Below are 115,343 nucleotides of genomic sequence, written 5' to 3' on the forward strand. Positions count from 1 at the left end.
CAACGCGTCTTGTATTTATTAAAGACGTTCCTCTAAATAATTTAACTTCGTATTGGGTTGTACTTGCTACACTGAACCATTTGATAACATCACCGTTCCATGTAGGTTTTTGAACTTGGCTGATGGTGATCCTTTGATTCGATAGTATTGATACGGAACCATTCCTATAGAGACTATTGTCACCAATGGCTTGGACAGTGGCATGGTATATCCCCGGCCTGTACATTGGGGAAGCAAAGTTAACCTGCATTACACTGGCACTAACGCGCTTTGTATCTACTAAGGACGTCCCTTTGTATAATTTGACTTCATATTGAGTGGCATTGTCTACACCATTCCATTGAAGGATATCACTTTTCCAAGATGGCTTTGCAACTTGAGCTAAGGTTAATACTTTTCTATTTTCATCAGAACGTATCGAGGTTAGCCCATCTCGATAATTGGAATTATCACCAATGGCTTGGACAGTGGTAGTGTACGCCCCCGTATTGTTCATTTGGGAAGCAAAGTTAACCTGTCTTACACTGGCACTAACGCGCTGTGTATCAATTAAGGTCGCTCCCTGGAATAATTTGATTTCATATTGGTCCGCATTGGAAACACCGGACCATTGGATAACATCACCATTCCAGGTTGGTTTCTGGACTTGAGCTAAGGTGATGACTTTTCTGTTTTCGGCGGACGGTAAGGAGGTTAGGCCATCGCGATAACTTGTATGGTCACCAATGGCTTGAACCGTAACCGTGTATCCTCCCGGACTCGCCATTAAGGAAGCGAAGTTATTTTGTCGAACACTAGCATCAACGCGCTGCGTACTAACTAATTCCGTTCCCTTGTATAATTTAAGTTCGTATTGGTTGGCATTGGCAACACCAATCCATTGAATGACCTCACCGTTCCAAGTAGGTCTTTGGACTTGAGTAAGAGAAGGCATTGCAGTTGACCCTGTTACCATGACATCATCAATATAGATACCTGAAGAGGTATTTGAACCATCCGTTTGTATCCTAAATCTTACTTTAAAGTTAGACACAGCATAGGAGGGATCTATACTGACCTCTTGATTTCCCCAACTCTGGTTGATATAACCAGAATTGCTATAAGTAGACTCCCACGTCAGACCGCCATCATTACTATATTCCACGTTTAGATAATCGTAATTAAATTCTGTAACGGCATATTGCATCCAACTTAATGTAATCGGTGAGCTAAAATTGCTTAAGTTGATAGTCGGTGAAATAATATAGCTATTTTCATCATTGTTGTAGTATCCACTTAAATTAGTGCCCCAGACCTTGGTTCCTGAATATGCAGCACTCGGGCCAAAGGTTGGTGTTCCCCATTGCCAGCTTGAATAGGTGCCTGCCGCAGTGAAATTTCCGTTGTTACTTTCAAAGTCCTCGAAGAATGCGATACCTTTTTTATTCCCATTAGAAGGTAGGGAGGCATCTCCATCTGCATAATAGGTATGATCCCCAATCGCTTGAATGGTTACCGAGTAAACTCCAGGAGTGGTCATTAGGGAAGCAAAGTTATATTGTCGAACACTCGTCCCAACACGTTGTGTATTTACTACTGTAGTACCTCGGTATAACTTGATTTCATATTGGCTGGCATTCGAAACTTCGGACCACTGAATGACATCACCGTTCCAAGTTGGTCTTTGAACTTGGCCTAATGAGGGTAAACTTGCCTCCATCCATGTAAAGTCTAATCTAGGTGTTGTTAGGCCGTTTGCTGAATCTCTGACATTTACTCCATTTTGGCGGAGATAAGAAACAATTTGATCGACTGAAGCGTTTGGATATTTTTGTTGTACAAGTGTAAATCCTCCTGTTACCTGAGGAGTAGCCATAGAAGTCCCGGAATATGAGCTATAACCGCCTCCTGGTACAGAGGAATATACTGGATTACCCGGTGCTAATAAATCCAAGTAGGATGAACTATTTGAAAAGCTAGCCACAACATCACTATTATTAGTGGCTCCTACACTCACAACAGAAGAGATACAAGCGGGTGCACTTAGGGCGTTCTTAGTGTATTCATTCCCTGAAGCTACAATGGTGGCAATTCCTACACTTTTTAAATTATCAATAATACTTTTCATACTGGAATATGTATAATCACAAGTGCTGGAAAAACTGCCTCCGCCCAAGCTTAAATTAATTGCAGAAATATCATATTGGCTTCTTAAGGAGTAAACTCGCTCTAATCCATTTATTAAATCTGAAAAATTTCCATTTCCATCATTGGCTAATACTTTAATCGCAATGATATTTGCATTCTTCGCGACACCAGAAAATTGTGTGCCTCGGCCAGTTGCTATTCCTGCAACATGTGTACCATGTCCTTCGGTATCAACCGCAGAACCCGGACCCGTTGATGCTGTAGAATTCCCCGGACAAAGTCCAAGTGAACTATAACATGCCTCTGACACTACTTTGTTTTGTAGGAATGGATGATATTTATCCACGCCTGTATCAAGAATAGCTATGGTTTTTCCTTGTCCTGTATATCCTGCGGACCACGCCTTTTCTGTATCCATTAAATTATTTGTAGAATAAAGTTGAGGACTAATGGCCGTATCTTCTTCATTCTTTGTATTTATATCACTTTTGGTTACCTTTAAATCTTCAGTAATATTTTTAACCAATTTATTTTCACGTAATTCCTTAAGCCCTTCTGAGTCAACTTCCAATGCCATAAAGGGAATCGTTTTAAATAAGGAAATTTTTTTAGGATTTGCCTTATCTTTTAAATGTTCCAGGACAGTTTCTTGAGCTTCCTTTATTTTGTTTTTTTGAATACCGATTTTATTTTTTGAAATAAGCCCTTCTGGAGAAAACTGTTCATTCAGTTCAACAATTACTTTAGCCTTTCCACTTTTAGCAATCTTCTTTTCTAAATCATTCCTAAGATTCAAACTAGTAATCTTGTCTTTATTAAAGTCTTTAGTCTGATCATTATTACTAGCAAGAACGGCACTTTCCATCTCAGGTAATAATAAGCAGAGTATTAGGAAAATAATAAAGAATTTTTTAATATTCTTTATTCGCATTCTAATTCCCCTTTAGTTTTTATTGAAAAAAAGAAGTGATCGATCTAAATTGTTCACCTCGCGATTGAAATCGTATTTTAGGATTTTAGACCCTACTTCTCTAGTGAGAAAGACAGTAGTTTTTCCCTATATAAATATATCATAATACCAAAAAATAGGGAGATGCTTTCCAATAATTATGTCATTTTATAAAATTTTAATTTCAGAAAGGGAAGTTAATGACACGTATAGAAAACAGTCCTGGTACGGATGGATGAAGATCCTAGTTTTACATGGGATGACGCCTATAATACTATTGTAAAAGTTCTCGGAAAAGAGATGATACATTCTTTTACAATGGGCGTAGGGAAGTATTTATGGATGATGATGGCAGGCGTTATTATAGTATATGGATTGAAGATCCAAATGCAGCGAATACTGCCGATGGAACCATAGAGGCTTATTTAGTTTATGATGATGGATCCGTTGAGCCGAATAACTAATGACCATGGGGACGGTTCTTGTGGCAAAAAACCATGAGAACACGTCTCCTTGGAAATTTGGAGAAGAAAATATCCCCTGCCATGTGCCTCTTTAGCCATTATTCTAGAGTCGCTGTCATCAATTTACGCAAATCATTGATGGCTAGTATTACACTCTCTTTTTTATTTTTATGTATCCCGATTCCTAATAAATCATCGTGTTGAGGAAAGGAGTTATTTGCTAAGCTTTTATACCCTTCAGGATCCCTGAATATTTCTACTGTAATCGTAAATCCTAGGCTGATGTAGATTTTTATAATTTCTAGTTCTTCACTTTGAAATTTTGTTACTATTCTCATACCGCAATCCTCTCCGGCCTGTGCATTGGAATTAAATTCATTATTTATATTTAACATATATATCCATAGATTAGTATACGCTAAAAGGCTGCCCCTGTACCATCATGAAATTAATTGGGAATCCCCACTTTCTCTTTTTAACTCTAAATGAATGGTTACTTCTTAAATTCGTTTATAGAAATACGGGATTCGCTCATTGGAGTTCCAAATCCGCTCATTGGAGGGATAAATTCGCTCATTGGAGTCCAGAATCCGCTCATTGAAACCCTAAATCCGCTCATTGAAGGGATAAATCAACGAATATTCATATGTATGTTCAAATTCTATAGTGTAATTTTACACAAAATATCCATTCCTATTAGCTTCTCATTGATTAACAACAACTTTATTTTCGAATTGTTCGCTTTTGGGCTGGAAAAGGGACTTTTTCACAGGTTTCGAACCGCCCCTCGAACGCTCGCCCCCCACCCCGCCACAAAAATTTCATATTTTATCCAATTATTACAGCTATGAGTTTGTATAATAGAGTTGGTATATTCATTTTCGATAACCAAGATATAAATCTTCGCATTCATTGCATAGTGGAAGGTGTACTATTAGGATGAAGAAAACCGAAAATCCTCTAAATGAATTAATTGCTTCCAATTTATACGCCCGCTATAGTGGTATTTTGTCCCTTTCAGATATTCCCTTGTTTTTAGTAGATACCAATGGATATGTCTTGAATGAGTTAATCCCATCGCCTGATTTTTGCACCCTTTTATGCCGAAAAAAGCGAGACCAGGTATGCTGCGACTACAGAGACCGATTTAACTCGGACGAGGAAGAGGGAACCTTCGTCTGCCATCACGGACTCCAAAATATCTTCCTTCCCATTAAATTGCATGATGAGACGTTGGGGTATGTGGCAGGAATGCAGGTCTATTCACAGGATACCGAATATCAAAAATTTATGATTGATGTCCAGTCGCTCAAAGAAGATACAAACACGGAATTGGAGTATATCGCCAAATCGATTGCTGCGCTAAAAACCGTTGATGAAAATAAAATGAAAATGCATGAACAATTATGCAGCCACATTGCTAGGAATATTTCAATTGACCTCTCGGAAAGCATCAAGGGACATACTGATTCTGACGTAGCTAGACTGTCTATTGAGAAGGAAATGCTTGAGAAAAAGATTATCGACTTAGAGGCAAAAAACGCATCCCTTGTCGTCAACCCGCATTTTTTGTTTAATACGTTGAACTGTATTGCCCGCATCGCCTATTTTGAACATTCCCAGAAGACAGAAGAACTGATTTACTGTCTTTCCGATTTGCTGAGATACAATTTAAAGCAGGATGATCAGCTACATACCATCGCTTCTGAAATAGACAACATTGAGAAATATCTGTACATCCAGAAGGCACGCTTTACCAACCGTTTGGAATATACCATTGATGTCCCTGAGAATATTAGGGCCTACAGAATTCCGAACATGGTGATCCAGCCCATTGTTGAGAATGCTCTCATTCATGGGATCACGCCCAAGCGTGACGGCGGAAAGATTAGTATTATCGCAGAGGAATTCCAGGATTTAGTCATTATTTCTGTTGAGGATAATGGAAGCGGTTTCCCGAAGGACGTCCTAGAAAAAATAAACCAGTTAGAAAACAACTCTGGACTTGGGGTAAGGAGTACCACCAAACGGTTAAAACAATATTACGGGGATTGCTACGGCTTGGAAATTGTAAAGTCTGATTTTAGCGGAAGTACAGTTGCCATAAAGATTCCCATGCAGCCGATAGGGAGGTGCTGACGAGTGAATGTTGTTCTAATAGTCGAAGATGAAATCCTTGAACGTGAGTTCCTTACCATGGTGATTCGTGATGAGCTTCATCCGGAGGATATGCTGCTGACTTGCGATAGTGGAATAGAAGCAGTCAAACTGGCAAAACAATATCGGCCCAATATTATTTTTATGGATTTGATGATTCCTGAAATGGATGGTCTGAGCACGATTGAGGAGATTAGAGCATTCCTGCCCCGTTCAAATATCACTATTTTGTCCGCGTATTCAGACTTTTCCTATGCTCAAAAAGCGATTAGTTTAAAAGTTTTTGAGTATCTTTTAAAGCCAATCAAACCTAGTGCCCTTAAAGAGGTACTTGGCAAAATGTTGAAAGCAGGAATCAGTCCTCCTGCTCCTGCTTCTGCAGACAAAAGTCCTGTGGTAGAAAGCTTGGAAATAAGAGACGAACGCTCTACCTTTATCGAAGAATCGATTAAATATATTGAAGAGCATTTTAAGGAAAAATTAACACTGGAAATGGTGGCAACGAAGGTATTTGTCAATGCAAAATACTTCAGCCATGTGTTTAAAAAGGAGATGGGTGTCGCATTTACGGATTATATTATTCAAATGAGAATTCAATATGCCTGCAGACTGCTAGAAACTACCAACTATCAGGCATACAGGATTTCATCTGAATGCGGCTTTTCGGATCCGTCTTATTTTAATAGGGTATTCTGTGTCAAAATGAACATGACACCGCAAAACTATCGGAAATATTCACATGTAGTAAACCATCATGATTCAGCTAGTAAGATGATCTGAAAATTCCCCACCTGGAGTTTCCTGTCGGTGGGGAATTTTTTCAAAGGTCTAGCTCCAGCGCCCTTGCACTGTTCTTAATAACACTTTTTCAAAATTTGAACCAAATCATCCTTTGAAGGCTGTCTTGGATTCGAAGGGGTGCAGCGGTCAAGCATGGCTGTTTCAGCCATATGCTCCAATACGTTTGCAAACTCGGCCTGATCAATGCCAAGGGCCCGAATCTGATTCTCGACTCCGAGTGCCTTTTTCAGCTGCTTAACTGCCAGCATGAAATGAACAGCCCCTTCACGTTTGGTTCTTGCCGGCTTCTGAAGAATTCCTGCTAGTTTGGAATAGCGATCGGCAGCAGAATTGGCCGCGCTTCCGCTTAAGTCAGCATTGTATTCCATCACTGCATTCAGCAGAAGGGCATTGGAGCGGCCATGGGAAATGTGAAAAGTGGCCCCGAAGGCATGGGCAAGGCTGTGATTGATGCCAAGACCTGTATTGGAAAAGGCCATTCCTGCTAAACAGGAAGCATTCAGCACACGATCCCGTGCCTCGTCGTTCTTTGGATCCTTGAAAAGGTTTTCGAGGTTTTCGAAAATCAGTTTAATCGCTTTTTCGGCAAGTGCATCGCTGAAATCATTTGCCTTCGTAGAAACATAGGCCTCAATGGCATGAACCAAAACATCTATTCCCGTATCTGCGATGACACGCGGCGGCACATGTTGAATGCAGGTGGAGTCTAGTATCGCAATATCAGGTGCGATAAACTCGTCAATAATGACTACCTTTTCTCCCTCGGAGGTAATAACGGAAAAGTCCGTTACCTCAGAGCCTGTCCCGCTCGTTGAAGGGATGGCAATAAAGAGCGGTTTTTGGATTTCTTCACCTGAGGTACTGCCGAGCTTCCAGGCAAAATAAAGAATTCCTTTCGCTGAATCGATGGCTGACCCGCCGCCAATGGCAATCAGGACGTCAGCGCCACTTTCTCTGAAAAGCTTCAGTCCTTCGGTGATTAACGCAACATCCGGGTCAGGACGGACTCCTGTGTAAATGGTGGAGCTGATTTCAGCTTCGTTCAAGTAATCTACGACTTGCTGCAGATATCCGAGAGATTCCATAATTGAATCAGAGACAATAAATGCCCGGGAGCCTTTAATCTGTTTTAAATATTGTAATGATTGCCTATTAAGATAAACCTTGGTTTTGAGTATAAACTGGTCTTCGATGATCATTACCTCCCAACTTAAACACTTTTTAATTAACTATTGCGATTTAACCTTATCATAGAAAATAATCCTGAGATGGAAGATTTGCTAGAAAATGTAGCATTATCGTAGCCTAATAAACTCCAATATTGTATTTATTCATTTTTCTTGGACAATGGTTATTTTTAAAGGTAAAATTCCTATTTTATTCACATAGGTTTATTGACCTGCCAATTTATTGGAAGTATACTATTTTATAATAATTTTAATGTGCACTGGTGGTTATTGAATGAAAATAGAAGATTTGATACAGAACATATTACGGAGCATTTTCAACGATGACCGAATTATCTATGATAAATCCCGTTTTGCTGGTGGACTCACCAATTACAACTACATAATGAACATCAAAGGTACAGAGTATATTATTAGACAGCCAGGCGGCATGACGAATCAAATGATCGATCGCATGAATGAAAAAGTCAACAATCAAATCGCCTCAGAACTTGGTTTGAATTCAGAATGTGTTTATTTTGATGAAATCAGCGGAATTAAAATCAGTGCATTTATTAAAAATGGGAAGAACATAGCCATGGCCGATCCATGCAGCCCTGATAGCTTGAGGGCTGTCTCATCTCTACTGAAAAAAACTCATTCTAGCACCAAGTGTTTTCCTAATTCCTTTGATTGGGGGCAGGAATTAGCCAAGTATGAGGAAATTGTGAAAGAGCTTAACGGCGATTTCTTCTATGATTACGAAGACTTAAAGAAAAATCTGCTGGATTTTTTTGATAAAAGTATTGAACAAAACTCCACCCATCCCTGTCACAATGACACAGTACCAGAGAATTTTGTCGTTAATGATAAGGGTGAAGCGTATTTAATCGACTGGGAATATTCCGGTATGAACGACCCTGCCTGGGATATAGCCGCCTATATTCTAGAATCCAAACTGACCGAAGAACCGATTCGCGATTTTCTTCTGGAATACTATGGTCAATGGCCGTCAGCCGCAGAGGAATTAAAAATAAAAGCGTTTATGCTGGCACAGGATTTGCTTTGGACGGTATGGGCATTGGTCCGGCATTACCATGGCGATGATTTTCTCGACTATTGCTATTTTAGGTATGAACGTTTTCGCAAGAATATAAAGCAGCTAAACCATGTATCAGAATATACCATTTCCGGCATAGTGAAAAATTAAATAATCAAGCAAAAAAGACGCTTTCGAGAAATCAAAGCGTCTTTTTTATGGGATTTTTACAATATTTATGTCAAATTTACGAACGGGGATTTTTTGGAAAAGGTAACGATTGTCCAAATTGGCAAAAAATTAAAGGATATTATCCAGTAAAAACCTTCCCAAGATGCCATAATAAAACGCTTTCTTCAAGTTATGATAAATATGCAATTAAACTATCTAAAAATTCTTTAAGGAAAAAGGAGTTTTGCGTATGAACGATATAACGGGGGCACCTAATTCGTTAGCCATTGCCGCAAAAAAGAAGCTATCATCGCAATTTTTCAAAAAGGGAATTGTAATCGCTTTATTCTCTGGTCTTATGTATGGTTTCTATTCCGCATTCTTGACCTTGGGAATGTCAAAGGGCGTTTGGGCCGAATGGTATGGTGCTAAAACAGTTTTATCCGCTTTTGCAGTCACCTATTTGCTGGGTGCACTGGGCAGTGCGGTTAATGATACTGCTAGCGCTGGCTGGGCATTATTGAATGTCGGTGTAAAAGGAAAAATGGGGGACTTCCTTCGAACACTTAAAACGAAGCCTGGTCGGATCATGATTTTAGCGGCTCTTGTCGGAGGCCCTATCTCCAGTACCGCCTATGTTGTGGGACTTCAAATGGCTGGCTCTATCGTTATCCCGATTACGGCCCTTTGTCCGGCAATTGGTGCCATCCTGGGCAGAATTCTTTTTAAACAGCAATTAAATAAACGGATGATGCTGGGAATTGCCATTTGTGTGGCTGCAAGCTTCATGATTGGGAGCACGAGCATCGGTGGAGACGCACCAAAAGGAATGTTCCTAGGCATTTGTATAGCGTTTATCGCGGCACTAGGGTGGGGCTTTGAAGGTTGTGTGGCTGGATATGGCACCTCAATGATTGATTATGAGATTAGTATCACCATCCGCCAAGTTATTTCAGGACTTTCTAACTTAATCATTTTACTTCCTATATTTGCATTAATAGCTGGTGATATTGGCCTTTCAACAGATCTTGCTATCCAGGCATTTACAAGTGGCTCGGCCATGATTTGGATTGCGATTGCCGGTTTCTGTGCTTGGATTTCATACATGAGCTGGTATCGTGGAAACAGTATGTGCGGTGCAGCTCTTGGAATGGCCTGTAACGGCACTTACTCCTTCTGGGGACCATTCTGTTGCTGGATTGTACTAGGTGTCATCTTCGGTATGGATGGTTGGTCAATACCAACAATCGCTTGGATTGCTGCTGTCGTCATGATATTTGGGATTTTACTTATCGCAATGAACCCGCTGGATCTATTCAGAAAAGGCAAGGGTCAGGGCGAACAAAAAATAGCCAGCTGACAAAAGACAAAGAAATTGGAGGGATAAACTTTTGAAACCGCTTAACTATGCTATTTTAAAACACTTTACAAAAGTGGAAGAAGCTTGTGCGGAAGACGTTATTGATGCCCTAAGAGGTGAATATGGAAAGTTTAGGGCCCTTAATCGAAACGATGTCATTTCGGCTTTAATGACCGCTGAAGCTAATGGTCTTATTGAAGAAACAAAATTCGAAATGGATCAATCAGGTACCTTAAGAATTTATTACCACGCCCACGAAGATGGTGCTAGCACCATAAATAATTATATTAAGGACTAACGGGGGGAGCAAGATGAGGTATCAAGGAGATGAAGCCTTAGGACTTGTCGAAACAGTAGGTATGGTTCCGGCGATTTCGGCAGCAGATAAAATGCTGAAGGCAGCAAATGTTGAGCTTGTATCATACGAAAACGTCGGTTCCACACTTGTTACCATCATGGTAAAGGGTGACGTTGCTGCTGTAAGAGAATCAGTGGAAGCGGGAGCGGCAGCTGCTCGGGCAATTGGTAAATTAACGGCCTACAATGTTATGCCCCGCCCGATTAAGAGTGTTGGTAACATCGTTTCATTATATGACATTGATAAATAAATTCAGGTTAGGGGACTAACTAAAATGGATCGATACGAGGCTTTAGGATTAATTGAAACTTTTGGGATTGTTTATGTGCTGGAGGCTGCTGATGCGATGTGCAAAGCAGCAGATGTAGAATTGATCGGCTTTGAAAACGTTGCTTCAGGGTACATTTCCGTACTTGTCCACGGAGATGTCGGAGCATGCAATACTGCTGTAGAAACCGGCGTAAAAGCGGTAGAAAATATGGGTGCCGAAGTCTATAGTTCCGTTGTGATTCCAAGACCGCATCAAGATATTGAAAAAATCATTGAACGGTATTCTATTGAGAACTTGCTTGGATAATTTATAGATGGAAGGAAAGGAGGAGAGACAGAAATGAATATTATCGATAATGATTTGCTCTCTATCCAAGAAGCGCGAATTCTTGTAGAAAATGCGCATGAAGCACAGAAAAAGCTCGCCGCTTTTCCACAAGAAAAGCTAGATGAGATTGTTGAACACATGGCAAAAGAAATGGCGAAGCAGGCACAGGAACTTGCCATCATGTCTAGTGATGAAACGGATTATGGCATTTGGCAGGATAAATACATGAAAAATCGTTTCGTCAGTGAGTATTTGCCCAAAAAACTTAGAGGAATGACTTGTGTAGGAGTCATCAGTCATGATGAAGAAAACAAGACAATGGATATTGGCGTGCCGCTAGGCGTTATTATTGGCCTGTGTCCTGCAACAAGCCCAGTGTCTACTACAATCTACAAGACCTTAATCTCCATTAAATCCGGCAATGCCATCATTTTCTCGCCACATCCAAGAGCAAGAAAGACAATTGGAAAGACACTTGATCGTATGATTCGTACCGCCGAGGAAGCTGGTTTGCCGGAAGGAGCCCTTGCCTACCTGCATACCGTGACGCCAAGCGGAACGTTGGAGTTAATGAATCATCCTGCTTCTTCCATCATTATGAATACCGGTGTACCGGGCATGATGAAAGCAGCGAATAATTCCGGGAAGCCCGTTATTTATGGAGGAAATGGCAATGGCCCGGCATTTATTGAACGAACAGCTGATATCAAGCAGTCGGTTAGAGATATTATTGCCAGCAAAACGTTTGACAATGGTGTCGTATCCGCAGCAGAACATTCGGTTGTGGTCGACCGCTGTATCGCAGCAGAGGTCAAACGTGAGTTTAAGGAAAACGGAGCGTATTTTATGACCTCTGAGGAATCAGCAAAGTTAAGTGCCCATCTTTTTCTAGCAAATGGGTGTGTTGATTCCGAAATGGTAGGTAAAACGGCCTCCCAAATAGCAAAGCGCGCTGGCTTTTCCGTACCAGACAATGTGAGAGTACTAGTTTCAGAGCAAAGATATGTCTCCGATGATAATCCGTTCACGAAGGAAATCCTTTGTCCCGTTTTTGCCTACTACATAGAAGATGACTGGATGAATGCCTGCGAAAAATGTATTGAATTGTTGATCAATGAAAAGAACGGGCATACGCTGGTGATTCACTCCACAGATGAAGCGGTGATTAGCCAGTTTGCTTTGAAAAAACCTGTCGGAAGGGTGCTGGTCAATACCCCGGCTTCTTTTGGGAGCATGGGGGCAACCACCAATTTATTCCCTGCGATGACACTTGGCAGCGGTTCGGCAGGTGTCGGGATTACGACGGATAATGTATCGCCGTTGAATCTTATTTATATCCGTAAAGTTGGCTATGGGGTTCGAAAGTCAAAAGAAATGAGCAATGACCTTTTCATAGAGGAACCATCTTTAGCCCATGATTCCAGGCCATCTCACGAATACAAATTAGAAGACCTGGAGATGCTCCAGCAAATTTTGAAAAATGTGCTTCAAGGCATTTGACCCGAGGAGCAATCATGAAAAATCGATAAGTTTTAAAGGAGGAGAGGAAAGGAATGTTAGATATGCGTGACCTTTCAGTAAAATTAGCTGAAGCAACAAAAAACATGTCTGAATCAGAGCGGGCATCTTTACTTAAATTATTTGAAGGTGTTTCGAAGGATATGGCAAAAGAAGCGCCTAACAATGGCAGTGAAGTCAGCCATAACGATGGCGGAATTCCCAATGGAATGACCGACCGTCTGAAAAAGCTGAAAGAAACTTACTTGAAGCATGTTCCGTCCATTACGACCTACCGAGCCAGAGCGATTACGAAGATTGCAAAGGAAAACCCGGGTATGCCGAAGATTATGCTGCGGGCTAAATGTTTCCGTTATTGCTGTGAAACAGCACCCATCGTGATACAGGCTGATGAATTGATTGTCGGAGCACCAAATGGAGCACCTCGTGCAGGCGCATTTTCACCTGACATTGCTTGGCGCTGGATGGTAGACGAAATTGATACCATTGGCAGCCGTCCGCAGGATCCATTTTATATTTCTGAGGAAGATAAACGGGTGATGCGTGAGGAGCTGTTCCCGTTCTGGGTAGGCAAATCCGTTGATGAACACTGCGAAGACCAATATCGTGAAGCAGGCCTTTGGGAGCTTTCCGGTGAGTCCTTCGTTTCGGACTGTTCGTATCATGCCCTAAATGGCGGGGGAGACTCCAATCCAGGATACGATGTCATCCTAATGAAGAAGGGGATGCTCGATATTCAACAGGAGGCAAAAGATCATCTTGCCAAGCTCGATTATGAAAATCCTGAGGATATTGAAAAAATATATTTCTATAAATCTGTTATTGATACAACAGAAGGCGTGATGACTTACGCCAAGCGTCTATCCGCCTATGCAGCTGAACTTGCAGCAAAGGAAACCAATCCGAAGCGTAAAGCTGAATTACTTAAGATTTCCGAAGTGAATGCACGCGTACCTGCGCATAAGCCGGAAACTTACTGGGAAGCCATTCAGGCAGTTTGGACGATTGAATCCCTGCTTGTGGTGGAAGAGAATCAGACAGGAATGTCGATCGGCCGGGTAGACCAGTATATGTATCCACTCTATAAGGCAGACATAGAAAGCGGCCGAATGAGTGACTATGAAGCATTTGAACTCTCCGGTTGTATGCTTATCAAAATGTCTGAAATGATGTGGGTCACAAGTGAAGGAGGTTCTAAATTCTTTGCAGGGTATCAGCCATTTGTCAATATGTGCGTCGGCGGTGTGACCAGGGACGGACGTGATGCAACGAATGAGCTTACTTACCTGCTGATGGATGCCGTTCGTCACGTGAAGATTTACCAGCCATCGTTAGCTGCACGGATTCATAATAAATCACCACAGAAATATCTTAAGAAAATTGTTGAAGTCATTCGTTCGGGAATGGGTTTCCCGGCCTGTCACTTCGATGATGCACATATCAAGATGATGCTCGCAAAAGGGGTTTCCATCGAGGATGCCAGGGATTACTGTTTGATGGGCTGTGTGGAACCACAGAAGTCTGGCCGTCTTTATCAGTGGACATCCACAGCTTATACCCAGTGGCCAATCTGTATCGAATTGGTGCTCAACCATGGGGTACCGCTATGGTACGGAAAGAAGGTAACTCCGGATATGGGGGACCTGAGCCAATTTCAAACGTACGAAGACTTTGAAAAGGCCGTTAAAGAGCAAATAAAATATATTACCAAATGGTCGTCCGTTGCTACCGTCATTTCCCAGCGTATTCACAAAGTAATGGCACCAAAACCGCTTATGTCTATCATGTACGAAGGCTGTATGGAAAGCGGCCGCGATGTTTCTGCAGGCGGTGCGATGTACAACTTTGGTCCAGGGGTGATCTGGTCTGGTTTGGCTACCTATACAGACTCGATGGCAGCGATTAAGAAACTAGTATTCGAAGATAAAAAATATACTTTGCAGCAGTTGAATGAAGCATTAAAAGCAGACTTCGTCGGCCATGAGCAGATTCGAACAGACTGCTTGAATGCTCCGAAGTATGGTAATGACGAGGATTATGCTGATTTAATCGCATCAGACTTAGTTCATTTTACAGAAATAGAACATCGTAAATACAAAACGCTATATTCTGTTTTGAGCCATGGTACGTTATCTATTTCGAACAATACGCCATTTGGACAATTAACAGGAGCATCTGCCAACGGCCGCCGTGCCTGGTTGCCATTATCCGATGGAATCAGCCCATCACATGGTTCTGATGTCAAGGGTCCGACGGCGATTATCAAGTCGATATCGAAGATGGCCAACGATAGTATGAACATCGGAATGGTTCATAACTTTAAGCTGATGTCGGGGCTCCTTGATACACCTGAAGGCGAAGAGGGGATTATTACTCTTTTACGGACAGCATCTGTCCTTGGTAATGGCGAGATGCAATTCAACTATCTTGATAACAATACACTGATTGAAGCGCAGAAACATCCGGAGCGCTATCGTGATTTAATTGTCCGCGTAGCCGGTTACAGTGCCTTCTTTGTTGAGCTGTGCAAAGATGTTCAGGACGAAATCATCAGCAGAACGATGCTGAAGTCGTTCTAATTTTTCAAAAAGACTTGCGGCTGCCCATTCGCAAATGGACAGGCAGCCGCAAAAATTATTTAAATAACCAATAGGAGATTAGGGGTATGGGCAATACAACCGCAGGTTTGATTGAAAGAAAAGCATTCATCTTCAACGTGCAGAAATATAACATGTTTGATGGACCAGGTGTAAGAACAATCGTGTTTTTTAAAGGATGCCCACTGCGCTGTAAGTGGTGTGCAAATCCTGAGGGTTTGGAACGGAATATTCAAGTCATGTTAAAACAAAGCTTATGTACAGATTGCGGTGCTTGTGTTCCAGTCTGCCCGGTTGGAATGCTCAATCTTTCAAAAGGAACCTCCAAACTTGAGGTAGCCCGTGACATTGATTGTATTGGCTGCCGAAAATGTATCGATGTTTGTCCTGAGTCTGCCTTATCCATTGCAGGGGAAGCAAAAACAATTTCAGAACTGTTGGAAATTGTCGAAGTGGATCGGTCCTTTTATGAAATGTCCGGCGGGGGCGTCACCTTGGGCGGCGGGGAAGTATTGATGCAGCCTGAGGCTGCCGCTAATCTACTGATGGCCTGCAAGAAGGAAGGAATTAATACGGCCATTGAAACCAGCGGCTATGCAAGTCTTTCGGCTGTCCTTCAAGTTGCCGAGTTTACCGACCTATTCCTTTATGATATGAAGCACATGGATTCCGATGAGCACTTCGAATACACGGGCGTACGCAATGAGCGGATTTTAAATAATTTGTCTGAACTGCTAAAACGCAGGTATAACGTGAGAATCAGGATGCCGCTTTTAAAAGGAATTAACGACAGCTGGGAAGAAATAGACCAAGTCATTCAGTTCTTGCTGCCTTATAAGGATTATAAAAATTTCAAAGGAATTGATTTATTGCCCTACCATAAATTCGGGGTCAATAAATACAATCAGCTCGGGAAAGATTACCAAATTACCGGAAACCCTGGCATGACGGCTGAGGACATGGAGAGAATTGAAAGCTGGTTTAAACAATATGACTTCCAAGTGAAGGTAGTCAATCACTAAAAGTTTACTAGATTGAGGTAATGGAAATGGGAGCATTTGGTGAAAAATCAATCGAGCGGATCATCCAGGAATCGGTGCCGGGAAAACAAGTGACCATTGCCCATGTTATTGCATCCCCCATGCCGGATATTTATGAACGGCTGGGAATAGACGAAAAAGGAGCAATCGGAATTCTTACGCTGACACCTTATGAGACAGCCATTATTGCCGCCGATATAGCAACAAAAACGGCTGATGTTGAAATTGGCTTTCTTGATCGCTTTACAGGCTCGGTCGTCATTAGCGGGGATGTCCAAAGTGTGGTAACGGCACTTGAAGCCGTAAATGAAACATTCAAAAATATGCTGGGATTTGTGACAACCCCAGTAACACGGACATGAGAAAGAAGCGGATCATGGTCATCGGACCGACCAACTGCGGGAAGAGCACATTAGTCAATGCCTTAAATGATGAAATGAGGCCCATCCGAAAAACACAGAACCTGATTTACGGAATGCATACCATCGATGTTCCGGGCCCTTATATTGAAAATACCTGGATGTATAAATATCTTATTTCTGCGATGCAAGATGCCTCACATGTCTTGATATTGGTAGATCAATCCAAGAAAGCAGCGGTCTATTCGCCAGGTTTTGCCAAAGTATTTAGATGTCCTGTTATTGGTGTGATTACCAAAGCGGATCTAAGGCCGGAGAATGAAGAATTTTGTATCAAACAGCTTCAAAAAACGGGAGCATCAGACCCTTATTTTATAATTAGCGTACAGGATGGCACCGGAATCCAAGCGTTAAAAGAATGTTTATTCGAAAAGAAAGATAGGTAATGAAAATGAAATTTATTACCGAAAGTTACCTGAGGAATCAATATAAAAAGGAACCTTTTACTATTTATGAGTTAGGACAAGGAGCACGACTTACACCAGGCGGTCGTCAGTATTTATCCGATCGGGGAATTAAATTCCTAGATTCCAGTATTCATAAAAAGACGGAAGTCACGAAGAAGCAAGCCGAGGCGCCGCCGGAGGTAAAGCCGGATTGGAAGAAGCTGCAGTTTCAAAGCCGGATGAAGTCAATCGAATCCTTGTGTTTGTTAACCTGTGAGGAGTTGCTGGGTAAAGATGTGGATTTGGCTCATGCGGTTGTAAAAATCTATAAACAATTGACTTCAATTACTCGTGCTGTAAAATCCAATGGCACTGTAGAAAACCTCCCCTGTACAGAATGCGAGGGAATCAAGGAATCCAATTTTTCCAGTAATCTGGGTGATTGTTTTGAAATAACAGACTTTCACATGCAGCTTGGAAAGGGCAGGGAGATCTTAATCTTACATAGACTTCGCTGTGCGCTTCAGGAAATGGAGCCGCTGATGCAGGAGATCTGTGATATCAGTAAGGAAGAAAAAGAGTGGTACGAAGTTATGATAGGCAAGATCAATCAGATGATTAACAGTCTTTCACAATTAATCCATCTGACGGTAGGAGGGAACAAATGTCTAAGGAAAGATTGACCTTTGAATTCTGTGATCGGCTGGTAGAGGATTTTGAAAAAGTCATTGACCATCCCATCATAGGTAAATCCTCTGTTTACTATACAGGCGTCGATTTGGGAACCGCCTGTGTCGTTTTAGCTGTTTTGGATGAAAACTATCGTCCGGCAGCAGGCGCCTACCGCTATGCTGATGTCGTCCGCGACGGGATGGTCGTTGATTACATTGGTGCTGTGAATATCGTCCGAGAAATGAAGCGCGAGCTTGAGGAGAAATTAGGAACGGTACTCACTTTTGCGGCAGCCGCCATCCCACCGGGAACCGAGACGATAGACTCGGGAGCTGTAAAGAACGTTGTTCAGGCTGCTGGCTTTGAAATAACCAATCTGCTCGATGAGCCAACAGCTGCGAATGAAGTTCTCAAAATGCAGAACGGTGCAGTCGTTGACATCGGCGGCGGTACAACCGGCATTTCCATTCTTAAGGACGGCAAGGTTGATTATGTCGAGGATGAGCCGACAGGCGGAACTCATTTTTCGCTGGTGATTGCCGGAGCCTATAAACTCCCTTTTGCTGATGCGGATCTATATAAACGGAATCCTAAGAATCACAAGGAATTGCTGCCGGTATTAAAGCCTGTCATTGAAAAAATCTCATCGATCATCACCCGCCATATCAGCGGTTATGACGTCAAGGAAATATCCTTGGTGGGCGGAACTGCCTGTTTGGCCGGTATTGAGGGAATTATTGAGAAAAAGACTGGAATATACACACATAAGCCCAAGAACCCATTGTTTGTCACTCCTTTAGGAATTGCGCTTAGCTGCACGCAGGAGATTATGGACTAACATATAGAAAATTTGTAAACCTGCAATACAAGTCGGAAGAAGGTGTGTTTTATGATAACCGCCATACTAATTGATAATGTATGGGCAACAAGAAAAGCGGAATCACTTAACGGTCTAAAGTTTATGCTGGCAGAAGTGATTGGCGGTGGCAGCAATGAAGGGGAGCGTATGGTTGTTGTTGATATCATAGGTGCCGGTATCGGAGACAGAGTGATTGTTACCACCGGCTCATCGGCCCGCAGAATGCTTGGTGAGGATGCCATTCCGGTTGATGCTTGTGTTGTTGGGATCATCGATGAAGATTGCCAGTTTACGTGATAAGGGTGGTGGGAAATTGAGTTTGCTAGATTTGGTAAGAGAAGCCGGCGTTATTGGTGCAGGAGGGGCAGGATTCCCCACTCATGTGAAGCTATCGGCAAAGGCAGAATATATCCTTCTTAACGGGGCTGAATGTGAGCCGCTACTAAGAGTAGACCAGCAATTAATGGCGCTCTATCCTGATGAAATCATCAAAGGGTTTGAAGCAGCCGGCCGATTGGCTGGCGCAGAGAAGGCGCTGATTGGTATTAAAGGAAAGCATAAAGACGTTGTTTCGAATCTGAAGGAGCGAATTGATGCCTTAGGCTTGAGCGATTTCGTTGAGGTTAAAGAGCTCAAGGATGCCTATCCTGCCGGTGATGAACAGATTTTGGTCTACGAACTGACGGGAAGGGTGGTTCCGGAGGGCGGCATTCCGATTCATGTTGGCTGTGTCGTCATCAATTCGGAAACGGCTTTGAATATTTTCCATGCTTCGATGAAAAAAACTGTAACGGAAAAGTTTATCACCATTGCCGGCGATATTCCGAAGCGCATGACCGTAAAGGTTCCTGTCGGCACACCAATGATCGAGGTACTCAAGTTAAGCGGTATTGAGAGTTTTGCCGATTATTCGGTCATAGAAGGCGGTCCAATGATGGGACCGGTCATGAGAAGCATGGAGGCTTATGTAACTAAGAAAACCAAGGGCTTAGTAATTTTAAAAAAACAGCATCCTTTGATTAAACGAAAAACAACTAGTCTGGAACAGGCAAAGAGAGTCAATAAGTCATGCGAGCAATGCCGGATGTGTACAGATTTGTGTCCGCGTTATCTGCTGGGGCATAACTTGCAGCCGCATAAGATGATGAGAGTCACCAACTATAGCCTGCAGGATGCAGAAGACCAAACGATGGTTTATCTTTGCTCGCAGTGCAATTTGTGTGAATTGTTCTCCTGCCCCATTGGCTTATTTCCGAAGTCAAACCATCAGTATTTGAAACAAAAATTAATCGAAAAGAATATTCGCCATACAGCGGTGCCGACGTCATTCGAGCCCCGCAAAAACCGCGAATATCGTTTGGTTCCTAGTAAACGACTTGTGGCTAAATTGGGCTTGCATCATTTAGATCAACCGGCTCCAATGACCGATATTTCGCTTGAGCCAGAGGTTGTTTATATTGCAAAAAGCCAGCATGTAGGAGCACCTGCTATTCCAGTCGTTTCGGTTGGTGATCATGTAGACGCTGGCCAGCTGATCGGGAAAATTCCGGAAAACAGTTTAGGGGCGGCCATTCATGCCAGTATTTCCGGAACGGTGATAGAAACTGAAAATGCTTATATAGCGATAAGGAGAGACCAGTGATGGCAAACGCGATTGGAGTGGTTGAATTTACAAGCATTGCCCGTGGAATGTATGCGGCTGATCAGATGGTGAAGATTTCGGATGTAGAAATCGTTACGGCTTCATCTACCTGCCCGGGTAAATATATTGCCATCGTTCATGGGGATGTTGCTTCCGTTTCTGATTCAGTCGAAACAGGCGAACGGCTGGCAGAGGAATATTTTGTTGATTCTCTGATTATCCCGAATGTCAGTCCTGCGGTATTTCCTGCCATTGCAGGGACGACCGTGCCAGATCGAATCCAGGCTCTTGGCATTATCGAATCCTTCTCCCTGGCATCGATGATATTAGCGGCCGATGCCATTCTAAAGACGGCTGATGTAGAGGCGCTTGAACTTCGCTTGGGAAATGGGCTTGGTGGCAAGGCATTCTTTACTTTTACCGGTGATGTGGCAGCGGTGAATACGAGTATGGATGCAGGGAAGGCCATTGCAAAAGAAAAAGGATTACTGGTCAATTGCGAGGTAATCGCCTCGGTATCGGACCGGCTGATTCCAAGTCTATTCTAAAGGGCTGAACCAAAGTCGGGGCGTGACAATAAATTTTTGCCAATGAGGAGGTGAAGATATGAAGAAATTAATCTGCGTTAAAGATGTGGAGGCTGTGACAAAACAGGGTCAGAAGGTCCTTTATATCAATTGTAAAACCATTATTACTCCAGCAGCTAAGGATGCAGCGAAAGTGTTTGGAATCGAATTTTCTACAGAGCAAAAAAGTAGTGAATCAGAACTTTCTAAACTGGAAAATTCAAGCAGCGGTAAAATAGACAGCCAGATGATTTATACGGTGCTTAAAGCACTTTCAGATAAAGGCCTGTTAAAGGGACTAGTAGAAAATCTCCCTACAGCACCATATATGGCTGAACGTGATGGCGGCGGCCTGAAGCTGATTCGCGGAAATTCCGTAAAATTTGATGTATTTGATACTGGTAATCCCGCAAATAAAGTTTTTTATCAAGAGTTAATTAGTAAAGATGAATCTTCGATGAGTGCAGGATTTTTAACCATAGAAAAATCTAGCTTTGAATGGGAATTAACCTATGAGGAAATCGATTATGTCATTGAAGGCACGGTGACGGTCTCCATTAATGGAAAAACCTATACCGCCTATCCTGGTGATGTTCTCTATGTTCCTTCAGGTTCCAAGGTAGTTTGGGGCTCTCCTGATAAGGCAAAAATATTCTATACTACATATCCGGCCAACTGGGCTGACCTTGTTTAGTGGTAAGGAGGGGGAAAAATGCAGGCACTGGGGTTAATCGAAACGAAAGGACTCCTGGCAGCAGTGGAATGTGCCGATGCTATGCTTAAGGCGGCAAACGTTACTCTTATCGAAAAGACCGTTGTAGGCGGCGGCCTTGTTGCCATCACTGTAACCGGTGATGTTGGCGCCGTAAAAGCAGCTGTTGAAGCCGGGGCTGCTGCAGTGGAGCAGCTAAATTGTGCACTATTAGTTTCTCAACATGTCATTCCCCGGCCTAACGAGGAATTGGCTGACTTGATCGGGTCAGAAAAACCAGTGGCTGAAGATAGATCAGTAGAGCCAGTTGGGGAAGTAGTGGGCGAAGATATAGTGGCTGAACCAGTTGTGGAAGCTGTGGACGAAGATCAAGTGACTGAAATTGTTGAGAAAGCTGCCGACCAGGCTGGAGCGGTTGAAGGATATAGGAAAAACTCCTTGAAACTAGACCCGAAGGAAATCAATAAGAAGAGAATTGACTATATCGTTCTCGAATATGGTTTAGACATTGCCCTTGAGCTTCTCGGCAGTCTAAAAGTAACATATCTTCGAACTCTGGCAAGAGAATATAAGAGCTTAGGTATTGCAGGACGATTCATATCGAAAGCCGATAAGAAAACGCTGCTTTTAGAGTTAACGAACTATTACCAAAAAACAACGAAAAAATAGATGACTAGATTACGTGAAAGGGGGGAATTCTCTAATGGAGAATTTCGACTATGATTTAAGGTCCATCCAAGCAGTTAGAGATCTTGCCCGTTTAGGAAAAGCAGCAGCGGAACAGATGGCTGACTATACAGAAGAACAAATTGATCAAATCCTCCGCAATATGGTAAAAGCAGCTAAAGACCACGCGGTCCTGCTGGCCAAAATGGCTGTTGAAGAAACTGGTTTTGGTAAAGTAGAGGATAAAACCTACAAAAATCATTTAGCATCGACTATTTTGTATCAATCCATAAAGGATTTGAAAACTATTGGTATCATTCAGCATGATGAAGCGACTCAAATTATGGATGTGGCGGAGCCTGTCGGGTTGGTCATGGGAATCATCCCTTCCACCAATCCCACATCAACAGCGATTTATAAAGCGATGATTGCCATTAAATCACGTAATGCGATTGTCTTTTCGCCGCATCCATCTGCCGCAAAATGTACAGTGAAGGCTGCTGAAATCATGAACCAGGCGGCAGTAGAGGCGGGTGCTCCTGCCAATATTATTGGATGTATTTCGCTGCCAAGCATGAATGCAACCAATGAACTGATGGAATGCAAAGAAGTGAAAATGATTATTGCTACGGGTGGCCCAGGACTTGTAAAAGCCTCATACAGTAAAGGAAAGCCGGCACTTGGCGTTGGCGCTGGCAACTGTCCTGCCTATATTGAGAGAACGGCCAATGTTCAAAAGGCCGTGAAGGATATTTTGGCCAGTAAGACGTTTGATTACGGCACCATTTGTGCATCTGAACAGTCCGTTATTGTGGAAGAGTGCAACCAAGAGCAGGTGATAGCAGAATTCAAAAAGCAGGGTGGCTATTTTATGAGCCCTGAAGAAACAGCAAAAGTCTGTGAATTACTTTTTAAAAATGGACATGCCATGAATGCAAAGTATGTTGGAAGATCACCACAGGTGATTGCAGCCGCAGCAGGGTTTTCCACTCCGGAAGGAACCAAAGTTCTGATTGGAGAGCAAAAGGGGGTCGGCCCAGCTTATCCATTATCCTATGAAAAACTAACATCTGTTCTTGCTTTTTATACCGCAAAAGATTGGGAAGAAGCATGCCAGCTTTGTATTCAACTGCTTCAAAACGGTATCGGCCACAGCATGAGCCTTCATACTCAAGATAAAGATATCGTCATGAAGTTTGCTAAGAAACCGGCATCGCGGATATTGGTGAATACTGGCAGTACGCAGGGAGCTACTGGGGCAAGCACCGGACTTATGCCTTCCTTCACACTGGGATGCGGAACATGGGGTGGCAGCTCGGTTTCGGAAAATGTCAGCCCAGTCCATTTGATCAATATTAAGAGAGTGGCTTACGGACTAAGGGATTGCAGCACATTAGCCTCTGCTGACCCGACGTTCAACTATCCTGAGTTATCATTAACTAGCTGTGAAAGCAGTCATGAAGAGGCAGATTCCTTAAAAGGGAATATTGGCACAGACTTTTCAAATAATGAACAGCTTGTCAAGCTCATCAACGAGTTAGTAACAGCAATGGCGAAGGGGTAAGTTCCAATGGACAAATATGAGAATGTTCTACAACTTTTAATGGAGGCGCTACAATCCAATCAGGCTTCTACAGCAGTGAAAGAGGTGCCTCAAGTTGCCGCATCCACTACGGCAGAGGTAAATGTAGATTCCTTCGATATTCCAGTCGGGTTTTCTAATCGGCATATTCATTTATCCAAGGATGATTTATATAGCTTGTTTGGAGATTGGTATCAGCTGAAAAAAACAAAGGATTTATCCCAGCCTGGACAGTATGCATGTAATGAAACCGTGACTATATGCGGTCCAAAAGGTGCAATTGAAAAGGTGCGAATTCTTGGACCTCTTCGCGAGCAGACGCAGGTGGAAATTCTTGAAGGTGATACCTTTAAGCTTGGAATGGCCACACAGCCAAGAATGTCAGGCCAATTGAAGGGATCACCAGGGATCACCATTATCGGACCAAAAGGGTCTGTGCAGCTTACTGAGGGTCTAATTATTGCCCAAAGGCATATCCATATGAACCTCACTGATTCTGAGCGTCTGGGTGTTCGTGACAAACAGATTGTTTCGATTGAGTTTAATGGTCCGCGCGGTGGTATTTTAAATAATGTAGCGATACGGGCAAATGTCACTTCTTCGCTGGAATGCCATATCGACACAGAGGAAGCAAATGCCATGGGTGCTAAATCATCTACAAAAGTTAAAATCATAAAATAACCATTTTGGAGGAATAAAACATGAGATACGATGCATTAGGAATGATCGAAACTAAAGGTTTGGTTGCTGCAATTGAGGCGGCAGATGCCATGGTTAAAGCAGCAAATGTTAACTTAATCGGAAAAGAACTTGTTGGCGGCGGTTTGGTCACTGTCATGGTAAGAGGAGATGTTGGTGCCGTTAAGGCGGCAACGGATGCAGGAGCTGCAGCAGCAGAACGCGTAGGAGAGCTTATTTCCGTTCACGTGATCCCACGTCCACACGGAGAAATGGAAGGTATTCTTCCTGGAGAGAAAGCAGTTAAGGAATCTGTAACTGTCTAAGTTTAATAGAATTCGTGTATTTGTCAGCAAAAAAAATACTATTTTGGAGGGCTCAACGATGAAATATGATGCATTAGGAATGATCGAAACAAAGGGTTTAGTGGGAGCAATTGAAGCAGCAGATGCCATGGTTAAAGCAGCAAATGTTTATCTGATTGGAAAAGAACATATTGGCGGCGGCCTTGTAACTGTCATGGTAAGAGGAGACGTAGGCGCGGTTAAAGCAGCAACAGATGCAGGAGCAGCAGCAGCAGAGCGTGTTGGCGAATTAGTTTCCGTCCACGTGATCCCACGTCCACACGCAGAAGTAGAAACCGTACTTCCAGCACAAGCAGCTAAAGAATTAGTAAGATAATTGCCCATGGGGACGGTTCTGCCGGCTTTTTATTGGTCGAAGTTGACCAATATTGAGCCATAAGATCCGTCCCCTTGGCATTTAAATTCACATACAAGCTTTATATTCACTCATAATATTGTTGATAATTGTTTCTACTGGCAGGATTTCTTTGATTTCATGTACTCTTGCCCCCGCAAAAACAAGCCCATTCTCGCAATCTCCATTCATTGATGTGATCAAAGAATCTAGCGTACAAAAACGATAAGAACAATTTTTTAGGCAATCTATACACTTTTTAATTTTTACCTTTTTATCATCAGAAATAAGTTCAGTAAACTGGTTCTTAATTGCACGACCATGGAGACCAACAGTTGTTTTTACCAAGAGGGTATCTTCCTGCTTGGCATGTACATATTTTTCTTTAAATGATAAGGGGGCATCACACTCTTCACTAGCAACGAATCTAGTTCCCATCTGTACCCCAGACGCACCTGCACGAAAAGCTCTGGCAAGATCTTCTCCAGTCATAATTCCTCCAGCAGCAATAACTGGAATATTAACAGCTTCAACCACTTCTGGCAAAATATCAAATAAAGGTCTTTCCGTACCAAGGTGTCCGCCGGCCTCATGACCTTCTACAACAACGGCTGAAGCACCAAGACGTTCTGACAATCGAGCGAGCTTCGCCGAAGACACAATCGATATGACGGGTATTCCGGATTCTTTGCCCCAGGCATACATATCTCTTGAAATTCCAGCACCTGATATGATGAAATCAACCTTTTCATCAATGGCGGCTTTCATTTTTTCAGCAAAGTCATTCATAGCGAAAAGAACATTTACCCCAATATAGCCGGAATCCTTTATACTCTCCTTGGCCTTCCTTATATGAGATCTCATTTCATCGACGGTAATCCCGGTTCCTGATATGATCCCAATTCCTCCAGCATTCGCTACGGCGGAAGAGAGTCCACTTAAGGAAATCCCTACACCCATACCACCTTGCATGATTGGAAACTTCGGCATCATATGACCTATTTTCAATTGTGGAAAGTTCAAAAAAATAACCCCATTTCATTACGTTTTTTAAGTGAAGCATAATTTCACCCATTGTAACAATAGGGTTTTCTAGTAAATAGTGATGTATGTAATGGTTCATCCTAAAAGTTAAAAGTAAATCTCCTTTTGTCACAGAATGTTCAAATTTTAGCCCGTCGAAGGCAAAAAAACGAATCAACGGGAACTAATGGAAGCGACTAATGCCCGGCGAAGGCAAAAAGGAGAATCACCGGGAACTAGTGGAAGCGACTAATGCCCGTCGAAGGCAAAAAGGAGAATCAACGGGAACTAGTGAAAGCGACTAATGCCCGTCGAAGGCAAAAAGGAGAATCAACGGGAACTAGTGAAAGCGACTAATACCCGTCGAAGGCAAAAAGGAGAATCATCGGGAACTAGTGAATGCGACTAATACCCTTCGAAGGAAAAAAGGCGAATCAACGGGAACTGGTGAAAGCGACTAATGCCCTTCGAAGGAAAAAAGGCGAACTCACGGGAATCCGAATAAACTCTATTGCATTAATAGTGTATTGTATGTATAATACACTTTATCAGGTGTATTATTAGCTTAATACATTCCAAGTGTGAAGCAGTTTTATGAATATAACACCCTTAGTCTACACTAAATGTACCAAGCACTTAATACAGTCGGTTATTGGACCAGTGTTCAGTAAGATACACGGAATCTGCTTTTTTTTGTAACAACTGTATTAACCAAATAATACAGCAGGTAGGAAACTATTATGTTTTGGGAGTTGGGTCTATGGATGTCAAGTTTAACAATCGGGATCCTGTTTATGTTCAAGTGATTCGGCATTTTAAAGAACAAATTGCCACAGGTCTTTTTGAACCAGGTCAAGAGATTCCATCGAGAAGGGAATTAGCGAATCAGCTGAAAATTAATCCAAATACAGCGCAGCGTGCGTATAAAGAAATGGAGGAACAGGGGTTGATTTTTACGGAAGGAAACTTACCAAGTCGTATTACGAAAGATGAGCAGGTGTTGAAAATGGTGCGAGAGGAATTGATTCAAGAGGCAGTGGATGCATTTGTTGATTCCGTTCGCACTATCAATGTCCCTTTACATGAGGTCTTGAATTTAGTGAAAACAAAGTATGACAGAGAAAGTAATGAATAGGGGGGATTTATGTGATTGAAGTGAAAGAGGTAACGAAAAAATTTGGCCGGAAGAAAGTGTTGAATGGAGTTTCTTTTACGGCTGAAAAAGGGAAGATTACTTGTTTAATTGGTATTAATGGTGTAGGGAAGACAACCATTATGAAAGCGATTATGGCCCTAACCCCTATTGATGATGGTGAAATATTAATAAATGGTGAAAAAATTCATAAAGGGAGCTATGAAAAAATCACCTTTATCCCTGATACGATTACGATGCTTCCCCAAATGAAAATAAGTGATGCGTTTACCTTTATGGCTGATTTTTACGATTGCTGGAATCAGGAAAGGGCAAGCGAACTGCTCCAATTTTTCAAGCTGAAAGAAAGTGATCGCATTTCTGAACTTTCAAAAGGCAATACCGCAAAAGTGAACCTTTTGCTCGGTTTAGCGATGGATGTGGATTATGTTTTAATGGACGAACCTTTTTCAGGGATTGATATATTTAGCCGTGAGCAAATTGCTAATGTATTTACGAGCCATCTTATCGAGAACCGTGGTGTTATCATCACCACACATGAAATTAATGATATCGAACATCTCATTGATAAAGTCGTGTTACTTGATCATGGAGTCGTGTTAAAGGAATTTGATACCGAAGAGGTCAGAGAAAGTGAAGGAAAATCGGTTATCGATGTCATGAGAGAGGTGTATAAAGCATGAGTCGTTATTTGAAGTTGGTCAATTTCGAGTTTAATCGTTTTTTGAAGCTATATATCGTTTTAATAGGAATTACGATTCTATCCCAATTAATTGGCGTGACTGTTGTATCACGAGACTATGTAAATCAAGCAAATAAAATGATTTACGAGGAATCCATGCCGATGAGTAAGTTTATCGAACAAAATGGGACCCTATCTTTTCATAATATTTCTCAGACTCTATGGTTTATGGGCCCGATTGGTCTTTGTTTGGTGGTGTTAATCATTTATGTTTTTTTTATCTGGTATCGGGATTGGCTTGGAAAAAATACATTTATCTATCGTTTGCTCATGCTGCCGACTGCCCGACTCCATATCTATTTAGCAAAAGCGACAACAATTTTACTATTGACTTTAGGTCTTGTTGCCTTGCAGCTCCTATTATTACCGATCGAAAATCAATTGTTACTGCGGATCGTTCCGAATGAGTTGCTTACCAATCTCTCGCTGTATGAAATAATTAAAGAACCTAATTTAATGATCATATTTCCAAATACGTTTAGTGAATTTATTCTCTATTATGTCGGAGGCATGGCTGCTGTATTTATGGTTTTTACGGCTATTTTATTTGAACGTTCTTTTCGGATCAAAGGAGTGTTCTACGGGATACTCTATAGCGCCGCTTCTCTACTAATCTTCTTAGCTCCCATATTAGTGAATGAATTTATTCTAGGAAATTACTTTTACCCACTGGAACTCTTTTTTATGGAATTAGCAACAGGTTTGATTGTTTTGATGGGTGCTATATGGATAGGAAATTTCCTCATCACGAAAAAAGTAAGAGTTTAATAGGAGGGCACGAAAATGAAACGATATTGGAAAATCATCTCGGTTTGCATCGTTACGGTGCTGGTGATTGGAACGTTCTATATCCAATCTAGTTTGGCTGCCAAAGGGAATGTAAAAGTTAAATTCGAAAAAGTAAGCGGAAATGAAGAGGAAGTGAAAAATGTCATTTTTTATGGTGATTATACAGTTGGTAACCTATTTCAATCCCTTCAAATGACAAATATAGAAACCCTTCAACTTAATAATCAATCTCTGTTTCAACAACTAAAAAGGAATTACACCGTGCCTGTTTTAAAAAAATTAATCGAACAGCATCGGACTTTTATGCGGGGGAAGGAATTAATGCCCAATTACTTTTATGAAAATGAAAATCTAGTAGCCTACGCCAGCATAAAAGCAAAGGAATTTGATATTGAAATTTTAAATAAAAAATCAGAAGAAACTACTTCCATCCAGTTAGCTGTGCCGAAAAAAGGAAATTACTCTTGGATAGAGGTTCTCGATGTTCAAGCCTCAGAACGTAACTTAAAGGTGATTACACGCGGGTTTCGGACTGAGGGCGGAAATGATCTGAATGGATACACGATTAACCTCGACGAACGAAAATTAGTGAAGGATGAAAGGATTCATACGGTTCCAGCGGCAGGGAATGGCTGGTCGGATATTATCATGATCAATGATCCTCATTCGATTCAGTCCGAAAAATATCTTTTGTTTAAGACAGAGACGTATGAAGATAAGCAGGTCCCAGCTGTGGGAGAAATGGTAATGGACGGTGCACCTAATTTAGTTGCCAATGAAGTCATGGTTTACGATATTGAAAAGAACCAGTTGAAAAAAATAGTGGTTCCTGATGAAATCCGTGGAACTCTGGGTGACCTATCTGCGATCTTTCATTCAACAATCTTTCTACTATCTCAGTCAGCGGATCATTTAGAAGTAAACCAGTATGATATTGAAAAAGAGAAATGGGGTAAAAAACTGACTGTAGATTTACCAAATAATACAGATGGTGAAGGTGCCTCATTTATTAAGTTAATGAATGGAAGAATATATATCATTCATTCAACCAAGAATGGCTCTAACATTTCCATTCGTGATTTAAAAACAGGATTGTCCTTATATGAAGGAAAACTAAGGGTGAAAAATATGGGGGAAGGTCAGAAAGATATTCGCTTGCATGTGAATGAAATAGAGGGTGTTCAATAAAAATGTTAGTTTATTTGATTGCTTGAATTAATAGTTAAAAGGAAGCAGTTGCATCTTTCATAAAGATGTGCCTGCTTCCTTTTATCTTTTTATAATGGTTAGTGTGTTGCGGTGAAGATGAAAGCTTCTCTCTGAATTCCTTTTAACGACTTAAAGCATTATTTTTATTAAAGAACCATTTACTATCAGGTCGGTCACGAGGGGTTAAGTTTAAGATAAAATACCCAATGATTAGGATTAAGATGACAAGGGAATAAAGCATGGTATTTACAGGCTGATCGTGGTCGACAATAATTATTCTTACCATTGCCGTGATGCCAATGTATATAAAGTATCTAATCGGAAAATGGTATTCTTCCTTGAAATATTTAACGATCATCGTAATAAACTCAAAATATAAAAAGAAGATGAGGATATTATCCAGAAAAAGTTTATAGTCATCGCTGCCACTTTCAATCAAAATACGGCTGAAAATAATTAATTCCTTCATGAGTAGAATCGATAGAATAATGGCTAAAAGAATGAGAGAAACATTTAAAAACACCTGGAGAATCTTAGGTATCATCCTTAATACAGAAGCAAAATCCCTTTTTTCCTTTACCATGGAAATCATCCTCACCCTCTTTTTTAACTATAGATCCTATGAGTAAAACTTGATTAGAGAAGAATCAATGATGTAGTTATATCCTATTTTTAATTTTATGAAAAATCAAGTTAATTTTTGGTAAATGTATTGTTTGACCAAGGGAAACCAGCTTATGTATTGAAAGTTGTTAATTTAGGAGATGACGCCGATACAACGGGAGCTATCTATGGACAATTAGCCGGAGCTTTTTATGGGGTATCGATGATTCCAGAACAATGGCGGCAGCAACTCGTTCAGCTTGAATTCATCGAGACCTTGGCCAATAAGCTTTATGAATTGCAGCTGGAAACATGACATCCTTTATTAAAATTATTCTTAGCTGTATGTGGTTGTAATTTTTTTATATGACTTCCCCCATCGAACCTTCCAAAGGAGCGATGGGGGAAGGTTGGATTGTCATAAAGCTCTATCAAGGGCATGAGAACAGTCCCCTTGGTGTTCCAACAGAAAATTTAATACCACCTATTGAATTCCTCATTCTTTTCAATTTTCGCTACATGACCTGCCTTTTTGATCAAATACCGCTTTGAATTTGGTATTAATTGATGCATTCTTTTTTGCATGAAGGAAGGGCAAATTTTATCGTTTTGACAGGAAATAATCAGGGTGGGTACTTTTATATTTTCCAGAGTCTCCCGGTAATCAATATGTATACATGCCTTCCAGGATGGCAGAAAACCGTCTAAATGATTGGACCAATTTGGCAAAACCTTTTGAATCATCTCATCGCTCTTATTATAAAGGCACCGCAATGTCGCTTCCTCTTTAAATTGTTCAACGGTCATCTTGGCATATTTTTTATTACTCAGTGATAATAGTTTCTCAAGCCAGGTGGGAATGTAGAAAATAGTGCATGCTAGAATAAAAGACTTTACTTTTTCAGGAGAAATCTTATAAATCTCTTGCGAAATGATTCCGCCCATGGAAAAACCAAGTATATGCGCATCTTTAATAGCCAAGTGATCCAATAGGCTCACAATATCTCTAGCAAATGCGGTTATGGATATTTCCTCACCTTCAGTACATTTGGATTTCCCGAATCCTCGTAAATCAGGGATAATAACATCGAAATGGTCTGCAAAACGATGTTGAAATTTCCAACCTTCCTTTTGTTCACCTAACCCATGAATTAGGACAAGCGGTTCACCACTGCCCATCCGGTCATAGGAAAGATTAGTTCCATTGATGAAAGCCTGGTACATTTAAATCCCTTCCTCATTTGAATTTCGATTTTCCTTCCAAATAACATATTTTTCACGCAAACACACACCACATGGTCTGTATCCTGCAGCAATCGCTGTTTGTTCATCAGCAAAAAATACTCTTTCGTTGATGTATCCTCCTTTTTCAATCGCACGTAAGGCTGCTCGACAATCCATTCGACCATATATTTTATTTTTGCGATACCCTCCAAACGTTCCTGGAGTGGAGCTCTTATACGGTTTTCTGTCAGGACCAACCAGTGTATAGGTTTTGTGTTCTTCTTTCAACGATCATATTCCCCTCTCTGCTTCAGTTGTATATGGAATATTTCGACAAAGGTGGATAAAGCCCTGTTTTTTTCAAAAAGAAAAGACCACAGGGGGGTCCGGTGGTCGAAACAGCCTGATGAAAAAACGTAATATACACTCCCCTTGGACTCAATGATTCTTCCTACGATTTGATTTAAGGATCCGTTTTATAATCCACCAGCACAGTGGGAAGTTAATAAAAAAGGTGATCGCGATAAAAGTTGCGAATGCGATCAACTCACTATTCATTTCATCCCCAGGATTCATATAAACAATTGCATAAAATACCACGTAAATGATGATCGTAATAAACAGTGCGGATATTCCATCGGACAATTTATTAAAAAATTTCATTCTATTAATTCCAACCCCCTTATGGACCTATAAACCAACTTCCAATAAAATCTATCTTCCATATTAGGATATTAAATGGGAATTTTCAATCATTAGTGCTGTAGGGACGTATAAAGAGGGACCGAATTCAATCGAATTCGGTCCCCCTGGTTACGCTGCTTTTCTCATGTCTGCTACCTGTTGCCGTGTTTCTGGGAAGGTAGCCACTAAGAAGATGTACAAACTGGATACTGCGATAAAGAATATCATTGCTGGCGTGTATCCGGAAGAGCCTAGAATAAAGCTCCATACAATGGTAGCAATGGTTTGGCCCGCATAGGCGATTGCCCAGAATAGTCCGAACATAATTGTCAATCTTTGTGGAGTCATCCCTTTTAACTCATGGGGCAGATTCAAAAAGATTGGGTACTGGATATACATCGCAAATCCCGATATCGAAATGAGGGAGTACGATAGAAGCGGAATTTTATTAGCAAAAACGAGTGCAAGGGCAAAGGTCCCAACCATGACAATTCCTGAGAACAGGAGGGTGGGCTTCCGCGGCACGCCCTTATTCCCGATTCGAATCCCTGCAAATGTACCGAGAATACCAAAGCCTGAGATTAATAGGTTGGTTACAGAGCCATTTAACAAGGTATATTGATCAAAAATCGCTTTAAAGCTCACCAACGATAGGACATACAAGGTCAAAAAGGAAGCAAAAGCCAAGCCATAGCGCCAGAGAAATCCGTCCTTGAGAGCCTCTTTATAACCGTATTTTTCAGCTTTCCCACCCGATTCTTTTGTTTCAAAGGTCTCTGCTTTCCAAAGCCATGCGATAAAAAACAAAATCGTTAACGATGCGAAGAAAGTTAGAGTTAAACGCCAGTTGGCCACCATTTGCTTGGCAAAAATCGTAAATAAGACGGCGACAATAAAGGCTCCGGCATTATAGGCGACGGTATTGGCCGCATTAATGCGCAGCTTTACATTTGAATTTTTTACATAGTGAGCAACGATAGGGTTCATATAGACAATAACCATCGAGCCCCCTACGGCCATAACCATCCTTGCGACTGTATAAGCCCAATAATTCGGTAAATAGATTGCGACAAGCCCCATCATTAAAAGCCCAATTGCCACCCCTGCGGCTTTTCGAGGTCCTAATTTCATGAGCACAATTGCAGCTAAAATATTAGCAAATACACGAGCAGTCGTAATCGAGTAATTTACTAATTGAGAAATAATCGGGTCAACCGGTCCACCGAAAAACGTCTCGGTTATTTGCGGTGTCAATGAAGAACCCGCCACCCAGTTCATCGCAAAAGTTACATAGGCCAGCCATAAAACAGCCATCATAAAATAACCCTTTTTTGAATGATTTATAGTTTCCATACCCTCATCTGCTTTCATTCGTGATTTTACCTTGGGACGGTGCTGGTGGTTTTTATTGCCCCAAAAAAACCATGAGAACCGTCCCTGTGGACCTGTGGAACCTTTGGATCTAGATTACTGGTTTCATTGTTTCTTTTAATACTGTAACAGAGTGGTTAAATTGTTGTTTTTCTAGTTCATTTAGTTCTATTTCAAGGACTTCACGGATACCGCCACGGTCAATGACTGCAGGTACTCCGATAAACACATCGTTTTGTCCATATTGTCCGTCTAGATAGGAGGAAACAGTCAAGATACAGTTTTCATTATTTAAAATCGCCTTCGTAATTCGAACAAGGGACATGCCGATTCCGTAGTAGGTGGCACCTTTTCGTTCAATGATATGATAAGCCGCATCACGGACGCTTACGAAAATATCTTCTAAACTTTCATTGGTTATTTTTCCGGCAGGGAGTTCTTCCAGTCTTTCCACACCAACTGAGGCACGGCTCCAAACCGGAAGTTCTGTATCACCGTGTTCGCCGATGATATAGGCATGAACATTTCTTGTATCCATGTTGAAATGCTGGCCAAGTGCAAAGCGGAGACGCGCTGAATCTAATACGGTACCGGAACCAATCACTCGTTCTTTTGGCAGCCCGGACTCTTTCCAAGTCACATAGGTTAAAATATCAACAGGGTTTGTTGCGACCAAGAAGATTCCGTCAAATCCGCTTGCCATAATGTTTTTTACGATTTGTTTAAAAATTTTTGTGTTCTTTTCCACTAATTCTAAACGGGTTTCGCCAGGTTTTTGAGCCAATCCTGCGGTAATCACCACTAAATCTGCCTGTTCGCAATCTTGATAAGTACCGCTCCAGACCTTGATGGGTGACGGAGCAAACGGGATTCCGTGGTTAAGATCCATCGCTTCGCCCTCCGATTTTGCCTCATTCACATCAATAAGAACTAACTCTTCCGCAACTCCTTGATTAATCATTGAATAAGCATAACTGCAGCCGACTGCACCTGTTCCAACTAAGACAACCCGATTTACTTTTTTATTTCTGTTTTCCATGATGATAATCTCCTTTATATAAGGAATTTTTATTAAACTAGTATCCTTTAAGCTAGTAGTGATTTTTTGATATTTAATAACTTGATGGTGTTAGTATACCACTGGTTTGTGAAATACTTCACAATTAATATGACAAAAATATGAACATTTTGATGGAAGCCTTTACATTTTACGAAAAGCATGTTCTTGGACGTATGAGTTGGTTAGGGTCCCAAAGGTATATAGGTAACCTAGGAGTATGAGAACCCTGCCCATTGAACAGGGTGAAAAATTTATTACTAGATTCCCTTTTCACCAAGATTTCACCATCCTCTATTAATATTCATTACATCAAGTAACGAAAGGAGGATGAAAGAAATGGATACAAGAGTGAAAAAGGGTATTTTTTGGGGTGTCATCATTGCCTCTTCGGTACTGATGATTAACGTACTCCACTTATTTTTTGGAAGAAGCAATGCTTTTGCTAGAGGTCCTCATGGACACGGCGGCGGCATGGGTCAGCGTGGTGGCGGATTTGGCGGCCACGAGATGATGAATGGCCACCATGACGGCGGATCCCCTTGGTTTTTCCTTATTATGGGACTAGCACTTCTCGTTCTAGTAGTAAGATGGCTTAGAAAGAAGTCGAAAGCTTCTTCCATGCAACAGTTTATTGACACCTCAGTTGTAGGTTCGCATATACCAGTAACCAACCAAAATGCTAGCGTTTTGGACCAATGGGAAAATAATATTTTAACTAAAAAGGAGAATGAATAACATGGGTATTTTTAAAAGAATCAAAACGATTGCAAAGGCAGATATTAATGGACTATTAGACGGGATTGAAGATCCGATTGTGATGTTAAATGAGTATTCGAGGGAAATGGAACAGGAAATAACGAAAGGCCAGAAAGCCCTCACGAGACAAATTTTTGCCGAGAAAAAAACAGAAGCACTTATTTCTGAAACACGAGCGTTGGTGGACAAGCGTACTCGCCAGGCAAAGTTGGCGATTGAACAAGGCGATGAGGCGATGGCAAAACTAGCCGTCCAAGAAAAACTCACGAAAGAAAATCAGTTACAGCTATATGTGGGCCAATTAGAATCGATTAAAGGACAAACTCAAATCCTTATTGAAAAATTAAACGAGCTAAAGGAAACGTACAATCAATTGCAGCAAAAGAAAATCTTGCTCGCTTCACGTGCCAATGTGGCGCAGTCGATGCAACAGATTCAGAAAGCGACGGTTTCCTTCAATACAGATGATATCGCGAGAGGAGTAGCACGTGCTGAAGACCGGATCTTAATGATGGAAGCAGAAGTACAGGCGGGAAATCAGTTCTCGACACCGTTGGCTCAGTTTGACGAAGCCTACAATAATTTTGTGAGCGATGAAGTGCTAAATAAGGAAATTGAAAAGTTAAAGAGTGAAAAAGAAAAAGTGGCTGCATTTTAACCTTAATTTTAATGAAGGGACGAGGAGCACCACCTAATAGGCTGGGTGCTTCTCTTTCTATCTCATACAGAAATAGTGAACAAAGAAATACCCAGGCATCGAATAGCCTGGGTATCGTTAGGAGTTTAAATAGTGGTCGTACATATCTAAACATTCGAGAAGTTCTATTTTATATACCATTAATGCCTTTTTTACCGTTTCGTTATGATTGTTATTGAGTTCAATGTTGCATTTCTCTAATTCCGACGTTTTCATCGCAGTGAGTTCGTTGTAAATATTCGTTAAATCGTGCATTTGTTCATTCCCCTAACCTATTATTTTTGAAAAACCACATGTAACCCAGGCTGCTTCTCCTCTAGCAATCTTTTGACATGCCTTTTCTAATAGAATGGACACCTATTTGATTTTCTATACTATCAAGTTCCTTTGTTTCCGAGACCTATTACGTGCTTAGTGGAACTTATGACCTATATTTTGAGACTTACAACTTTTGCTGGATAATAAATGGGAATTATTTGTTTCTATGCCTGTGTGACACTAAGAATACCTTTTTTGTTAGTCGAACTCCCAAAAAAATAAAAAGCTTTATAACTAGCCTCCTCTTTTCACCAAGATTTCACCAAACTCTATTATATTCATTACATAAGATAACGAAAGGAGATAAGAGAGATGAACACAAAGGTAAAAAAGGGTATTTTCTGGGGAGGCATTATTGCCGCTTCGGTACTAGTGATCAACGTACTCCACTTTCTATTAGGAGGGGGCAGCGAGCATGCTAGAGGTCCACATGGACATGGCGGTGGCATGGGTCAGCATGGTGGCGGATTTGATGCCGGCCAGCAGATGATGAATGGCGGTCACCAAATGATGAATGGTGCGCACCATGGTGGTGGATTTCCTTGGCTTTTCCTTATTATTGGACTGGCAGCCGTGGTTCTATTAGTGAGATGGCTTAGAAAGAAATCAAAAGCTTCATCGATGCAACAGTTTATTGACACCTCTGTGATAGGCTCGCATATACCGGTCACAAACCAAAATGCTAGCGTTTTAGATCAATGGGAAAAAAATCTATTAAATAAAAAGGAGAATGAATAATATGGGTATTTTTAAAAGAATCAAAACGATTGCAAAGGCAGACATTAACGGATTATTAGACGGGATTGAGGATCCGATTGAGATGTTAAATGAGTATTCGAGGGAAATGGAGCAGGAAATTGTCAAAGGTCAGAAAGCGCTAGCAAGACAAATTTATGTAGAGAAAAAGCAAGAGGCACTAATTTCACAGGTGAAAGCGTTGGTGGACAAGCGTACCCGTCAGGCCAAACTCGCGATTGAACATGGCGACGAGGCGATGGCAAAATTAGCTGTTCAAGAGAAACTCAATCAAGAAAGCCAGTTACATCTTTATCAGGGACAATTAGAGTCGCTTAAGGGACAAACAAAAATTCTTATTGAAAAATTGGACCAACTGAAGGAAACATACAACCAAATGCAGCAAAAGAAAATCTTGCTCGCATCCCGAGCCAATGTGGCGCAGTCGAAGAAACAAATCCAGAAAGCGACGGTTTCTTTCAATACGGATGATATTGCAAGAGGAGTAGCTCGTGCTGAAGATCAGATCTTAATGATGGAAGCAGAAGTACAAGTGGGCAATCAGTTTTCTACACAACTCGCTCAGTTTGACGCAGCCTATAACAGCTTTGTGAGTGAAGAAGAGCTCAATCAGGAAATTGAAAAGTTAAAGAGCTAGCAAGGGGGAAGCAAGGGGATGGTTCTCTTGCTCCCTACTTCCCTAATCAATTTCGTTCTCTTGCCACTTGTGTATCTCTAATGTTCTTTTGAACCGTAATGGCTGCAAATAAACTTAGAACAAATGCCATACCGTAAAATCCCTTCTCGCTTAAATCAATACTTCCTGCATTGAATAAACCGATCCCCATTAATGCGATAGCTACAATAAGTGCAAACCAGCTAATACCATAATATATATTAGTAACTGGTATTCCCTCATCTTTATCTCTTACTGCTTTTTGTAAAGAAACTGCTGAATAAAGCCCGAATACCAAAACGGCAAAGTAATATCCCTTTTCGTTCAGTTGCATCGATGCGTTATATAGGCCGATTAGATAAGCCGTCACACCCACCAATAACGCTGCCCAAGAAGCCCCTTTGAAAGCTGGCGTCGGTTCTCCCTCTTTCCTTTCTATTTTCACTTTTGGACCATTTTGCTTTCCTTTATCTAATAAAACCTCATGATCATTCGACATTGAATGTTTCGCCCCCCTCTTTTTATCTATATAAACGGAGCACTGCAGAGACACTGAAGTGCTCCTACCTAAATCCATTATATAGAAATTTATTACAATTAGTAGTGGTATTTGGAAAAGCATGAGAAAGAGGTTTATCCTAGTACATTTAGAAAGATTGTTCGTTGAGCCAGTCCTTCGTTTGGCTCTTTGAATAGTTGGAACATGAAAACTTTTCATTTGGAAATAAAGCAATTTTCTATTGATCTATATCATGAGAAAAGTTATCCAAAAAGCTTTCAATTCAAAAACTTCTATTTAAAAAAGTAATTCTCCCTATTGCATAAATAAATCGAAGATGATACTATAAGAAAGTCGCTTTTAGCCGAACATATTTTATAGCAAAAAGTGATAGAAAAAAGATAAAATATTATATTGACATAATGATAGAAAGTTGATATGATAGTAAATGTCGCTTCTGACATAATAAATTGTTCTTTGAAAACTAAACAAACAATATCGTGCAAAACAAACAAAAATTATTAGTTTCAGAAATGAAGCTAAGCCAACGTAACAAATGAGCTAATCAACTTTCTTGGAGAGTTTGATCCTGGCTCAGGACGAACGCTGGCGGCGTGCCTAATACATGCAAGTCGAGCGAATCACTTCGGTGATTAGCGGCGGACGGGTGAGTAACACGTGGGCAACCTGCCTGTAAGACTGGGATAACACCGGGAAACCGGTGCTAATACCGGATAATCCTTTTCCTCTCATGAGGAAAAGCTGAAAGACGGTTTCGGCTGTCACTTACAGATGGGCCCGCGGCGCATTAGCTAGTTGGTGAGGTAACGGCTCACCAAGGCGACGATGCGTAGCCGACCTGAGAGGGTGATCGGCCACACTGGGACTGAGACACGGCCCAGACTCCTACGGGAGGCAGCAGTAGGGAATCTTCCACAATGGACGAAAGTCTGATGGAGCAACGCCGCGTGAGCGATGAAGGCCTTCGGGTCGTAAAGCTCTGTTGTTAGGGAAGAACAAGTACCGGAGTAACTGCCGGTACCTTGACGGTACCTAACCAGAAAGCCACGGCTAACTACGTGCCAGCAGCCGCGGTAATACGTAGGTGGCAAGCGTTGTCCGGAATTATTGGGCGTAAAGCGCGCGCAGGCGGTCCTTTAAGTCTGATGTGAAAGCCCACGGCTCAACCGTGGAGGGTCATTGGAAACTGGGGGACTTGAGTGCAGAAGAGGAAAGCGGAATTCCACGTGTAGCGGTGAAATGCGTAGAGATGTGGAGGAACACCAGTGGCGAAGGCGGCTTTCTGGTCTGTAACTGACGCTGAGGCGCGAAAGCGTGGGGAGCAAACAGGATTAGATACCCTGGTAGTCCACGCCGTAAACGATGAGTGCTAAGTGTTAGGGGGTTTCCGCCCCTTAGTGCTGCAGCTAACGCATTAAGCACTCCGCCTGGGGAGTACGGCCGCAAGGCTGAAACTCAAAGGAATTGACGGGGGCCCGCACAAGCGGTGGAGCATGTGGTTTAATTCGAAGCAACGCGAAGAACCTTACCAGGTCTTGACATCCTCTGACACTCCTAGAGATAGGACGTTCCCCTTCGGGGGACAGAGTGACAGGTGGTGCATGGTTGTCGTCAGCTCGTGTCGTGAGATGTTGGGTTAAGTCCCGCAACGAGCGCAACCCTTGATCTTAGTTGCCAGCATTTAGTTGGGCACTCTAAGGTGACTGCCGGTGACAAACCGGAGGAAGGTGGGGATGACGTCAAATCATCATGCCCCTTATGACCTGGGCTACACACGTGCTACAATGGATGGTACAAAGGGCTGCAAGACCGCGAGGTTTAGCCAATCCCATAAAACCATTCTCAGTTCGGATTGCAGGCTGCAACTCGCCTGCATGAAGCCGGAATCGCTAGTAATCGCGGATCAGCATGCCGCGGTGAATACGTTCCCGGGCCTTGTACACACCGCCCGTCACACCACGAGAGTTTGTAACACCCGAAGTCGGTGGGGTAACCGTAAGGAGCCAGCCGCCTAAGGTGGGACAGATGATTGGGGTGAAGTCGTAACAAGGTAGCCGTATCGGAAGGTGCGGCTGGATCACCTCCTTTCTAAGGATAAAGCTGGACTTGTGAGCCAGACAAAACAGTTTGCTTTTGACACGATCTTTGTTTGTTTAGTTTTGAGAGTACAATTCTCTCAAAGCTTTTTTCAATCGTTCTTTGAAAACTAGATAATCGTAATGAAGAAGTCAATGTAAGAACCGAGTAATCGCCATTTTAGTTTTTCTCTCTTATTGAATTAAGAGTTATAAACCTTTTAGGTTAAGTTAGAAAGGGCGCACGGTGAATGCCTTGGCACTAGGAGCCGATGAAGGACGGGACTAACACCGATATGCTTCGGGGAGCTGTAAGTAAGCTTTGATCCGGAGATTTCCGAATGGGGGAACCCACTGTTCGTAATGGAACAGTATCTTTACCTGAATACATAGGGTATAGAAGGCATACCCGGGGAACTGAAACATCTAAGTACCCGGAGGAAGAGAAAGCAAACGCGATTCCCTGAGTAGCGGCGAGCGAAACGGGACATAGCCCAAACCAAGAGGCTTGCCTCTTGGGGTTGTAGGACACTCAATATGGAGTTACAAAGGAACGGGGTAGATGAAGCGACCTGGAAAGGTCCGTCATAGAAGGTAAAAACCCTGTAGTCGAAACTTCGTTCCCTCCTGAGTGGATCCTGAGTACGGCCGGACACGAGAAATCCGGTCGGAAGCAGGGAGGACCATCTCCCAAGGCTAAATACTCCCTAGTGACCGATAGTGAACCAGTACCGTGAGGGAAAGGTGAAAAGCACCCCGGAAGGGGAGTGAAATAGTTCCTGAAACCGTGTGCCTACAAGTAGTTAGAGCCCGTTAATGGGTAATAGCGTGCCTTTTGTAGAATGAACCGGCGAGTTACGATCCCATGCAAGGTTAAGTTGAAAAGACGGAGCCGCAGCGAAAGCGAGTCTGAATAGGGCGTTTTTAGTATGTGGTCGTAGACCCGAAACCAGGTGATCTACCCATGTCCAGGGTGAAGTCCAGGTAACACTGGATGGAGGCCCGAACCCACGCACGTTGAAAAGTGCGGGGATGAGGTGTGGGTAGCGGAGAAATTCCAATCGAACTTGGAGATAGCTGGTTCTCTCCGAAATAGCTTTAGGGCTAGCCTCACGTAGTAAGAGTCTTGGAGGTAGAGCACTGTTTGGACTAGGGGCCCTCATCGGGTTACCGAATTCAGACAAACTCCGAATGCCAAAGACTTATCCGTGGGAGTCAGACTGCGAGTGATAAGATCCGTAGTCAAAAGGGAAACAGCCCAGACCACCAGCTAAGGTCCCAAAGTATACGTTAAGTGGAAAAGGATGTGGAGTTGTTTAGACAACCAGGATGTTGGCTTAGAAGCAGCCACCATTTAAAGAGTGCGTAATAGCTCACTGGTCGAATGACTCTGCGCCGAAAATGTACCGGGGCTAAACGTATCACCGAAGCTGTGGATTGACATCTTAGATGTCAGTGGTAGGAGAGCGTTCTAAGGGCGTTGAAGCTAGACCGTAAGGACTGGTGGAGCGCTTAGAAGTGAGAATGCCGGTATGAGTAGCGAAAGATGAGTGAGAATCTCATCCACCGAATGCCTAAGGTTTCCTGAGGAAGGCTCGTCCGCTCAGGGTTAGTCGGGACCTAAGCCGAGGCCGAAAGGCGTAGGCGATGGACAACAGGTTGATATTCCTGTACCACCTCTTTATCGTTTGAGCAATGGGGGGACGCAGGAGGATAGGGTAAGCGCGCTGTTGGATATGCGCGTCTAAGCAGTTAGGCTGAGAAGTAGGCAAATCCGCTTCTCACATAAGGCTGAGCTGTGATAGCGAGGGAAATTTAGTACCGAAGTTCCTGATTCCACACTGCCAAGAAAAGCCTCTAGCGAGATAAATGGTGCCCGTACCGCAAACCGACACAGGTAGGCGAGGAGAGAATCCTAAGGTGAGCGAGAGAACTCTCGTTAAGGAACTCGGCAAAATGACCCCGTAACTTCGGGAGAAGGGGTGCTTTTTGAGGTGAATAGCCTCGAAGAGCCGCAGTGAATAGGCCCAGGCGACTGTTTAGCAAAAACACAGGTCTCTGCGAAGCCGCAAGGCGAAGTATAGGGGCTGACGCCTGCCCGGTGCTGGAAGGTTAAGAGGAGGGGTTAGCTGCTAAGCGAAGCTCTGAATCGAAGCCCCAGTAAACGGCGGCCGTAACTATAACGGTCCTAAGGTAGCGAAATTCCTTGTCGGGTAAGTTCCGACCCGCACGAAAGGCGTAACGATCTGGGCACTGTCTCAACGAGAGACTCGGTGAAATTATAGTACCTGTGAAGATGCAGGTTACCCGCGACAGGACGGAAAGACCCCGTGGAGCTTTACTGTAGCCTGATATTGAATTTTGGTACAGCTTGTACAGGATAGGTAGGAGCCTGAGAAGCCGGAGCGCTAGCTTCGGTGGAGGCGTCGGTGGGATACTACCCTGGCTGTATTGAAATTCTAACCCGTACCCCTGATCGGGGTGGGAGACAGTGTCAGGTGGGCAGTTTGACTGGGGCGGTCGCCTCCTAAAGAGTAACGGAGGCGCCCAAAGGTTCCCTCAGAATGGTTGGAAATCATTCGCAGAGTGTAAAGGCACAAGGGAGCTTGACTGCGAGACCTACAAGTCGAGCAGGGACGAAAGTCGGGCTTAGTGATCCGGTGGTTCCGCATGGAAGGGCCATCGCTCAACGGATAAAAGCTACCCCGGGGATAACAGGCTTATCTCCCCCAAGAGTCCACATCGACGGGGAGGTTTGGCACCTCGATGTCGGCTCATCGCATCCTGGGGCTGTAGTCGGTCCCAAGGGTTGGGCTGTTCGCCCATTAAAGCGGTACGCGAGCTGGGTTCAGAACGTCGTGAGACAGTTCGGTCCCTATCCGTCGTGGGCGCAGGAAATTTGAGAGGAGCTGTCCTTAGTACGAGAGGACCGGGATGGACGCACCGCTGGTGTACCAGTTGTTCTGCCAAGGGCATCGCTGGGTAGCTATGTGCGGACGGGATAAGTGCTGAAAGCATCTAAGCATGAAGCCCCCCTCAAGATGAGATTTCCCATAGCGCAAGCTAGTAAGAACCCTGAAAGATGATCAGGTTGATAGGTCAGAGGTGGAAGCGTGGTAACATGTGGAGCTGACTGATACTAATCGTTCGAGGACTTAACCAAATTTTAAAGCGAACTCGTTTTTACAACTTCTTCTGCATTATCTAGTTTTGAGGGAATGATTCCTCTAAAAAAATAAGTCTGGCAGCAATGGCGAGAAGGTCACACCCGTTCCCATACCGAACACGGAAGTTAAGCTTCTCAGCGCCGATGGTAGTTGGGACACGCGTCCCTGTGAGAGTAGGACGTTGCCAGGCAAACCCTTTGGGGCTATTTTTTTGTGAAAATTTAATACGGCCCCTTGGTCAAGCGGTTAAGACACCTCCCTTTCACGGAGGTAACACGGGTTCGAGTCCCGTAGGGGTCACCATTGTGGAGGATTAGCTCAGCTGGGAGAGCATCTGCCTTACAAGCAGAGGGTCGGCGGTTCGAGCCCGTCATCCTCCACCATATTTCCAATGCCGGGGTAGCTCAATTGGTAGAGCAACTGACTTGTAATCAGTAGGTTGGGGGTTCAAGTCCTCTCGCCGGCACCATTTTTTTCTCATCATACGATGAGCCATTAGCTCAGTTGGTAGAGCATCTGACTTTTAATCAGAGGGTCGAAGGTTCGAGTCCTTCATGGCTCACCATTATTATTTTGCGGCAGCAAAATAGCTTTCAATATTGCGGGTGTGGCGGAATTGGCAGACGCACCAGACTTAGGATCTGGCGCCGCAAGGCGTGGGGGTTCGACTCCCTTCACCCGCACCAAATCTTTTCTGCGTTAGTAAAATAACTTTTCATATATGCGGAAGTAGTTCAGTGGTAGAACATCACCTTGCCAAGGTGGGGGTCGCGGGTTCGAATCCCGTCTTCCGCTCCATTGATGCCGGGGTGGCGGAACTGGCAGACGCACAGGACTTAAAATCCTGCGGTAGGTGACTACCGTACCGGTTCGATTCCGGTCCTCGGCACCATAGCTTTTTAAATGCAGCAAAACGGGAAGTAGCTCAGCTTGGTAGAGCACTTGGTTTGGGACCAAGGGGTCGCAGGTTCGAATCCTGTCTTCCCGACCATTTTACATTAATATACGGGGCCTTAGCTCAGCTGGGAGAGCGCCTGCTTTGCACGCAGGAGGTCAGCGGTTCGATCCCGCTAGGCTCCACTTATACGGAGGAATACCCAAGTTTGGCTGAAGGGATCGGTCTTGAAAACCGACAGGCGGGTAACACCGCGCGGGGGTTCGAATCCCTCTTCCTCCTCCATTTTCATTTTATAAATAATATTGTCGCGGGGTGGAGCAGTCCGGTAGCTCGTCGGGCTCATAACCCGAAGGTCGCAGGTTCAAATCCTGTCCCCGCAATTAATGAAGGTTATTTTCAAGCATAGCTTGAAAAAACTCTGGTCCGGTAGTTCAGCTGGTTAGAATGCCTGCCTGTCACGCAGGAGGTCGCGGGTTCGAGTCCCGTCCGGACCGCCATCTTTATCCCAGTAGGTTATCTACTGTTCTAATATAGATTTTTTTTAGAAAAGTACATATAGGCTCAGTAGCTCAGTCGGTAGAGCAAAGGACTGAAAATCCTTGTGTCGGCGGTTCGATTCCGTCCTGAGCCATCATTAAGTTAAATGGGGTTTCCCCAATAATAGTTAGGCAGCATAGCCAAGTGGTAAGGCAGAGGTCTGCAAAACCTTTATCCCCGGTTCAAATCCGGGTGCCGCCTCCAAATTTTAAAATGCGGGTGTAGTTTAGTGGTAAAACCTCAGCCTTCCAAGCTGATGATGAGAGTTCGATTCTCTTCACCCGCTCCAAATTGGGCCTATAGCTCAGCTGGTTAGAGCGCACGCCTGATAAGCGTGAGGTCGATGGTTCGAGTCCATTTAGGCCCACCATGATATTATTCCGCAGTAGCTCAGTGGTAGAGCTATCGGCTGTTAACCGATCGGTCGTAGGTTCGAGTCCTACCTGCGGAGCTTTTTTTGAACTAGTGGGAAAATTTAACTGTTACTTAAAAATATTAACCACCTTTGAGAAAATATTTACTTTCTCAAAGGTGGTTTTTCTAATGTGCATTTTGAGTTAATCGTTAATTAACCAACAATGGGGGTAATATGGATTGTGCGGGAGAATGGTGGAAATGTTTTTTTAGGCATAGTTAATAGAACTTTGATGAGCTCTGGGAGCTTATTTAATCGGCACTTACCTCAAATGAATGTGGAATTCGATCTGTCTATTTTTTAGTTACTGTGGGCTGCTTTGTGTTTTCGATAAAACATATTCTCCATGATATGTCCGAGAATTCCTACCATTAATCCTAGTGTAAGTCCATTAAAGACAGGGAAATCCAATAATCGAATGAATCTAAAATGTGTGATAAAACTGGAGTCATGCCAAAATAAACCAAAATCCATACCTAATACCAAACCAAGAAAGAATCCTGATAAATAGGTCCTTTGGCCAGCATCATTTCCTAACATTTTATCATTATTGGCTTTTGCAGCGTTAAATGCCTGCCAAATTCCATAACCATATAGGGATGGGTAAAAAAGCGCCCATCTATAATCAATCGCTTGATGTGCCAATTGAATATCACCTTTGAATGAACCGATGAGAGAGATATTTAAATTTGAATTTAAATTGATTAAAAATTCCAAGACGATCAACACTGCTCCAACAATATAATCTTTATTGTAAAACTGTCCGAAGCCTGGTAAAACACATGACCAAAACAGTGCAGCATATGGAGATTGATATTGTCGGCTTTGTCTCATGGTGCACATCTCCCCCAAAAAATATGTAACTATAATTTCTCCAAAGCAAGTGACATCTCCTTCCCTTTGTCCATTATTTGGTAAAAAGGCCCCGGACCACTATTACTATTAGTCTACTCCCGAAGATAACATTATTAAATACATATCAATGAAAAGCCCTTAATTTAAGAACAAACTTTATCTTTTGCTGAACTCAATGAAACAGACAAAATAAAAAAATCCCTAACTTAATAAGGATCGTTACGCTTTCTTTTTACCTGAAGATATCCAATTAGATTTAGAAAATTATATGTGTAAGTAATTTTAACCAGCCGAAAAACGCAATCCATAACGGAATACTGAGAGATGTACCCCAGACTAGTCCAACTAAAAGATTTCCCTGCTTGTCCATGAAATCCACTCCCAAGATAGACATAGATAAACATTATTTGCGAAAACGCTTTCACCTGGTGTTATCATCAATAAATGCCCTAAAAGGAATATGCATCCCCGAAAGGTCAACTAGAGTATATGAAACGAGATTGTTTCCTATATAATAACCAAATACAAATAGGAGAAAAGGGAGAAGTGTGGAGAAAATGAATAAAATATTTCGACAAGTAGTGTAAAAAAAAGCCGAATGATGGTTTTATCATTCAACCATCATTCGGCTTTAACGTTAAAAGTTCTTTGTTACTAGTTCTTTTATTTTTTCTTGATCAATGACTAACTGGTAGTTATTTGCCTTCAGAATATCATCGTACATTCTTTTTCCTTCACCGGGAATTTGGTGGTACTACCACTTGCAAGGGAATAACGCTCGTGCACAACTTCGGCAACCATTTTTCCATCAAAGGAATGTGTACCGGCATTTATGACTTTGTTCTTATTTTCAGCATACCATGGATGGGTTAATTTCACAGCAAATGGGACGTTCATCTCAATACCATCAACGGCATCTACCATAGCCTGAAAGCCGCCATAATTGGTTTCTACATAATAATTGATTGGAACTCCCGTTAGCTCGCCAACTGCTTTGACCGCTTCTTCGACCCCCTTTTGGGCGCCCTTTGTTGTCTGCATAATATATTGAACACTTGTGAGTTTCGTATGTCCTAACGAATATCTGACCTGTACGGCCAAATTCTACTCACGTACTAAGTTTTTTACTTTTTCTCTGGCCCCGCTACGCCAGCCTTTCACTGCTGATAAGGAGACTTTTTCTAGTTCGGCAATTTCCTTGATTGATAGGCGATCGCACATGGTATACAGGAGCCATTTCTTTTGATTTGGTGTCAGTGTTGTGCAGTAGGATAAGAGAATTTCCTTCTGTAATGGGTCATCCCAATAGGAATCCACGACAAGGTCCCAGAATTCCTCATCAGGGTAAACATATCGTTCCTGGTCTAGGTGTGATTTTTTCAATTCCATCAGAAGGAAGCCTTTGATATAGGTGTAGGCATAGTTGGTGAAGCTCCCCTTTTGGGGGTCGAAGCGTTGGCTTGCTTCCCAAAGGGCAATCAGACTGTGTTGATAGAATTCGTCCTTGTCTTTGTATAGGTGGAGCGATTTGATGATTTTATGGAGCATCGGTTGGTACTGATCGACTAATTGTTCAAAGCTTTCCAAGGGAAAGTCCTTTCAGAAAGCGCGCTATTCATGTATTCCCGGGTACCTATACCATAACGGGAATACACGATTGTATCGAATCGACATTATTCATATTTGGAAGGGTTTTTGGCCTGTAAGAGGCTATTTTTGCTAGCAAATTTCATTTTTGGAGGTACTTTTTCGTAGTTTCAGTTAAATTTGGGGTGAATTGCAAAATTCTTTGAATGGGATTCGGATAGGTGTTGGAAGGAGAGGAGTTCAGTAGAAACTAATCTGATTATGGGGAAAGGTAGGTTATTTCCTGCGGAATTTATTTGCGTCATTCGACAAGTTTCTTGCTAGTTTGGTAGGTGAAATTCATAGGTAGCAGCCCTTGCAGCAGTTTCAACCAAACGTTTGATTAGTATAGCCTATATTGTATTTAGTCGAAAGTATGTCGATAGGTGAAAAAAGTGGTTGTTTCGCTATTTTTCTCGTATTTTGATTTCATTTTTCAACATTTTATTTATTCGTTGTCAAGGACCAGCCCTTGTTTACCATGGGGTGAAGTCAATTTAACCAAACGTTTGGTTGAAGGGGAAACTTGACGAACATGGGCAGATTTTGTTAATAGAATTGATTCAAGCAATTAAGATATTTATGTAAAAAAAGCACTACATTCCCTCGTTTGGAAATGCAGTGATTTTTTCTACTTGGAAGCAAGGGGCACTTTTTCTGGCAATACTTCTTTTAGATAGCTTTTTAAAAACAACTTCTTTTCTTCGCTAAGGGGTCTTACTGGTGCTAAAACTTCGGTAGAAACCTCTATTCCTCGCATAACCATTGCTTCCTTCACGACATTCATGAATGGTGAATTAAGTTTATACAATTCTAGTAATGAAGCTAGTTGGCGGTGAAGCGTAATCGCTTGATCAAAACTACCTTCTTTAAAAGCTTGATAGATTCCAACTTGAATTTCCGGAGCGAAGTTCGCAGTTAAGCCGATTGAACCATCTCCGCCAAGAGCTAACGTATTAAAGAAGTGATCGTCATATCCGCAAAATACTGCAAAACCAGGTTTTTCTGCCTTGACGGTTCGAATCATTTCTCTTGTATGTCCCACTGAGACGATGGTTTCCTTAATACCAATGATATTAGGATTTTGTTGGACCAATTTTAGGACCATTTCCGGGGATAAGTCTTGACCTGTCATTTCCGGATAGTTATATAAAATAATCGGCAGATCCACATTTTCTGCTATTTCGGTAAAGTGTTGGAAAAGGCTCTCCTCAGTAAGCTTATAGTAATAAGGATTAATGATGACAAGGCCATCGGCGCCTGCTTCTTTTGCATGTAAGCTTAATGCAATGGTTTCCTTCGTGTTTGGTGTACCTGTCCCGATTACAACGGGCACTCTGCCATTTACATAGCGAGTGGTAAATTCAGCTACTTCTTTTCGTAGTTCGATAGACATTGAAGCAAATTCGCCTCCTGAGCCTAAGAAAAACAGCCCGTCAACTTTTGAATCGATAAGAAAATCAATCAGTGTTGCCATTCCTTTTTCATCAAGGCGGCCATCTTTGTTAAGGATGGTAGCAACGGGGGGAATGACCCCATGAAATTTTTTAACTGTTTGCATCGCACTCTCTCCCTTATATCTAGATTAGGGTTTCCACCCTTGGTAAAGCTTGCTTCGTTCTTTTTCATCATTTTGGATATGTATTGGTGCTTGGAAACAGGTACTCGAATGACTGGTAACGCTTTCGAATTTAGGGGAATCACCTCCTTAAATGAAATCCTTATGCTCAAAACTATTCTAAATGCTAAAAGGATTTACTAAATCGATGGCTTAGTTGATATATCCTGCTTGCTTCGATAGGCGCCCGGCAATGTCAGTAATTTCTTCTCGTGCTGCGTCCTGCTTCTCATTCCAGCTGCTTTCAAGCATTGTAAAACTGACGCCAGCGATAATTTTGTTTTCATGATTGTAAATTGGTGCTGCTACACAGAAAAATCCTGGTACTGCTTCTTGTGTTTCACAAATATATCCTTGTTGTTTTGCAGTTTCGAGCTGTGCCGATAAAACATTAAGATCTGTTACTGTATTTGGAGTGACACTTTCTAATTCTGTGTCTTGGTACAATTCTTTCAGTTGATCAAAGCTGTATTGCAACAATTGGATTTTACCTATTGCTGAGGCATGCGCCGGAAAGCTCATGCCTGGGTCGGTTAGTAAGCGAACAGGTGAATTTCCCTCTTCTTTGGCTAAGTAAATAACCTTCTTGCCATCTAAAATCCCTAATTGGATGTTTTCCTCGATCTTATTTACCGATTTATAGGCTTCTAAATAAAAGGACTGTAAAATGCTAAATTGTCGAAAGTAGGCTGCACTTAGCGCACCTAAGGATGGTCCAAGGGAGTAGGTATCTCCTTTACCTTTGACAATCCATCCAAGGGATTCAAGCGTAGTTAGTAAGGAATACATAGTACTTTTATTAATCTCTAATGACTTTGACAAGTCAATTAGACGAAGTTTTGCTGGTTCTTTTGCAATTTGATTAAGAATGATGCTTGCTCTTTCAATCGCAGGGACACGATATTTTGATTCCAAAAATGTTTCACCTCAATATTTTTATGTGGTTTTGTATAATAAACTAGGTTCTATATGTTGAACTACTTTGATCGTATCACAATATTTGGTTAGTAGAGAAGTTAGTTTGTGTCAAAATTGTCAACATTAAAATTGGACCAGGTCGGATTGAGGTAACGAATTGATTCTATTTTTTCATATATATCTCCTGTCATCAGACGTTTACTTCCTTCTCCCCAAAGAATATATTTAAACTAGTAAGCAACTTCATATATGACAAGGAGCCGGAATGATGTTGATTAGTGATTTTATCGGTGATTTAATTGGTGAGTTATTTAGTGGTATTTTGGATGCAATCATCCCTACTCCGAAGTCTAAACTTGAAAAAAATATTGGTGAATTAAAGGGAGAAGAGTGGTTTTCCCAATTGGATAAGGATGTTCGCTATAATTATATTATTTGGCATAACAAGAAGGTGAAACGGTTCTTAAGCAAGCCTGAAAATATTAAACTTCTTAAAAGTAGTGAAGAGGAGCGCGAAAGCTTTATAGCACTTGTTATTAAGGAGCATAAAAAATTTGTGGGGATCCGCTAAGTCTTTTCGGCAAACTAATTTTGTTGATGAAAATTAGCCGCGATTCGGGATTAGGATAAGGCGGGTAGATGGCCCTAAATTTAAAGAAGTACTTCATTTTAACCAGTTAGATTCCATTTGCTTCAGGTATCTAGCTGGTATCTTAATGGAATTTATGCCACAAGCTGTTCGGAAGAAACTAGATAATAGAAACATTGTTATTTCGGAGGATAATAGGTTTGTTTATATCGAGCCGGTTAGGTGTCGTGTGAAGTATAGGAATTTAAATAAGGCGGGGTTTCTACGGATTCCGTCGCTTGTAAAATTGTATTAAAGAAATAACCTGGAGAATAGGGATGCTCCGGGTTATTTCTTTTTGTTATTTAGATTAGTTAATAGCTCTATCAAATTTGAGGGGAAACCTATGTGTACGAACTCAAGAGGATCTTCATATTCGTGAATTAATCTGGTACCTTTATTTTTTGTTAGTAACTGTTGGATAATGTAGATTGCAAAAATCACAATAAAATTGACGGTTAGATCATAAAAATTTCAGTCATGTTATTTCCAGAATGATCCATTCTAAACTTTATCCTATCTCTTGCAAAGTATCCTGTTCTTTCCCATAAAAAACGTCCCAAAGCTCATAAATTTTCCTGCGGCCGTTTGCAACTTCAGGGTTGAATTGGATGGCAGCGTTTTGACGGACAGTATGAACGTTCTTCATTGCCTGTTCAAGCTTCTCGTTGATATCAGTGCTACCTTTCCCAGCATGTTTAGCAATTGAAATACCGGCCGTTGTTCCTTGAGCCATGGCTATTTTCCCGCTCTCGATGCCAGTGATATTTCCGGCAACAAATAATCCTTCGAGCGGAGTTTCCATTTTTTCAGAATGATGCGGAACATGTCCACCAAGTTCTGGAACGTATTTGAATGGGCAACCGGCAACTGCTGTGAGCTCTGCTAGCGGATACAAGCCGCCTGCGATACATACAAAGTCTGCTTCGTAAACTTTTTCCGTACCTTTGATCACATTTCCATTCACATCAATATCTGCAGTGAGGACGCCTTCTACCTGATCCTTGCCAAGAATTTCAAGAGCTGCTTTTCTAAGCTGCAATGGTGTGCCATTCACCTTAACGCCGTTCTTAGGGAAAAACTTCATTCCTAATTTGCGGAATCCTTCATTTTTCATAAAACTACTACCGAAACGCAAGATTGGTGACGGGGCAAGATGGGCCGCATTTAGAAGCGACTTCATGACTACCTCTGGTTCTCCGGCATTTTTGCTGAGAGGGCTCTTTTCTGGCAGAACAATACGATTCACATTAATTCCAGCTAATTGCAGCTCGTTTAAAATTGCAAATGCTAGAATGTTAGCACCAATGATGATGCCTTTTTTGCCGACCTCGACACGATGAACATTGGTCATGACCTGTGCAGCCCCAACGGACATAACGCCTGGAAGTGTCCAGCCTGGTACAGGAATTGGGAACTCGGCTGCACCAGTTGCCACTAGCACATAAGGAGCTGTTAGTGTCCCTATATTAGTATGAACATTCCATGAATCCTCGTCTTTTTCAAGGTTGTATACAGAAACGCCACAGCGGATATCTATTGATTGTTTTTGAGCTTCATTGTGCAGACGCTCTGATTCTTTTATTCCATTCCACCATTCACCAGACGGTTCCTGGTGCAACTGGCCGAGTAATCTTCCACCGGGTCTGACAAATTCATCAATGACGGTTACTTTTAAGCCATTTTCTGCACATGATATGGCACCAGCTAAACCAGCCGGTCCAGCTCCAATTACGATTACATCTATCATCGATTCTCCACCATCCTTTTAACAATATTAGGATGTTGTTTCCCTTTTTCAACAACCATATTTTCCTTCACAACAGTTAAACAGGCTCTTACATTGGCCTGACCATTTACATTTACACGGCATTCCATACAGTGGCCGATATTGCAATAAAACCCTCTTGGTGTTCCATTTTCCTCATGAACACGCAGTGTTCTCACACCGTTTGCTAGCAGGGCTGCGGCAATTGTTTCATTTTCATTTGCCTCATATTCTTTTCCCTCAAATTTGAATGGAATCTTTTTTCTATCAGCTAATTTTCCTAAAATTGGATGATCTATAATTCTATTCATGATTTTCACCTGCCGTTCCAAAAGTTACAGGGCGAATTGGAGGCTGATATTTTAATGGGATATCTCCTTCTTCTGTATTAGGTTTGATACTTTCAATGATCCGATCGACCATGACTCTACAAGTGCGTCCTCCACAAAAACCCATTCCAGCCCTAGTTCTAAGCTTTAGCTCCCTGGATGTGCATTGATGTTCTTTTGCAGTTGCGAAAACTTGTCCATAGGTAACCTCTTCACAACGACAGATCACAAGTGCTTCTTTGTTATTCATTTGGAAATTCCCCCTCTTCAGCTATATGTAAAAATATAATGCAAGAATCGTACCAACTTTGAAGTCTATATTTTAAATTAGCTTAAGCTGAGGCGTTTTAGACGATTGTAAAGGGTTGCTCGGGTGATCCCTAGCTTTTTCGAGCATTCTAATTTGTTGCCATGGGTTAATTCCAATGCTTTTTCGAGTACCTTTTTCTCGTGCTGATCCATTTCCTCCTGAAGTGGCAAAATGGTCGTGTTCAATTCCATTTGGTTTTCCTGAAGGTCCGTATCAGATACATCTGGATAGCTCATTACTGAATGAAATGGCAAATATTCTTTTCGAATGACGCCATCTGTCGCAAAAACAACAAGGCGTTCAACGACATTACGGAGCTCTCGGACATTGCCTGGCCAATTATATTGAAGCATCTCTTGCATAACTTCCTGTGAAAAGTGGTGGACCGGTCGCTGATAGCGTAGTGAAAAATCCTTTAAAAAATGATAAATCAGTTCAACGATATCTTCGCGGCGATCCCTTAATGGAGGAATTTTTAAACTGACGACATTCAGCCGATAATATAAATCCTCACGAAATTGGCCTTCTTTTATTAATTCAGTTAAATCCCTATTTGTTGCGGCAATTACCCGGAAATCAGCCTCAATTTCTTTTTCACCGCCAACCTTGTAATACTTTCTTTCCTGAAGTACGCGAAGCATTTTGACCTGCATTTCTAAAGGCATTTCGCCTATTTCATCAAGAAAAAGAGTACCGCCTTTAGCGAGTTCAATTTTTCCCTTTTTACCTCTATGATCCGCACCGGAAAAGGCACCGCGTTCATAGCCGAATAATTCACTTTCAAATAATGATTCAGGAATGGCACCGCAGTTGATTGAAATAAATGGTGCGTCAGTCCCTTCGGTTGCCTCATGAATGGATTTGGCAAAGACCTCCTTGCCGACCCCGCTTTCTCCTAAGATTAATACGGTTGATCGGACAGAGCACACCTTTTTCGCCATTTGCACCGTTTTTTCCATCGCAGTGCTTTTCCCCTTAATGTCATTAAAGGGATCTAAAGGCCTGTATTTCGCCATCTCCTGTTCTAAACGGCGAACCTCTGTCGACATATTAAATAATTTTTCATTAAGAACAACCTGGTTTGTCACATCGGTTTCCGATACAACTGCCCCGATAATCCTTTCATTAAAGTAAACAGGGTTTGCATTTATATGAACAAATAGATTAGATCTTGCTTGGTGATCCTTTCCCCGAATTCTTTTTCCTTTGTGCAATGTTTCTAAGATTTCTAGATTCTGATGTTCAAAGAATTCTATAATTGGTTTGCCTAAAATCTCATCTTTTTTGACGGAGAAAATTTTTTCTGCTCCTTGTGTCCATGTGCGGACACGCTCATTCGCATCGATTACTGTCACTGAGGCGTCCATCGTTTCAATGACAGTTTCATAGAAAGCCTTTAATTGATTGTAGGAATCATGCAAAAAATCAATGATTTGTTCATTTGTGATGCAGCCAAGGTCTTGACCGCTTGAATCTGTGACGGTAACAGCTGGATAGTGCTTGCAAACATCAGCTAATACAGAGAAGGAATCATGCAAATGAACCCTTCCTAAAGTGCTTTCATTAACTACTTGGTTTAGATAGATAAAATTATTTTCAATTATTTCTTTGACTGACGGTAATTCAAACATGACAGCCTCCTTAATATGTAAAAATATTTTTACACTGTTTAATATTTTATACACCAGTTTATCAAAAATTTTGACAATTGCAAGCGGATACAAAAAGAGTATTTGGAATAATTGTAAAAATAGTTTGGAAGTTGTTGTTTTTACGCATTTGTAAAAGTTGGCACGAAATTTGCATTAATAAAATTATATAAGAAAACGAAGGGAGGTTGGTTTTGTGAGAAATTATTGTGACGTTTTGGTTATAGGTGGGGGAATCATAGGTTGTGCAATTGCCTATTATACTTCTAAATCTGGACGAGATGTAACAGTTATTGAAAAAGGTGAATTTGTTAGCGGTACTTCATCACGTTGTGATGGAAATATTTTAGCTATTGATAAAGACCCTGGATTTGATAGTCAAATGTCACTTGTCAGTCAGAAATTAGTAGATGAATTAAGCAGAGAATTGAAACAACCCTTTGATTATCGGGCTCCTGGGAGCATTCTTGTCTGTGAGACAGAAGAAGAAATGGAAGCCGCACGAAAGTGGGTTGACCGTCAGAAGGAGGCTGGTTTGCCGTTCAGGATGCTGGACCGTCAGGATATTCGCCAAGATTCCAAGTATTTCGCTGATGATTTATTAGGCGGTTTAGAATGTGCAACAGATTCAACAGTTAACCCATATCTTCTTGCCTTTAACCTTCTTGAGGGTGCAAAGAAAATGGGTGCTAAAGCCCATAAACAAACTGAGGTTACTGGAATGAGAAGGGAGCCGGACGGTACATTTACCGTTGAAACATCTAATGGAATTTTTACCGCAAACCATGTTATTAATGCTGCAGGTGTATGGGCTCCATATATTGGCGAGATGCTGGATCTGTCCATTCCAATTAAACCAAGAAAAGGCCACATCATTGTCGCATCACGCCAGGAATTTGTAGGTCCAAGAAAAGTTATGGAATTTGGCTACTTAATATCCAAATTTGGCGGCAAGCGCCAGGTTGATTCGATTACTGAAAAATACGGCGTAGCCCTTGTTTTCGAACCAACTGAGAGTCAAAACTTCTTGATTGGAAGTAGCCGTGAATTTGTTGGATTTAATACAAAGATAAACAATGAAATTATTAAATGTATTGCCAATCGTGCAATTAGATTTTATCCGAAAATGGCTGACATGATGGTCATACGTTCCTATGCGGGCTTACGCCCTTGGACGGAGGATCATTTGCCAATAGTGTCAGAAGTTGAGGGAATTCCAAACTATTATATTGCGGCCGGTCATGAAGGAGACGGAATTAGCCTTGCCGCTGTAACTGGAAAGGTGATAGAGGAAATTATTAATAAAAAGGATACTTGCATCCCAATTGAACCGCTGAGCTTTTCCCGATTTAAGGAAAGGATGTTGAGCTTATGAAGGCAAATCGAATTTTTACAACAATTGATACACACACGGGCGGAAATCCGACAAGGACATTGATTAGTGGACTCCCAGAGCTAAAAGGGGTAACAATGTCCGAAAAAATGCTACATATGCAAAAGGAGTATGACTGGATTCGTAAGCTGCTGATGAATGAACCAAGAGGACATGATGTCATGTCAGGTGCGCTATTGACAGATCCATGCCATCTGGAAGCAGATATTGGTGTTATATATATCGAAACCGGCGGATATTTGCCAATGTGCGGACATGACACAATCGGTGTTTGTACAGCTTTAGTTGAAGCGGGGCTAATCCCTGTTCAAGAACCAGTTACTTCAATCAAACTTGATACACCAGCAGGTCTTGTTGAGGTAGAGATTAAGATAGAGAACGGAAAAGCAAAGGAGGTTTCCTTCTGTAATGTCCCTGCTTTTCTGTTAAAGAGTGTCTCTGTTGATGTTGAGGGAATTGGAATCGTCAATGCAGACATTGCTTATGGCGGTAATTTCTATGGAATTATTGATGCCAAATCTGTTGGATTAGAGCTGACACCGGAGAATGCATCAAAAATTATTGAAATAGGTATCAAAATTAGAAATACGATTAATGAAAAAACGGATATCGTTCATCCACAGTATCCATTTATTCGCGGTTTGACCCATATTGAATTTTTCACTGAGCCAACCCATGAGGAAGCAGATGTGAAAAATGCGGTCATCGTCCCTCCAGGCGGGATTGATCGTTCACCATGCGGAACAGGTACATCGGCCAAATTATCTGTCCTCTATTCTAAAAAGGAGATAGGCATCGATGAGGAATTTGTGCATGAGAGTATTGTCGGCTCTTTATTCCGTGGACGAGTCCTTGAAACAACAGATGTTCAGGGTGTGGAGGCCGTTATTACAAGAATCACAGGTTCAGCATGGCTAATGGGGATGCACCGGTTCTTTTATAATGAGGAAGATCCGCTTAAAGAAGGCTTTTTACTCATTCCCCCAATGGAACATGAAATGGAGGATGCGAAATGAAAATTCAAAAGGCTTACACGGCAACCGATGTACACGTAGCAGGCCAGGCTTACCGTATTATTAGGGATGCACCATTTATTCATTATCAAAGTTTACAGGAGCTGGATGAGCAATTTTCGCTTGCCTACGAGGAAGAAATTAAACTTCTTTTAAATGAGCCCCGCGGATTTGCCGGACTGAATGGATGTTTGGTTGTTCCACCTTTTAAGAGCGGTGCCGATGCAGCTGTTGTCTTTTTCGATCATAACCGAACAGTTCCTTTTGCATATGGCGGAATTGTTGCTGTTATAACCGCATTGCTGGAGTCCGGCCAATTAAAGGCAAAACCTTCAATTGAATATAGCATTGAAACCGTCAGCGGTGTTGTTACTGTTACTGCTGCTCTGAAAGACGGAGAAGTGAAATTAGTTGAGTTAAAAAGCGAGCCATGCCGGGTTGTAAAAACCCATGTACCAGTGTCTTATTTAGATTTACAGACAGAAGTTGCTCTAGTTCAAGCCGATCATCTCTATGCGATTTTTGATAAAGCAGAGCTGCCTTTTGAGATTGATATGGAGAACCTTCCTGACATTAATCAATGGGGGCAAAAGGCGATTGAAGCCTTAGAAGGCAAACATGCTGTCAGCCGAGTGATCTTGCTGGATCATTCGCAAAAAAGTGAAGGCAAAATCAAAACGGTAACATTCCGCCCGGATCGTTATATTGTGCGTTCTCCAGGATTTGGTACTCTAGCTGCCTGCATTACCTATTTAATAGGTAATGGCGATATATCTGCTGACAGCCCAATTGAAAATGAAAGCATTTTTAATGGCAAATTGATAGCTGAACTTTCAGCACAAATTGAAACTGGTTACGAGTTTAGTTTTTCAGCCCGCGGATTTATTACGGGTATGCAGACATATGTATTAGATCCGACAGATCCATTATCTGCAGGGTTTTTATTAAAATAAAAAACTATTAATTATACAGGAGGAAAATAAAATGACTAAAATCAAAGGAGCTTTTCCAGTTTTAATTACGCCAATGACACAGGAGCAGGAAATCGATTGGGGCGGAGTAAAGAATAATGTTAACTACTTCGTGGACCAAGGTGTGGCAGGAATCGTCATCAATGGGAGTACTGGTGAATTTGTGAGTCTATCAAAAGAAGAAAAGTTCCAAATGGTAGAAACCGTCATGAAGGAAGTAAACGGCCGCGTCCCTGTTATTGTTGGTACTGCTGCTGAAACAACAAAAGAAACAATCGAGTATACAAAGCAGGCTGAAGCACATGGAGCTGATGGCGCTTTAATCATTAATCCTTATTACATGAAGCCGAAGGAAAATGAAATCTACCATCATTTCAAAGAATTATCTACTGCTGTTAATCTACCAATCATGCTTTATAACAACCCATTTACTTCTGGCGTGAATATGAGCACAGATTTAATGTTACAGATTGGTAAGGATTGTGAAAATGTGACTCACATTAAGGAATCAAGCGGTGAAATTGGCAAGGTAAGAGAACTTGCAAGAAAAGGTAAGGGAGACTTTGAAGTATTTTGCGGCGCTGAAGAACTTGTAATGGAGTCCTACTTAGTTGGAGCAACCGGCTGGATTTCTGTTGCAGGAAATATCGTGCCAAAACTTGTTACAGACATGTATAACCATTTCCAAAACGGTGAGCTTGAAGAGGCATGGGCAATCAATGATCGTATTTTACCCCTTTGTGCGTTTCTTGAAGGTTCTGGAAAATATGTGCAAATTGTGAAGAGAGCCATGGAATTAACTGGACAGGCGGGAGGCCCTGCACGTTACCCTCGTTTAGGTCTATCACTTGAGGAAGATCAAAAGCTAAAAGACCTTCTTGCAAGTTTAGAAACGGTAAATAACTACTAATAGTGAAGGAGAGAGAACATGCAAGCGACAAATTATAAATTGAAACCAAAAGTGCAGGAATTTTTAGAAGGTGTAAAAGGACTATATATAAATGGTGAATATGTTCCATCGATTGGAGGTAAAACGTTTTCTGTTGTTAATCCTGCAAATGAAGAGGTCATTGCGGAAGTAAGTGAAGCGGATGAGGAAGATATTAATGCTGCAGTAGCTGCTGCAAGAAAGGCATTTGATGAGGGTGAATGGACAAAAATGGATGCGGCTGAGCGCTCCCATCTCATTTATAAATTTGCCGATTTTTTAGAAGGGAATCGAGAAGAGCTTGCTCAGCTAGAATCATTGGATAATGGGAAACCATATAATATCGCTCTTGCCGACGACGTCGATGGAACCATTCAGCATTTTAGATATTATGCCGGATGGGCTACGAAAATATTTGGTAAGACAACTCAGGTTTCAAAGGATTATGTAACCTATACTGTTCATGAGCCAGTTGGCGTTGTAGGTCAAATTATTCCATGGAACTTCCCGCTTGCCATGGCAGCGTGGAAGCTCGGTTCCGCACTTGCTGTTGGCTGTACGGTTGTTATTAAGCCAGCGACTGAAACACCGCTATCTCTTTTATACGTTGGAAAGTTATTTAAAGAAGCTGGTTTTCCAGACGGTGTTGTGAATATTGTTCCAGGAAAAGGAGGAATTGCGGGAGAAGCGATCATCACGCATAAAGATGTTGATAAAGTAGCATTTACTGGTTCAACGTCTGTCGGAAAAGAAGTCATGAAAAAGGTTGCCGATCAAATTAAAGGCGTTACGCTAGAGCTTGGCGGAAAATCACCAGCCATTATTTTAGAAGATGCCAATCTTGAACAAGCAATTGAAGGGGCCTTTAACGGAACGATGTACAATCATGGGCAAAACTGTAGTGCTTGTACACGTGTATTTGTACAGCGAAACATTTATGACCGTGTCGTAGAAGCTTTAGCAGAGCGAGCAAACTCCCTGAAAGTTGGACCAGGTATGGATCCTGAGACGGAAATGGGCCCACTCGTTTCAGCTAAACAGCGTCAAACCGTTCTTAATTATATTGAACAAGGGAAAAAAGAAGGAGCACGTCTTGTGGCTGGCGGCGAAAAGGCCTTCGAAAAAGGATATTTTGTTCAGCCAACCATTTTTGCTGATGTAGAAGATCATATGGTGATTGCTCGTGAAGAAATCTTTGGTCCAGTCATGTCAATTTTCGTTTTCAACAAAATTGAAGAGGTAATTAAACGGGCAAACGATAGTGACTATGGCTTAGCTGCAAGTATCTGGACAGAAAGTATGAAAAAGGGCCATTACATTGCAAGCAAGCTGCAATCAGGTACAGTCTGGATCAATGATTTTGGTCTTGAATGGGAAACAATGCCTTTCGGTGGCTACAAACAATCAGGAATCGGCCGCGAAATGGGTGGAGATTATGGCTTACAAAACTATACGGAAGTGAAAAGTGTATTTGTTAACATCAAGCAGGATGAGTTACTATAAGGACAATGGGATAAATCTCGTTTACTAATCGGATGGGAGTGGGACAGCGGTTCTGTCCACTGTCCCATTCCACACTCTCAACTTATCTGAAAATTATTAATGTTGTAAATTAAATAAAAGGATGGAAATACTTGAAGTTTGCTGGGGAGGTATAAGATGGAAGAATTAGTGAATAAAGCGTCGGGGATGGTTTGGAGTCTTGGGTTAGTAGTGTTTGCACTTGGTGCTGGATTGTTCTTTTCCATTATGACACGTTTTGTGCAAATTAGATATTTTAAGGAAATGATTAAGCTTCTTTTTGATAAGGGTGAACCGGAATCTGGTGTGTCCTCTTTCCAGGCGTTTTGTATGGCTCTAGCCGGTCGGGTCGGTATTGGAAATATCGCCGGGGTTGCTACTGCGATTGCATTTGGCGGTCCGGGAGCGATTTTCTGGATGTGGATCATGGCTTTATTAGGAGGAGCAAGTGCTTTTGTTGAATCGACTCTCGCTCAGGTCTATAAAGTAAAAGATGGTAACCAATACCGAGGCGGAACTCCTTATTTTATTGAAAAAGGTTTAAATATGAAGTGGTTCGGGGTGTTAGTTGCGATTGTTGTTACCCTATGTTACGGAATATTAGTTCCAGGTATTCAGGCTAACACGATTGCTGTTGGATTTGAAAATACAATGGGTCTCAATAAAAGCATTACCGGCCTTATCCTTGTTGCATTACTTGCCATCATTATTTTTGGCGGTGTTAAGCGAATCGCTTCTGTTGCAGATAAAGTTGTACCTTTTATGGCTTTAGGGTATGTGATTGTCACGTTCGTTCTTTTAATTGCTAATGCATCAGAAATTCCAGCAATGTTTGGGTTAATTATTTCAAGTGCATTTGGAGCAAATGAAATGTTTGGCGGTATGATCGGTGCAGCGATTGCATGGGGTGTTAAGAGAGCGGTATTTTCCAACGTTGCTGGTGTAGGGGAAGGAACCTATAGTTCAGCCGCTGCTGCTGTATCCCATCCAGCAAAACAAGGTCTTGTTCAAGCATTCTCCGTCTATATTGATACCATCATTGTTTGTACTGCTACTGCACTTATGATTCTAATCACTGGCATGTACAGCGTTACGCCAGAAGGACAGCAGCCGATTGTTGACAAGATCCCAGGTATTGAAGCTGGGCCAATGTGGACACAAGCGGCTGTTGAAAGCGTTATCCCTGGATTTGGCAGTTTGTTTGTTGCTATTGCTATCTTCTTCTTTGCTTTTACAACTCTAATGGCTTACTACTATATTTCTGAAACAACCCTCTTTTACCTTGGCAGAAATAGAAATTTAAAAGGGTTTAAAGTAGGCTTAATGATTCTTTTCTTAGGAATGATCTACATTGGAAGTGTCGAAAACGCATCCCTATTATGGGGACTTGGTGACTTTGGCTTCGGAAGCATGGCATGGCTAAACTTAGTAGCTATTTTAATGCTAACGAAAACAGCCTTAAAAGTATTTAAAGATTATGAACAACAAAGGAAAGCAGGAATTGAACCAGTCTTCGATCCTATTAAACTCGGCATTAAAGGTGCTGATTTTTGGGAAGAGAAAGTGAAAGAGGGCAATTCAAAACGTAAGAAGAAAATAGAAGGAAAGCAATCGGAAACAGAGAACACTGTCAATTTTTAATTTTAAAACCCTTATTACGGGTAGTGACAGCCTCGCTGGTGGAGCATGATTCTTATAATTTTATGATTTGTTATTAAGCTAAATTATTGTTGTGCAATCTTCAAGTAAAGAAGGCGGTTACAGAACAAATTTCTGGACAAAATACCCCTATTCTAAATTTTTTAGAATAGGGGTATTTCATGCTAGTTTAATCTTTTACAAGCTATTCCATCGTTATCATTACCCTCAAGTCTATGAGAAATAATCTAGAATTCATAAGAAAAGGAAAACTAATATCAAACAGAGATTTTTTAATCGATGTAGCCCTCAAATAATATAAATATTTTGAAGGATGTTACAATTTACTTGTCAATTGATAAGTAAAGGGTGAGAGGATGAAGCTACTAGTAATATACACTTATCCAAATCATAAAAGATTAAATTATGCATTTTTACAAGAGGTGATGAAAGGAAGTAATGAAAATCCAAACATCAAGGAGTTACAGGTCTTAGATTTATATGAAGAGAACTTTAATCCGCTTCTAGTGTTTAACGAGCAAAAACGAAGACGTGATATGCATATGGATCCTCATATTGAAAAATATAGACAACAAATTACATGGGCTGACAAGATTGTTTTTATCTATCCTATTTGGTGGGGAAGGCCTCCCGCGATGCTTTTGGGGTATATCGATCAATTATTTGCTTCCAATTTTGCCTATCAAGATCAGAAGGGGCTTTTTCCAAAAGGGCTGCTGAAAGGAAAGTCTGTTATTTGTATATCCACCATGAAGGGTCCCACTCACTATCCCTTTCTTTGGTTGAATAATGCACATAAAACGCTGATGAAAAGAGCCTTATTTAATTTTGTGGGAATCAAGAATGTGAAGTTTTTTGAATTTGGAAATATGGAAAGTCCAAAGGGAAAACAAATGAAAAGGCTAGAAAAGATTGATACATATTTTCAAAGACTACAGCACTAAAATTGAAAAGGTTCGTTATTTTTCCAAAATCCAAGCTAGTTGGAGGATATTTCAATAGACGCTCAAATTCAGTTATTGTTTCCTACCCCCTCATTCATGTTGAATCGTTCGTATTCTATTCATATGAACACGCAAAAAAATGAGGGGTAGAACATGAATAAACTAACCAAGGGAGCCCTTGCCATGGTATTCGCGGGGTCTGTTACGTTTTCTGTCACCAACGCTTTGTTAGCCGATCAACCGCTTAAACGATTAGCCAAACAAATTGCTTTACCTATTTCCGCCGACCGAAAACAAGCGGATGTAGTCGACCGAGCAGAAAAAAGGGTGAAAGTTCAAACGCCAGCAACGAATGTGAACGACCATGATAATGAAGCTGGCCAAATATCTTTGAAAAATAGCGATACGGCTATAGCAGCCATTCAAACAAATAGGGAAAAATCCAGCAATCGCACGACAACCAGTCCGACTTATAAGAATGAAACAACAACCTCAACGTCTGTGGCAACAACGATATCTGTGAAAAGCACAAAAGCGCCAACCACAACGAGTACACCTAAAACACCGGTTGCACTGTCGAAGCCAAGCACTACCACAACAAGTGGAACCAAAAAGCCTGTTACAGCAGCGAAACCAGTGACAACTACGAAAGTACCAACAGCAACGAATCCTGGGACAAGTGCAAAAGCACCAACAGCAACGAATCCTGGGACAAGCGCAAAAGCACCAACAACATCGAAACCTGGGACAAACTCAAAAACACCAGCAACAAAGACTACACCTGCAAAGTCGAGTTCGAAAACAAAAACGGCAACCACAGCAAAATCTAATCCATCAAGTACGACCACAACAAAAACCAACCGCGGACAGCAGGTTTCTCAAGCGGCAAAAGAAAAAGCAGCGAGCCGTAAGGATAGTAAAACGCAAACCAACGTAAACAATATGTAATATTTTCAAAATGGATCGTCATCTATTGGCAAGGGGCTCCGTTAACTATCGCAAACATTAAAACTGTAATACAAAAAGACCTTCAAATTGTATGGTAATTTGGAGGTCTTTTTTTGTTGCTGCTATAACTGAATGCTGATTTCACTGTGTTTGAAAAATAAACGGAGAAATTCCGGCTAAATTGGGAAATACCCATATTTCCTTAAAAATAAGGGGAGTTTTTCCGCTTATATGATCCAAATCTTTAGATTTTGACTTATTTAGAAGAAGTAACCGGAATATCTCCGCTTATATCTGCTTCTTTTGCTGCCACTATAAACAATAGACGGAAATTTTCCGCCTATGAATTCATACCTACCCATATATCGATACGAGAAGGCGAAAATGGTTTGCATTATCCTGTGCAAATTGATGTTTAATCTATTGGCGATTCTTTTTTATAAAAATAGACCCTCCCCAAATGGGAAGGACCTACTCTTAAATTGATTCCTTAACTTTCACAATCGAGGTTTCCTGAGTTACATTTCCTTTGCGTTTTAGTTTCCCCCAACCAACGGTGACGCCCTTGATGGCCGAGAGGATTGATTTTACCACCACATAAGTCATCAACTGTTTGTACAGAATTCGTTGTAAAAACAATGAACTTAGTGGTCTCGGACTTTCCTTCTCCAACCGGAAGGCATAGAGAGATGTAAGGAGATCGAGCAGGTAAAAAAGAATAAATCCAATCGCTGCTTTTTCAGGGTGCGGTTGAAAAAGGGCGATTATAAACAATAGATCGGCAATGGGCGATATCGTTTGATAGATATATTGGAAAAGCCACATGTTTGGAAGAGCGATAAATCCTAATGAGTGATGTTTTTTATTAAATAGAGCCTCGCGATGCTTCCATAAGCATTGTAATGTACCATAAACCCAGCGATAACGCTGTTTTGCCAGACTTTTAATATCTTCTGGCACTTCTGTATAGGCATAGGCCTTTTCCTCAAATTCAATCGTTTTTCCCTGGCGTAAAAGCGTAAGCGTGATATCGGTATCCTCGGCCAGTGTATCTTCTTGAAAGTAGCCGGCCTTTTCTACGTCCGTCTTTCTCCAGGCACCGATGGCACCAGGTACTACTGTAATGCAATTGAGTGCCGCAAAGGCCCTTCGCTCAAGGTTAAAGCCGGTTACATATTCGATATGCTGCCAGTTTGTAAGAAGGTTCCCCTTATTGCCGACCTTCACATTACCGGAGACCGCAGCGACATTTTCATTTTTAAAATGGTTCACAAGCAAGGAAATCGCATTTTCAGCGATGAGTGTATCAGCGTCTAGTGCGACGATGATTTCTCCGTTTGCTTCTTTAAAACCAAGATTCACCGCCGAAGATTTTCCCCCGTTAGGCTTTTGAATCAATCGGATAAGAGGATGGTTTGCATAGGTTTCTTGTACGACCACGGCCGTCTCATCCTTTGATCCGTCGTCGATAATCAGTATCTCAAAGCTTGGATAATCGCTCGCCAAAATAGAATCAACGGTTTTGCCAATCACCTTTTCCTCGTTATAGGCCGCAATCACGACACTGACAAAAGGAGTAAAGCTAGGGTCGATCTCCGTCGCTTTATACCTTCTTACCTGTCTCCTTGAAAGGAAAACGAAGACAGCCAGCCGCAAGATTCCGATAATAATGGCTGAGTAGAATAGGAAGCTTAATCCTGATTGCCAGGCCTGGATCACCATAAATACGGCCTTGTCATAGATCAAATAAGGGTTATCCTGATGAACAGGTGGCATGATTTGACGATCACTTTTTCCAATGAGATCTGCCACGGTGGTAAATGTATAGCCGCGCTGTTTGAGTTCTTTAATAATTATCGGCAAGGCTTTTACCGTGTTGGAACGATCACCGCCGGCATCATGCATCAAAATGATATTTCCTTCAGGCAGTTGTTTCAATACCAACTTCACCATCTCATCACTAGAAAGCCTTTGCCAGTCATCGGAGTCAATTAATTCACCGACCATAGTATATCCCATATCTTGGGCGCGTACGATTGGCTCCAGTTCGTTCCTTGTGTTTGGTTCGGCATTGGCCACAAACGGCGGACGGAAAAGTGTCATCGAATGACCGGTAATTTCTTGAAATAATCGCTGATTGGCATTTAGCTCCATTTTGGTTTGAAAGGGTGTAATCGATGCTACCTCGGGATGGGTAAAGGTATGGTTGCCAATTTCGTGGCCTTCTTTATACATCCTTTTAACCAGTTCTGGATGCTTTAATGCGTTCTCTCCGATAATAAAGAAGCTCCCTTTAACGTGATTCTTGTCCAAAATATCCAATATTTGTGGTGTGTAGGTTGGATCCGGGCCATCATCAAAGGTAAGGACGACTTCCTTACCTTTCGGCTTACCGTACCGAACCACTTCTGTAGGCTTTGCTAATTTACGATAGGTTTCGGTTTGAATCAGCCCATTTGAATTCATTTGAAGCGTTCTTTTCCCTTTTTCTGCTGAAGAAACAACGTTCAAAATCTCACCAGCACCTGAATAATGAACAGAATTCGGACTGGCAAAGGTTTCAAGGGCCTGGGATGGATTGTTGATTGCCTTTGGCTTATTGATATAACTCCAGATGGAAGGATCTTCAGAACCGAGACGCCAAACTGCGATTCCCTTTGAGCCGTGATTGATCGCTAACTTCATTTGATTATAAAACGAAGCTGCATCTAAAAACCAAACGGTATGGTTTTTTCCATTTCTTTTGTATCGTACATAAGGGTTGCCTATCTGTTGATTCCATTGGATTTGGAGATTAGTTCCCATTCCTAAATCCATGATATCCCCGAAGCCAACCGTAGCGGCGGGCTTATTAGAGTTTTCCTCCCAGTCGTAACCGAAACTTCCCAAACTGACAACCAATTTTTCGGGAGGAATCGTGAGCTGGGTTAAGTTCTTTTGTACCCAATCAGATGAAGCGACTGGTCCAGGTTTACCCATAGGGTAATGCTGGTCATAGAGCATGACAATCATCCGGTCCACGTTCGCTGCTAAAGACGTATAGTTAAAGCTATTGTTTTTCGGCGGAACATCCAGTGTGACCATGAGACCTTGCTTATGAAATGCGTCGTAAACATTTTCGATAAAATGAGTGAAATCATCTTTGTCGGTGGGTTGGATGTCTTCAAAATCTATATTTATTCCATCAAAGTCATTTGTTTTTACATAATCCAACAGCTTTTTAATGAAAAGATCTTCAGCACCAGGCGTTACGAATAACCGGTGCAGAACTTCGCCGTCCCATTTATTATTGTTAAAATTATTCACCAAGGGAAGAATCTTTATATTATGGGCTTTGGCCGCGGCGATCACCGATTTGTCCGTGCTTGTTTTCAGGGTAAGTCCGGATGTAAGCTGCATCCAGCCCGGTACTAATGCCGTAATCGAATCAATATTTTTTTTAAAAGAAGTCCGGCTGCTTTTGTCCCAATTGACGTAAAAACCATACACCTCTTGCCTTTTATTCCATTGCCCGCTATTTTTTGAAACAAGTGGGGCACGACTTGTTTTTTGAATTTGCGAGGCGAGTTGTTTCTCACTGAAACTTGTATTAATCGGCTCAATCCCGCTCTTTGCAGCACTGTTACTCAATTGCAGCTCAGGAAATTTAGGATTCGTATTCAGACTTTCCACAAAAATAGCCGATACTAAAATAATTAAAATCGTAAAGCCTGCACTCATTCGTTTGATAATCGACCATCGTCTGTGGGCAGAGTCAAGGAAGACTTGGTCTTGATTAATTTCCCTCTTTTTCAGTCCTAGATTGTAAAACCAATGGAAGATAAAGTAGCAGACAAGACCAATCAACCCGCCAAGCACTCCTGATACTATCGATTGCTGGAGCTGTATATTAGACTTGAGGTTAGCGAATAACCAGAAATCTTCTAGTAGATGAAAATTCTGGATCGGTAAATGACTCATCTTTGGGATGAAAATTGGAATTAACGTTCCAAGCAATAAGGCGATAATATTCAGACGCAACAAAAGGGAAAGAACGAGCAATAAGGGAATTCTGACACTATCAATAGGCAAAAATCCTAGAAAAAACCCAAGTGTGCTAGCCACCGCACCTGCACTGCCGGTGACAGGGGCAAATAATGAGCTAACAAACCACCTAAAAATTCGATTCACGCGGACTCCTCCTATAGGGTAGTGGAACTATTTTACTAGATTCATGTTATAAGATTAAAGTTATCTCATGCAGCTGACGAATAGATTTTTCGACAAAAAACGGCTGTCTCCAAAAAATTAGCTAATCATCTTAAGATTTTGGGGGTAGGTTGAAAAACTCCTGTTATCTTTTATTTGGTAATAGAGGGATATTATTATAAACTACTTTTAAATAATTGTTTGAAAAAGTATTGACACCCTATATAAATGCGACTAAAATAAAAATGCAAACGATTACAAGACGTAGAAGTTAATCTTTTTTTGATCCGTATGTAACGGGTTACACAAGATTAAATATCTGCCTAATAATAAGTTCTTTTTTTTAAAGGTGTGTGTAACGGGTTACACAAGGAGTCATTCATTTGAAAGACAATTCTTTTTTTTACTAAAATGTGTAACGGGTTACATAAATGATTTAGCAAGGGTGAGGGGGGACAGCATGAGCACCATTAAAGAAGTAGCTGCTGAAGCAAACGTGTCTGTTGCCACTGTTTCCAGAGTCTTAAATAATAAAGGGTATGTGAATGAGGAAACCAGGAAAAAGGTTTTGCTCGCCATTGAGAAATTAAATTATGTACCAAATGAAGTGGCAAGAAGTCTTTTTAAGAAACAATCGAAGACCATTGCCCTCATTGTTCCAGATATTAAGAACCCGTTCTTTCCTGAAGTGGCACGAGCGATTGAAGATGTGATGAGTAGTCAGGAATATACCTTAATCCTTTGTAATTCGGATGGGAATGTTGAAAAGGAAATCATGTATTTGGATGTGATGAAGCAGAAATATGTGGATGGCATTATTATTGTCACGAGTACATTGACGCCTAAGCATATTGAAAGTAGAGACATCCCAATCGTCGCGTTAGACCGGCCCATCAGCAGCGAATTGCCCTCTGTTTCCGTTAATAATTTTGAAGGAGCAAAGCAGGCAGTACAGTATTTGAAGGCGATTGGCTGCAAAAAAATTGCCCATATTCGCGGTCCGCACAAGATCAGCAATGCGGATGAACGCTATAAGGGCTACTTAGCTGAAGTGGGACATGAACCCTGGTTTCATCCTGATTTAGTGGTGGATGGAAACTATCATGTGGAGCAGACAACAGAGGCAGCCACGAGATTGCTCCTAATGAATCTTGATATTGATGGAATCTTTGCAGGGAACGACTATATGGCGGTAGGAGTATTGAAGGCTGCACGAAAGCTAGGGATTCGGGTGCCAGATGATTTATCGTTGATCGGCTTTGATGGAATCCAATTGAGTCAATTAATCAGTCCTGAAATCACAACCATGGCACAGCCGATCTATGAGTTGGGTTCAACGGCAGCTGAGCTGCTGCTTAAAATGATTGAGGGAAAGATGGTCGAGAAATTCGATTATCAGTTTGAAGTGTCGTTAATGAAAGGCCAATCTACAAGGGCTTTAGGAGTGATACCATTTGAAAAATAGTAAAATAACAGTGATCGGCAGTATCAATATGGATTTAGTGACGAGTACCAATCGAGTACCCATCCTAGGGGAAACGGTGATGGGGGAAGCCTTTCATACCATTCCGGGAGGAAAAGGTGCCAATCAGGCCGTAGCCGCTGCAAGATTGGGTGCGGAAACCACGATGATTGGCTGTGTCGGCAATGATTTATTTGGCCAGGACCTATTAAAGCATTTGAAGAGTCAAGGTATAAATGTGGCTAATGTGAAACCGGTTACACACTCTTCGACGGGCATCGCCTCGATTACTTTGTCCAATGGAGACAATCAGATTATTGTGATTCCAGGTGCGAATTATCAAGTCACTCCAGATGTTGTTGCCTCATTTGAAGAGGTTATTGCAACTAGTGATATCTTGTTACTTCAGCTCGAAATTCCGCTTGAGAGTGTGGAAAAAGCAGCCGAACTTGCGGTCAAGCATCAGGTGAAAGTGATTTTAAATCCTGCACCGATTCAACCGCTTCCGAAGGGATTGCTAGAGAAGGTCAATTACCTAACTCCTAATGAGTATGAACAACAATTACTCTTTGATTCGATTGAATGGACCGTTGAAGAGCGGCAAGAGATGTTAAAGAAATGTATTATTACTAGAGGTTCCAAGGGAATTACCTTTTATCAAGATGAAAAAGTGGAGATTCCTAGTTTTAAAGTAGATGTCGTTGATACGACGGGTGCCGGAGATTCCTTTAATGGGGGTTTCGCATATTCCATCAGTCAAGGGGCGTCTTTAGAGGATTCTTGTCGGTTTGCAACGGCTGTCGCAGCTCTTTCGGTGACCAAGCTTGGTGCCCAAAGCGGCATGCCAACACTAGAAGAGGTTCAGGCGTTTTTACAAACACAGGGAGAGGAGTGAAATCGAATGAAGAAAAATGGCATCTTAAATAGTCACATTTCCGAAGTCCTTTCACGGCTTGGTCATACAGATACAATCGTCATTGCGGATTGCGGGCTGCCAATTCCGGCAGAAACGATCCGAATTGACCTTTCACTTAACCTAGGGACTCCATCTTTTATGGAAACGCTTCAAGTTGTCTTAGCGGATATGGCAGTGGAGAAAGTAACTCTAGCCCATGAAATCAAAGAACAAAATCCAGAAGTAGAGGGTCAGGTTACAAATCTAGTAAATGGTGTTCCCATTAATTATATTACCCATGAAGAACTAAAGGCATTAACGAAACAGGCGAAAGCGGTGATTCGGACCGGTGAAGCAACTCCCTATGCCAATATTATTTTACACGCAGGAGTGATTTTCTAATATGAGCCTTACACCTGTCATCGAAATGAAGGGCATAAGCAAAGCATTTTCTGGAAACAGGGTTTTGGATCAAGTTGATTTTCAGCTTTTACGAGGTGAAATCCATGCCCTGATGGGGGAAAATGGTGCGGGGAAATCAACGTTAATCAAGATTTTAACCGGGATTTACGAACGTGATGCTGGGAAGGTTTTTATCAAAGGGAAAGAGGTCCATTTTAAAAACCCGAAAGAAGCAGAGCAAATGGGGATTGCTGTCATCCATCAAGAGTTAAATATTATTCCTTATCTCACCGTCTATGAAAATATGTTTCTTGGCAAAGAATTGACGGTTGGCAGGTTTGGGATTACTAGAGATAAAGAAATGAAGAAGAAGACGAAGGAATACTTAGACCGCCTAGGAATTGAGATTGATCCGAATATGGAAGCGGGAAATTTATCTGTCGGTCAACAACAAATGATTGAAATTGCACGTGCGGTTGCGGCCAATACAGAGGTCCTTATCATGGATGAGCCAACAGCAGCGCTGACGGATCGGGAAATTGAGGCCCTATTTAAAGTGATTGACTCCTTAAAGAAACAAGGAGTGGGAATCGTCTATATCTCGCATCGGATGGAAGAGATTTTTCAGATTTGTGACCGAATTTCAGTCCTTCGGGACGGACAATTCATCGATAGCAAAGAAGTGGCTAAGACCAACTTTGATGAAATTGTCAAATTAATGGTGGGACGGCAGTTGGGTGAGCGTTTCCCAGAACGGAATACGAAAATTGGCCAAGAACGATTCAAGGTCGAGAACTTAACAAGCAAAGGCAGCTTTGAAAATATTAGCTTTTCCATTCATCAAGGTGAGATTGTTGGTGTTGCGGGTCTAATGGGTGCTGGCCGTAGTGAAATCATGCAAGCCATCTTCGGTTATCGTGCCCTTGATGGAGGTAAGATGTTCATTGATGGTAAGGAAGTAACCATCAAGTCTCCGTATGAAGCGATTAAGGCTGGGATTGCATTTGTGACGGAGGACAGAAAAAGCCAAGGGCTTATTCTTGATCTTTCCGTTCGTGAGAATTTATCGATTACCACGCTTGATAAAATTTCTAATAAGAGTGTGGTTTCCTCTAAAACTGAAATAAGCCTGGTCGATGAAATGATTGAAAAGCTTCATGTGAAAACATCTGGCCGAGAAATTAGTGTCAAATCCTTAAGTGGTGGGAATCAACAAAAGATTGTCATCGGTAAATGGTTAGGAATTCATCCCAAAATATTAATTCTTGATGAGCCCACACGAGGAGTGGATGTGGGGGCGAAGAAAGAAATCTATCAATTAATGAACGATTTAACCAAACAAGGGGTTTCAATCATTATGGTTTCGTCTGAGCTTCCTGAGATATTAGGAATGAGTGACCGGGTTCTCGTGATCCATGAGGGGAAATTAACTAACGTGCTGAATAAGTCGGAGGCAACCCAAGAAAATATTATGCAATCCGCAACTGGAGGTAATCATTAATGAAATCCGCAAAGTTCCAGATCTTACAAAAGTTAGGTCCGTTAATTGGACTCATTGTCATTACGGTCATTCTTTCAATCGTAAGTGAAAGCTTTTTAACCTTAGATAATATCTTTAATGTACTGCGCCAAGTTTCCATTAATGCGTTAATTGCCTTCGGAATGACCTTCGTCATCTTAACAGGTGGAATTGATTTGTCAGTTGGATCGATTTTAGCGTTATCCTCCGCGATAACCGCTGGGATGTTAGCGAATGGAATGGATCCAACGCTTTCGATGTTAATTGGCTTAGGAGCAGGTGCGGTCATGGGGGCCATTAATGGTCTATTTATCACCAAAGGAAAAGTCGCTCCGTTTATTGCGACGCTGGCAACAATGACAATTTTCCGGGGGCTAACCTTGGTTTATACGGATGGCCGCCCGATTACCGGGCTGTCAACGAGTTCATTTTTTGAAATCATGGGAAGAGGCTATTTTGGTTGGATTCCTGTACCGGTCATTTGGATGCTCATTTGTTATCTGATTCTTTATTTTATCCTGAAAAAGACCACATTTGGCCGCAGAGTTTACGCAATTGGCGGGAATGAAGAGGCATCAATCCTTTCAGGAATCAAGGTAACGAATGTGAAAATTTGGATTTACTCAATTACCGGGGCTCTTTCTGCTCTTGCAGGGATTATCCTGGCATCGAGATTGGATTCTGCCCAGCCAACTGCTGGTACCTCTTATGAACTTGATGCCATTGCATCTGTTGTTTTAGGTGGAACAAGTCTTTCAGGTGGAAAAGGGTGGATTTTTGGAACATTGGTTGGGGCACTCATTATTGGAGTTTTAAATAATGGTTTGAATTTAATGAATGTTAGCTCCTTCTACCAGCAGGTAGTTAAAGGGGGTGTCATCTTACTAGCCGTCTTGCTTGATCGTAAAAAAACTGCTTAATCAAATTATGGGGGTATTAAAAAATGAAAAAACTATTTAAAGGTTTTCTATTTTTAACATTACTAATGGTCGTTTTAGCTGGTTGTTCTACAAAAGCACCTTCAACTTCTTCTGACAAGGATTCATCGAAAAAGATGAAAGACGAGAAACTAAAAGTGGGTCTTTCGATCTCTACGTTAAATAATCCTTTCTTTGTTTCATTAAAAGAGGGTGCTGAGAAAGAAGCAAAATCACAAGGTACAGAGATGATTACAGTTGATGCACAAAATGATTCAGCGAAACAAGTAAGTGATATCGAAGATCTTATTCAAAAGGATGTTAACGTACTAATCGTGAACCCAACTGATTCGGATGCGGTTAAAGCGGCAATTGAATCAGCTAATAATGCTAACATTCCAGTGATTACGGTGGACCGTAGTGCAAATGGCGGAACAGTTGTAGCCCATATCGCTTCTGATAACGTAGCTGGTGGTCAAATGGCTGGTGACTTTATTGTTGAGAAGTTAGGCAAAAAAGGTAAAGTCGTAGAATTAGAGGGAATCCCAGGATCTTCTGCAGCTCGTGAACGCGGCGAAGGATTCCACAAAGCAATTGATGGTGTCAAAGGTATCGAAGTAGTGGCTAAGCAAGCAGCGGATTTTGACCGTGCAAAAGGATTAACTGTAATGGAAAATATCCTTCAAGGCAACAAGGATATCCAAGCTGTATTTGCCCACAACGATGAAATGGCGCTAGGAGCTCTTCAAGCACTTGAAGCAGCTGGATTAAAAGATGTGATTGTTGTCGGTTTTGATGCAACGGATGACGCCGTTAAAGCAGTAAATGACGGTAAAATGGGAGCAACAGTTGCCCAGAAGCCTGAAGAAATCGGCCAAAAAGGCGTTCAAACAGCGATGAAGGTATTTATGAAGGAATCTGTCGATAAGTTTATTCCTGTATCTTTAGAGTTGATTAAGAAGTAAGTTTTATTGGAGATTGATAGAGGGTTTAGCGGAGAAGTGCTATGGAGCACTTCTCTTTTTTATAGTAGAACAAAATCTTCAAGAGCCGATTTTTAAGTTCTATGAGCGGATTTTCGCTTTCAATGAGCGAATCTTGACACTCAATGAGCGGATTTCCACTTCTAATGAGCGAATTTTGACATCCAATGAGCGAATCTAAGAAGCTGCTTATGATTTAGAGAACGATTTATATCTTCTTGGTGATATACTAAAAGAAATAGAATAGTAAAATAATAAATATAAGGAGAAAAAATGGGACAGCCAGATAGATATATTAGTGAACAGGACAATGAATCATTGCCTAAAAACAAACGGCTTTTACGAGATTTAACAAGTCAAAATGTATCGTCCGGATTCATTTCTAGTACTCTAGTCATGACAGGTCCGGCGTTAATTATTTTGCAGGCAGCGGCGGCGGGGCATTTCTCTGATCAGCAGACCATCAATTGGATGTTTGCTGTCTATTTCTTTGGAGGGTTATTCGGGATTATCATGCCACTATTATTTAGAATTCCCATCACGGGTGCTCACTCGATTTCAGGAGTTGCCTTTCTAGCTACGGTGACAGCCCATTTTACCTATCCTCAGCTAATTGGCGGGTATGTGATGTCAGGGCTGATTATTTTGCTGATTGGAATATCAGGACTTTTTACTAAAATAATAAAATGGGTGCCGAAGGAAGTCATTGCTGCCATGTTGGCAGGCCTTGTTACCAATTATGTGGTTCAGATTGTCCCAGATGTGAAAACGATGCCTATCGTGGGTGGAGCGGCCCTGCTAAGTTTTTTCATCAGTACGAAAATCTCAAACCGGATACCGGCCGTTATGGTCGCAGTGGTGGTCGGGTTTATTACTTTGTTTTTAACTCAGGACTTACATTCCGCTTCTAAAGGGATTGCTTTTTTCCTGCCATCCGTAAAGACGCCGGAATTTACGTGGATGGGGCTAATCACTCTGGGACTGCCTCTCGCCATGTTAATCCTAAGTAATGATGTGGCACCTGGAATCGGAGCGCTAGAGAGTTCAGATTTTGAACCTCCGATCCGGAAAATTGTTTCTTTTAGTGGTGTTTTTTCAATAATCGCAAGCTTTTTTGGAGGGCAAAGTGCAAACATTGCCGGGATGATGACCGCAATTTGCTCTAGCTCGGATGCTGGGATGAAATCAAAGCGCTATATGGCAGCAGTAGTATCAGGGGTATTGACGTTATTTTTCGGAGTTTTTGCGTGGAAGATTGTCCCTTTTATCCAATCGTTGCCCGAGGCATTTGTATCGATGCTAGCTGGATTTGCGTTGATGGGTGTACTAATCTCAAGTTTGCAGCAGGGTTTCTCCGAAAATAAATATCGTTTAAGTGCACTCTTTGCATTCTTGATTGCGTTGTCGCATGTATCATTCTTCCATATTAGCGCACCTGTATGGGGATTGGTTGTTGGCGCAATCATTGCGAAGACGGTTGAATCATAAAAATTTCGGATTTTTGAATTTTTGGTAGAAAGGAAAGAGGAGAAGTGTTTTGCACACTTCTTCTCTTTCCCTTTTTAACCTTGGTCGTTTCGATCGACGTTAAGTTCAATTAAATTGCCATCTGGGTCGGCACAGAATATTTGTGCAAAGCCACTTATGCTATCAGGTTTCTCCAATAGTTCGACGTTCATTTTCTTTAACCAATCCAACGTCTCCGTGTAATCTCTCACTCTCAGCGCAAAATGACCTTCTCTGCTGCTCAGACGTTTGTCTTGGCGAATGGTTTGAGAGGTAGGAAGAACGATTAGATGAAGCTGTTGACCGTTCACTTCGTACCAAGCACCAGGAAAGTCAAAATTCGGACGCCCGATTTCCTTTAAACATAAGATGTTGCTATAAAAATGCTTGGCTCGTTCTAAATTGGTAACGGTAAGACTAACGTGATGGAGTTCTGTATAATGAATCACCGCAGTCATCTCTCCCTACATATATTTAGTATCATCATAACACAAATAGATGATTGGATTGGTGTGTTAAAAATTGAAGCAATGCCCCTTAAGTTACCGTTTGTGAATGCCGGCCAGCTTATTAAGTAGTTTGAGTAATTTATCGGCCACTTCCCATTTTCTCTTACCTACCACCCCAATAAAACCTAAAAAAGCCACGCGGTTAGCCTGGCTTGGGTTATTGTCTTAATTCTCAATGCCTCCTGTCAGCCGTTTACTAGAACAGGCTCATTTTTCCGTTCATGCCCAGAGTTATCAAACGCCATGATCATGGCTATAAACGGTTCGATGAATTGAGGATCAAATTGTTTTCCAGAGCAATCACGCAATTCAGCAATCGCTTCATGGAAGGTTTTTGTTTTTTGATAAGGACGCTCGGTTGTCATTGCATCAAAGGAATCGATCACACAGAGAATTCGCGCCAGCTTGGGAATCGATTTTCCTGCTAAGCCATATGGATAGCCGTTCCCGTCATAGCGTTCATGGTGGAGTTCAACTAGCGGAATCAAGTCTTCTAATTTCTTATTCGTTGAAATGATCTCTTTTCCATAAGTTACGTGCTTCTTCATCCATTCCCATTCATCAGACTCAAGCTTTCCTTTTTTATTTAAAATCTCCCGCGGGATTTCTATTTTTCCAATGTCATGGACAAGAGCTCCAAGAATCAGCGTTTTGCGTTCATGAACACTTAAGTTAAGGATCCGTGAAAAATCAACCGCATATTGGTAGACCCGTTTACTGTGGCGATAAGTATAGACATCTTTTGAAAGGAAGATCTTTAATTGAAACTCCGCTTCCTCCAGCTCCTTTTCAAGTGAAAGTAAGCGATGAACGGAATATTCAGAATGCTCATTATAGATTTGGACAAGATTCTTCCCCTGGTTTTTCGCCGCGTACATGGCTTGGTCTGCTCTGTTCAGAAGTTCAGAAATATTGTAGGTCTCCTTTTCACATTCGGCAATCCCAGATGAAAAGGACAAGCAGCCGTACGGGAGACGTTCCACCCCAATATAGTAGGTGTCATTTACTTTCTTTCGTAATTCATTCATGAACGAATAAGCGGTTTTACAATCGGTGTTGGGCATGATGATCGAAAATTCTTCGCCGCCATAGCGTGCAACGATAAAATTTGCCGCGTCGGACTCGGTTTTTAAAATGGCACCAAATTCCTGAAGCAGATGATCGCCTTGAATATGCCCGTACAAGTCATTAAATTTTTTAAAATCATCGATATCAAGGATAACCACACTTAAAGGCTGATCCGTTTCCTTTGCTAGAGCTACTTCCTTTTCCAAAATTTCTTTAAAGTAACCGTGGTTATTGAGACCAGTAAGGAAATCTTTATTTGCCTTCTCAGAAATCTCTTTAAATAGGTTAAAATGCTGTTTAAATGCTAAAGACAATAAAAAGGCAATAAAGGTGAAGAGAGTTAAACCAAATAATTTTTCGGGTTTCATTAAAATGACTAGGACTAATGAAAGCACAAGTGTACTAATATATGTGGCCGTTGTCTCCTTAATAATAGCCTTAAAAAAGTTTACGAGGTTTTCTGTTGCTTCCAATATGAAATAGATCCCAACTAATAGTAGATTTAGTGCAAAATAGGTGCAAAAAGAAAGTAAATAGGGAAGGATGTTATCGACACTGATTGGTCCAGTGGAGCCATCTGTAAACATAAAAGCATAATAGGAACAAATGATCATTAAGGAATAAACTGAGAAATTAAATAGATGTTTCCACCAGGCGATTTTTCGCTGGAATAACGCAAATACAATGGAATGTATGAATAAAACAAGTAATGATGTATTTAATCCATACAAAAAAAGACTTGCTAGATAAATAGAAGAATCCATAGAAAGGGAGTTACCCTTTGGAGGAATCAGTATGGTGTAGTAATTAAGCAATAAAATGGAACCGGAAAAAGCAAAAATAACAATCCAATCCATTTGAGAGTACTGTAGGATTTTAATCAAGACAGTAAAGAATAAAATCCCTAAGCCCGAAATTAAAAAAAGGTATATATTTGCAGGTTTCTTTAGAATACGCATACTCATCACTCTCATAAATAAATTTAGGAGAAGTAAAAAAATTACTTCTCCCTACCATTTTACTCTTAAACTAATTTAAATCCAGAAGTTAAAGCAATAATGATAGAACCGATAATGATTGCATTGTATAAAATTCCAGTTAATTTAATCCCTTTTTTTTGTTCATTTTTCATCCCTTTTCACCTCCTCTAAAGGAGACGGGTCTGTATTTACTCTTTTTGGAAACTGGATGATGAACCATGAGATGTTGGATGAAAAAGAAGATTCCAATATTCATAACGATATCACCGATACTGATGATTTGCGTTCGTGGATAGGGGTCTGTGATGGGAATAACATCGCCCAAAAATCCAAGATATGTAGAAGACGTTAACATCGTATGCTTGGCGTATAGGCTTTCTTTAAGGACTTTAATATATTCGGGATCCAAAATGGCAGCTGCTTCCAATGAAACCGGCATTCTTCCGCCGTTGATCACCATGACTAAAAAATTGAGAAATACACCAATTAGAATGAGAGTAAATCCTGGGTTATTTCGGTTTATAAATAAAAATAGCAAACCGAGGACATATACCACAATGTAGATATATCCGCTTACCTGTCCCAGAAATTTATAATCATTTTGGAGCATAAAAATCGCTAGTTCAACAACCAATAGGAGAGGGAAAATCCATCCCCACTTTAGCTTTAGCTGTGCCAGAGCTCGTAGATTCCCTTTTCGAAGAAACCCTACTATAAACGAAATAATGATGCCGTCAAATACCATAGTTGTTACCCGCCTATGCAAGAATATATAACAATAGAAAAAGTTCAAAAATTCCACAAAAAAAAAATATTCCCATAATAATATAATCAAAGATATTCGTAGAACGCAAGGGGATGTTGCTTTGTTTCGTGTTAAATTTGTATATTTTCTGACATCTTGCCTCGAATACTCTTTTTTCATAGGATTGCCCCAGGTTATAAACCGAGTGGTAGTAAAGACAATGTGGCTTTTGCCTAATCTCTCAAAACCCCTAGCTTTAGCTATGGGGATACTCATAAAAGTTCTCTTTTAATAATATCATCGAATTTTTTTTGAATTTGGTTGACTTTGTTAAGGTCCAGATGGTCTTCATCCATTTCTTCCATTTGCCACAAATTAATATCATGCTTTAATTCTGTAAGTCGATGGAGTGTAATCGTCTGTTGTTTGATTAATTTCGAATCGGCAATAATCCCCTCGTAGGCAATCAAGGCAGGAATTAGCGCACTACATAATGCGATTAATATATTGGTCATTTGTTCAGTCAGCCCGATGTAGGTAAGATTGGTACTGGATAAGAACGTGATGAAAAATGAAAAGATTATTGTTAGAACCTTAAGTTTCATAGCCTTCCTCTTAATTTTCCTTATATTATTAATGGAACAAATTATTTTCTCCTCAATATCCCCTCTAACATCATCAAGGTGTTCAGAATTCTTCACATCATCCCCTCCATAACTTGTCTTATTATAATAAGATATGTCGGATGAATTAAAAGAGTGAGGTTTAAATTAGCCTTTTGTTGTGTTGAGGTTCTATGTGACCGTGCAGGAAGAAAAAGGAGAGTACGGTAACTTAAAGGGGTTTTAAGTGACCGAGCAGCAGGAAAAGAGTGGTCGATGGTAACATAAAGAGGTTCCTCTCAAAAAGGTCCTATTTTTCGTCCATCTTTCAACAAGAAATTTAACAAATGAGAGGGATGAAGTCTTATTTATCATGGGCTGGAGTTACTTTTAATCAAACGTTTGGTTGAAAAGGAATCCTGTAGGAAATCGACGAGATTTGTCAATTTCCCACCACATCGTTTAGGTAAAAACGTAAAAAACAATCAGTTCGCGCTAGGAACTGATTGTTCATAAACCTCATTTTTTTATATTAAAATTGGCAGCCAGTAACGACCAGTTTGATGGGTACGGATAGCCTAATGCCCAGTAACTGATGCCACGGAGATTAAATTCCTTGGCCAGATCGAACTTTGCTTGAGCGCTTCTTGCATCTTCGAACCATACTTCATGTCCACGGCCTTTTTCATCGACGTAGCGGAAAAATGGCGATTGGGTGGTTTCATCGTATTGAATCGCTGCACCGTATTTTATCGCACGTGCAACCGCTTCTTGGGTACTAAATGTTTCCGCCTCTTGTCCTTTGACATGAGGAAGGAGCCAATCACGGGCATAAATTTGAAACCCTAAGAATATTTTTTCTGCCGGCATTACGGTCCGTGCATATTCCACGACCCTCCTCATTTGATTGAGAGGAGAAATTGCCTGTGGTGGACCGAGCCGGTATCCCCATTCATACGTCATTAGGACGACAAAATCGACAATTCGACCATGTGCTTCATAATCATGTGCCTCATATAAGAGCCCTGCTTGGGTAGCACTTTGCTTGGGAGCAAGGGCCGTTGAAACAAAATATCCTTTTGGGTGAAGGCGGTCGACGGTTAGTTGGAGGAAGAGATTGTAATTTTCGCGATCAGCTGGTAAGACATTTTCAAAATCAATGTTTACGCCCTTATACCCTTTTTCATCCATAATCCGAAGCATATTTGAAAGTACCTTTTCACGTAAATCGGGACTCGACAATAGGGTATGAGCAACATTTGAGCCGGCCGCTGATGAGGTAAAGTTCGTAACCGACATCATCGGGATCACATTATTTGTTTTTGCCGATTGAATGGTTAACTCATCTTTGGCGGGATTAAGATCGCCATTTTCATTGATTAGGTAAGCAAAGGGACTAATATAGGTGAGCAAATGGTTAAGTTCCTTAACCGTATCAGCCGCAGCTTGATCCGGTTGATAGGTATAGGCATTAACTTCAATGCTAGGTTTCTTGATCGGTATCGTTAGCCGTGTACCTGAATAAATGAGGTTTGGATTTTGAATTTGATTTTCGTCGATAATTGCTTGGACGGTGACACCGTAACGGTTGGCAATTTTCGATAATGTTTCCCCGGCCACCGTCACGTGGACCCGCGCGGGGATGATTAGTTTTGAGCCTGGGTATAAAAGCGAAGGATTGGTCAGTTGATTTGCCTGAATAATCGAGTTTATCTCCACCCCGTATTGCTGTGAAATCGACCATAACGTTTCCCCGTACCTAACAATGTGTGTTGTCCCGGGCACCGGGATAACTAGTGATTGGCCAACTAACAACTGGTTTGGGTTCTGCAGCCCATTTGATTGAACAATTCCATTCATATTGACTTTGTACCGAGCAGCGATTTGCCAAAGCGTTTCACCGCTCCGGACAACATGAATCACCATCTGCTTAACCTCCATTTTTTCTTCAATAATTTAACATATGTGGATTAGTTGGGTGAGGTTATTTGTCTATATAAATTTATCTCTCTGTCTTTTTGGAAAAAATACGGTAAATATAGGAAGTAATTTAAAGCAAAAAAAAGAAACCCTTCATTGATCTAGGTTCTTTAAATTAAAAGGTATTGTCTGAATGATTAGTTTTTTGTAATAGTATTGACAGTTTTCCAACATAATTATAAGATTACACTGAAATATATGAATCTATTCATCTTAAAATGGGTGAGGGGAGGATTAACTTAACTAGTTTATTATTACACTTCCTATTCCATAGTAACATCATGCGCTCAAAAGTAGGATTGAAAGAATTGCGGTAGTCATTTTCGAGATGAACGAAAATTTTTTTCCACTAACATGAAAACGGTTCCAAATTTTTCAATATTTAATTTATGTTCCAAACATCACGAGCTGGTTATGTGAAGAAGCTGAGGGGTAATTTTAAAGGAGGAATTGTTTTGGCAAAAAGGGTTTTAGCAGATTTTTTAACACCCCAACTGAATGAGTTGCGGGAAAACGGCCTCTACAATGTCATTGATACTGTAGAAGGACCCAATGGACCTATCATTACCATCAATGGCAAATCATTAATCAATATGTCATCCAATAACTATCTTGGCCTTGCCAATAATGAAAGAATGAAGCAAAAAGCGCATGAGGCAATCGAGGAATATGGTGTGGGGGCCGGGGCGGTCCGTACAATCAATGGTACATTGGCCATCCATAATGAATTGGAGAAAACAATTGCCAAGTTCAAGCATACTGAGGCTGCCATTGCTTTCCAATCCGGGTTCAATTGTAACATGGGTGCGATATCAGCCCTAATGACAAAGAAGGATGCCATTCTTTCAGATGAATTGAATCATGCATCGATTATTGATGGCTGCAGATTGTCAGGAGCAAAAATTATCCGCGTCAAGCACCAAGACATGGACGATTTGCGTCGAGTAGCGAAAGAGACAATGGAGAGCGGTTTATACGAAAAAGTCATGTACATCACAGACGGAGTTTTTTCAATGGATGGGGATGTAGCAAAGCTTCCGGAAATCGTCGAAATTGCTGATGAGTTTGGGTTAATCACGTATGTGGATGATGCCCATGGTTCTGGTGTAATGGGTAACGGTGCTGGCACGGTTAAGCATTTTGGCCTTTCAGACCGAATTGACTTACAGATTGGGACACTATCAAAAGCGATTGGCGTCGTAGGCGGATATGTAGCAGGTACAGAACAGCTGATTGACTGGCTGAAAGTCCGTGCTCGTCCATTCCTGTTTTCAACCTCATTGACTCCTGGAGATGCGGCCGCATGTATGGAAGCGATCCATATCATGACCGAATCAACAGAAAAAGTTGAAAAGCTTTGGGAAAACGGAAGATATCTAAAAGAAGGCTTAAAGAAGCTTGGTTTCGAAATAGGTCATTCCGAAACACCAATTACCCCATGCATCATAGGAAAAGAAGATCTGACCCAATTATTTTCACGCAGGCTGATGGAAGAAGGCGTTTATGCCAAATCAATCACTTTCCCAACTGTTCCTAGAGGTACAGGCAGGGTGAGAAATATGCCTACTGCTGCGCACACCAAGGAAATGCTTGATGAGGTTCTAGCAGTCTATGAAAAAGTAGGTAAAGAATTGTCTATAATCTAATTTACAATTTCACCAAGAATAAAATCATTATTGCTTCAATTGAATAATAGAAAAAGATATTTCAGGAGGTCCGGTTTCATATGAAAAAAATTCTTATTACTGGCTGTCTTGGCCAAATCGGTTCTGAATTGACACACCGTCTCAGAGTTATGTACGGAACAGAAAACGTTATTGCAACGGATATTCGCCATATTGAAGGCAATCCAGTCATTGAAGCTGGCATATTTGAAATCCTTGATGTAATGGATTACGAAGCAATGCTTGGCATTTGCAAAAAATATGAGGTTGACACTCTCATGCATCTTGCAGCCCTTTTGTCGGCAGTAGGAGAAGCAAAGCCAAAATTCGCATGGGACCTGAATATGGGTGGCCTGATGAATGCCCTTGAAGTTTCCCGTGAGTTAAACTTGAAACTCTTTATACCAAGCTCTATCGCTGCGTTCGGACCAGGAACACCAGCAGATATGACACCGCAAGATACAGTACAAAGGCCAAGTACAATGTATGGCGTCACCAAGGTATCCGGAGAATTGCTTTGCGACTACTACTTTACCAAATACGGCGTAGATGTACGCGGAGTAAGGTTCCCTGGACTGATTTCATACAAGACTCTTCCAGGCGGCGGAACAACTGACTACGCAGTAGATATTTACTATGAAGCTCTTAAGAACAAGAAATATACATCTTTCATTGGTAAAGGAACCTATATGGATATGATGTATATGCCGGATGCGATTGATGCAATCATTCAATTGATGGAGGCTGATCCATCAAGATTGAAGCACCGCAACGCATTTAACATTACTGCCATGAGCTTTGAACCGGAACAAATTGCAGCATCCATTAGGAGATTCATTCCTGAATTCGAAATCTCATACAGTGTTGACCCTGTACGCCAAGGCATCGCAAACTCTTGGCCAAACAGCATAGATGCAGCTGCAGCACGCGAGGAATGGGATTTCAATCCTCAATATGACTTAGATCGTATGACAAAGGATATGCTGGAAAACTTATCAGAGAAATTAGGCATTCCCTTTAAGGAGCTTGCATTCGCCTATTAATCACTGTGAACTGATTAAAGGGATAAGCTTCCGTCTATAAAACTATTATAATCTATCCTTTCGGAAAAGACAAATGTATTTTTCGGGTGGACTGATTTGCAATATTATGTTATTGTAAGATAGCATTACGCAACAAAGTTTTGAACTAAGTGATTATTTGCATTTTGCTTTCAATTTGACAATAAACAGTACAGAGGGGGAAATATTGATGGCAAACAAGGAATTGAGCAGGGGTTTAAGTTCACGTCATATTCAGATGATTGCTTTGGGCGGAACGATTGGTGTAGGTCTATTTATGGGATCTTCCAGCACGATAGGCTGGACAGGTCCATCCGTAATGCTTGCTTATGGAATTACAGGTATTTTTCTATATTTAATTATGCGCGCTATGGGCGAAATGCTTTATTTGGAACCAAGTACAGGTTCGTTCGCAACATTCGGTTATAAGTATATCCATCCACTAGCAGGATATATGACGGCATGGAGCAACTGGTTCCAGTGGGTAGTTGTCGGTATGTCAGAGGTTATCGCAATCGGCACATATATGCATTATTGGTTTCCAGATCTTCCTGCGTGGATTCCTGGCCTTATTGCAATGGTCATTCTTGGGGCAGCGAACTTTATTTCTGTAAAATCATTTGGTGAATTCGAATTTTGGTTTGCTTTAATTAAAGTAGTTACAATTGTATTGATGATTATTGCAGGTTTCGGCCTGATTTTCTTCGGATTTGGTAATGGCGGAGACGCGATCGGCATTTCAAACTTATGGAAAAATGGCGGCTTCTTTACTGGCGGAGTGAAAGGATTCCTTTTTGCCCTAGCACTTGTTGTTGGTGCTTATCAAGGTGTAGAGCTTATCGGTATTACAGCTGGTGAAGCGAAGGATCCACAGAAAACAATTAGAAACGCGATTCAAAGTACCATTTGGCGTATCCTCGTTTTCTATATTGGCGCCATCTTTGTTATTGTTACTGTTTATCCTTGGGATCAATTGCATGCGATTGGAAGCCCATTCGTAGCAACTTTTGCAAAAATCGGTATTACAGCTGCAGCTGGAATCATTAACTTTGTTGTTATCACGGCAGCGTTATCTGGCTGTAACAGCGGTATCTACAGCGCAGGGCGTATGCTTTATACGCTTGGAATCAATGGGCAAGCTCCAAAAGTGTTTGCGAAGGTTTCAAGTAACGGGGTACCTTTATTCGGTACAATTGGAGTATTAATCGGCCTTGGCTTTGGAGTTATTTTAAGTTATATTGCACCAGAAAAACTGTTTGTGTACGTCTATGCTGCAAGTGTTCTTCCTGGGATGGTTCCTTGGTTTGTTATCTTGATTAGCCAACCAAAGTTCAGGAAAGTTCATGCGGCAAAAATGGCGAGCCACCCGTTCAAAATGCCATTTGCACCAGTTACGAACTACGTGACAATTGCCTATCTTGTAGCTGTGCTTGTCGGTATGTGGGTCAACGAAGACACTCGTGTTTCACTGATTGCTGGTATTGTGTTCCTAGCTCTTGTGACCATTAGCTTTTATGCTTTCGGAATTAATAAGCGTGTACCTGCCAATCTTCAAGCAGAGGATATGACAGAACGGAAAGCGATTTAAACTTCATATAAGAAAAGGGACAATTTTCAAAAATTGTCCCTTTTTTCATTGTCTTCAGGCCATAGGCGCTGAACGGGCGCTTGCGCCTTTTGTTCTGGTGGCTGCCACGTAACATTCACCTATATTCTCCGTTTTTCATGCATGTACTTCATCCATTTTTTCAGCCGATAACAACAAATAAAATATCCAACACAGCCGGCAGCAGCTACTCCAGCTGATATCTCCCAGATAAGATCGTGTGCGGAATAGATCCCAGCTGCTATTCCGATAAATCCAAACAGGGTCAATTGAAATAACTGCTTTTTCGTATTTTCATACATAGTAAAATGGAATTGCCGTCTTTGTTCGACTTCCTTTAATTGTTCCATTTTTTGCGGTGCATTTAGAAATTCGTTTACTGAATGGAAGATTTTAAAGACAGGCTGTGATTGAAGCCACTGCCAGACAAATAACCATTTATTATTCCCTTGTGTATTTAACCACTCCATAAACACTGGTTTCCCTAATTCCAGCAGTTCCGCTTCCGGTGCCAAATTGCGGATAATCCCTTCAATGGTTACAACCGACCGTCCTAAAAAGACAAAACGGGTCGGAATTTGAATGGGCAGAGATTGAATCAAATCGTTAATTTCCAACTTTAATGCCAGAAGGTCCATTTCTTTTAGATGAGCAGGCTGGAAGGTGATGAATTCTGCTAAGATCCGTTCGATCGTTCTAGATTCAGCCTCAGGGAGTAATACTCCTAATTGAAATAAGCATTCCACAGCCTTCGGATAATTTTTTGCAAGAAAGCTTTCGATTAAGCCTTGAAAATATCCTGCATCCTTTTTAGAAAGCTCTCCTACCATTCCGAAGTCTAGTAAAATAATTTTCCCTTCCTTCGATACAAGGACGTTTCCTGGATGGGGGTCTGCATGGAATGTACCAGGTTCCATCCATTGGGGCAGAAATACTTTCAGCAGTCTTTGCGCTAATTCCTGTCGACTCACCGGTAATTGGTTGATGGCCTCGTTATTGGTCAGACGTAATCCCTCAACCCACTCCATTACTAGTACGTTTGAGGTACTAAGTTCAGCATACACCGCAGGAATTTGGACGATATCCATCTCCTTAAAGCGCTCTTTAAACGTAAGAATGGTGTTTAGTTCCTTTGAATAATCCAGTTCTCGTTCAATCACTTGTTTTACCTCTTTAAAGAGGACCTTAAAATTCATTAATCCTTTCGGAAGGGGAACTAGGTGATCAACCAGCCAAAAAACGATACTTAAAATCCGGAAATCAGTATGGACAATCGAATCAATATTTGGACGCTTTACCTTAATCGCAACCTTTGTTCCGTCTTGGAGCACGCCTTTATAGACCTCACCAATGGAGGCAGAAGCAATGGCCGTTTTTTCAATCGATTGGAAATGCTGGTGAAGTGAGTTTCCCCATTCCTTTTCTAAAATTTTCTCAATCTCTCTCCACTGGGAAGGGGGAACCTTATCCGTTAAATCTTCTATTTGACTGATAAAGGAAGGAGGAAGCAAATCGGCACGCGTGCTTAGGATTTGTCCAAGCTTGATGAGCAAGCCTTCTAATTCGAACAGGGTTTGCCTGAACCGTGCTCCGAAACTTCCCCAAAGTTTATCCCACTCGGCTTGCGGTTTCCTAAGGATTTTATACCAATAAATTTGAAAGAAGATCCCAAAGACCAAAGAAAGGACCTTCGACATCCGGAGTAGCTTATTTTTGGTCATCATCCAATCCCTCTCATTTCCTATGCCTCACTGTTTTTCACTATGAAATTAACTCAATCCTTTCGAGTATATGTATCTATTTATATATACATATTTTACCACTTAAAATACGGTGTTTCAGTACTTATTTGTAATTATTAGTGGTGTTGTACCTGGAATGATAAGAAGCCGGTATCCAAAGGATCCGGCTGAGTCATCTAAACTATTAGTTTATTTGCATTTCGTATATTTTTTCGTTATTGATTATACTTCCGGCTTTTTCTTCGAAATATTTATTCATCAGTAAATTTAGTCTAATGGAAAGCGTAATGTATTCGGAGCTATTTGGACCTGTTTGATTATAAATCCCGCTTAGTTTCGCTTTAAGATTCACTATTTCCATTAAAAGTTCCATGTTTTCTGTATCTAAAAATTCAATTGCCTTCATCATACACCTCGAAAAGTTAAATTTTTTAAAAACCATTGGTATGGAAGGTATGATGACTTAATCTATTTATTTATCGTCTTCTAATGATAATACAATTCCATAGCCATTCTGATAGTAACATAGACGATTTTCAATGTGAACAAAGAATTTAAAAGTAAAAATATTAGAAAAAAGGTAAATAATATTGGTATATCAAGTGTTCTACTAAGGTATTTTCTAACTGGTTGAGAACAAACGAATAATTAATTTCGATTCAGTAAACAAGTTATATTGTGATAACTTCAAAAATAAAAATAAAAATATTTAAAATTTTTAAAATTAAGGGGGTTAGTAGAAAAAGCAGGAATTTTGTCAAAAATTGTGTTTTTTTATTGGGAGGAGATGGTACAATAAGATGATGAATTTTGAGTATTTTTTATGGTTGCTTAGTTTAAATACCTTTAGTACCTAAGAAAAGATACATAGATTTCCTGGAATACATTTAAAGGGGATAAATAAATGACAGTCATGGAAGAAATAAAACATAAAAAGATAAGACCCTTCTGGAAAATGAAAAGAATCGTAGTAGGGATACCAGTGATTATCTTGCTGGTCCTTGTTTTTGCTGGCTACAAAATTGGGATGAATATAGCTTCTGAAAAAATGGTAGACGAACTTGCGAGTCAGATTACGGCTGAAGATTATGATAATTTATTAAAGGATCCTAGTATTCAGCAAATAATTGAAAAAGAAGTTGGAACAGGTAAAAAAAGTGAACTGCTTAAAAATGTTTCTGCTAATCAGGGTATTAAGGGAATGGTTAACAATAACACTGCAGGAATGAATGGAAATACAACTAGTGAAAAACAGCCCTCAGCAACCAATTCAGATTTAAGTGAAAAGCAGGAAATTACCACCGCAACTGTCGCCACAGGTAAGAGGGTCCATACTGAAACAAAACAACCATCTACAGGAAAGGCTGAACCATCTGGGTTACAATTCAGTTCAAATGAAGAGGTTATGAAATTTCTATTATCAAAGTTTTCTATGGAGGAACTCAGTGCATTAGCTAAGGAGGCACAAGGTGGAGTTACAGCTCAAGAGAAAGCTGAGATTAAAAATAAAGTCCTAAGTAGACTTTCAACAGAAGAATACAATGCATTGAAAGTTTATGCCGTGGTAGAAGTAAGTAAAAAACAATAGGTAATATAAATTTTGCAGCTATACGTAGTTATTAGCACTAGTTTGTCATGTGATAGTCCTCCTTTGGTAAGGGGGATTTTTTTATTGCATTGGAACGGTGTCAGTCACTGTTTGTATTTTTTATATCAAAAAAAGAGTGCAAGATCCTTTTCGGACTTGCACTCTTTCCCAATCACAAGGTTACTATTTTATAAGATTTAATTAGATTTTACAGTTACTTTGGTCCGGCTGCTTACATTTTTAGATTTATCTGTTGCGGTTACGTACAAGACGGTACCTTTCTTTTGGGCTTTGATTTTCACACTAAAATTACCCTTAGAAGAAGATTTACCAGATGCTAATACAGTTGAGCCCTTTTTAATAGTAATCGTTGAGCCGGCTTCAGCTTTCCCTTTGATTACTTTATCATTCGAATCGACAGAGAATACGCTTGGTTTAACTGGAGCGACCCGGTCAAGGACCTTGGTTGATTTAGCTGTGCTTACGTTACCGGCTGCATCTTTAGCTGTTACATAAATTGTAGAACCTGCTTTTTGAGCTTTCTTAATTTTGAGGCTAAATGTTCCTTTAGATGTAGTTTTTCCTGTTGCAATTGTTGTGCTACCGTTTTTGATTGTAATATAGGAATTAGCTTCAGCTTTTCCTTTGATTGTTTTATCGTTATTGTCGATTGAATAAACAGTTGGTGTAGTTGGAGCCGTCTTATCAAGGACTTTAATTGATTTAGCTTTACTCTCATTCCCTGCTGCATCCTTAGCGGTTACAGTAAGGACGGAACCAGCTTTTTGAGTAACCTTAATTGAAATACTGAAAGTCCCATTGGAGGCAGTTTTTCCAATAGCAACAGTTGTTTTCCCATTTTTAATAGTAATCGTAGAGCCAGCTTCAGCTTTCCCTTTGATTATTTTATCATTATTGTCCACTGAATAAACAGTTGGGATTCCAGGAGCCGTTGTATCTTTTTTCGGGAGAATTGTAATTTCTTTGGTAATGATTGGCTGGTTCAAATAGTAGCCGACCACTTTTACTTTTCCTGTCTTTTTGGCAACTAGTTTATTGCCAGTAGTGAGCGTTGCAATCGAAGTGTTATTTGTATTCCACTTTAAGCTATTTGTAAAATCCATTAATCCAAGTCCCAAATCTACTTTCAAACTGTAGGATGGAGAAGTAGCTCCTAGAGTATATGTACTAGCACCAAAGATATCTCCGCCTTTACTGCGGATTAACCCTGATGATAAAGCAGCCGATGCCATCTTGGATGGGTCAACTATGGAATCCACATTTGTCTTCATAGTAAGAATATTAGCCACAGAGATTCCTAATTTTTGAGAGAATATGCCATCAAATTGAGCAAATCTTGCATCGGTAAGGGTTGAATCCACCGCAGCTTTCAAAATTTGGTCATAGCTCAAATTTTTCTGTTTCAAGAATGAGTCAACTAATTGAGCTTTAAGGTTTTCTTCAAAGGTGCTAGATAAAGAAAGAGCTTGGTCAACAGATAGCTTTCCATCAAAAATCTTTGTGAATTCATCCGAGTAATTGGACTTGAATGCATCTAAAGCTGTAAGGAAGTCTGCAGAATTACTTATGTATTGAAGCTTTACGAAATCTGTTGCTAGTTTAATAGCTGTCCCTGGAGCCGTTTTGGTGTCAATTTTTTCAATTAAACTAGTTCCAAGAATTGTGTTGAAGTTTACCTTCGAAATATTATTATAGGATACTTTAATGTCAGCAATATCAGATGCAGTAAGCTTTTTAAAAATTTCATTGTGGAATGTAACAAGTTCTATCCCTGAATCAGCGTGAGCAGTATTCGGCACAAACGCTAAATTAGCTGCAAAAGGAGTAAGGGTAATACTACTTGCCAAAATTAAATTAATGGTGCGTTGACGAAAAGGTGTTTTCACTTATATTTCCTCCAAATTCATATTCTGACATTATTATACTTTAAAGAAGCGAAGTATAAAAGAAAAATAGGTGAAAATAGGGAAAAATGTCGTATTGACACAGTTTTTAGGGAACGTAAATAAAAAAGATTAGGAATTTCTCCTAATCTTCGAATGGACATTTTATTTCTCCATCAGCCATTTCGTAACTATCTTAGATTTTTCATCATCTAGTAAGTTGCCTGGCATTTTATTTGTACCTTCACTAATAATTTTCAGTACTTCGGCTTCTGAATATTTACTCTTCATATCTACAATAGTAGGGCCGACAGCCCCTTGTAATTGAGCGCCGTGACATGCAGCGCAGCTTTCCTTATAGATTGATTCACCGTCCATGGCGGTACTGGCCTTATCTGATGAACAGCCGGTTAATAATAAAAGCATTAAGGCAAATGCAGTTAAAAGTCGATTCATGTTGTTTCCTCCAAACACATCATAATAGTGGTAATGTTTTCTAGCTTATCTCTATCTTAATAGAGATAAGAGCTGAAAACTTAGCTCAATTATGAACATTTGGGAAAAGTTTTACCCTCTCATCTCCGCACGAATCTATGGTAATAAAGTAAGACAGAGAGACGATTGTCCCTTTGTCTTTTTCGCGTATTAGAACCATGGGTGATTGTCGAAAAATTGCCCTATTTAAGTGACTTTTGAAACAGTATCCAGCTTCCCTTTCCTTTATGATAAATAGTATATAGGGTGTCGAAAAAACGAGTATTTTAGCATATTGAATGAGAGGAGCAATCTATGAAAAATCAAAGTAAAAGCACCGATTTGGGTATGTTTATTCAAACCTTTAAATCTGTTCTGCTAAATCTCCCTGTACCCTGCTTCATTCTTGATCTAGAAGGTACAATTGTGTTTGCCAATAATGCAACGATCAAGCTAACGGGGTATCAACGAGAAATAGATTTTAAAAGGAGCTTTCTCTCTCAATTGGATGATGTATATATTGAAAAAACGATTGAGCATATTAAAACCGTTCTTAATGGTGAAAGACTTCAGGTTCAGATTGAAATCAGGCATCAAAATAAGCAAAATATTCCGGTAGATATCGTCTCGATTCCGCTTGAGATCCGTGGGTTGGTTCAAGGGATTTGCGGCTTTATTATAGAACAGTCTGAAAAAGATGCGGTCATCCATCAACTTTATGATCCAAGCAATTGGGATAAAATTTTAAACGAAATCGATATTTGTTTATGGTCTGTTGATGCAAAAACGATGGAAACACTTCAAATATCCTCCGCCTCTCAGCGCATTTTTGGTTACTCCGAGGAAGATTTTGTTCAGAACCCCTATTTGTGGCTGGATATCCTTCATCCCCATGATAAAGCAGACTTCCTAGAGCAACTCGCACTATTAGACAAAGGGCAATCCGTCAGAATGGAATACCGGATTCTTACCCGCCAGGGAATGGACAAGTGGGTTATTGACTATATTGTTCCTATTTTTGATGAGCTTTCAATTGGTCCTGTGCGGTTTGACCGGGTTTTAATGGATATTGATCGTCGAAAAAGAACAGAGGCTGAGTTGACCTATTTAGCCTTTCACGATCCATTAACTGGCCTGCCGAACCGCAGGGAATTTGATGAACAGCTTCGCACAGCCATTGGGGAAGCAAAGCGCAATAAGCAATTCGTGGGGATTCTTTTCATCGATATTGATCGGTTCAAGGATATCAACGATTCGCTCGGCCACAAAATGGGAGACCAGTTGATTAAAATCATCGCAACCCGGTTAAAAAGGCATATCCGGACAGAGGATGTCATTGCCCGTCAAGGCGGGGATGAATTTGTCATTCTATTAAAAAATCTACCTAATGGGCAAATGATAGAAGAGATGGCTGCGAAAATAAGCCAGGTGGTTGCTAAACCAATTATACTGACTGAATATGAGTACAGAATGAGTGTTAGTATTGGGACCAGTATTTTTCCCGATCATGGGCAAGATGCTGATGTGCTCATGATGAGAGCCGATCAGGCGATGTACTTGGCGAAGGAGAATCGAACGGGTATTCAGCAATATCAACAGGGCATGTCCAAAAGCCTGTCGCGAAAAATGCTTCTTGAACAATATCTTCATAAGGCAATCGAAAAAAATGAGTTGTATTTAGAATATCAGCCTATTGTCGACGTGTATGCGAAGAAAGCCATCGGTCTGGAAGCCCTTATCCGCTGGAAGCATCCTGTCTTGGGGAGCATTCCGCCGGTAGAATTTATTCAAATTGCTGAGGAATCGGACCTAATTATTAAACTTAGCAATTGGGTTTTAGAGACAGTCTGTAGCCAGCGCCGGTTATGGCTGGATAAGTATCTATCGCCTTTTTATATCTCGATTAATGTTCCGGCGAGGCAAATCCATCAGGATCATTTCATTGAATCGATTAAACATTCCTTACAAAAGTATGATTTACAACCGGAACTAATAAAAATCGAAATAACCGAACGGACCGCGATGACGAATGTCGAGAAAACTTTGCAGACGATGCAAGAATTGCAAGCATATGGGGTAGATATCATCCTGGATGATTTTGGAATCGGCTATTCATCGATTAGTTATTTGGTGCAGTACCCTTTTAATACGATCAAAATTGATAAATCATTTATTCAGGGCCTAGACAATAAAAACCAAAAGTCGGTTTGTCGTGCATTAGTGGCAATGGGCAGAAATTTAGGGATGAATGTGGTTGCCGAGGGGGTCGAGGAAATAGACCAATATCAATATTTATGCAGCATTGGCTGTAATAAAATCCAAGGCTACTATTTTAGCAGACCTACATCGGTGGAATTGGTAGAGCAGTTTTTCTAGAGTTGGATTATGATCCACGTTGCTTTAAAGAGGGATCCACTCCCTCTTTTTTTAATTAGATAAGAAAGTATAATTTTGACTTTGAAAATTGTCCAGCTCCAGCGCCCTAGCGGCTAGTGTCCTTCGCTCTCCGCCCTACGATAAGTCAACATCGAATCGCCTTACGGCTCTTCGTGTTTCCTTTATCTCAGTTGGAGCGCTCCAGGCCATACGCCGCTGAACAGGGCGCTTGCGCATTTCTTATTGTATAAAACTGGGGCTATTTTCATAAAGTTTTAAATAGGGGGGATCCGAATGAATTATACAAAATCGATTATTAGTGGAATCATTGCACTTGTTATTATCGTGGTTGCCTTTTTTTCAAGCACATCCGTTGATTCTGGATATAGAGGCGTTCTTTTACAATTAGGAGCTGTCAAATCAACGATTTTGACGGAAGGTTTTCATTTTAAACTCCCATTTATTCAAACCGTTCAACCGATTGAGGTTCGGGTCCAAAAAGAAGAAAGTTCACAAACAGCTGCTTCCAAGGATCTGCAAATGGTCACTGCGATGGTAGCCGTCAACTATTCTGCTGATCCGGAGGCCGTGAATAAGCTCTATCAAGAAATTGGCTTGGATTATCGGACCCGAATCGTTGACCCAGCGATTGCTGAATCACTTAAGGCGATTACCGCACAGTACACTGCGGAAGAATTAATCTCGAAACGTCCAGAGGTATCAGCGAAAGTGAAAGATATGCTAGCGAGTAAATTAACAAAATATTATATGATTCTAGAAGATATCAATATCAAAGAATTTGCTTTTAGTGATGAATTCAATAAAGCGATTGAATCGAAACAAACCGCGGAACAAAATGCATTACGGGCACAAAGGGATCTCGAACGAATCAAAATTGAAGCTGAGCAAAAGGTTGCTCAAGCCGGTGCAGAAGCGGAAGCCTTACGATTAAAAAAACAAGAAGTAACGCCGGAATTAATTCAATTAAAGCAAATTGAAGTTCAAGAAAAGGCCTTGGAGAAATGGGATGGGCGCCTGCCAAGTGTAACAGGTGGAGCCACGCCGTTTATTGATGTGGAAGGACTTTCGAAAAAATAAGCAGGGATTTAATAAAAAGTGATTTTTAGATAAAAGGAAGGAAACAGACCGATCACCACAATTGGTGTAACTGTTTCCTTTTTATTTTTATCTATTATGTAAAATAAGGAAGGGATGAATGGGTTAGAATAAACTTGTGAAAGGGGTATGAGTATGGAGTTAACAATTAATTGGAAAGAGAAAATGGCGTTTTCGGGGGTTACACCTTCCGGTCATGAAATTATCCTGGATGCCGCTCCAGAAGTGGGAGGAGAGAATTCCGGTCCGAGACCAACGGAACTACTGCTTCAGGCGGTTGCAGGCTGCACAGGAATGGATATTATCTCAGTCTTACATAAAATGCGCCTCGAGCCCTCCGCATTTCAAATGGACGTTAAAGGAGAACGTGCCGAGGATCATCCCAAGCGTTTCACAACGATTAATATTCATTATGCATTGGACGGAGAACTGCCTGAAGATAAGGTAGTAAGGGCGATTCAATTATCGAAAGACAAATACTGTTCCGTCTCCCATTCCTTAAATTCAGAAATAACCGTGAGCTATTCCATCAATGGGGTTCCTGGGGAAAAGGTGATATAAAAGGGAAAGAAGTAACGACCAATTAAATCGGTTGTTACTCCTTTTTTCATAAGGGAGGTTCTACGAGCCCGAACTCAGAAAATATTAGCAATTGCGGTCAGGTAACGCGGCTCTTCCCCAAATTAGTCTCATAATCAATCATCCATAATTAACGATTGTCCGTCAGTAACATATAACGCAATACAGCTGCCAGCCCTGCCCCATGCTTGAATTCGCCTTTTTCAATTAAGGACTTCACTTCATGCATAGTTAATTTATGTACCTCAATTTGTTCGCTTGACTCCAATCGCTGCTCTGTGGCGGTGAGTCCGGTTGCCGCAAATAAGTAGATTTCCTCGCTAGTTGAGCCAGGAGAAGGATAAAAGCTTCCTAAATCCAGCCAATATTCAGCCTTATTGCCCGTTTCTTCCTCTAGCTCTCTTTTAGCGGTTTCGATTGGAGCATCAGCTTCACTTTCAGTGTCAATCATCCCAGCAGGCAACTCCCACTGCCAGCTTTTTATCGCATGACGATATTGTTTTAAGCAGATGATTTCTTTGTCCTTCGTGATTGGCAGGATACATACGCCCTTTGCAAAATCTAAATAGGAAAAGTCCTTTTCCTCTCCATTCGGGAGAGTCACCTTTTCGATCATTACCTCAAAGCGATCTACCTGTTCCTTAATCGAACTATTAATCTTCCAAACCATCCTCATTCAACTCCAAAATTCATTTTCTTAAAGCTATTTTACATGGATGGAGGATAATTTACTAATTCTATCCGGCGTGGATAATTATCCCATAAATTGTAAACGATATAGAAAGACGCACGTTTCATAAAGGAGAAGGACTTACAAGTGAATCATATTCCTCCATTTCGAAGGCAGAGAGCGTATTTATCCCAATTTTCTACCGCGCAGTTGCATTTAAAGAACCCGTGGATTCCAGCTTTTTTCTCATTCTCTTATCCTGGGTTTGGACATATTTTGAAGCATCGATATATCTCTGGGTATATTCTCATTCTATGGGAAACATTTATTAACGATCGGGCGAAAGTAAACCTTGGCATTTTATATACCTTATTGGGTGAATTTGAAAAAGCAAAAGATATTTTGGACCAGAGGTGGCTCATTCTCTATCTGGCTATTTATATGTTTGGAATTTGGGATAGTTATCGGACGACCGTTGATATAAACAAACAGTATATTTTAGCTGATCGCGAGGACGCCCAAGTCATAAACATGAAAATAGGATCATGGGATATTAACTACTTGGATAAACGAAAACCAATAAATGCACTTATCTGGTCCGCCTTATTTCCTGGCCTCGGACATCTTTATCTCCACCATGTTATTACAGGATTCTTTATTTTTATTTATGCGGTATCGATCTGTTATTTGGGACATATTCCGGAAGCTATCCACGCATCGATGACTGGTGATTTTGTTCAAGCTAAAAATGTTCTGGATATGCAATGGACACTTTATTTTCCTTCCATCTATTTCTTCATCATTTATGATTCTTATGTTTCAACGATTGAACACAACAAATTGTTTGAAAAAGAAATGTCAAAATTCTTACGGGAAAAATATCAAAGTAAGCATTTCCTTTATCCATTGTAGAAAGTGAGTGTGAGTTGATTGTTAGTCATTGCCACTTTCGAGAATTCCATTTTTATTGAGTTAGCTATTACGGCTTTGGAACAAAGCGGAATTTCAAACGAGAAGATATTAGCGGCTCCTCTTGATAAAAGAGCAGAACAGCGAAAATTATTTGATACGATTCACCGAGCGGACGGATTAAGTCTTTTTGATGCATCCGCCATGCTCGGTACTTGTTTGATGCTATTGGGCGCTATCTACGGATATGTATTAAAATGGGGTCCTATTATCTGGGGGATTATTGGGGCAGTCAGCGGGTTACTTCTTGGATTTTTAATAAAATTGTTGATTGTTAAAAAAAATAAAGCCGGGACCAAAAAAATCGCATCAGAAATTGTCCTAATGATTCGCTGCGAAGAACAGCAGTGGGAAACCATCGAAAAAATAATCTGGGAAAACAACGCACTTGGGGTAACAAGAATCAAGCGTTGAAGGAGGTAAAAAAGATGAGAGGAAAAATCTCGTCTTTTTCTTTTGGTGTCAGGCACCGATTTAGACTAAAATATCATCTTTCCTTCGAACTAACTTCCTTTGTGTCAAATTAGTGAATTTTTCTGTAACAGAATCACTCAGTATTCAACATATTACGAGTGTAACAATAAAATTAATACCATAAACATCATGAAGGTAGTAGTTAATTGTCGATATTTGATGATGGAAACTAGTTCTATGAATCCGCTTTCAATTGGTACACTAAGGTTCCTAGTCAAATATTAAGGAGTTAAGCGATAATGAAAAACGAAGATCTATTTATACAAATCGAAAATTTAAGAAATAAAATGGTAAGAGCAGGTCTATCGAAAGGTTTTACCTCCGCTGAAACTGTTACCTTAAGTGAAAGACTTGATAAGTTAATCAACTTACAAATGGGGTTACTTACGAATATTTCAGCCTGATTACATATTTTGTGACCTTTAGTAGATTGATAGGGAAAAGAATGACACCAGACACCAAATCAAAAGCGATAACTTACCAAGAAAAAAGCGGAAAAGACCTGTATAGGTCAGGTCTTTTCCGCTTTTTAACTATTGCTTCTTTTAACTAATACGGATAGCCACCATAACCACCATAGCCTCCATATGGATAGGTTACAGGTGTTGGGTACGGTGCTGGATATGAAGTTGGATATGGTACTGGATATGGGTAGCCCCCGCCAGAAGACAAGGCCCCGATCGTTAGTCCTCCTAACAATCCGCCAACAAAAGGTGTGCCAAAGCCGCCGTGATGACCTCCTCCATGATATCCTCCTCCATGATACCCGCCATGAAATCCTCCTCCGTGATAACCACCGTGATGTCCATCATATCCGCCATATCCACCCATTCCACCGTGTCCACCCATTCCGCCATGTCCGCCAAACTGTCCTCCGCCGTGAAATCCTTCCATCATATACATACATCTCCTTTTTTAATCAATAACGAATGATCCTACTGGTTACCCGTGGAAAAAATGGGTTACCTTTTGTACTGTATGCATGATAAACGTCCAATGAATGGGCGCTTAATGGATTCGGGATTGTTGATATTCAAATGATTCGTTTTACCTTCTCCTCTTATTCTTTTGTTTTTCCAATATATTGAAAATCGGTGATATAAAAAAAGTCGTTTATCACAAAATCTAATCCTATTATTCGACTCGTTCAAAGAAAATTCTACAAAACATTACAAATTCATTACAATTTAGCCATTTTCATTGTTATTCTTCTCCTACAAACTTAAACTATAACTATATGAGTCGGAAAATTTTGCTAGGAAAAGGTGACAATGTATGAAACGGAAAATTTTAATATATTCAGTATCGTTTGCTCTGTTAACAACTATTTTTCAAGCAACGCCTGCTTTTGCAAAACCAACTGTAACACAAGTACAGATTGATGAGACAAAAGTAGAGATTAATAAGACAGTTGACCAAATTGATGACTTAGAGACGAAGGTTCAGCAACTCGATGATCGAATCATCATCGGAATGGAAAAAAGTAAACAACTAAGCGATGATATTAAAGCACAACAAGATCAAATCGTAAAAACAAATGCTGAAATCGAAACAGCAAGAAAAGACTTAGAAACAAACAAAGACTATTATTCTGAAAGACTAAGAGCCATGCAGGCACAAGGGAAGCAGTCAATTATCACTTATGCAGAATTTATTGTGTCGTCTAAAGATTTTTCCCAGTTATTAACACGCTCCACTGCAGTAATGTCAATTCTTGAAAGTAATACAGATATAATGAAGGCTTTATCTGAAAAAGAAGCAACATTAAAAGGTTCAGAGCAAAAGCTTGAAAAGGAATTAGACAAATTAAAAAACAGCCAGGATGAATTAGCTGCAGAAAAGAAGCAGATAGTAGCAGATAAACAAGAAATTACGACAGTTTTGGCAAAATCAAAAGACACCTTAAAGCAAAAACAATCGCAACTAGCTTATCAACAAACAGAAAAAGATGCCCAAGATAAAGCAAGACAAGCAGCAGAAGAAAAGGCAAGACAAGAGGCACAAGAAAGAGAAAGAGCAAGACAGGTAGTACAAGAAAGATCAAGCCAACAAGCACCAGAGAGTCCAAGCCAACCGGAGCAAAATACTCCTGTAAATAATCCATCCATATCCGATGCACCACAGGAAACCGTGTCTAATTCGGGAGATGCAGATGAGATGATCGCATATGCGAAAAGATTTTTAGGGGTTCCTTATGTTTGGGGCGGAACAACGCCAAATGGATTTGACTGTTCAGGATTCACCCAATATGTGTTCCGTTCGATTGGGATTTCCCTTCCGCGGGTTTCTCGTGACCAGCAGGATGTTGGAACTGCAATTTCTCCGTACAATGTCCAAAAGGGTGATTTAGTATTTAGGGGTAACCCTGCCCACCATGTCGGCATCTATATTGGCGGGGGGAAATTTATTCATGCCCCGCAAACGGGTGATGTTGTGAAAATTGCTACTTATAACCCAGCTAAATTTACAACTGCTGCTAGAGTATTGCACTAAAAATAGATTAAGAGGAAAAAAGGCTTGGAGGAAACTCCAGGCCTTTTTCTATACAATTCTATATTTAATATCAATCGGCAGTTGGGTATATGCCCATCAAGGTTTTTTTACTATATAGGAAATTATGAAATATTTAATTATGGATAAATTGATTTAGTATCTTTGAATCCAGCTCCAGCGCCCAACGGCTAGTGTCCTTCGCTCTCCGCCCTACGATAAGTCAAGCACGAATGCGCTAACGCCCTTCGTGTTTCCTTTATCTCAGTTGGAGCGCTCTAGGCCATACGCCGCTGAACGGGCGCTTGCGCCTTTTGTTCCTATTATGTCTTAAGTTAGTTATCCTGAACGATGGGTTGGTCAAGTACATCCGCATTGACGGAAGTGGTTGTATTTTGACCAGTAATCGTCGTGATCGTAATCCCAGCATTTGTAGATCCGGAACCGTGTGTACTTTTTACGGCACTTTTGGGCGATATAAACAAGGAATTTCCAAATTGGACAATTCCCCCGCTGACTGTATCAATCTTTACTGGTAATTCAGACATTAAAGAACATCCTTTGCTTTTTAATAACTTACTATATGCGCATTTAAGGGGAATTGTTCAGAAATGGAAACTCTAAAAAGCTACCATACGTCTGCTTTTAGAGCTGTTCAAACCTTCGTCAAAACATTTCAAACAAAATGTGAACTTATCACTATACCCATATTGCTAAACAAAAAAAGGGAATATAGTGTAATCATAAAGAACAAACAAAATTTGAAAGGCGGAATGAATTATGTTTAACAAATTTTTAAGAGAAAATAAAATTGCAGCGGCTATTCTTACTGTCTTACGTTTATACCTTGGCTATTCTTGGCTTACAGCAGGTTATGGAAAATTATCTAGCGGCGGCTTCGATGCGGCAGGCTTCTTAAAAGGAGCAATCGCAAATCCAGTCAAAGGTCCAGATGGCGCCGTTGTTTTTGGCTGGTATGTTGACTTCTTGAAACACTTTGCACTGCCAAACGTTGATATCTTCAACATAATCGTACCTTGGGGCGAAACTTTAATCGGCTTAGGTTTAATTCTAGGTTGCTTAACAACTACTGCGATGTTCTTTGGTTTAGTAATGAACTTCAGCTTCTTCTTAGCAGGAACAGTATCTCATAACCCTAGAGACATCTTCTTAGGATTTATCATCTTAACAGCTGGTTACAATGCAGGAAGAATCGGTTTAGACCGTTGGGTCGTTCCATTTGTTAGAAAAATAAGCAAAAAAGAAACTGGTCCTGAAAAAGCAAAAGTAAGTGCATAAATAGCATCAAAGAGGCAGAAGTTCACCTTAAAGTTGAACTTCTGCTTTTTATTTTGAGCATCACAGTTATGAAGTAAATATTTATTTTTAGATTTTGTTCCAAATCCCCTTTTGCTCCATATGCTTTAGGATAAGGGGTGAATATAATGTCAACAGACCAATTCGACATCGACACGTTAAAGCACATAAGGAACAAACTTGATTACATTTACTTTATTGCAAAAAGCAATTACAATGACAACCCTGAATTAATGGACACGATTGAAAACTTAGCTCTGATTTCAAACATGTTTACGAATGTAAAGATTCAAGAGCTAAGCAAGAAAAAGGAAACATCAAGCCCTCAAGGGTACATTTTATCAAAACTATCTCACTCCTACTCGAGAATGAAGGAGTATGAAAAACAAAAAGAAACTGATTTCCCAACTTGGAAGCTATAAAACACGCTATCTGCCAGTAATCGATAAATTGATACAAACTCATAACCAAGCTCAGAGAGAAGTGCTTATTGTACTTCTCTCTTTCAATGCCATTGGTGCCTGACACCAAATAGTAAAAAATAATTTGTAAATTTTGTATAATTATTTTGAAAAACAAAATTTTCCTTAAAATCAGCATAACAGTCGTAGTATAATAGAATTTATGAGCTTATCAGACATTTAAACTATTATACTAGGAGGAAAAATGAGGAAAGTAGTCATCTCTGTCTTGTCACTATTGCTTTTTGTTTTCGTACACCCATCTTTTATGTACGCAGCGGGAACGACATACCCGAAAGTAAATGATTATATCACTTCTAAGAAGCTAATTCCTGCGAAAGTTGAATATGATCATAAAGACATATTTACTAAATTTACTTATCGTAATGGTTATGGTGAAGCGGAGGGCGTGGTTGCTCATGAGACAGCAAACAACAACTCAACCATAACCGGTGAGATAGCTTATATGTCGAGAAACAATCGAAGTGCCTTTGTGCATGCGTTCGCTGATGGTTCGCGTGTAATTGAAATTCATGACCCGAATTATGGAGCCTGGGGTGCTGGTCCCTATGCGAATGAACGATTTGTCCATGTTGAGTTAGTGCGAGTAAAGACGTTTGATCAATTTGCCCGATCCATTAATAATTATGGGAATTACATTGCATCTTTGCTCTATGATTATAATTTGCCATTGGTAAATGCAGAAAAAACAGGCGAAGGGACACTCTGGTCGCATTCCGCGGTCACCAATCACCTGGGGGGTACCACCCACGCGGATCCAATTGCTTATTTTAATAAGTGGGGCTATAGCTGGGACCAGTTTGTTAAACTGGTCACGACGAAATATAAAACACTCCCGAATAAAACAGAGACTACCAATCGCTTAGGACAGGTCCTAAGCAGCGAGGTAATGATTTATCAGGACTATAATAATCCTGCATCCGCTACTCCAGCAGGTGAAACGAATACGAACCAAACCTTTTATATTAAAAGTTTAGCTTTTGTAAGTGGGCAAACATATTATCTCCTAAGTGAGCAGCCTAGCAGTGTTGACGGTGTTATCGGCTGGGCAAAGGCCTCTGATTTGCTTTCGTATCCAGAATCGACTGTAAAATCTACAGCGAAAACCTTATATATTAAAGGAATAGGCGGTGCGTATAGCAAGCCATGGGGCATGCAGAAGGATGCCATCTATCGTTCTCTATCCAACTATAAAGGCCAGGAGTTTAAAGTAAATGGGACCGAAACCGTTGGGAATATGATCTGGTATCGTGGGGATCTCGATGGAAAAACAGTCTGGCTCTATTCGAGCAGAGTGGTTCCAAAAGTGGAGCAGACTACCAGTCGGTTAGGGCAGATTAGAAATAGCAGCGTACAGATTTATAAATCTGTTGGTACACAGGTGGGAGCCATCCAAGCAGGTTCAACCTATACTGGGACTGTTTTCTACATTAAGAAGCAGGCAATCATCAACGACCAAACATATTATCTAATTAGTAAACAGCCTAGTAGTGTAACTGGCTTGATCGGCTGGGTAAAATCAGCTGATCTAATTAATTATTCGCATACTACCACTGACAGAATTGTAAAAACGATGTATTTGACCGGCAAAGGCAGTGCGTATAGCAAGCCTTGGGGCAGTACGAAGGAAATCACTTTTAAAGATCTTTCGAAAAATAAAAACCAAACATTTAAGGTGAATTTAACTGAAAAGGTAGGCACTACCACTTGGTACCGTGGAAGCTTGGCTGGGAAGACCGTTTGGGTGTCAGGCGGGTACCTAACCAATACACTGGAAAGTTCGACCAACCGTTTGGGTAAAATCAAAAAAAGCAATGTCAAGATTTATAGGAAGCTAGGGTCGAGCTCGTACTTTAAGGCTTGGTCATCGTATACCAATAAGGTTTACTATATTAAGAGAAAAGGTATGCTGAATGGGCAAACATATTATTTAATCAGTAAAAGTTATAAAGGTGCAAACGTAGTTGGCTGGGTAAAATCCACCGATTTAACGTCCTATGGATATTCCGTGGTAAGTAATAAAGCCAAGACGTTTTCTATCAAAGGAACAGGCAGTGCCTATAGCAAAGCCTGGGGCGGGAAGAAAGATGTCGTTTATAAGAAACTTTCAACATACAAAAACAAGAAATTCACAGCGGACCTTGCAGCGAAGGTTGGAAATACCACCTGGTATCGAGGCAAGTTGGCTGGAAGGACCGTTTGGTTGCAACAATAGTTTGCTACTGTTACTTTGAAGGTAGGTAAAGGAAAGCAAGAAACCCCCTTAGACAATCATCTAAGGGGGTTTCTTGCTACTAATTAAAGGTCTCTTCACTGATCGTTTGTTGAACTGGTTTTTGCTGCTGGCTCAAAAAGAAGAACACGCCGAGTAGGACGAGCAGGCCGCCGGCAATTTGCCATGGCACAAGATGCTCATTTAATAATATGACTGCTAGAATCGTAGCGCCAACGGGTTCACCTAAAATACTCATCGAGATCGTTGTCGCATTGACGTAGTTTAAGAGCCAGTTATTAATTACGTGGCTGACGGTTGGAACAGTGGCAAGTAACAGGAAAATCCCCCATTCCTTGGCTGGATAAGCGGTTAAAGAAACGCTAGTCGATACGTTATAAATGGTTAGAACAATGGCAGCGGAGAAAAATACACAAAAGCTATAAAGCCAATGGGATACTTTTTTCACAACTGATTGGCCAATTAATAAGTAGCCAACAACAGCAATTACGCTAAAAAAGGAAAGTAGATCGCCCATAATCGCATCCTTATTTAAGCCAAAATCTCCCCAGCCAATCATTATTGCGCCGATGATGGCAATCCCCATCGTCATCATTGCGGAAAACGTAGTGCGCTCTTTAAAAAGGAAAAATCCCCCTACTAACGAGACAATCGGCTGTAAGGCAAGGATGATGGTCGAGCTTGCGACCGTTGTTAATTTCAGGGACCCGAACCATAAAACAAAGTGTAGAGCTAAAAAGAGACCTGAAAAAAATAAAAAGAACCACTCTTTTTTCATGATATTTTTAAACTCACTGCGTTTATTCCAAACGATGGGCAGCATTAAGAGGCTCGCAAACCACATCCGATACATACTCAAAATCGAGGCCGGTGCGTCTGACCATTTGACAAAGATCGCCGAAAATGAGATGGCAATAATAGAAATGGTAAGCGGCAGCCCAATGGATTTGGAACTTACTTCTTGTTGTTTCATCATTTCCCCCTATGTCTTTTGATAAGTATTTTTTTCATCAAATTGAACCTTCGCAACCCGAAAGTCTTCCGAAAATTATTATATCATAAAGGAGGGGGATAACCATTCACTAATAAATGCAAGAAAATTGGAAAATAATCAATTTGAGGTAATGGGTAGAATTACCTTTTAACAAGGATTGCTAATTTTCATTTTGTGGTAAGAAATCTTTCTTCGTAATTTATTCTTGATCTCAAAATCTAAACAACCTTGCAGTAATAATTCATGGTAACCCATTTGAAAGAAGTGCCATTTTAATTTAAATTTGGACATAAATAAATAGATTCTCATAATATCTCTCCTTCATTTAATCACAAATCGCAGGAGCCCGTATTCGGAAGCTGGCGAGCATCATCACAGATATTAGCCCCTATAGCTTTGCGTCACCATTTTTCAATGATTTTGCCATTATCGTCCAATTTATGGAATATGTAACTATTATAGTCTGGGAGACGAATAGACTATTTAATTTTTAATATAGTAATATCGACTCTCCGATTGATTTGCCTGTGTTCGATCGTATCATTTGGATATAGTGGGTTTTGTTCCCCAAATCCGGAAAATTGTAATTTATTTGACGGAATTCCTTTATCCTCAAAAAAGTATAGAACCGACAAAGCTCGTGCTGCAGATAATTCCCAATTTGATTTGAACTCGTTATTTGTAATCGGGACGTTATCAGTATGACCTTCAATACTGATTGGATTTTTCACTTGTTTAATTAAATCAAGGAGATCTTTTAAAATGACAAGTGAATCACCTTTTAAATCAGCTTTTCCTGATTCAAACAAGATGACATCTTTTAAGGATAGTTTTATTCCTTTTGGTTCATCTTTTATGGTGATCACCTTTTCTAAACCTCTTGCTTCTATATAGTCCTCGATTTGCTCCATTAAACCATGTAATTTTTCTGTTTCTTTTTCCTTTAGATCAATTTTCTTTGTGGCCAGGGCATTTTCTTTTTGGATCATGCTGCTTCCCTGCCCGCTTAGGGCTGAATTCATGGAAATCATAATCTGTTGCAGCTTGCCATTGTTTATCGTTCCGGCAGCGAATAAGACGATAAACAGGGCAAGTAATAAGGTGAGAAGGTCTGAATAGGGAATTAACCAAGATTCATCTATGTGTTCATCATCATCATGCAACAACCGCTTCTTCTTCTTCACTGATCGGTTCCTCCTGCTTTAAACGTGCCTTTGAGGGTAAATAAACAGATAACTTTCGTTCAACCAATTTTGGAGTCAATCCATCTTGAATGGCTAGCAAGCCTTCAATCATCATGACTTTCAGGTCCAGCTCTTTTTTAGAAAGTCGCTTTAATTTATTGGAAATAGGATGCCATAGTACGTATCCTGAAAAAATACCCAAAAGGGTCGCGATAAATGCAGCAGCGATAGAATAGCCTAATTTATCCATATCCTTTAAGTTTCCTAAGGCCGCTATTAATCCAACAACTGCACCCAAAACCCCTAAAGTAGGAGCGTACATTCCAGCCTGACTAAAAATTAAACTGCCCACTTTATGTCTTTCTGCAACAGCTTCTAATTCAGAGTATAAAATTTCTTCCATTTGGTTTCGGTCACTGCCATCAATAATCATTTCTAATCCATTTTTTAAAAAGGGATCCTCTATGGAATCGGCAATTTCTTCTAAAGCCAACACTCCTTCTGTCCTTGCAACAATCGACCAATCTACCATACTATCGATTAATTCAGACTGTGTAGGCAGTTTTGGCTCAAATAATACAATCTTTAATAAAATAGGGAATTTTTTGATTTCAGTCAATGGAAAGGCTACAAACAGTGAAGCGAAGGTTCCTCCAAATATAATTAAAAAAGCGGCGGGGTTTGCTAGGGACTCCATCGAAACCCCTTTTAAAACCATACCCACACCAATAAAGACAATCGCTAATATAAGACCGATTATGGTTGTCATAAAATTCTCCTTTCCTTTTTTTTCTGGAAAAATTATAATCTCATTGTATTGAAGATTACAAAATTCGACAATAACATATTCTGTGATGGTGGTGTTTGCATATGAAAGTTGGTCAAGGAATTGTGCTCCCAAAAGAAATCTCATTTTCTCAAAAAGAAGTTAAATCAATAGAATTAACATCTTTTCAACAAATTATGACCGAAAAACAATCAAGCGTTACTAAACAGCATTTAAATACCCTTTTGGAGGGGATTACGAAACAAGGAGAGCGGTTGACCCGGTCTCGATCATTAAAAGATCTTCATGAATATAAAAAGTTAATCAAATCATTTTTACAGGTGGTAGTTCAACATGGACTCTCATTAGAAGAAACGACATCTTTTGCTTATTCGTCTAGTAGGGATCGCAAATTAAAGGTAATAAAAGAAGTTGACAAAAAATTATTGGAGCTTTCAGAAGAAATGGTTAAACAAGAAGACCAGAATATCCGTTTATTAGATAATATAGGGGAAATAAAAGGATTACTGATTGACCTCTATTTGTGAGTTAGGGGGTACAGCATGAAAAAGCTTTTAAAAGTATTATTCGTTTGTGTGTTACTGACGGTACTGAGCGGGGGTGGCTTATATTACTATCAGCACAACAAAGCCAAAGCTGCCACGATTGATAAGTTGGCTGACCAAACCATCCAAACGAACCAGATTAGTACCAATCTTAATTCAGACAACCTCATTCAAGTTAAGTTCTCCATTGAACTAGACTCAAAGGATACGAAAAAGCAGGCAGAAAAAATTGTCCCTATCATTGAAAGCGATATTATCAAAATTCTTTCACAGTCCAATAAGGGAGATTTAAAGAATATTGCAGCTTTTGAGGAAAAGATAAAAAATCAATTAAATGTTAGATTCAGTGACGGTGAAGGAAAAATTGTCCATGTTTATACAACAGAATTACTCATACAGTAAGGGGAATGGCTATGCTTAGAGGGATTGATACAGCAGCGTCTGGTATGCTAGCGGTACAAAGACGGCAAGAAGCGTTAACGAATAACCTAGCCAATATTGAAACGCCCGGTTACAAAAAGGTAGATACCACCTTACGAGCTTTTCCTGAAGTTTTTCTCGAGCGAATCAATGATTCCAAACAAAGTACTAAAGGGAATGCACCAGGGTTCTCGTGGATTGGTTCGATGCAGCAGGGAGTTTATGCACAAGAAAATATCTCGAGTTTTCTTCAAGGAGATCTCGTGACAACGAATAACCCATACGATGTTGCGATTGATGATCAAGCACTAACTCTAAGTAATGGCCAAAAGGCAAGTGTCCTCTTTGCAGTTGAGAATGCAGCAGGCGAAACTCGCTACACACGGAATGGCCGATTTACGGTGGATGAAACGGGTCATCTTGTTACGGCAGAAGGATGTAAGGTGTTAAACAATCAAGGGAAACCGGTTCAGATCGATCCTTCACTTGCTTCAAGTGAGGTTTCGATAAGTCCAAAAGGCGAAATAATCCTTAATCCGGATAAGCCAGCAAACAGAAAAGTCGTGGACACAATCGGGTTAGTCTTGATTCAAAATCCAAACAAACTGATCAAAGAAGGCAATGGTCTCTTCCGACTGGATGGTCAAAAACCAGCCGCATTGACTGACCTGCCTGCAAGTGTCCAGCTCCACCATAAAATGATTGAAAAGTCGAATGTCGATCCGAGCATGACCATGACCAATATGATGGAGAACGTCCGGCTTTACGAGGCGAATCAGAAAGTGTTGCAGGCCTACGATCGTTCACTTGAGTTATTAAATTCGATTGGAAGAGTATAGAAGGAGATTCAAACATGAATAGTTCGCTTTATATTGCCACGAGTGGCTTAAACTCTTATCAAAAAAAGTTAGATACGATTGCGGATAATATTGCTAATGCCGATACGGTTGGATTTAAACGAAGAGAGGCCTCTTTCGAAGAAAACTTAGCCATTTCTATCGAAAACCAAAAAGCAGCTAATCGAGAGATTGGCCGAAAGACCCCCAACGGGATTCGGGTTGGTTATGGAGTACATCTGAACGGAACACAAATGATATTAGATCAAGGAATTCCAAAAGCAACAAATAATCCCTTGGACTTAATGATTTCCGGACAGGGATTCTTCCAAGTAGGAAAACAACAAGGCAACCATACGGAAATTTCCTATACGAGAAATGGTCAGTTTCAAAAGTCTCCAATGGGCAATGGCACCTATCGTTTAGTGAATGCAGAGGGATATTTTTTACTAGACAAAAATAACCAACCAGTGGAGGTCGCTAATAACAGCGATTTTTCGGTTAATGAGGCAGGTGTCATCCGAACCTCTTCTCAACAAATAGCGATTGTTGATTTTTCGAATCCGCAAAAGTTAGTCAATGAAGGCGGTAATATCTTTCGGTTCACAGGAGCGGGTGGTGAAATTCGTGCCAATACCACCTCCACCATCCAGCAAGGATCAACCGAATCTTCCAATGTGGATTTGAGTAAAGAAGTGACGGATATGATGACCACACAACGCGGATTTCAATTTAACTCACGCTCCATCACTTACGCAGATCAAATGATGGGCATCTCGAACGGGATTATTAGAAGTTAAAAAAAAGGGCCATTCTTCACGGCTCCTTTTTTGTCTTATAGAACAACTTTCTCTCTGCTCTTATCCCAAAGAATTTTAAATAGCTTTTGCTCGGCCTTTTCGTCTAATCCTAAAAAGTGGACACCGAAATCATATTTACCGTTCTTGAGTCTTTTCCGCCTTTCGATTTTTCCGACAAAGGAGAAATCTTCCCCTAATTCAAAAAACACCTTGATTTCATCGACATCGGTTAAATCCTCATACGTAATAAGTCTCATCCCAGAAATACTAATATCACGAATTGTGCCAAAGAGAACTGAGTCGGGTGAAGCGGGTACAATAAACGTACATTCATGCTCCCATAAACTAAGCCGAAAGGCGTTTCGACGGTTTTTCTTGGTGGGCTCGGCGGTGTTCTTTTTTCTGAATGAAAAATTTAATAGAATAATAACTAAGACTAATATAAATAAACCAACGGCCAAATACGTCGTATTCAATTGGAACTCCCCTCTTTTATTATAGTAATAAATTAAATTTACCACTATAATCCAATTATGAAAAGGCTTTTTGGATTAAACACTTCTTGGTAAAATGTCGTTATTAACTAGTAGATGGACAATGATTCGGAGATTTGGATATAGAAGGGGGAATCAAGGATGAAAATTAATGATGTCAATCGATTACAAGGCCTGCAGTCCTATAAAAATACGATAAACATTACACAAAAGCAGGACCTAACTAAAAAAATTCAGGTAGATAAAGTTGAGTTTTCTCAGGCTGCGCAAGAAAAAATAAGTGTCGAAAAAGAACAAAGGATTCAAGCACTGAAGGAGCAAATCCAAAATGGGACTTACAAAGTTGATAGTGAAAAAATAGCTGAAAAATTATTATCCACTTGGAGTAGAGGACCGGAAGAATGACAACCTATGAACCGCTCAAAGCCATTTTACATGAGATGATATTAGTTTATGAAAAATTATTGGAACTAGGAAAAGAAAAGCAAGCAACGATTATAAAAGGCGATCCGGAAGCTTTACTTTCGATTTTTCCAAAAGAATCGGCTTTATTGAAAGAGATAAGGCAGCTTGAAGAAAAAAGACAAGAGGAAACTCTATCCTATCAATCGCTTTCCTTAAGTCAGATTATTGATGGGAGTTCTTCAATTGCAGAAAAGGATGAACTGTTGTTTTATCAAAGTACACTTAAGGAAAAATTAAAGGGCTTAGTCGATCAACATCAGTTAAACCAAGAGTTGATTGAGAATTCGTTAGTTTATATTAATAATATGCTCGCATTATACACGCAGCCACAAGAGCCTTCGAACACCTATACTGCTTCGAAACATTATCCGAGAGAGAATAACCAATCAAGAAGTTTCTTTGATGCAAAGGTGTAGGAACTTCTACCAAACAGCAAGGAGTGAACATACATGCGTTCTACATTTCACGGGATTGAAATTGGAAAACGAGCCATTTTTGCACAGCAAACAGCACTGAGTGTAACCGGACATAATATCGCCAATGCCAATACGGTAGGTTATACAAGGCAAAACGCGATTACACAAGCCACGAATCCTCTTTCTTACCCAGGTATGAATGTAGGAAACGGCCCTTTGCAAATCGGGACTGGCGTGGAAACGACAGAAATCAACCGAATCCGTGATTCTTTTTTAGATGGACAGTTTCGCAGTCAAGCTGAACAGCAAGGGTATTGGAATGTAAAGCACGACACACTTTCGAAAATAGAGGAAACGTTAAACGAGCCTGCTGATACTGGCTTACAAGCTAACTTTGATCGTTTCTGGCAATCATGGGAGGATTTATCGAAAGAACCGGATAGCTTAGCAGCGCGTGCGGCACTACTTTCCAATGCCACAGCTTTGGCTGGCCGCTTTAATCAAATCTCTGATTCGATGGAAAATCTAAGCACGGACTTGCAAAATCAGCTTTCTACAAAAACGCAGGAAATGAATAATCTCACGAAGCAAGTGAGTGAATTGAATTTGCAAATTGCGAAGATAACAGCTTCCGGACAGCAGCCCAATGATTTATTGGATCAACGGGATTTGCTGGTTGATAAAATATCAAAAATGGCTGACATTCAGGTGAAACCAGCTCAAGCCGGTCATGGGATGGTTGATATTTTCATAGATAATAAATCTTTAGTAGCCGGGGATAAAAATTACTCTGTTTCATTTGATAGCAGTAGTAATCAACTTTCATTGGGTGGGACAACCGTATCGTTGAAGTCAGGCGAAATCGCGGGGATGGTCGAATCGTTAACCCAGGATATTCCGTCATTTATGTCGAAGATTAATGAGCTTGTTTCGGTGTTTAGCCGAGAAACCAATCAAATTCACACCGATGCCACTGCAATGAATTTGGATGATATTCAGAATCGGAAAAATGACCCGACCGCAGCCCTTGATCAGCTGCCATTTTTTGTAGCATCTGGTACCTCAAGTAATCCAGGAACTGCGGGTGAAATAACAGTTAATCCTCTAATTGTTGCCTCGTTAAATAAAATTGCAGCAGCGCGAGTGGCAAACGTCAGTGATGCGGGGACCGCCAACGAACTGAATAACTTAAAATTTAAAACTGTTTCTTTTTCTAATCAAACGACCACATTAAATAATTTTTATCGGACGATTGTGGGCGATGTCGGAATAAAAACGCAAGAAGCGATTCAAATGGAAAGTAATTCAGAAATCCTCGTGCAGCAAGCAGAGAGTCAGAGACAGTCTGTATCAGGAGTCTCGATTGATGAAGAAATGACGAACATGGTTAAATTTCAGCAATCATATAATGCAGCCTCTAGATACATTTCCGTCATGGATGAGGTGCTGGATAAACTAATTAATGGAACTGGAAGAGTGGGTATCTAGGGAGGTGAATGGATTGCGAATTACGCAAAACATGTTAAGTACTCAGGTGATCAGAAATATTCAAACCAATTACCGTTCACTGAGTCGTTATCAGGAACAAATTGCATCGGGTAAAGCGATTAATAAAGTTTCCGATGATCCTGTGAAATCAGTACAAATCATGTCCTATCGGTCGGCGTTAACGGAAACCGAGCAATTCAAACGCAATGCTGAAGATGGCTTGAATTGGCTCGAAACAACGGATCGTGCGCTCGATGATTTAACACAGGTTATGCAAAAAGTAAGAGAACTTACGGTTCAAGGCAGCAATGGTGTGAATAACAATGACTCCTTAGAAACGATTGCGAAGGAATTAAAGGCATTAAAAGGAAACATTGGTGATATCGCCAATGCCCGGCTCGGCGACCGATTTTTATTTGCAGGAACCGCAACCGATACCGCACCATTTGAAAATGGCGGGTTCACGAGTACAAATAGTGATCCTCTTTCCTGGAATGTCGGCCAGGGCATTTACATGAAGGTCAATGTTAATGGAACGGATATTTTTAATTTTCAAGCGGATGGGTTAAATCTAGTGGATACCGTCGAAAAAATCGCTGGGGAACTGGAAGCTGGGAATGATCCGGAACAGTACTTAGATCATTTGGATAAGCAAATGAGCAATCTGTTGGCCCATCGCTCGATTGTCGGCTCCAATGTGAATCAATTAGAAATGATGGTCAATCGCTTAGATCAAACCGTGCTTTCGACGAAAAGCATGCTGTCTAAGACAGAAGATGCAGATTTGGCAGAGATTATCACGAATTTCACAACACAACAAACGACTCTAAATGCTGCGTTGTCTTCTGGTGCGAAAGCGATCCAGCCTTCGTTGGTGGATTTTTTACGATAAACATAGGAGTGCTCCGAAATTTGATTTCGGGGTGCTTTTTTTGTTTGAAGTTTGGTTGTTGCAACTGACTAAAATTGGGTTTCCACCAATTTTCGGGTTAATTCCGCCAACTTGATCTGGACCCCGTTGACTTTCGGTGTTATTCCGCCAACCTGTTCCGGGATCCCGCCAACTTTTGAGGTTATTCCGCCAAACTAGGATCGGAATCCGCCAACTTCGGAGCCTTTTCCGCCGAAACCCAAGATGATTCCGCCAAATTCAAATATCACCGATTTATTTTTGGATAAACAAACTGTTAAATTAACAAATATTTTTTAAAAAGCACCATTTCCTCTCTCCATTCTAGTAAAACTGTCGTTAATTAATAGTAGAAAGACAAGAAAACAAGTAATACATAAACACTATTAGGAGGAAAATTAAAATGAGAATCAATCACAACATTTCCGCGTTAAATGCTTACAATCAATTAAGTGCAAACTCAACTGCAGCTTCAAAAAATCTTGAAAAATTATCGTCAGGTTTACGTATCAACCGTGCGGCTGATGATGCAACGGGTCTAGCAATC

Annotated in this window: 111 protein-coding genes, 17 tRNA genes, 3 rRNA genes, 1 pseudogene and 1 riboswitch (2 of these 133 cut by a window edge); of the genes and pseudogenes, 94 read left to right on the top strand and 38 right to left on the bottom strand. The window is 40.9% G+C overall.

The genetic code is table 11. From position 1 onward, the window contains the following. Positions 1–3,058 carry the 5' portion of a S8 family serine peptidase gene (locus RCG22_RS17410; protein ID WP_308103960.1) on the bottom strand. Its footprint begins 662 nt before the window's first position, so only the first 3,058 of its 3,720 coding nucleotides appear in the window; it begins with the start codon at positions 3,056–3,058; the stop codon falls past the left edge of the window. A 356-nt stretch (positions 3,059–3,414) separates the two neighbouring features. On the opposite strand from RCG22_RS17410, the gene RCG22_RS17415 reads away from it, so the two are divergent. Continuing rightward, positions 3,415–3,540: a hypothetical protein gene (locus RCG22_RS17415; protein WP_308103961.1), complete on the top strand. Its 126-nt coding sequence runs from the start codon at positions 3,415–3,417 to the stop codon at positions 3,538–3,540. Between the two features lie 98 nt (positions 3,541–3,638). On the opposite strand, the gene RCG22_RS17420 is transcribed toward RCG22_RS17415, so the two are convergent. After that, entirely contained in the window at positions 3,639–3,935 is a 297-nt protein-coding gene (locus RCG22_RS17420; RefSeq protein ID WP_308103963.1) for a hypothetical protein, read from the bottom strand. A 544-nt stretch (positions 3,936–4,479) separates the two neighbouring features. On the opposite strand from RCG22_RS17420, the gene RCG22_RS17425 reads away from it, so the two are divergent. Together RCG22_RS17425 and RCG22_RS17430 are read left to right on the top strand one after the other, a co-directional pair. Further along, positions 4,480–5,679, top strand: coding sequence for a histidine kinase (locus tag RCG22_RS17425; protein WP_308103964.1), 1,200 nt, complete (start codon positions 4,480–4,482; stop codon positions 5,677–5,679). Between the two features lie 3 nt (positions 5,680–5,682). After that, positions 5,683–6,477, top strand: a complete 795-nt coding sequence (locus RCG22_RS17430; protein WP_308103965.1) for a response regulator transcription factor — start codon at positions 5,683–5,685, stop codon at positions 6,475–6,477. Positions 6,478–6,551: 74 nt separating this feature from the next. Here RCG22_RS17430 and RCG22_RS17435 read toward each other — a convergent pair whose 3' ends face one another. Then, positions 6,552–7,697, bottom strand: coding sequence for a 1-propanol dehydrogenase PduQ (locus tag RCG22_RS17435; protein WP_308103966.1), 1,146 nt, complete (start codon positions 7,695–7,697; stop codon positions 6,552–6,554). A 262-nt stretch (positions 7,698–7,959) separates the two neighbouring features. Between RCG22_RS17435 and RCG22_RS17440 the strand changes: the two genes are divergently transcribed. The 22 genes and pseudogenes from RCG22_RS17440 to eutM (RCG22_RS17550) all read left to right on the top strand — a co-directional run bounded on the left by RCG22_RS17440 (position 7,960) and on the right by eutM (RCG22_RS17550) (position 25,208). Then, positions 7,960–8,874, top strand: coding sequence for a choline kinase family protein (locus tag RCG22_RS17440; protein ID WP_308103967.1), 915 nt, complete (start codon positions 7,960–7,962; stop codon positions 8,872–8,874). A gap of 47 nt (positions 8,875–8,921) precedes the next feature. After that, entirely contained in the window at positions 8,922–9,128 is a 207-nt protein-coding gene (locus RCG22_RS17445; RefSeq protein WP_308103968.1) for a hypothetical protein, read from the top strand. Then, complete coding sequence (locus RCG22_RS17450) at positions 9,125–10,234, top strand: EamA family transporter (protein ID WP_308103970.1); 1,110 nt, start codon at positions 9,125–9,127, stop codon at positions 10,232–10,234. Before RCG22_RS17445 ends, RCG22_RS17450 begins: the two co-directional genes overlap by 4 nt. 31 nt (positions 10,235–10,265) lie before the next feature. After that, on the top strand, positions 10,266–10,532 hold the full coding sequence (locus tag RCG22_RS17455) for a hypothetical protein (protein ID WP_098263345.1): 267 nt from the start codon (positions 10,266–10,268) through the stop codon (positions 10,530–10,532). 13 nt (positions 10,533–10,545) lie between these two features. Continuing rightward, positions 10,546–10,842: a BMC domain-containing protein gene (locus RCG22_RS17460; protein ID WP_098263344.1), complete on the top strand. Its 297-nt coding sequence runs from the start codon at positions 10,546–10,548 to the stop codon at positions 10,840–10,842. A 24-nt stretch (positions 10,843–10,866) separates the two neighbouring features. Beyond that, positions 10,867–11,169: a BMC domain-containing protein gene (locus RCG22_RS17465; RefSeq protein WP_098263343.1), complete on the top strand. Its 303-nt coding sequence runs from the start codon at positions 10,867–10,869 to the stop codon at positions 11,167–11,169. Positions 11,170–11,202: 33 nt separating this feature from the next. Next, positions 11,203–12,690, top strand: a complete 1,488-nt coding sequence (locus tag RCG22_RS17470) for an aldehyde dehydrogenase family protein (protein WP_308103971.1) — start codon at positions 11,203–11,205, stop codon at positions 12,688–12,690. A gap of 53 nt (positions 12,691–12,743) precedes the next feature. Continuing rightward, positions 12,744–15,287 carry a choline trimethylamine-lyase gene (cutC, locus tag RCG22_RS17475; protein ID WP_308103972.1) on the top strand — a complete coding sequence of 848 codons (2,544 nt, stop codon included), beginning with the start codon at positions 12,744–12,746 and terminating at the stop codon, positions 15,285–15,287. 86 nt (positions 15,288–15,373) lie between these two features. Then, on the top strand, positions 15,374–16,327 hold the full coding sequence (gene cutD / locus RCG22_RS17480; protein WP_308103973.1) for a choline TMA-lyase-activating enzyme: 954 nt from the start codon (positions 15,374–15,376) through the stop codon (positions 16,325–16,327). 26 nt (positions 16,328–16,353) lie between these two features. Further along, a complete protein-coding gene (locus tag RCG22_RS17485) occupies positions 16,354–16,707 on the top strand; it encodes a BMC domain-containing protein (RefSeq protein WP_098263339.1) in 354 nt (117 codons plus the stop codon). Continuing rightward, positions 16,704–17,150, top strand: coding sequence for a EutP/PduV family microcompartment system protein (locus RCG22_RS17490; protein ID WP_308103974.1), 447 nt, complete (start codon positions 16,704–16,706; stop codon positions 17,148–17,150). Before RCG22_RS17485 ends, RCG22_RS17490 begins: the two co-directional genes overlap by 4 nt. Next, positions 17,150–17,833, top strand: coding sequence for a cobalamin adenosyltransferase (locus RCG22_RS17495; protein WP_308103975.1), 684 nt, complete (start codon positions 17,150–17,152; stop codon positions 17,831–17,833). The genes RCG22_RS17490 and RCG22_RS17495 overlap by 1 nt, the downstream gene beginning before the upstream one ends. Continuing rightward, on the top strand, positions 17,815–18,660 hold the full coding sequence (gene eutJ / locus RCG22_RS17500; RefSeq protein ID WP_308103976.1) for an ethanolamine utilization protein EutJ: 846 nt from the start codon (positions 17,815–17,817) through the stop codon (positions 18,658–18,660). The genes RCG22_RS17495 and eutJ overlap by 19 nt, the downstream gene beginning before the upstream one ends. Positions 18,661–18,711: 51 nt before the next feature. Continuing rightward, positions 18,712–18,978: a EutN/CcmL family microcompartment protein gene (locus RCG22_RS17505; protein ID WP_098263336.1), complete on the top strand. Its 267-nt coding sequence runs from the start codon at positions 18,712–18,714 to the stop codon at positions 18,976–18,978. Beyond that, on the top strand, positions 18,956–20,323 hold the full coding sequence (locus tag RCG22_RS17510; RefSeq protein ID WP_374049376.1) for a 4Fe-4S dicluster domain-containing protein: 1,368 nt from the start codon (positions 18,956–18,958) through the stop codon (positions 20,321–20,323). The genes RCG22_RS17505 and RCG22_RS17510 overlap by 23 nt, the downstream gene beginning before the upstream one ends. After that, on the top strand, positions 20,323–20,871 hold the full coding sequence (locus tag RCG22_RS17520; protein ID WP_166260014.1) for a BMC domain-containing protein: 549 nt from the start codon (positions 20,323–20,325) through the stop codon (positions 20,869–20,871). Before RCG22_RS17510 ends, RCG22_RS17520 begins: the two co-directional genes overlap by 1 nt. Before the next feature lie 58 nt (positions 20,872–20,929). Beyond that, on the top strand, positions 20,930–21,583 hold the full coding sequence (locus tag RCG22_RS17525; RefSeq protein ID WP_308103977.1) for a cupin domain-containing protein: 654 nt from the start codon (positions 20,930–20,932) through the stop codon (positions 21,581–21,583). Positions 21,584–21,601: 18 nt separating this feature from the next. Then, positions 21,602–21,865 (top strand): annotated as a pseudogene (locus tag RCG22_RS25530) (BMC domain-containing protein); the annotation flags it as partial. Positions 21,866–22,304: 439 nt separating this feature from the next. After that, on the top strand, positions 22,305–23,831 hold the full coding sequence (locus RCG22_RS17535) for an acetaldehyde dehydrogenase (acetylating) (RefSeq protein WP_308103979.1): 1,527 nt from the start codon (positions 22,305–22,307) through the stop codon (positions 23,829–23,831). A gap of 39 nt (positions 23,832–23,870) precedes the next feature. Further along, on the top strand, positions 23,871–24,530 hold the full coding sequence (locus RCG22_RS17540; RefSeq protein ID WP_308107196.1) for a phosphate propanoyltransferase: 660 nt from the start codon (positions 23,871–23,873) through the stop codon (positions 24,528–24,530). Positions 24,531–24,550: 20 nt separating this feature from the next. Next, the gene (gene eutM / locus RCG22_RS17545) at positions 24,551–24,853 is read left to right on the top strand and encodes an ethanolamine utilization microcompartment protein EutM (RefSeq protein WP_098263329.1); all 303 of its coding nucleotides are present in this window, start codon (positions 24,551–24,553) and stop codon (positions 24,851–24,853) included. 58 nt (positions 24,854–24,911) lie between these two features. Beyond that, entirely contained in the window at positions 24,912–25,208 is a 297-nt protein-coding gene (gene eutM / locus RCG22_RS17550) for an ethanolamine utilization microcompartment protein EutM (RefSeq protein WP_098263328.1), read from the top strand. 87 nt (positions 25,209–25,295) lie between these two features. Here the strand turns inward: eutM (RCG22_RS17550) and RCG22_RS17555 are convergent, their stop codons facing one another. After that, a complete protein-coding gene (locus RCG22_RS17555; protein ID WP_308103983.1) occupies positions 25,296–26,249 on the bottom strand; it encodes an NAD(P)H-dependent flavin oxidoreductase in 954 nt (317 codons plus the stop codon). A gap of 760 nt (positions 26,250–27,009) precedes the next feature. Here RCG22_RS17555 and RCG22_RS17560 point away from each other — a divergent pair. Genes RCG22_RS17560 through RCG22_RS17575 form a run of 4 tightly spaced genes read left to right on the top strand, consistent with a single transcriptional unit; the run spans position 27,010 to position 30,121 of the window. After that, positions 27,010–27,384: a GntR family transcriptional regulator gene (locus RCG22_RS17560; RefSeq protein ID WP_308103985.1), complete on the top strand. Its 375-nt coding sequence runs from the start codon at positions 27,010–27,012 to the stop codon at positions 27,382–27,384. Positions 27,385–27,395: 11 nt separating this feature from the next. Continuing rightward, on the top strand, positions 27,396–28,085 hold the full coding sequence (locus RCG22_RS17565) for an ABC transporter ATP-binding protein (protein WP_308103986.1): 690 nt from the start codon (positions 27,396–27,398) through the stop codon (positions 28,083–28,085). After that, entirely contained in the window at positions 28,082–28,912 is an 831-nt protein-coding gene (locus RCG22_RS17570) for a hypothetical protein (RefSeq protein ID WP_308103987.1), read from the top strand. Before RCG22_RS17565 ends, RCG22_RS17570 begins: the two co-directional genes overlap by 4 nt. Positions 28,913–28,927: 15 nt before the next feature. After that, positions 28,928–30,121 (top strand): hypothetical protein, encoded by a 1,194-nt coding sequence (locus tag RCG22_RS17575; RefSeq protein WP_308103988.1) that lies wholly within the window; start codon positions 28,928–28,930, stop codon positions 30,119–30,121. A gap of 142 nt (positions 30,122–30,263) precedes the next feature. Here RCG22_RS17575 and psiE read toward each other — a convergent pair whose 3' ends face one another. Then, positions 30,264–30,725, bottom strand: a complete 462-nt coding sequence (gene psiE, locus RCG22_RS17580; RefSeq protein ID WP_308107197.1) for a phosphate-starvation-inducible protein PsiE — start codon at positions 30,723–30,725, stop codon at positions 30,264–30,266. Positions 30,726–30,842: 117 nt separating this feature from the next. On the opposite strand from psiE, the gene RCG22_RS17585 reads away from it, so the two are divergent. After that, on the top strand, positions 30,843–31,061 hold the full coding sequence (locus tag RCG22_RS17585; protein WP_374049377.1) for an ADP-ribosylglycohydrolase family protein: 219 nt from the start codon (positions 30,843–30,845) through the stop codon (positions 31,059–31,061). A gap of 158 nt (positions 31,062–31,219) precedes the next feature. Here RCG22_RS17585 and RCG22_RS17590 read toward each other — a convergent pair whose 3' ends face one another. The 5 genes from RCG22_RS17590 to RCG22_RS17610 form a co-directional block, all read right to left on the bottom strand. Beyond that, positions 31,220–31,969, bottom strand: coding sequence for an alpha/beta fold hydrolase (locus tag RCG22_RS17590; RefSeq protein WP_308103989.1), 750 nt, complete (start codon positions 31,967–31,969; stop codon positions 31,220–31,222). After that, positions 31,970–32,257 carry an Ada metal-binding domain-containing protein gene (locus RCG22_RS17595; protein WP_308103990.1) on the bottom strand — a complete coding sequence of 96 codons (288 nt, stop codon included), beginning with the start codon at positions 32,255–32,257 and terminating at the stop codon, positions 31,970–31,972. A 150-nt stretch (positions 32,258–32,407) separates the two neighbouring features. Next, positions 32,408–32,632: a hypothetical protein gene (locus RCG22_RS17600; protein ID WP_308103992.1), complete on the bottom strand. Its 225-nt coding sequence runs from the start codon at positions 32,630–32,632 to the stop codon at positions 32,408–32,410. Between the two features lie 150 nt (positions 32,633–32,782). Next, positions 32,783–34,024, bottom strand: a complete 1,242-nt coding sequence (locus tag RCG22_RS17605; protein ID WP_308103993.1) for an MFS transporter — start codon at positions 34,022–34,024, stop codon at positions 32,783–32,785. Positions 34,025–34,115: 91 nt separating this feature from the next. Continuing rightward, positions 34,116–35,063, bottom strand: a complete 948-nt coding sequence (locus RCG22_RS17610; protein WP_098263317.1) for an L-lactate dehydrogenase — start codon at positions 35,061–35,063, stop codon at positions 34,116–34,118. 357 nt (positions 35,064–35,420) lie between these two features. Here RCG22_RS17610 and RCG22_RS17615 point away from each other — a divergent pair, with 357 nt between their 5' ends. Together RCG22_RS17615 and RCG22_RS17620 are read left to right on the top strand one after the other, a co-directional pair. Then, complete coding sequence (locus RCG22_RS17615; RefSeq protein WP_308103994.1) at positions 35,421–35,819, top strand: hypothetical protein; 399 nt, start codon at positions 35,421–35,423, stop codon at positions 35,817–35,819. Position 35,820: 1 nt separating this feature from the next. After that, positions 35,821–36,498 (top strand): PspA/IM30 family protein, encoded by a 678-nt coding sequence (locus tag RCG22_RS17620; protein WP_308103995.1) that lies wholly within the window; start codon positions 35,821–35,823, stop codon positions 36,496–36,498. A gap of 117 nt (positions 36,499–36,615) precedes the next feature. Here the strand turns inward: RCG22_RS17620 and RCG22_RS17625 are convergent, their stop codons facing one another. After that, positions 36,616–36,792 carry a hypothetical protein gene (locus RCG22_RS17625; protein WP_176525628.1) on the bottom strand — a complete coding sequence of 59 codons (177 nt, stop codon included), beginning with the start codon at positions 36,790–36,792 and terminating at the stop codon, positions 36,616–36,618. A 375-nt stretch (positions 36,793–37,167) separates the two neighbouring features. Here RCG22_RS17625 and RCG22_RS17630 point away from each other — a divergent pair, with 375 nt between their 5' ends. Then, positions 37,168–37,593, top strand: a complete 426-nt coding sequence (locus RCG22_RS17630) for a hypothetical protein (protein ID WP_308103996.1) — start codon at positions 37,168–37,170, stop codon at positions 37,591–37,593. A 1-nt stretch (position 37,594) separates the two neighbouring features. Further along, positions 37,595–38,248 (top strand): PspA/IM30 family protein, encoded by a 654-nt coding sequence (locus tag RCG22_RS17635; RefSeq protein ID WP_308103997.1) that lies wholly within the window; start codon positions 37,595–37,597, stop codon positions 38,246–38,248. 46 nt (positions 38,249–38,294) lie between these two features. Here RCG22_RS17635 and yiaA read toward each other — a convergent pair whose 3' ends face one another. Further along, positions 38,295–38,765, bottom strand: coding sequence for an inner membrane protein YiaA (gene yiaA, locus RCG22_RS17640; RefSeq protein WP_308103998.1), 471 nt, complete (start codon positions 38,763–38,765; stop codon positions 38,295–38,297). A 571-nt stretch (positions 38,766–39,336) separates the two neighbouring features. Between yiaA and RCG22_RS17645 the strand changes: the two genes are divergently transcribed. The 20 genes from RCG22_RS17645 (at position 39,337) to RCG22_RS17740 (ending at position 45,914) form a co-directional block, all read left to right on the top strand. Further along, positions 39,337–40,874, top strand: a 16S ribosomal RNA gene (locus RCG22_RS17645). Between the two features lie 211 nt (positions 40,875–41,085). Next, positions 41,086–44,024, top strand: a 23S ribosomal RNA gene (locus RCG22_RS17650). Positions 44,025–44,101: 77 nt separating this feature from the next. Next, positions 44,102–44,218 (top strand): 5S ribosomal RNA (rrf, locus tag RCG22_RS17655). The 16S, 23S and 5S rRNA genes sit together here with 17 tRNA genes alongside, the layout of an rRNA operon. Before the next feature lie 38 nt (positions 44,219–44,256). Beyond that, positions 44,257–44,331, top strand: a tRNA-Glu gene (locus tag RCG22_RS17660). Positions 44,332–44,335: 4 nt separating this feature from the next. Continuing rightward, positions 44,336–44,411: transfer RNA gene (locus RCG22_RS17665), tRNA-Val, on the top strand. A gap of 10 nt (positions 44,412–44,421) precedes the next feature. After that, positions 44,422–44,497 (top strand) — tRNA-Thr (locus RCG22_RS17670). 20 nt (positions 44,498–44,517) lie between these two features. Next, positions 44,518–44,593 (top strand) — tRNA-Lys (locus tag RCG22_RS17675). Positions 44,594–44,629: 36 nt separating this feature from the next. Further along, positions 44,630–44,714: transfer RNA gene (locus tag RCG22_RS17680), tRNA-Leu, on the top strand. Between the two features lie 37 nt (positions 44,715–44,751). Beyond that, positions 44,752–44,826 (top strand) — tRNA-Gly (locus RCG22_RS17685). Positions 44,827–44,831: 5 nt separating this feature from the next. Continuing rightward, positions 44,832–44,920 (top strand) — tRNA-Leu (locus tag RCG22_RS17690). Positions 44,921–44,942: 22 nt separating this feature from the next. After that, positions 44,943–45,019: transfer RNA gene (locus tag RCG22_RS17695), tRNA-Pro, on the top strand. Positions 45,020–45,035: 16 nt separating this feature from the next. Next, positions 45,036–45,108, top strand: a tRNA-Ala gene (locus tag RCG22_RS17700). Positions 45,109–45,115: 7 nt separating this feature from the next. Further along, positions 45,116–45,208: transfer RNA gene (locus tag RCG22_RS17705), tRNA-Ser, on the top strand. Positions 45,209–45,232: 24 nt separating this feature from the next. Beyond that, positions 45,233–45,306 (top strand) — tRNA-Met (locus RCG22_RS17710). Between the two features lie 40 nt (positions 45,307–45,346). Continuing rightward, positions 45,347–45,423, top strand: a tRNA-Asp gene (locus RCG22_RS17715). Positions 45,424–45,484: 61 nt separating this feature from the next. Continuing rightward, a tRNA-Phe gene (locus tag RCG22_RS17720) sits at positions 45,485–45,557 on the top strand. Between the two features lie 36 nt (positions 45,558–45,593). Then, a tRNA-Cys gene (locus RCG22_RS17725) sits at positions 45,594–45,667 on the top strand. 11 nt (positions 45,668–45,678) lie between these two features. After that, positions 45,679–45,752 (top strand) — tRNA-Gly (locus RCG22_RS17730). A 4-nt stretch (positions 45,753–45,756) separates the two neighbouring features. Next, positions 45,757–45,833 (top strand) — tRNA-Ile (locus tag RCG22_RS17735). A 9-nt stretch (positions 45,834–45,842) separates the two neighbouring features. Continuing rightward, positions 45,843–45,914, top strand: a tRNA-Asn gene (locus tag RCG22_RS17740). Positions 45,915–46,178: 264 nt separating this feature from the next. On the opposite strand, the gene RCG22_RS17745 is transcribed toward RCG22_RS17740, so the two are convergent. From RCG22_RS17745 to RCG22_RS17765, 5 genes are all read right to left on the bottom strand, one after another. Then, entirely contained in the window at positions 46,179–46,712 is a 534-nt protein-coding gene (locus tag RCG22_RS17745; RefSeq protein ID WP_308103999.1) for a DUF5683 domain-containing protein, read from the bottom strand. 726 nt (positions 46,713–47,438) lie between these two features. Next, entirely contained in the window at positions 47,439–47,774 is a 336-nt protein-coding gene (locus RCG22_RS17750; protein ID WP_308104000.1) for an LCP family protein, read from the bottom strand. 63 nt (positions 47,775–47,837) lie between these two features. Then, positions 47,838–48,320 (bottom strand): sigma-70 family RNA polymerase sigma factor, encoded by a 483-nt coding sequence (locus RCG22_RS17755; RefSeq protein ID WP_308104001.1) that lies wholly within the window; start codon positions 48,318–48,320, stop codon positions 47,838–47,840. A gap of 670 nt (positions 48,321–48,990) precedes the next feature. After that, positions 48,991–49,920, bottom strand: coding sequence for a dihydrodipicolinate synthase family protein (locus RCG22_RS17760; RefSeq protein ID WP_308104002.1), 930 nt, complete (start codon positions 49,918–49,920; stop codon positions 48,991–48,993). 210 nt (positions 49,921–50,130) lie between these two features. Further along, positions 50,131–50,892 (bottom strand): IclR family transcriptional regulator, encoded by a 762-nt coding sequence (locus RCG22_RS17765; protein ID WP_308104003.1) that lies wholly within the window; start codon positions 50,890–50,892, stop codon positions 50,131–50,133. 268 nt (positions 50,893–51,160) lie between these two features. Between RCG22_RS17765 and RCG22_RS17770 the strand changes: the two genes are divergently transcribed. After that, a complete protein-coding gene (locus RCG22_RS17770) occupies positions 51,161–51,466 on the top strand; it encodes a hypothetical protein (protein ID WP_308104004.1) in 306 nt (101 codons plus the stop codon). A gap of 568 nt (positions 51,467–52,034) precedes the next feature. Here the strand turns inward: RCG22_RS17770 and RCG22_RS17775 are convergent. The 4 genes from RCG22_RS17775 to RCG22_RS17790 all read right to left on the bottom strand — a co-directional run bounded on the left by RCG22_RS17775 (position 52,035) and on the right by RCG22_RS17790 (position 55,561). Beyond that, on the bottom strand, positions 52,035–53,273 hold the full coding sequence (locus RCG22_RS17775) for an NAD(P)/FAD-dependent oxidoreductase (protein ID WP_308104005.1): 1,239 nt from the start codon (positions 53,271–53,273) through the stop codon (positions 52,035–52,037). Then, positions 53,270–53,602, bottom strand: a complete 333-nt coding sequence (locus tag RCG22_RS17780; RefSeq protein ID WP_308104006.1) for a (2Fe-2S)-binding protein — start codon at positions 53,600–53,602, stop codon at positions 53,270–53,272. The genes RCG22_RS17775 and RCG22_RS17780 overlap by 4 nt, the downstream gene beginning before the upstream one ends. After that, positions 53,595–53,870 (bottom strand): (2Fe-2S)-binding protein, encoded by a 276-nt coding sequence (locus RCG22_RS17785; RefSeq protein WP_308104007.1) that lies wholly within the window; start codon positions 53,868–53,870, stop codon positions 53,595–53,597. Before RCG22_RS17785 ends, RCG22_RS17780 begins: the two co-directional genes overlap by 8 nt. 77 nt (positions 53,871–53,947) lie before the next feature. Further along, complete coding sequence (locus RCG22_RS17790) at positions 53,948–55,561, bottom strand: sigma-54 interaction domain-containing protein (protein ID WP_308104008.1); 1,614 nt, start codon at positions 55,559–55,561, stop codon at positions 53,948–53,950. A gap of 214 nt (positions 55,562–55,775) precedes the next feature. Between RCG22_RS17790 and RCG22_RS17795 the strand changes: the two genes are divergently transcribed. The 8 genes from RCG22_RS17795 (at position 55,776) to RCG22_RS17830 (ending at position 64,956) form a co-directional block, all read left to right on the top strand. Then, entirely contained in the window at positions 55,776–56,954 is a 1,179-nt protein-coding gene (locus tag RCG22_RS17795) for an NAD(P)/FAD-dependent oxidoreductase (RefSeq protein WP_308104009.1), read from the top strand. Then, positions 56,951–57,988, top strand: coding sequence for a proline racemase family protein (locus RCG22_RS17800; protein ID WP_308104010.1), 1,038 nt, complete (start codon positions 56,951–56,953; stop codon positions 57,986–57,988). The genes RCG22_RS17795 and RCG22_RS17800 overlap by 4 nt, the downstream gene beginning before the upstream one ends. Then, the gene (locus RCG22_RS17805; protein ID WP_308104011.1) at positions 57,985–58,938 is read left to right on the top strand and encodes a proline racemase family protein; all 954 of its coding nucleotides are present in this window, start codon (positions 57,985–57,987) and stop codon (positions 58,936–58,938) included. Before RCG22_RS17800 ends, RCG22_RS17805 begins: the two co-directional genes overlap by 4 nt. A 31-nt stretch (positions 58,939–58,969) precedes the next feature. Further along, the gene (gene dapA, locus RCG22_RS17810; RefSeq protein WP_308104012.1) at positions 58,970–59,866 is read left to right on the top strand and encodes a 4-hydroxy-tetrahydrodipicolinate synthase; all 897 of its coding nucleotides are present in this window, start codon (positions 58,970–58,972) and stop codon (positions 59,864–59,866) included. Between the two features lie 18 nt (positions 59,867–59,884). Continuing rightward, positions 59,885–61,387, top strand: a complete 1,503-nt coding sequence (locus RCG22_RS17815) for an aldehyde dehydrogenase family protein (RefSeq protein ID WP_308104013.1) — start codon at positions 59,885–59,887, stop codon at positions 61,385–61,387. A gap of 156 nt (positions 61,388–61,543) precedes the next feature. Then, a complete protein-coding gene (locus RCG22_RS17820; RefSeq protein WP_308104014.1) occupies positions 61,544–63,046 on the top strand; it encodes an alanine/glycine:cation symporter family protein in 1,503 nt (500 codons plus the stop codon). 374 nt (positions 63,047–63,420) lie between these two features. Further along, positions 63,421–64,008, top strand: coding sequence for an NAD(P)H-dependent oxidoreductase (locus RCG22_RS17825; RefSeq protein WP_308104015.1), 588 nt, complete (start codon positions 63,421–63,423; stop codon positions 64,006–64,008). 153 nt (positions 64,009–64,161) lie between these two features. After that, positions 64,162–64,956 (top strand): hypothetical protein, encoded by a 795-nt coding sequence (locus RCG22_RS17830; RefSeq protein ID WP_308104016.1) that lies wholly within the window; start codon positions 64,162–64,164, stop codon positions 64,954–64,956. A gap of 477 nt (positions 64,957–65,433) precedes the next feature. On the opposite strand, the gene RCG22_RS17835 is transcribed toward RCG22_RS17830, so the two are convergent. Continuing rightward, positions 65,434–69,126: a polysaccharide deacetylase family protein gene (locus RCG22_RS17835; RefSeq protein WP_308104017.1), complete on the bottom strand. Its 3,693-nt coding sequence runs from the start codon at positions 69,124–69,126 to the stop codon at positions 65,434–65,436. A 478-nt stretch (positions 69,127–69,604) separates the two neighbouring features. Between RCG22_RS17835 and RCG22_RS17840 the strand changes: the two genes are divergently transcribed. From RCG22_RS17840 to RCG22_RS17870, 7 genes are all read left to right on the top strand, one after another. Then, positions 69,605–70,609, top strand: coding sequence for a LacI family DNA-binding transcriptional regulator (locus tag RCG22_RS17840; RefSeq protein WP_308104018.1), 1,005 nt, complete (start codon positions 69,605–69,607; stop codon positions 70,607–70,609). After that, a complete protein-coding gene (gene rbsK / locus RCG22_RS17845; protein WP_308104019.1) occupies positions 70,599–71,501 on the top strand; it encodes a ribokinase in 903 nt (300 codons plus the stop codon). The genes RCG22_RS17840 and rbsK overlap by 11 nt, the downstream gene beginning before the upstream one ends. A gap of 6 nt (positions 71,502–71,507) precedes the next feature. Continuing rightward, a complete protein-coding gene (gene rbsD, locus RCG22_RS17850; protein ID WP_308104020.1) occupies positions 71,508–71,903 on the top strand; it encodes a D-ribose pyranase in 396 nt (131 codons plus the stop codon). 1 nt (position 71,904) lies between these two features. Beyond that, on the top strand, positions 71,905–73,404 hold the full coding sequence (locus tag RCG22_RS17855; protein ID WP_308104021.1) for a sugar ABC transporter ATP-binding protein: 1,500 nt from the start codon (positions 71,905–71,907) through the stop codon (positions 73,402–73,404). Then, positions 73,404–74,342 carry an ABC transporter permease gene (locus RCG22_RS17860; protein ID WP_308104022.1) on the top strand — a complete coding sequence of 313 codons (939 nt, stop codon included), beginning with the start codon at positions 73,404–73,406 and terminating at the stop codon, positions 74,340–74,342. The genes RCG22_RS17855 and RCG22_RS17860 overlap by 1 nt, the downstream gene beginning before the upstream one ends. Before the next feature lie 23 nt (positions 74,343–74,365). After that, positions 74,366–75,304 (top strand): ribose ABC transporter substrate-binding protein RbsB, encoded by a 939-nt coding sequence (gene rbsB / locus RCG22_RS17865; RefSeq protein ID WP_098264085.1) that lies wholly within the window; start codon positions 74,366–74,368, stop codon positions 75,302–75,304. Positions 75,305–75,595: 291 nt separating this feature from the next. Beyond that, complete coding sequence (locus RCG22_RS17870) at positions 75,596–76,810, top strand: benzoate/H(+) symporter BenE family transporter (protein ID WP_308104023.1); 1,215 nt, start codon at positions 75,596–75,598, stop codon at positions 76,808–76,810. 74 nt (positions 76,811–76,884) lie between these two features. On the opposite strand, the gene RCG22_RS17875 is transcribed toward RCG22_RS17870, so the two are convergent. Further along, complete coding sequence (locus RCG22_RS17875; protein ID WP_308104024.1) at positions 76,885–77,277, bottom strand: VOC family protein; 393 nt, start codon at positions 77,275–77,277, stop codon at positions 76,885–76,887. On the opposite strand from RCG22_RS17875, the gene RCG22_RS17880 reads away from it, so the two are divergent. After that, complete coding sequence (locus RCG22_RS17880) at positions 77,269–77,406, top strand: hypothetical protein (RefSeq protein WP_308104025.1); 138 nt, start codon at positions 77,269–77,271, stop codon at positions 77,404–77,406. The two genes, RCG22_RS17875 and RCG22_RS17880, sit on opposite strands and share 9 nt — an antisense overlap. A gap of 116 nt (positions 77,407–77,522) precedes the next feature. Here the strand turns inward: RCG22_RS17880 and RCG22_RS17885 are convergent, their stop codons facing one another. From RCG22_RS17885 to RCG22_RS17900, 4 genes are all read right to left on the bottom strand, one after another. Further along, positions 77,523–79,370: a bifunctional diguanylate cyclase/phosphohydrolase gene (locus tag RCG22_RS17885; protein ID WP_374049478.1), complete on the bottom strand. Its 1,848-nt coding sequence runs from the start codon at positions 79,368–79,370 to the stop codon at positions 77,523–77,525. A gap of 163 nt (positions 79,371–79,533) precedes the next feature. Further along, positions 79,534–80,130 carry a DUF5317 domain-containing protein gene (locus RCG22_RS17890; protein WP_308104027.1) on the bottom strand — a complete coding sequence of 199 codons (597 nt, stop codon included), beginning with the start codon at positions 80,128–80,130 and terminating at the stop codon, positions 79,534–79,536. Positions 80,131–80,402: 272 nt separating this feature from the next. After that, positions 80,403–80,831 carry a hypothetical protein gene (locus RCG22_RS17895; RefSeq protein WP_308104028.1) on the bottom strand — a complete coding sequence of 143 codons (429 nt, stop codon included), beginning with the start codon at positions 80,829–80,831 and terminating at the stop codon, positions 80,403–80,405. Positions 80,832–81,251: 420 nt separating this feature from the next. After that, positions 81,252–82,658 (bottom strand): LysM peptidoglycan-binding domain-containing protein, encoded by a 1,407-nt coding sequence (locus RCG22_RS17900; protein WP_308104029.1) that lies wholly within the window; start codon positions 82,656–82,658, stop codon positions 81,252–81,254. Positions 82,659–83,167: 509 nt separating this feature from the next. On the opposite strand from RCG22_RS17900, the gene RCG22_RS17905 reads away from it, so the two are divergent. From RCG22_RS17905 to RCG22_RS17915, 3 genes are all read left to right on the top strand, one after another. Continuing rightward, a complete protein-coding gene (locus RCG22_RS17905) occupies positions 83,168–84,358 on the top strand; it encodes a glycine C-acetyltransferase (protein WP_308104030.1) in 1,191 nt (396 codons plus the stop codon). A gap of 80 nt (positions 84,359–84,438) precedes the next feature. Continuing rightward, entirely contained in the window at positions 84,439–85,419 is a 981-nt protein-coding gene (locus RCG22_RS17910) for an L-threonine 3-dehydrogenase (RefSeq protein ID WP_308104031.1), read from the top strand. 208 nt (positions 85,420–85,627) lie between these two features. Next, positions 85,628–87,025 carry an amino acid permease gene (locus RCG22_RS17915; RefSeq protein WP_098264076.1) on the top strand — a complete coding sequence of 466 codons (1,398 nt, stop codon included), beginning with the start codon at positions 85,628–85,630 and terminating at the stop codon, positions 87,023–87,025. A 119-nt stretch (positions 87,026–87,144) separates the two neighbouring features. Here RCG22_RS17915 and RCG22_RS17920 read toward each other — a convergent pair whose 3' ends face one another. Together RCG22_RS17920 and RCG22_RS17925 are read right to left on the bottom strand one after the other, a co-directional pair. Then, the gene (locus RCG22_RS17920) at positions 87,145–88,767 is read right to left on the bottom strand and encodes an ABC1 kinase family protein (RefSeq protein ID WP_308104032.1); all 1,623 of its coding nucleotides are present in this window, start codon (positions 88,765–88,767) and stop codon (positions 87,145–87,147) included. A 202-nt stretch (positions 88,768–88,969) separates the two neighbouring features. After that, positions 88,970–89,194, bottom strand: coding sequence for a hypothetical protein (locus RCG22_RS17925; protein WP_308104033.1), 225 nt, complete (start codon positions 89,192–89,194; stop codon positions 88,970–88,972). Positions 89,195–89,689: 495 nt separating this feature from the next. Here RCG22_RS17925 and RCG22_RS17930 point away from each other — a divergent pair, with 495 nt between their 5' ends. Further along, complete coding sequence (locus tag RCG22_RS17930) at positions 89,690–90,373, top strand: hypothetical protein (protein ID WP_308104034.1); 684 nt, start codon at positions 89,690–89,692, stop codon at positions 90,371–90,373. Between the two features lie 197 nt (positions 90,374–90,570). Here the strand turns inward: RCG22_RS17930 and RCG22_RS17935 are convergent, their stop codons facing one another. Together RCG22_RS17935 and RCG22_RS17940 are read right to left on the bottom strand one after the other, a co-directional pair. Beyond that, a complete protein-coding gene (locus RCG22_RS17935; RefSeq protein ID WP_308104035.1) occupies positions 90,571–92,280 on the bottom strand; it encodes an Ig-like domain-containing protein in 1,710 nt (569 codons plus the stop codon). Positions 92,281–92,442: 162 nt separating this feature from the next. Then, positions 92,443–92,733, bottom strand: a complete 291-nt coding sequence (locus RCG22_RS17940) for a c-type cytochrome (protein WP_098264070.1) — start codon at positions 92,731–92,733, stop codon at positions 92,443–92,445. Positions 92,734–93,066: 333 nt separating this feature from the next. Here RCG22_RS17940 and RCG22_RS17945 point away from each other — a divergent pair, with 333 nt between their 5' ends. The 3 genes from RCG22_RS17945 to RCG22_RS17955 all read left to right on the top strand — a co-directional run bounded on the left by RCG22_RS17945 (position 93,067) and on the right by RCG22_RS17955 (position 96,804). Next, positions 93,067–95,127, top strand: coding sequence for an EAL domain-containing protein (locus RCG22_RS17945; protein ID WP_308104037.1), 2,061 nt, complete (start codon positions 93,067–93,069; stop codon positions 95,125–95,127). 294 nt (positions 95,128–95,421) lie between these two features. Continuing rightward, entirely contained in the window at positions 95,422–96,225 is an 804-nt protein-coding gene (locus tag RCG22_RS17950) for a prohibitin family protein (RefSeq protein ID WP_308104038.1), read from the top strand. 153 nt (positions 96,226–96,378) lie between these two features. Then, positions 96,379–96,804, top strand: coding sequence for an OsmC family protein (locus RCG22_RS17955; protein ID WP_308104039.1), 426 nt, complete (start codon positions 96,379–96,381; stop codon positions 96,802–96,804). A gap of 148 nt (positions 96,805–96,952) precedes the next feature. Here the strand turns inward: RCG22_RS17955 and RCG22_RS17960 are convergent, their stop codons facing one another. After that, positions 96,953–97,492, bottom strand: a complete 540-nt coding sequence (locus RCG22_RS17960; RefSeq protein ID WP_308104040.1) for an NUDIX hydrolase — start codon at positions 97,490–97,492, stop codon at positions 96,953–96,955. Positions 97,493–97,639: 147 nt separating this feature from the next. Here RCG22_RS17960 and RCG22_RS17965 point away from each other — a divergent pair, with 147 nt between their 5' ends. The 3 genes from RCG22_RS17965 to RCG22_RS17975 all read left to right on the top strand — a co-directional run bounded on the left by RCG22_RS17965 (position 97,640) and on the right by RCG22_RS17975 (position 99,339). Further along, positions 97,640–98,404, top strand: a complete 765-nt coding sequence (locus RCG22_RS17965) for a hypothetical protein (protein WP_308104041.1) — start codon at positions 97,640–97,642, stop codon at positions 98,402–98,404. Positions 98,405–98,479: 75 nt separating this feature from the next. Then, positions 98,480–98,875, top strand: coding sequence for a hypothetical protein (locus tag RCG22_RS17970; protein WP_308104042.1), 396 nt, complete (start codon positions 98,480–98,482; stop codon positions 98,873–98,875). 299 nt (positions 98,876–99,174) lie between these two features. Beyond that, entirely contained in the window at positions 99,175–99,339 is a 165-nt protein-coding gene (locus tag RCG22_RS17975; RefSeq protein ID WP_308104043.1) for a Spo0E family sporulation regulatory protein-aspartic acid phosphatase, read from the top strand. Positions 99,340–99,484: 145 nt separating this feature from the next. On the opposite strand, the gene RCG22_RS17980 is transcribed toward RCG22_RS17975, so the two are convergent. Next, a complete protein-coding gene (locus tag RCG22_RS17980; protein ID WP_308104044.1) occupies positions 99,485–99,832 on the bottom strand; it encodes a cobalt transporter in 348 nt (115 codons plus the stop codon). A gap of 378 nt (positions 99,833–100,210) precedes the next feature. Between RCG22_RS17980 and RCG22_RS17985 the strand changes: the two genes are divergently transcribed. Next, entirely contained in the window at positions 100,211–101,428 is a 1,218-nt protein-coding gene (locus RCG22_RS17985) for a C40 family peptidase (protein ID WP_308104045.1), read from the top strand. A 332-nt stretch (positions 101,429–101,760) separates the two neighbouring features. Here RCG22_RS17985 and RCG22_RS17990 read toward each other — a convergent pair whose 3' ends face one another. Further along, positions 101,761–101,973, bottom strand: a complete 213-nt coding sequence (locus RCG22_RS17990) for a spore germination protein (RefSeq protein ID WP_308104047.1) — start codon at positions 101,971–101,973, stop codon at positions 101,761–101,763. 232 nt (positions 101,974–102,205) lie between these two features. On the opposite strand from RCG22_RS17990, the gene RCG22_RS17995 reads away from it, so the two are divergent. From RCG22_RS17995 to RCG22_RS18005, 3 genes are all read left to right on the top strand, one after another. After that, complete coding sequence (locus tag RCG22_RS17995) at positions 102,206–102,724, top strand: DoxX family membrane protein (RefSeq protein ID WP_308104048.1); 519 nt, start codon at positions 102,206–102,208, stop codon at positions 102,722–102,724. Between the two features lie 146 nt (positions 102,725–102,870). Further along, on the top strand, positions 102,871–103,164 hold the full coding sequence (locus RCG22_RS18000) for a hypothetical protein (protein ID WP_098264059.1): 294 nt from the start codon (positions 102,871–102,873) through the stop codon (positions 103,162–103,164). 244 nt (positions 103,165–103,408) lie between these two features. Then, positions 103,409–105,439: a peptidoglycan recognition protein family protein gene (locus RCG22_RS18005; RefSeq protein ID WP_308104049.1), complete on the top strand. Its 2,031-nt coding sequence runs from the start codon at positions 103,409–103,411 to the stop codon at positions 105,437–105,439. Between the two features lie 79 nt (positions 105,440–105,518). Here RCG22_RS18005 and RCG22_RS18010 read toward each other — a convergent pair whose 3' ends face one another. The 3 genes from RCG22_RS18010 to motA form a co-directional block, all read right to left on the bottom strand. Then, positions 105,519–106,430 (bottom strand): DMT family transporter, encoded by a 912-nt coding sequence (locus RCG22_RS18010; RefSeq protein WP_308107198.1) that lies wholly within the window; start codon positions 106,428–106,430, stop codon positions 105,519–105,521. A gap of 372 nt (positions 106,431–106,802) precedes the next feature. Continuing rightward, positions 106,803–106,886: riboswitch (cyclic di-GMP riboswitch) on the bottom strand. Between the two features lie 44 nt (positions 106,887–106,930). Continuing rightward, complete coding sequence (locus RCG22_RS18015) at positions 106,931–107,635, bottom strand: OmpA family protein (protein ID WP_308104050.1); 705 nt, start codon at positions 107,633–107,635, stop codon at positions 106,931–106,933. After that, complete coding sequence (motA, locus tag RCG22_RS18020; RefSeq protein ID WP_308104051.1) at positions 107,607–108,404, bottom strand: flagellar motor stator protein MotA; 798 nt, start codon at positions 108,402–108,404, stop codon at positions 107,607–107,609. The genes RCG22_RS18015 and motA overlap by 29 nt, the downstream gene beginning before the upstream one ends. Before the next feature lie 101 nt (positions 108,405–108,505). Between motA and RCG22_RS18025 the strand changes: the two genes are divergently transcribed. Genes RCG22_RS18025 through RCG22_RS18040 form a run of 4 tightly spaced genes read left to right on the top strand, consistent with a single transcriptional unit; the run spans position 108,506 to position 111,023 of the window. Continuing rightward, positions 108,506–108,949 carry a YaaR family protein gene (locus RCG22_RS18025; protein ID WP_308104052.1) on the top strand — a complete coding sequence of 148 codons (444 nt, stop codon included), beginning with the start codon at positions 108,506–108,508 and terminating at the stop codon, positions 108,947–108,949. A 15-nt stretch (positions 108,950–108,964) separates the two neighbouring features. Next, positions 108,965–109,369, top strand: coding sequence for a flagellar basal body-associated FliL family protein (locus RCG22_RS18030; RefSeq protein WP_308104053.1), 405 nt, complete (start codon positions 108,965–108,967; stop codon positions 109,367–109,369). A gap of 11 nt (positions 109,370–109,380) precedes the next feature. Beyond that, entirely contained in the window at positions 109,381–110,226 is an 846-nt protein-coding gene (locus tag RCG22_RS18035; RefSeq protein ID WP_308104054.1) for a flagellar hook-basal body protein, read from the top strand. A gap of 14 nt (positions 110,227–110,240) precedes the next feature. After that, positions 110,241–111,023, top strand: coding sequence for a flagellar hook-basal body protein (locus RCG22_RS18040; RefSeq protein WP_308104055.1), 783 nt, complete (start codon positions 110,241–110,243; stop codon positions 111,021–111,023). Between the two features lie 35 nt (positions 111,024–111,058). Here the strand turns inward: RCG22_RS18040 and RCG22_RS18045 are convergent, their stop codons facing one another. Then, positions 111,059–111,499: a PilZ domain-containing protein gene (locus RCG22_RS18045; protein ID WP_308104056.1), complete on the bottom strand. Its 441-nt coding sequence runs from the start codon at positions 111,497–111,499 to the stop codon at positions 111,059–111,061. Positions 111,500–111,658: 159 nt separating this feature from the next. Between RCG22_RS18045 and flgM the strand changes: the two genes are divergently transcribed. The 5 genes from flgM to RCG22_RS18070 all read left to right on the top strand — a co-directional run. Continuing rightward, positions 111,659–111,922 (top strand): flagellar biosynthesis anti-sigma factor FlgM, encoded by a 264-nt coding sequence (gene flgM, locus RCG22_RS18050; protein WP_098264050.1) that lies wholly within the window; start codon positions 111,659–111,661, stop codon positions 111,920–111,922. Beyond that, positions 111,919–112,398 (top strand): flagellar protein FlgN, encoded by a 480-nt coding sequence (locus tag RCG22_RS18055; RefSeq protein ID WP_308104057.1) that lies wholly within the window; start codon positions 111,919–111,921, stop codon positions 112,396–112,398. Before flgM ends, RCG22_RS18055 begins: the two co-directional genes overlap by 4 nt. 33 nt (positions 112,399–112,431) lie before the next feature. Then, positions 112,432–113,886: a flagellar hook-associated protein FlgK gene (gene flgK, locus RCG22_RS18060; RefSeq protein ID WP_098264048.1), complete on the top strand. Its 1,455-nt coding sequence runs from the start codon at positions 112,432–112,434 to the stop codon at positions 113,884–113,886. Positions 113,887–113,899: 13 nt separating this feature from the next. Continuing rightward, a complete protein-coding gene (flgL, locus tag RCG22_RS18065) occupies positions 113,900–114,778 on the top strand; it encodes a flagellar hook-associated protein FlgL (RefSeq protein ID WP_308104059.1) in 879 nt (292 codons plus the stop codon). A 421-nt stretch (positions 114,779–115,199) separates the two neighbouring features. Next, a protein-coding gene (locus RCG22_RS18070) for a flagellin N-terminal helical domain-containing protein (RefSeq protein WP_308104060.1) crosses the window boundary here: on the top strand, positions 115,200–115,343 show its 5' portion. Its footprint extends 1,461 nt past the window's final position; 144 of the gene's 1,605 nt are visible here — the first part of the coding sequence; it begins with the start codon at positions 115,200–115,202; the stop codon falls past the right edge of the window.

The sequence above is a fragment of the Neobacillus nitrireducens genome (assembly GCF_030915405.1).
Taxonomy (GTDB): Bacteria; Bacillota; Bacilli; order Bacillales; family Cytobacillaceae; genus Neobacillus.

Coding starts and splice junctions, on each gene's coding strand:
- RCG22_RS17415 (WP_308103961.1), top strand. CDS start 3,415: ATGGATGATGATGGCAGGCGTTATTATAGTATATGGATTGAAGATCCA.
- RCG22_RS17420 (WP_308103963.1), bottom strand. CDS start 3,935: ATGTTAAATATAAATAATGAATTTAATTCCAATGCACAGGCCGGAGAG.
- RCG22_RS17425 (WP_308103964.1), top strand. CDS start 4,480: ATGAAGAAAACCGAAAATCCTCTAAATGAATTAATTGCTTCCAATTTA.
- RCG22_RS17435 (WP_308103966.1), bottom strand. CDS start 7,697: ATGATCATCGAAGACCAGTTTATACTCAAAACCAAGGTTTATCTTAAT.
- RCG22_RS17440 (WP_308103967.1), top strand. CDS start 7,960: ATGAAAATAGAAGATTTGATACAGAACATATTACGGAGCATTTTCAAC.
- RCG22_RS17445 (WP_308103968.1), top strand. CDS start 8,922: ATGGGATTTTTACAATATTTATGTCAAATTTACGAACGGGGATTTTTT.
- RCG22_RS17450 (WP_308103970.1), top strand. CDS start 9,125: ATGAACGATATAACGGGGGCACCTAATTCGTTAGCCATTGCCGCAAAA.
- RCG22_RS17460 (WP_098263344.1), top strand. CDS start 10,546: ATGAGGTATCAAGGAGATGAAGCCTTAGGACTTGTCGAAACAGTAGGT.
- RCG22_RS17465 (WP_098263343.1), top strand. CDS start 10,867: ATGGATCGATACGAGGCTTTAGGATTAATTGAAACTTTTGGGATTGTT.
- RCG22_RS17470 (WP_308103971.1), top strand. CDS start 11,203: ATGAATATTATCGATAATGATTTGCTCTCTATCCAAGAAGCGCGAATT.
- cutC (WP_308103972.1), top strand. CDS start 12,744: ATGTTAGATATGCGTGACCTTTCAGTAAAATTAGCTGAAGCAACAAAA.
- cutD (WP_308103973.1), top strand. CDS start 15,374: ATGGGCAATACAACCGCAGGTTTGATTGAAAGAAAAGCATTCATCTTC.
- RCG22_RS17485 (WP_098263339.1), top strand. CDS start 16,354: ATGGGAGCATTTGGTGAAAAATCAATCGAGCGGATCATCCAGGAATCG.
- RCG22_RS17490 (WP_308103974.1), top strand. CDS start 16,704: ATGAGAAAGAAGCGGATCATGGTCATCGGACCGACCAACTGCGGGAAG.
- RCG22_RS17495 (WP_308103975.1), top strand. CDS start 17,150: ATGAAAATGAAATTTATTACCGAAAGTTACCTGAGGAATCAATATAAA.
- eutJ (WP_308103976.1), top strand. CDS start 17,815: ATGTCTAAGGAAAGATTGACCTTTGAATTCTGTGATCGGCTGGTAGAG.
- RCG22_RS17505 (WP_098263336.1), top strand. CDS start 18,712: ATGATAACCGCCATACTAATTGATAATGTATGGGCAACAAGAAAAGCG.
- RCG22_RS17510 (WP_374049376.1), top strand. CDS start 18,956: ATGAAGATTGCCAGTTTACGTGATAAGGGTGGTGGGAAATTGAGTTTG.
- RCG22_RS17520 (WP_166260014.1), top strand. CDS start 20,323: ATGGCAAACGCGATTGGAGTGGTTGAATTTACAAGCATTGCCCGTGGA.
- RCG22_RS17525 (WP_308103977.1), top strand. CDS start 20,930: ATGAAGAAATTAATCTGCGTTAAAGATGTGGAGGCTGTGACAAAACAG.
- RCG22_RS17535 (WP_308103979.1), top strand. CDS start 22,305: ATGGAGAATTTCGACTATGATTTAAGGTCCATCCAAGCAGTTAGAGAT.
- RCG22_RS17540 (WP_308107196.1), top strand. CDS start 23,871: ATGGAGGCGCTACAATCCAATCAGGCTTCTACAGCAGTGAAAGAGGTG.
- eutM (WP_098263329.1), top strand. CDS start 24,551: ATGAGATACGATGCATTAGGAATGATCGAAACTAAAGGTTTGGTTGCT.
- eutM (WP_098263328.1), top strand. CDS start 24,912: ATGAAATATGATGCATTAGGAATGATCGAAACAAAGGGTTTAGTGGGA.
- RCG22_RS17560 (WP_308103985.1), top strand. CDS start 27,010: ATGGATGTCAAGTTTAACAATCGGGATCCTGTTTATGTTCAAGTGATT.
- RCG22_RS17570 (WP_308103987.1), top strand. CDS start 28,082: ATGAGTCGTTATTTGAAGTTGGTCAATTTCGAGTTTAATCGTTTTTTG.
- RCG22_RS17575 (WP_308103988.1), top strand. CDS start 28,928: ATGAAACGATATTGGAAAATCATCTCGGTTTGCATCGTTACGGTGCTG.
- psiE (WP_308107197.1), bottom strand. CDS start 30,725: ATGGTAAAGGAAAAAAGGGATTTTGCTTCTGTATTAAGGATGATACCT.
- RCG22_RS17590 (WP_308103989.1), bottom strand. CDS start 31,969: ATGTACCAGGCTTTCATCAATGGAACTAATCTTTCCTATGACCGGATG.
- RCG22_RS17600 (WP_308103992.1), bottom strand. CDS start 32,632: ATGAAATTTTTTAATAAATTGTCCGATGGAATATCCGCACTGTTTATT.
- RCG22_RS17605 (WP_308103993.1), bottom strand. CDS start 34,024: ATGAAAGCAGATGAGGGTATGGAAACTATAAATCATTCAAAAAAGGGT.
- RCG22_RS17610 (WP_098263317.1), bottom strand. CDS start 35,063: ATGGAAAACAGAAATAAAAAAGTAAATCGGGTTGTCTTAGTTGGAACA.
- RCG22_RS17615 (WP_308103994.1), top strand. CDS start 35,421: ATGGATACAAGAGTGAAAAAGGGTATTTTTTGGGGTGTCATCATTGCC.
- RCG22_RS17620 (WP_308103995.1), top strand. CDS start 35,821: ATGGGTATTTTTAAAAGAATCAAAACGATTGCAAAGGCAGATATTAAT.
- RCG22_RS17625 (WP_176525628.1), bottom strand. CDS start 36,792: ATGCACGATTTAACGAATATTTACAACGAACTCACTGCGATGAAAACG.
- RCG22_RS17630 (WP_308103996.1), top strand. CDS start 37,168: ATGAACACAAAGGTAAAAAAGGGTATTTTCTGGGGAGGCATTATTGCC.
- RCG22_RS17635 (WP_308103997.1), top strand. CDS start 37,595: ATGGGTATTTTTAAAAGAATCAAAACGATTGCAAAGGCAGACATTAAC.
- yiaA (WP_308103998.1), bottom strand. CDS start 38,765: ATGTCGAATGATCATGAGGTTTTATTAGATAAAGGAAAGCAAAATGGT.
- RCG22_RS17745 (WP_308103999.1), bottom strand. CDS start 46,712: ATGAGACAAAGCCGACAATATCAATCTCCATATGCTGCACTGTTTTGG.
- RCG22_RS17750 (WP_308104000.1), bottom strand. CDS start 47,774: ATGCAGACAACAAAGGGCGCCCAAAAGGGGGTCGAAGAAGCGGTCAAA.
- RCG22_RS17760 (WP_308104002.1), bottom strand. CDS start 49,920: ATGCAAACAGTTAAAAAATTTCATGGGGTCATTCCCCCCGTTGCTACC.
- RCG22_RS17770 (WP_308104004.1), top strand. CDS start 51,161: ATGATGTTGATTAGTGATTTTATCGGTGATTTAATTGGTGAGTTATTT.
- RCG22_RS17775 (WP_308104005.1), bottom strand. CDS start 53,273: ATGATAGATGTAATCGTAATTGGAGCTGGACCGGCTGGTTTAGCTGGT.
- RCG22_RS17780 (WP_308104006.1), bottom strand. CDS start 53,602: ATGAATAGAATTATAGATCATCCAATTTTAGGAAAATTAGCTGATAGA.
- RCG22_RS17785 (WP_308104007.1), bottom strand. CDS start 53,870: ATGAATAACAAAGAAGCACTTGTGATCTGTCGTTGTGAAGAGGTTACC.
- RCG22_RS17790 (WP_308104008.1), bottom strand. CDS start 55,561: ATGTTTGAATTACCGTCAGTCAAAGAAATAATTGAAAATAATTTTATC.
- RCG22_RS17800 (WP_308104010.1), top strand. CDS start 56,951: ATGAAGGCAAATCGAATTTTTACAACAATTGATACACACACGGGCGGA.
- RCG22_RS17805 (WP_308104011.1), top strand. CDS start 57,985: ATGAAAATTCAAAAGGCTTACACGGCAACCGATGTACACGTAGCAGGC.
- dapA (WP_308104012.1), top strand. CDS start 58,970: ATGACTAAAATCAAAGGAGCTTTTCCAGTTTTAATTACGCCAATGACA.
- RCG22_RS17815 (WP_308104013.1), top strand. CDS start 59,885: ATGCAAGCGACAAATTATAAATTGAAACCAAAAGTGCAGGAATTTTTA.
- RCG22_RS17820 (WP_308104014.1), top strand. CDS start 61,544: ATGGAAGAATTAGTGAATAAAGCGTCGGGGATGGTTTGGAGTCTTGGG.
- RCG22_RS17825 (WP_308104015.1), top strand. CDS start 63,421: ATGAAGCTACTAGTAATATACACTTATCCAAATCATAAAAGATTAAAT.
- RCG22_RS17830 (WP_308104016.1), top strand. CDS start 64,162: ATGAATAAACTAACCAAGGGAGCCCTTGCCATGGTATTCGCGGGGTCT.
- RCG22_RS17840 (WP_308104018.1), top strand. CDS start 69,605: ATGAGCACCATTAAAGAAGTAGCTGCTGAAGCAAACGTGTCTGTTGCC.
- rbsD (WP_308104020.1), top strand. CDS start 71,508: ATGAAGAAAAATGGCATCTTAAATAGTCACATTTCCGAAGTCCTTTCA.
- RCG22_RS17855 (WP_308104021.1), top strand. CDS start 71,905: ATGAGCCTTACACCTGTCATCGAAATGAAGGGCATAAGCAAAGCATTT.
- RCG22_RS17860 (WP_308104022.1), top strand. CDS start 73,404: ATGAAATCCGCAAAGTTCCAGATCTTACAAAAGTTAGGTCCGTTAATT.
- rbsB (WP_098264085.1), top strand. CDS start 74,366: ATGAAAAAACTATTTAAAGGTTTTCTATTTTTAACATTACTAATGGTC.
- RCG22_RS17870 (WP_308104023.1), top strand. CDS start 75,596: ATGGGACAGCCAGATAGATATATTAGTGAACAGGACAATGAATCATTG.
- RCG22_RS17880 (WP_308104025.1), top strand. CDS start 77,269: ATGAATCACCGCAGTCATCTCTCCCTACATATATTTAGTATCATCATA.
- RCG22_RS17885 (WP_374049478.1), bottom strand. CDS start 79,370: ATGAGTATGCGTATTCTAAAGAAACCTGCAAATATATACCTTTTTTTA.
- RCG22_RS17890 (WP_308104027.1), bottom strand. CDS start 80,130: ATGGTATTTGACGGCATCATTATTTCGTTTATAGTAGGGTTTCTTCGA.
- RCG22_RS17900 (WP_308104029.1), bottom strand. CDS start 82,658: ATGGTGATTCATGTTGTCCGGAGCGGTGAAACGCTTTGGCAAATCGCT.
- RCG22_RS17910 (WP_308104031.1), top strand. CDS start 84,439: ATGAAAAAAATTCTTATTACTGGCTGTCTTGGCCAAATCGGTTCTGAA.
- RCG22_RS17915 (WP_098264076.1), top strand. CDS start 85,628: ATGGCAAACAAGGAATTGAGCAGGGGTTTAAGTTCACGTCATATTCAG.
- RCG22_RS17920 (WP_308104032.1), bottom strand. CDS start 88,767: ATGATGACCAAAAATAAGCTACTCCGGATGTCGAAGGTCCTTTCTTTG.
- RCG22_RS17925 (WP_308104033.1), bottom strand. CDS start 89,194: ATGATGAAGGCAATTGAATTTTTAGATACAGAAAACATGGAACTTTTA.
- RCG22_RS17930 (WP_308104034.1), top strand. CDS start 89,690: ATGACAGTCATGGAAGAAATAAAACATAAAAAGATAAGACCCTTCTGG.
- RCG22_RS17940 (WP_098264070.1), bottom strand. CDS start 92,733: ATGAATCGACTTTTAACTGCATTTGCCTTAATGCTTTTATTATTAACC.
- RCG22_RS17945 (WP_308104037.1), top strand. CDS start 93,067: ATGAAAAATCAAAGTAAAAGCACCGATTTGGGTATGTTTATTCAAACC.
- RCG22_RS17950 (WP_308104038.1), top strand. CDS start 95,422: ATGAATTATACAAAATCGATTATTAGTGGAATCATTGCACTTGTTATT.
- RCG22_RS17955 (WP_308104039.1), top strand. CDS start 96,379: ATGGAGTTAACAATTAATTGGAAAGAGAAAATGGCGTTTTCGGGGGTT.
- RCG22_RS17960 (WP_308104040.1), bottom strand. CDS start 97,492: ATGGTTTGGAAGATTAATAGTTCGATTAAGGAACAGGTAGATCGCTTT.
- RCG22_RS17975 (WP_308104043.1), top strand. CDS start 99,175: ATGAAAAACGAAGATCTATTTATACAAATCGAAAATTTAAGAAATAAA.
- RCG22_RS17980 (WP_308104044.1), bottom strand. CDS start 99,832: ATGATGGAAGGATTTCACGGCGGAGGACAGTTTGGCGGACATGGCGGA.
- RCG22_RS17985 (WP_308104045.1), top strand. CDS start 100,211: ATGAAACGGAAAATTTTAATATATTCAGTATCGTTTGCTCTGTTAACA.
- RCG22_RS17990 (WP_308104047.1), bottom strand. CDS start 101,973: ATGTCTGAATTACCAGTAAAGATTGATACAGTCAGCGGGGGAATTGTC.
- RCG22_RS17995 (WP_308104048.1), top strand. CDS start 102,206: ATGTTTAACAAATTTTTAAGAGAAAATAAAATTGCAGCGGCTATTCTT.
- RCG22_RS18000 (WP_098264059.1), top strand. CDS start 102,871: ATGTCAACAGACCAATTCGACATCGACACGTTAAAGCACATAAGGAAC.
- RCG22_RS18005 (WP_308104049.1), top strand. CDS start 103,409: ATGAGGAAAGTAGTCATCTCTGTCTTGTCACTATTGCTTTTTGTTTTC.
- RCG22_RS18010 (WP_308107198.1), bottom strand. CDS start 106,430: ATGAAACAACAAGAAGTAAGTTCCAAATCCATTGGGCTGCCGCTTACC.
- motA (WP_308104051.1), bottom strand. CDS start 108,404: ATGACAACCATAATCGGTCTTATATTAGCGATTGTCTTTATTGGTGTG.
- RCG22_RS18025 (WP_308104052.1), top strand. CDS start 108,506: ATGAAAGTTGGTCAAGGAATTGTGCTCCCAAAAGAAATCTCATTTTCT.
- RCG22_RS18030 (WP_308104053.1), top strand. CDS start 108,965: ATGAAAAAGCTTTTAAAAGTATTATTCGTTTGTGTGTTACTGACGGTA.
- RCG22_RS18035 (WP_308104054.1), top strand. CDS start 109,381: ATGCTTAGAGGGATTGATACAGCAGCGTCTGGTATGCTAGCGGTACAA.
- RCG22_RS18040 (WP_308104055.1), top strand. CDS start 110,241: ATGAATAGTTCGCTTTATATTGCCACGAGTGGCTTAAACTCTTATCAA.
- flgM (WP_098264050.1), top strand. CDS start 111,659: ATGAAAATTAATGATGTCAATCGATTACAAGGCCTGCAGTCCTATAAA.
- RCG22_RS18055 (WP_308104057.1), top strand. CDS start 111,919: ATGACAACCTATGAACCGCTCAAAGCCATTTTACATGAGATGATATTA.
- flgK (WP_098264048.1), top strand. CDS start 112,432: ATGCGTTCTACATTTCACGGGATTGAAATTGGAAAACGAGCCATTTTT.